Below are 113655 nucleotides of genomic sequence, written 5' to 3' on the forward strand. Positions count from 1 at the left end.
CTGCCTTGCCAGCCCGCTCAGAGATGTGTATAAGAGACAGGCCCACGAGGCCGCCGTAGACGCGGTCGAGGCCGACCGCCTGGGCCTGCGTGCCCAGATACGAGGTCATCACGACGCCCGTCACCGCGAGAAAGCCGAGGAAGTAGTCCTCGACGCCGGCGGCCAGCCCGGCGATGACGACGATGTCGGCGTAGCGATCGAGGACGTGATCGAGGAGGTCCCCGCCGGCGGAGGCGACGTTCTGCTCGCGGGCCAGCGCGCCGTCGATGATGTCGAGCCAGCCGTTGAGAAAGACCAGCGCCGCGGCCGCGACGTACCAGATCGGGTCCGCGCGACCGCCGAGCAGAAATGCGCCCGCGGCGAGTATCGCCATCCCGAACGCCAGCACGCTCACCCCGTCGGGCGTCATCCCGACGCGGTCGAAGCCCTTGACGAAGGGGTCCAGAAAGCCCGAGACGTACGGTCTGAGCTTGTCCAGCGTCACGCCAGATACCCCACGAAGTCGACCTCGCCGGCGCTCGGCTCGCGTTCGCCCGTCGCGACCGCCTCGAGGGCGTCGGCCACCCGATCGGGGTCGCGGTCGGTCGTGTCGATCTCGTAGATCGACTCGAGGCCGTGTGCCTCGACCGCTTCGGAGAGGATGACGTCGAGCGCCTCGCTCTCGGCGTTCTCCGTCGCCTTGGCCTCGGTCTCGCCGCGCTCGAGCAGCCGCGATTCGAGAACGTCCGGCCGACACCGCAACACCGCGACGCGGTCGGCCGCGACGTGGTGTGACAGGTGGGACTCGATCACGATATCATCGCGACCCTCGAGGTGCTCGCGCAGGGCGTCGAGGTCGGCGACCTTGCTCTGGCGGTCGGCGTCGACTTCGGTGTAGAGTTCCTCCTCCTCGAGGACGCGATTGAGGTGGACGACCTCGAGGTCGGTTAGTTGATCGTCGTCAGCGTCGGCGTCGTTATCACCGTCAGAACTGAGACGCTCCTCGAGCAGTTCGGTCGCCGTCGTCTTCCCGGTTCCCGGGGTGCCGGTGACGGCGAGTCTCACGCGTCGGACACCTCTGAACCCGCCGAATCGGGGTCGATCTCGAGGTCGTCGAGCACCGCGTTGAGCGTCTCGACGGCGCGTTCGGTCTCCTCGTCGGTGCCGCAGGTAATCCGGACACAGCCGGGGAGCCCGAAACTCGAGCAGTCGCGGACGATAACGCCCCGTTCTTGCATCTCCTCGGCGACCGCCGACGCGTCGCCGACGGCGACGAGGACGAAGTTCCCCTCGCTGTCCCAGACGTGGGCGTCGATTTCCTCGCGCATGGACGCGCGGGATTCGAGGGCCGTCTCGACGGTTCGTTCGACGTGTTCGTCGTCGTCGACGGCGGCCAGCCCGGCCCGGCAGGCGAGTTCGCTGGCCGCGAATGGGGTGTTGACGCGGGTGTAGGCGTCGGCCCACGCGTCGGGGACGACGGCGTAGCCGAGGCGGACGCCCGCAAGCCCGTAGGCCTTCGAGAACGTCCGCAGGACGGCCACGTCGTCGCGGGCGTCGAAGCCGTCCCGGCCCTCGATGAGGGCGACGGCGCTCTCGCGGTCAGCGAACTCGCCGTACGCTTCGTCGACGACGACGAGCGTCTCGTCGGCCGTCTCCGCGGCGAGGCGTTCGATCTCCGCGAGGGGCATCGTCGACCCCGTCGGGTTGTGGGGACTCGTGACCCAGACGATCCGCTCGCCGTCGTAGCTCTCGAGGACGGTCTCGGCCGTCTGTTCGAAATCGGCGGCGCGCTCGAGGGCGTACTCGGCGACGTCGCCGTGGTGGAAGCGGGCGCTCATCCCGTAGTAGGCGAAGCCGGGCGTCGGAACGAGGACGGTATCGTCGGGCTCGAGCATCGCCCGGTGAAGGTAGTCGATCGCCCCGTCGCCGCCGTTTGCCAGCCAGACCTGGGCGTCGTCGACGCCCCAGCGGTCGGCGACCGCCGCCGTGAGGTCGGCGTGGGCGGCTTTCGGGTAGGAACTCACGCTCGAGGCGGCCTCGCGGAGGGCCACGGTGGCCGCCGGGGAGGGGCCGTGTGGATTCTCGTTCGAGGCGAGTTTGACGAGCTCCGAGGGGTCGCATTCGAGTTCGCGGGCGACTTCCTCGATGCCTCGACCCGCCTCGTAGGCGACGTGATCGGACAGGTCGCGCGGTTGCATACGCCAATCCAGATTGTGGTGGGTCTTAAGGATGCTTACCTCGGGTCAGCGGACGGTCACGCTGCCGAGACTGCGCGCGCGAACGGATCACGAGCCCGGAACGGCGTACTCGAACACGAGCAGTCGGTCGCCGGTAGCGACGATATCGCCGAGCGTCGACACCTCCTCGCGCAGCGCGTCGATCTCCGAATCCCGCGGATTCTCTTCGAAGACGACCGCGAGTTCGCCGCTCTCGCCGTCCGTGCTCGAGACCGCGACGCTCGCGTCGTCCGCCGGGTGGTCGACGACGGTACGGCTCTCGGCGGCGAGATCGAGCGCCTCGTAGGCCTTCCCTACGTCCTCGTTGGCGTCGACCAGCCGCTCGGCGGCGCCCTCGTAGGTGTCGGCGAGCAACGCGGCGTCCAGCGCGGGTTCGATGACGGCCGTATAGGAATCGGTTTCGTAGACCGCTGCGTCGCCGTCGCCCTCGAGGTCGGCGTCGGACTCGCCGTCGGCGACGTGCATCGCCGGCGGTTCCTGCGCGTCGTCGACGTACTGATCGGTGAACTCGACGCTCGCAAGGGCCGGCACGCTGTCGACGGTCGGACGGCCGTCGTCGGCCAACTCGCCGTCGTCGACCTGCGATTCGTAACTCCGGAGCAAGGGACAGCAAGCGTCGGCGGGCAGCCAGCGCTCGAGTTCGTCGAATCCGAACGTAATCGAGGCGGACTCGTCCTCGGCTGCCGAGGCGGAGCCGGGGAGTTCGTCCTCGTCGTCGGGCATCTCGTTCGATCCACAGCCGGCGAGGCCGGCGACGCCGAATCCGGCGACCGCCGCCAGACACGACCTCCGATTGGGCATGCCGACGAATACGGGCCGCGACCAATGAGTGTTGTGCGGGCTCACGAACGGTGCGAGCGGCGTGCCAGATCGTTGACTGTCGGTCGCCGCCGGGCCGACGACGCTACTGCCGATCGCGAAGCCGTTCGACGCGCTCGAGCGAGTTCGCGTCGGCCGGCTCCTTGTCGGAGCGCACCCCCTGGAACCGCGGGAATCGAAGCGCGTAGCCCGACGAGTAGGTCGGCGACGTCTGGATCTCCTCGTACCCGACCTCGAAGACGACCGCGGGTTCGAGGTCGACTGTCTGTCCGTCCTCGGCGGCGATGTGGGGCTCGAGTAGCTCGGTCAACGCCTCGAGTTTCTCGTCGGTGATCCCCGTCGCGACCTTGCCGACGGTCTCGAGGTCGTCGCCGGCGTCGCCCGCGCGCACGGAGAGTTCGAACGTGCCAAGGAAGGTGGCGCGCCGACCCTCGCCCCACTCGGCGCCCGTCACGATGCAGTCGAGCGTCTCCACGTCGGGTTTGCGCTTTCGCCAGTGCTTACCGCGTCGACCCGGCGAGTACGTCGAGTCGGGGTCTTTGAGCATGATCCCCTCGTGGCCCGACTCGAGCGCGTCGGCGTCGATCGCCTCGATTTCCTCGGGGTCGTCGGTGAGCCAGAGCAGCGAGAGTCCCTCGACGTCCGCCGGGTCCGGGTCCGGTTCCGAGTCCGAATCGGCCGCGAGAAGCGACTCGAGACGGTCGTGTCTGGCCGTCAGTGGCTCCGCGAGCAGGTCGTCGCCGTCGGCGTGGAGACAGTCGAAGAACACCGGGCGGACGGTCACGTCCTCGCGGGCCTTCGCGACGTCGTGTTTCCGCCGGAAGCGCTTGAGCACCTCCTGGAAGGGCAGCGGCGAGCCGTCCGCGTCGATCGCGACGACCTCGCCGTCCAGAATGGCGGACTCCTCGAGAGTCCTCGCGGCGTACTCGACGACTTCGGGAAGCGCCGCCGTCACGTCTTCCATGTTCCGTGAGAAGACGCTGGTCTCCGACTCGCCGTCGCCGTCGACCCGGTGGTGCAGTTGGATTCGAGCCCCGTCGTATTTCCACTCGACGGCGGCTTCGTCCCACTCCTCGAGCGCCTCCGTCACCGTTCCGGCCTGGGCGAGCATCGCCTGCACGGGTCGGCCGACCTCGAGGTCCATCGCGTCGAGTCCGTCGATGCCCTCGTCGCGGGCCACTCGAGCGACCTGGCCGTAGTTGTTCGACACCTGCAGCGCGCGCTGGACGCGGTCGGTCGGCACGTCGAACGCCTCGCCGATCGCGTCGCGGACGGTTCCCTCGCCGACGCCGATGCGCATCTCCGAGAGGACCAGTCGGGCGAGGTACCGGGCCTCCTCGCTCGAGCAGCGGTTGAACAGGCCGAACAGAAGGTCGACTTTGCGGTCCTGGCTGCCCGAGCCCTCTGTGGCGGCGAGATCGGCGAGGGTCTCGGCGACCTCGTTGACGGTGAGGTCGCCGCCGTTTCCGTTTTCCCCGCTTTCGTCGCCCCCACCACCGCCGGTGAACGCCCCCAGTCCCCGCTGGCCGCCGAAATCGTACGCCGCGGCGACCGCCCCGATCTCGCCGACCTCGGCGAGTCGCTCCTCGACGTCGTCGCCGCCGACGTTCGGTCCGGCCGCGCGGGCGATCGCCTCGTAGCACGTACTCGGGCCGATATCGAGAGTCGTCGAGTCCCAGGCCGGAAACACCCGACCCTGAACGAATCGGGCAACGACCTCGAGATCCGAGTTCGCGTCCGAAAGCAGGTCGCTGACGCGAGCGACGATCTCGAGGTCGGCCGGCTCGGCTTCGATCGCGGCGGCGCGGTCGGCGAACGTGGCGAACTCCATCGACGGGAAGTATCGTCGGGGCGGGTAAAACGGTTCTGAGACGACCGAGACGAGAGACAGAGTTTAAAGGTGGTCGTGCCGCACTCGGTGGTATGCCAGCAGAGGATCTCGTTCCGCGGGTCGCCGACGTGTTGACGGTCGACGCCGAGGAGTTTCGCGAGCGGGCCGTCGCCGACGCCGCGGTGATCAAAGACGCCGTCGACGAGGGCGTCTTCGACAACCCGCAGGCGATCGTCGGCCTCGAGTACGAGTTCTACGCCGTAAAGAGCGACGACGGGGCCCTGCGGCGAGTCCCCCGCCGACTGCTCGAGCTCATCGGCTTCGAGAAGGAGCTCGGGCTTCACAACGCGGAGATGACGACCAGTCCGCAGCCGTTGAACGCCGACGGGCTGGTCGCCCAGGAGGCGGAGGTCAAGTCCCGCCTGCGGACGGCGCTGAACGTCACTCAGTCGGAGGGGATGCGGCTGGTCAGTGACGCGCTCTGGACGATTCCGCCGGAGGGAGAGGACGCGAGGACCTACCTCACCGACAGCGTCGAGCGGACGGTCGAGACGCCGGACGGCGGCGACCGGACCGTTCGCGTCGCGACCAACATGAGCGACTCCGCGCGCTACCACGCGATGGCGAACACGGATCAGGCCGACTCCGCCGGGATGCGCGTCGAGGCGCCGAACGTCTCCCTGCAGGGCGATACGGTGATGCCCGAGAGCCTCATCACGTCGATCCAGCCCCACTATCAGGTCCCCCACGCCCCCGACTTGCCGGATTACTTCAACTACGCGCTGCGCGCCGCGGGACCGTTGCTGGCGCTCGGCGTCAACTCGCCGTTCTTCCCGGCGGATCTGTACGACGAGGACGCGACGGCCGACGAGATCCTCGCCGACGCCTGGATGGAACACCGAATCAGCGTCTTCGAAACCGTCCTGAACGATCCGTCGACCGGCGAGGGGAAGGTGCGGTTCCCTCGCGATCTGACGAGCGTCGAGGAGGCTATCGACCGGATCGCGGGCGACGATACGATCGTGCCGATGTCCGTCGAACCCGGCGAGCGCTTCGACGATCAGTTCCCCCACTTCCGGCGCAAACACGGCACCTACTGGCGGTGGGTTCGCCCCGTCTTCGGCGGCCCGACGCGGTCCGCGGCCAACGCCCGCATCGAGTTCCGCCCGATTCCGGCCCAGCCGACCGTCCGCGACTCCGTCGCCTTCCTCGCCGCCTTCGCCGGCGTCCTCCAGAGCCTCACCCGGCTCGAGCACCCCGTCGTCGAACTCGACTGGGTGGTCGCCCGCGAGAACTTCTACGCGGCGATGCGCGACGGTCTCGAGGCGGATCTCACCTGGATTACGAACGACGGAAAGGAGACGACGGACAAACTCGCACTCTACGATGACCTGCTCGACCACGCCGAGGACGGCCTCGTCAACCGCGGGCTGACCGACGCGGAGGCCGCGAAGTACCTCTACCCGCTGCGACGGCGCGTCCGACAGGGCGTGACGCCTGCGAGTTGGAAACACCACCAGGTCGGTCGACGCCTCGAAGACGGCGACGACCTCGCAACGGCGATCGAAGGGATGCAACGCGAGTACGTCCGGCGTCAGGAGGAGACGCTGCTCGAGGGGAGCTTCGCCGACTGGATCGGCGAGTAGCCGCCGCGAGCGCCGTTTGGCGACGCGTCGTTCGGTCTCGACCGACTCGAGACCGACTACAACGGGTGAGACCGAACCCAAAGCTACTTCCTTGACTGGCCGGTCAGTTAGGACAAGCGACTGACCGGACAGTCAGAGGCCAGATGACCGACCAGACAGAGACGACCGACGAACTCATGGCGGCGACGTATACGGCGCTGTGCGAGCACGGTTACGCGTCGCTCCGAATGCAGGATATCGCGGACGAATCGACCAAGAGCAAGGCGACGCTGCACTATCACTACGAGAGCAAGCAGGATCTGCTCTACGCGCTGTTCGACCACCTCACCGACAGCTTCGCCGAGTTGATCGAAACGCTCGAGGGCGAGACGGCCGCCGACCGACTGCTGTCGCTCGCCGAGGCCTACCTCTCGCCCGGGGAGGAAGACGACCGCCGCCAGTTCCGGACGGCGCTCCTCGAGATCAAAGCGCAGGCGCCGTACGACGGCCGGTTTCGGGCCGAGCTGACGGCGTTCGATCGGCTGCTGTACGATCGCATCCGATCGCTCATCGAGGAGGGGCAGGCCGAGGGGACCATCCGAGCCGACGTCGATCCCGACGAATCCGCCGAGTTCGTCATCACCGTTCTCAACGGCGCGCAAGTCCGACACGTCGCCGTCGATTACGATCCCGGACGAACGTACGCAACCCTCGAGACTCACGTCCGAGAGCAGTTGCTCGCCGAGGGAGCTGACGCGGAATTCGCCCGCGAGACGGACCGGCGTGACGAGCGCGGGACCGAACAGACACGAGACGAAGACGATCAGATGCGAGACCGAAACGGAGCGAAAGAGCGAGCGCGAGAACGGACGCGGCGAAACGGCGAGGGCGGTCCCGAGTGACGATCCGCGGCCACCTCGAGGCGATCTTCAAATCCCCCGACGAGCTCGATCTAACCTCCGGGTCGATCGCCCGGCCGCTGATCTACCTCTCGATTCCGCTGATCATCACGAACCTGTTGCAGGTCGCGTACAACCTCGCGGACACGTTCTGGCTGGGCCAACACAGCACCACGTCGCTGGCGGCCATCAGCTTCGCGTTCCCGATGGTCTTTTTCCTCATCGCGCTCGCGCTGGGCGTCTCGGTCGCCGGTAGCGTCCTCGTCGCCCAGTATACGGGCGCCGACGACCCCGAAAAGGCCGAATACGCCGCCTCGCAGACGGTCTCGTACGCGATTCTGACGTCGGTCGTGCTGGGCGCGTTCGGCTACGTGTTCGCCGAGGACGTCATCGGCCTGCTCGGCGCCGAAGCCGACATCGAACCGCTGGTTGCCGGCTACATGGAGGTCTACTCGCTGGGGTTGGTCGCAGTCTTCGGCTTCTTCGTCTTCATCGCGCTCATGCGCGGCTACGGCGACACCGTTACCCCGATGCTCGTGATGTTCGGCTCGGTCGTGCTCAACATTGTCCTCGATCCGTTTCTTATCTTCGGCTTCGAGAACAACCCGCTGTTCGGCTACCTCGGCATGGGCGGGCTCGAGGCCGAACTGTACGCGCTGACCGGCTACGCCGGCTCGGGGATCGAGGGTGCCGCCATCGCGACCGTCTTCTCGCGCGCGCTGGCGTTCGCCGTCGGCCTCGCCATCATGTTCCGCGGCAGCCACGGCGTCCAGATCAGTCTCGGGCAGATGAAACCCGAACTCGAGTACGGTCGGCGGCTGGTCGACATCGGCGCGCCGGCGTCGGTCGAGGGGACCGCGCGGGCGCTCTCGATCAACCTCCTGCTGGTGATCATCGCCATCTTCCCCGAGACGGTCGTCGCCGCCTTCGGGATCGGCACCCGCGTCTTCTCGGTGATCTTCCTCCCGGCGATCGCGTTCTCCCAGGGCGTCGAGACGATGACAGGTCAGAATATCGGCGCCGGAAAACACGACCGAGCGCGGCGGACGAACCACTTCGGAGCGAAGGTCATGCTCGTCACGCTCACCGGACTCGGCGCGGTGGTCTTTCTCGCCGCCGAGCCGATCGTCTCCGTCTTCACGACCGATCCCGCGGTCGTCGAGGAAGGCGCGCTGTTCCTGCGATACACCGCGCTTACGTTCGGCTTCATGGGCGTGATGCGCTCCTACAGCGGGGGCTTTCGCGGCGCCAGCAGGACGATGATCGCCGCGGTGATCTCCGTGCTCACGCTCGGCGTGATCCGGTTCCCGCTCGCCTGGCTCGGCGCCGAACTGTTCGGCTCGAGCGGCGTCTGGATGGCCTTCGCCGCGTCGACGATCATCGGCGGCTGTATCGCCACGGTCTGGTTCACCTGGGGCGACTGGCTCGACGATTCGTTCGTCGGGGAGGATCGACCGTCGGACCAGTCCGTCGCGACGTCCGATGGCTCCGGCACCGCCGAGAGTCCCGACGGCGCCGAGGGCGTCAGCGATCGAACCGGCAGCGGAGACTGACGCGCCCTCGTCGTTCGATGCCGACCGATCGACTCGAGTGAAAGTTATCACGGCGAATAAGCGCGGCGGCTACAGAACCGGCCGGAAGCCATTAAGTACTCACGCGCGAGAGTGTCGGCTATGGTAACGTTCCTCTCCGGTGGCACCGGGACGCCGAAGCTACTGGATGGTGCCGCCGCTGCGTTCTCGCCGGAGGACACCACCGTCGTCGCCAACACGGGCGACGATATCGAACTCGGCGGGCTGTTCGTCTCGCCGGACGTCGACACGCTGCTGTTTCAGGGCGGCGGGGTGCTCGATCGGGAGACGTGGTGGGGAATCGACGGCGACACGCATCGAACGAACGACGCGCTGACGGATATCGCCTCGGCCGCGGACCTTCCCGACGGTCCGCAGTACCTCCCCGACGAGCGCCAGACCGCGGGCCGCGAGCTCGCGAACTGGCGGCGGTTCTCGGGCGTCGCCGAGTTCATGACGATCGGCGACCGCGACCGGGCCGTCCACATCACGCGGACGAGCCTGCTCGACGAGGGCCACACCTTGAGCGAGGCGACCGAACGGCTGGCCGACGCCTTCGGCCTGACGATCGATGTCCTGCCGATGAGCAACGACCCCGTCGCCAGCCTCGTCCACACCGAACGGGGGATGATGCACTTCCAGGAGTACTGGGTCGCCCACCGCGGCGAGCCGTCCGTCGAGACCGTCGAGTTTCGCGGCTCCTCGACGGCCGAACCCGCCCCGGGCGTCCTCGAGGCCCTCGAGGACACCGTCGTCGTCGGGCCGTCGAACCCCGTCACCAGCATCGGTCCGATGCTGACGCTGCCGGGGGTTCCCGACGCGCTCAGCCGATCGACGGTCGTCGCCGTCTCGCCGTTTCTCGGCGACGACGCCTTCTCCGGCCCCGCGGGCGACCTCATGGCGGCCGTCGACGCCGAGCCGAGTACCGAAGGGCTGGCGACGGCCTACCCCTTCGCCGACGCGTTCGTGGTCGACGAGGGCGACGACGCGACGTTCGACCGCCCGACGGTCCGGACCGACATTCGGATCGACGGCCCCGAGGACGCCTCGCGGGTCGCTCGAGCGGTGAAGGACGCGATCGAGCGCGTCGACTGAGACGAGGCCGCAACTGACACATCGCGAACAACCACGTTCAAGCCCCTCGAGAATCACGCTCACGTATGTTCACGCCGCCGCTTGCCCTCGCCAGCCTCAGCGGCGAAGCCGACGCTCAGTGGGCCCGCGCCGGCGCCGAGTTCGCCGGCGCCGCGTTCCTCGGCGGCATCGCCATCGACGACGACTCGCGAGCCGCCGCTCGCGAACTGGTCGCGCGCGACCGAAACGAGTTCCTGCCGCCCGATCCGCTCGCCTTCGTCGACCGCCAACTCGCCGCCCTCGAGGACGAGCCGATCCAGCCCGCGGTCAACGTCCGGAGCGCAACGCCCGAACCGATCGGCGAGGTCGCCCGCGTCTGCCGCGACCGAGACGCGCTCCTCGAGATCAACGCCCACTGCCGCCAGGACGAGCTCTGTGCGGTCGGCTGCGGGGAGACGCTCCTGCGGGACCGGGAGCGACTCCGTGACTACGTCGAGCGGGCCGCCGACGCCGGCGCGACCGTCGGCGCGAAGGTGCGCGCGGAGGTGCCCGGCGTCGACCTGCCGGCGCTGGCTCGGGACGTAGCGGCCGCGGGCGCCGACTTCGTCCACATCGACGCGATGGACTCCGAGTCGGTCGTCCGCGACGTCGTCGACGCCACGGAGCTCTTCGTCATCGCCAACAACGGCGTCCGAGACGACGCGACCGTCCGCGAGTACGTCGAGTACGGCGCCGACGCGGTCAGCGTCGGTCGCCCGAGCGACAACCCCGCCGTGCTGGCGCGCGTCCGCGAGGCCGTCGACCGACATCTCGAACGCGAGCCGACCCCGACGCAGTAAGCCGGGTTCGGATAAAGCCCGAACGCGTGTAGCCGGCACGCTATCAACTACCGATACAATCACGAGCTAGAACCGATGGGACGACCGGGCGAGTACGCCGGCGACGTCCGCTGGGGGTGGGAGTGTCCCCGGTGCGACGCGGATGTATCGGTCTCGAGGGACCCGCAGTCTGAAACGTTTCTGTGGGCGTGTCCGACCGAGGGCTGTCCGTCGGTCGGGTTCGGCTTCTCCTCGCGACGACGCGCGCGGATCGCGCTGCGGGAGCTTCGCGAATCGTATCAGGACATCTATCGGTAGGGCCGCCGATCGTAACGATTCGCGACCGCCGTCGGACACAACGTTCACAACGATTCACTCGAACCACCCAGACGAATACGAATGTCCGACGGGCCAGTGTTGCCGGGCGTCGAGACGGATGACGACGAGGAGGAGCGCATCGTCTGTCACGTCGACGCCGACTGCTTCTACGCCGCCTGCGAGCGGCTGCGCGAGCCCGAACTGCGCGGCGACCCCGTCGTCGTCGGCATGGGCTACGAGCCCGGCGAGACCGTCGGCGCCGTTGCCACCGCCAGCTACGAGGCCCGCGAATTCGGCGTCGAGAGCGCCCAGGCGATTTCGACGGCCCTCGAGCGACTGCCCCGACGCGCGGCGCTCGACCCGGGCGCTGCGGACCACGACCCCGATCTTACCCCCGAGGAGACCGGTCACTACCGATCCGTCGACATGGACTACTACGAGTCGATCGCCGAGGAGGTCCAGTCGATCCTCCACGACTGCGCCGACGTCGTCCGCGAGGTGAGCATCGACGAGGCCTACTTGGACGTCACCGAGCGCACCGCCTGGGAGGTCGCCGACGGCTTCGCTCGGCACGTCAAAGACCGCATCCGCCGCGAGGTCGGCGTCGTCGTCAGCGTCGGCGTCGCGCCGACGATGAGCGCGGCCAAGATCGCCAGCGACTTCGACAAACCCGACGGCCTCACCGTCGTCCGACCCGGCGAAGTCCGGGCGTTTCTGGCCCCGCTCGAGGTCGAACTCCTCCACGGCGTCGGTCCCGTGACGGCCCGCGAGTTACGGGAGCTGGGCCTCGAGACCGCCGGCGACGTCGCGGCGGCCGATCCGGAGCCGCTTGCGTCTCGTTTCGGCGAGCGCGGCCGGGAGCTGTACGACCGCGCGCGCGGCGACGACGACCGCCGCGTCGAACCGAAGGGCGACCCAAAGAGCTTCTCGCGGGAGTCGGCGTTCGCCGAACCCGTCTCCGACCCCGACCCGAAGTACGAGCAGATCGAAACGCTCGCGGCGGCCGTCGCCGACCGCGCACGGCGAGAAGGGGCCCTCTACCGAACCGTCGGCGTCAAGGCCGTCACGCCGCCGTACGACGTCAACACTCGCGAGCGTTCGCTTCCGGGGCCGGTCGACGACCCCGAACTGGTCGACCGAATCGCCCGGGACCTCTTCGGCGAGTTCGCGGACGAGGCCGTCCGCAAGGTCGGCGTCCGCGTGGCGAACCTCGAGTTCGCGAGCGCGGATCAGGCGAGCCTCGACGGCTGGGAGCGGTCGTCGACCGCGACGCACTCGAGCGACGGCGACGAGACCACCGCCGGCGATGCCGAGACGTCGCCGACGCTCGAGTCCGCGGATCCCGACGGCCAGGCCAGTCTCGAGGACTGGAAACGACGACGAGACGAGCCCCGAACGGATGGGGAGGGGACCGACGCGACGGCACCCGATTCGGATGCCGAGCCGACCGATCCAACGGAGCCGGCCGAGCCGCCGACCGACGGGCAGTCGTCGCTGTTCGACTTCTCCGACGAGTAATCTCTCGTCGGCGAGACGGTGCCAGCGGCCGAAATAGTCAACTATCTCGAGTGACGACCAACACGCAATCGAGACGGAACGATCACGAATCTTATAATCCCCCGCAGACAACGTAAGCCAGACGATACGAACACCCGACGCTCACATGACTGAGGATTTCTACGACCTTCTCGAGGTCTCTTCGGACGCCTCTCAGGACGAGATCAAGGACGCCTACCGCGAACAGGTTCGCGTCTACCATCCCGACCACAACGACGACGACCGGGCCAGAGCACAGTTTACGGCCGTCAAGAAGGCTTACGACATCCTCGGCGATCCGGTCGAGCGACAGGCCTACGACCGCCTCGGTCACCAAGACTACGTCGCCAAACGGACCAGCGGTCTCCCCTCGCCCGACGTCTGGCGATCGACGGCGAACTCCGCGGACGGCTCCGACGCCGGCGCCGACGCGACGTCCGAGTCGACGGCGTCGGGGACGACGTTTACGTACGACGACGAGTCGGCAACCGACTCGAGCGGGGCGACGTCGGCAACCTCGAGTGCGGCGTCGGCCTCCGCGGCCGGTGCCGGATCGGCGGGGACCGCTTCGACGGGTTCGCGTGCGGGAGCGGGGGCCGGAACGGGATCAGGATCAGGAACCGGAACCACGTCGACTGGCAACGCCGCCTCGAGCGCGTCGGCGAGTACTGCCGGCGCTCGGACGGGATCCGAAACGGGGGCTGCCACCGCGACCGGAGCCGCCGGCACCACCGACGGCGGCACGGCCCACGGCACCGCCTCGAGTTCGGGTTCGAGTCGCGGCGCGCCCTCGCAGTCCCGCGACGGCGAGCCCGGCCGCTTCGGCGACAACGCCGTCGTCCGCTGGTGGCGCCGACAAAACTTCTCCCTGCCGCTGATCTGGCTGTCGCTGCTCGTCTACCTCGGCGGCCTCGTCCACTTCCGACTCGAAAACGAGGCGGGTCTCGAGTCGCTGCGCGCCGAACTGGCCGCCGCCGGCACCGACGCCGGCGCCGCGCTCGACGCGCTTACGGCCGAGCGCTACGGGATCGACGGCAGCCTCGAGTATCTGGCCGCCTGGGAACTGGTCGCGCCGCCGCTCGAGGCGCCGCTGTGGGACGCCGCGCTCGCCGGCGTCGTCGGCCTCACGCTGCTCGCGTTACTCGGCGCTCGAGCCTACGGGGACGGCGAGACGTGGCGGCCGGTGTCGATCGACGAGACGATCGTCGTCGCGCTCGCCGTGACCGCGACGACCGTCCTCGTCGGCGGGCCGCTGCTCGCCGGCGCGGTGCTCCTGCCGATGCTCGTCGCCGTGATCATCCGCCACACGCGGCGGGGGCCGGGCTGGAAACCGTCCTACGTATACGTCGTCCCCGTGCTGGCGCCCCTCGCCGGGCTCGGACTCGCCGCCGCCGGCGAGGCGACGCTCGCGACGGATCTCCTCGCGTTCGTCGTCCTGCCGCTGCTCGGCGGACTGAGCCTGCCGCTGCGGGTCTCCATCCGAAAGCGGTTCGGTCGGTAGCCCGTCAGCCGACCGTCGTCGCGACGCCTTTCGTCTGTCGGTAATCGCGTCCCAGGATCGCCTCGAGTCGCGCGGCTAACGCGTCGCGTTCGGTATCAATCCACTCGCTGGGCTCCCGGATCGGGACGATCAGAAATCCTCGACCGCGAATCTCGGTGGCGTGGAGGGCGGGCATCTCGAGGTCGATCCGTCCTCGCTGCGTGGTGTACGTCTCGAGGACGCGATCGGTCGCGCGCTCGCCGACCGGCAACAGAATGTGTGCGTTGATCGCTCGGAGTTCGGCGTCGAAAAACCGCTCGAGGTCGTCGTAGGACCGATCGGTCGGCGCCTCGCCGTCGGGCAGACAGCACATGTGAACGTAGCTGCAGTACAGGTTCTCGAGGTCGGGACGATCCGCGGGGCCGTCGACGAAGCCGGTCTCGCGGAGGACCGACTGGAGGGCGGCGCCGGACTCCGTCTCGGTGAACGGCACGCCCGTCGTGCGGCCGCCGTGGACGCCGGGATGATCGCCGATCAGGTGAAAGTCGGCGTTGGCGTCGCCGTAGCCGAAGACGGCGGTCCGCTCGTTCGGGCCGGTCAGATCGAACGGCGGTCGGAGACCGAACGGGTTGCTCGTCCGCTCTGTAACGTTCTTCACGGGGGAGAAAAGCCCATCAAGGAGCATAACCACCACGGTTAGCGACGGGTATGCCGGTTGGGTCCTGGGTCCGCTCGATTCGGCCGAGACGCGTCGCGGATCGACGTCTAGGACTCCGGTTCCGTCTCGAGGCCGGCCTCCGCTCTCGGTTCGGCGACCGGCGGCGTCTCGTCGTCGACTTCGGCCGCGACGGTCGACTCGAGAAGCGAGGCCAGTCCGCGGCGCAGCCGTTGTGAGACCGCGGAATCGGAAATACCGAGTTGCTCGCCCAGTTCGACGAGCGTCGTCCGTCGTGGCACGTCGAAATAGCCGGCGTCGTAGGCCGCCGCCAGCAACTCCCGCTGGGGTGCAGTGAGGCCGAACTGCTCTCCGCCCGTCGACGTGACCGTCTCGTGGAGCTGGACGAGTTCGATCGAGATATCCTTCTCGAGGCAGGTCGTGTAGAACCCGGAGAGATCCTCGTAGCTCGAAAACCGCAGGCGAAAGGTCCACCGCGACGCGGAGCCGACGGCGCTGGTGACGATCACGTCACGTTCCCGAATCGACTCGAGGACGCCGTTGACGCGGCCGTTCCACGTTACCTTGACGAGCACGTGCTCGTCGGTCTCGTCGACGAGCGAGACGTCCGCGACGGCTCCATCCGCGTCCAGCGAGTCGACGAGCGAGTCGGCGACGCACGCCGGCGCCCAGAAGTACGGCACGACCGCTTCGCTCGTCGGGACCGTCGTCTCGACGGTCAGTCGTACGTCGTCGTCGTCGTCGAGCAGGGAGCCGAGCGGGAACTCGGCTGCCGGGACGGCGACTGTCGCGATGATACTCATCGATCGCGTCTCCCCGTGAACCGCCGATCGAACCGGTGTCGGCGACACGGTCGTTGCAGGTACTCCGACTGGCTCGAGGGGCGCTGTGTGTCACAGTACATGGAGGGTCGTTCGATGAAACATCCACAGGAGCTTACAAGAATTGGCCGGTTTGATATCGAAGTAGTTTAAGTACCGGCCGCTGCGTTAGAAGCGAACGTGATGGGTGACGAATCCGGTAGTTTTTACCACATCAGGCCGAATTGCGGCGTCTAGATGTACCAGGTCGGCCACTACGGCGCCGCGTTGCTCGCCTACGCCCCGCTCGGGACCGTCGTCGCCCTCGCCGGAAACGAGACGATGGCGCTGGTCGGTGCGCTCGTCTGCATCGCCCTCTCGACGCTCCCCGACTGCGACCAGCAGGTGCCGTTTCTCGCCCACCGCGGCCCGACGCACTCGTTTGCCTTCGCCGTCCTCGTCGGTGGCGGACTCGCCGGAATCACCGCCGTCCTCGTCGACGCCGCCACGCCGCTGTTAGACGTCGGCTTCGTCGCGTTCGCGTTCGTCGTCGGGACGCTTTCGATCGTCTCGCACATCCTGGCCGACGCTCTCACGCCGATGGGTATCCGGCCGTTCTGGCCGCTCTCGCGGCGCCACTACACGCTCGAGGTGACGAAAGCGGCGAATTCGATCGCCAACTACGTACTGTTCGGGATCGGCGCGACCGCCGCGGGGCTCGGCGTGGTGATCGTCGTCGTACTCGGGTGAGCAGCGGAAGAATCGAGTAGCAGAAATCGATCGAACGCGACGCCCCTCGATCGGTCCGTTACCGTGCGCGCTCGCTTGCGCCGGCCGCGCGTCGAGTCAGGTACAGCGCGACGGCGAACGTCGCAAAGAGGACGCCGGCGGCGATGACGTAGAGGTAGTCGAGCGCGGGATTGAACGTCATCACGGCGCGTCGACCGAGGAAGATCACGGCCATAGCCATCACCGTCGAACCGGAGAGCAACGCGGTCAACCGACCCGAGGCGAACCGGCGGTGTCCGACCATCGGCGCGACGATGACTGCCGTGAGCAACGCGAGCGTGACGCCGTACTGGGCCATCTGTACCGACGGGCTGTAAGACGTGATGTCGCCGACCACCAGCGGGCTGAGGGCGACGTGGAACGGCAGCGAGAGCAGGCCGAGGCCGAGCGCACCGGAGACGTGCGTCGCCGTCAGTCGGGGCCCCCAGACGAGGACGGTCGCGACGACGAACAGCGCGAAGATGAGCACGGCCGTCCAGAAGTGCAGCGACAGGATGTTCATCGTGTACTGCGTGACGGTCTCGCGGCCGAGGACGACCTGAATCGGCGTCAGAATCATCCCGGCGACGACCAGCGCGACGACGCGTCTATCGACGTCCGGAAGTCGGATCGAGGCGAGCGCGGTCCCGATGATGGCGAAGCCGGCGAACATGGCGACGAAGCGATGGAACCACTCGTAGAAACTCGGGATATTCGCCGGGAGCAGGTTGTACGGACCGGCGTCACACTGGGGCCAGTTGGCCTCGCAGGCGAGCCCCGAACCGGTCGCCTTCGCGGCGACGCCGAGCAGGATCGTCGCTGCGACCAACACGAGCGTCGTTGCGAGCAGATGGTGGAAGCCGAATCGTTCGATCAGCGGACGAACTACCGGGCGAGAGGTCTGACTATCGGTCGACACGGGCGTTCGAGCGAGGGTTAGGACCACCCGTACTTAGGTTGCCCGAGTCGTTCTTAGCTCGCTGGAATCGGCCGCTGTAGCGCCCCGAGACCGAACATTCCGGTTCCGAATCGACACAGTCGTCCCGACCGACGCGTTCGCGTCCGCCGCATTCAAGAGTCGGCCACGCCAGCACCCGGCATGGAGAACGCGAAACGCGAGCGACTCGAGGCCGTCCTCGAGTCGAACACCCTCGACTCGGTCTGGTTCGCCCGACCGAACAGCTTCGCCTGGCTGACCGGCGGGAGCAACGTCGTCGACCGGGAGACCGACGCCGGCGTCGCCGCTGTCGGCTACGACGGCTCGACCGTCCGACTCGTGGCGGACAACATCGAAGCCGACCGCATCGTCGCCGAAGAATGTCCGGCTCTCGACGCCGACGAAATCTCGGTCGAGCAGTTTTCGTGGCACGAATCGTCGCTCGCGGAGGCGGTCGCGGCCCGCGTCGACGATACCGAACGGGCGGCGATCGACCTCGAGCCGCCGGGATCGAATTTCGAGCGCGTGGATCCGACGCCGCTTCGCCAGCCCCTGACCGACCGCGACTGCGAGCGCTACCGCGAACTCGGCCGGCAGACGGCCGCCGCCGTCGAATCGGTCTGCCGAGAGCTGCGAGCCGACGACAGCGAACACGAGGTTGCATCCGCGCTCCGCGTGGCGCTCTCGGCGCGAAACGTCGAGGCGCCGGTCGTCCTCGTCGGCGGGGCCGAACGCGCCCAGCGGTATCGCCACTACACGCCGACGGAGGCCGAACTCGGCGACTACGCACTCGTCTCGGTGACGGCCCAGCGCGCCGGCCTCCACGCGAGCTGTACCCGGACCGTCGCCTTCGACGCGCCGTCGTGGCTCGAGGACCGCCACGCGAGCGCGGCACGCGTCGAGGCGACGGCGCTAGCGGCGACCCAGGACGCTGTTGCAACGGGCGGAACCGCAGGCGACGTTTTCAGCGCGATTCAGGACGCCTACGCCACCGTCGGCTACGACGGCGAGTGGGAACACCACCACCAGGGCGGCGCAGCCGGGTTCGCCGGCCGGGAGTGGATCGCGACCCCCGCCCACGACGCCCCCGTAACGGCGCCGATGGCGTACGCCTGGAATCCGACGGTCGACGGCGCAAAGAGCGAAGAGACGGTGCTCGTCGGAGACGACGACGGTGATGGCGACCACCCCCTCGAGGTGCTCACCGAAACCGGACGATGGCCAACGACGACGGCCAGCGCCGTCGGGTACGACCTCGAACTCGAGCGGCCGGCGGTGCTCGAACTCGAGGACTGAGAATCGAGAGCGAGGGCGAAGGCGCGAGAAACAGGCGGAAATACGACTGGACGAGTGGCCGAACGCCGATTACCGGTCGTCGTTTCAGTCCGACACGTCGTCGTCCGCGTCGTCCGCGTCGTCCGCGTCGTCCGCGTCGGCGGCGTCGGTCTCGTCCGCAGCGTCAGCGTCAGCGTCCGTCTCGAGCGCCTCGAGACCCTCGACGGTGATCGTTACCGGCTCGTCGCCGGCCCCGAGAGCGGGTTCGAAGTCGTCGGGCTCGCTGCGATCGAGGACGCGATCGAGCGTGAAGATGGTGTTCAGTTCCCGCTGGACCTGGTCGACGACGCCGCCGACGAGCTCGCTCGGTTGAATCGCGGTGTACTCGTAGGGGTTGTTCCCGGCACCTTCGCTCGCGCGTTTCTCCCGGGAGACCCGCTCTTCGTCGTGGAGTTCGGCGAGGGCCTCCCGGACCGTGCTCGGATAGAGGCCGGTTCCCTTCGCGACCTCCTCCGAGGTGCTGCCGGGATTCGCCAGCAGATAGACGTAGATCTTCGCACGCGTCTCGGTGTCGAGGATCCACGACAGCAGGTCGACGATTCGCTGGTCGACCTCCTCGATGGCCGTGGTTCGGACGCCGTCCTCGTCGGCGCTGCCCGCCGCGTCGGCGCCGACGTCGACAGCCCCCTCGGACCTCGAGTCGCGCTCCTGATCGACCGACCCGTTCGTCTCGAGTGCGTTCGGACCGTCCTCGCGATACCGCTCGTCTCCGCCGTCCACCCGTTGCTCGTCAATATCGTCTGGGACCATTATCCTCTCGTGAGACTCAAAGCTACCCACGGTCGTAAACCTTTGCGGGGGCGTGTCGCAGGGCGATCGTCGCTCATGAAAGTCGATGCACACTGATCGCCAGACAGCGTCGCAATCAGTGTGTAACACGTTTCAGGGGCTCCGATAGTGCGGCCGTCGGTCGCCTTACTCGAGTTACTCGGTCCCGAGCAAGAGCGACTCACAGAGGGCGTCTTCGCCGTCCTCCTCGAGCAGTCGCCGCTGGCGCTCGGCGCCGCTGTCGCGTTCGTAGACCGTCTTGATGCCGTCGATGCCGAGGCGTTCGCACTCGCGGTCGACGACCTCGCCCAGTTCGACCGTCCCTTCCATCTCTCGGTCGATGAAGCCGGCGTCGTGGCCGTGGCGGATCGCCCGCCACTTGTTCTCGTCGAGCAGTTCGCGGCGGTGGTCGCGAGCGTAGCCCTCGGCGCCGTCCTCGTAGTCCTCGGCGAGCGCCTCGACGAGCGCGTGGGCGTACTCGACGAACGCCATCACGACGTCTGGATCGGCCTGTCCGTCGGGCGTGCGCAGTTCGACCGTTCCGTGGGCCGTATGCGGGCGGACGTCGTACCAGAGCTCGCCGCGATCCTTGATCGAGTCCGTCTCGAGCATCCGGCGCTCGAAGCGGTCGAATGCCTCGTAGTCCTCGAAGTAGGTCGGCATCCCGGTGTTCGGCAGCGCCTCGAAAATCTTCGCCCGCGCGGACTGCAAGCCGGTGTCGAAGCCGTTCCAGTACGGCGAGTTCGCGGAGAGCGCGAGCATGATCGGGACGTACCAGCGCAGTTCGTTGGCGATCCAGACCGCCTTGTCTGCGTCGTCGACGCCGACGTGGACGTGAACGCCAGCGGTCGTGTTTCGATGCTGGGGGTACTGAATCCGATCCAACTGGGAGCGATACCGGGGCTTCTCGGCGTGCTCGAGTTCGCGCCACTTCGCCAGCGGATGCAGGCCGGCCGCGGCGATCCGATAGCCGTGTTCGGTGGCGTGGTCGACCAGCGCCCGTCGAATCTCGAGCAGGGACTCGCGGGCGTCTTCGGGGGCTTCGATCAGCGGCGTCTGCGTCTCGATGACGAACTTGAACAGTTCGTGATCCAGCCGGTCCTCGAGGATCTCGGGCGGGTCGTGTTCGTAGACGAGTTCGTCGGTGCCGCTGGTGGGACGGCCGGTCTCGTCGACGACGAAACACTCCTCTTCGATCCCCAGCGTGCCCATGCGCGTAAACGATTCCCGGGACCCGCGTTCCATCGTCTGCCGTTTTCGGCCGCGGTGGTAAATACCGTTTGGACTCGGCGGCGACGAATCGCCGACCGAGGGCGACGGCGACCGACTGCCACGGTTCGGTCACCAGGACGACGTTTCGATACGGATATCGTGGTCAGCAGCGTCGGACGCGCGTTCTCGGACAGCCCGCGAGATGTGGGGTATCGAAAACGCCCACGTCTCTCCGGCGCGAAGATCGGTGACGTTGGTCCACTCGTCACCCAACACGACGCCGTCACCGTCGTATATCTTCGCGATCACCTCGACGTACCGCTGATCGTCGTCGCTCTCGTTTTCCACCTCGCCGCTGATCGAAATGTCGTCGCCGGTAACGGTCATCTCGCTCGTAACTAGCGTCAGTCCGTCCGCGGCCTCGTCGAGGTCGTCGCTGAAATCGCCCTCGAGTTCGTATCCGTCGACGTCTTCGGAATCCGATCCGAAATGGTAGATGCGGGCGGACCACGTCTCGCCGCCCTCGAGGGAACTCAGCCGCGCGGTGTCGTTATCGAGATAATTCCCGCTCTCGTCGTACCAGTCGGCCTGTAGCGACAGCTCTCCACTCGCTGCACCGCCGCGGTTTTCGACCGTCGCTTCGACGTACACGTCGGTAGACCAGGTTCCCCGCTCGACGACGAGTTCGTGATCGACGATTGCGAGATCCGCCGAGTCAGACGAACCGTCTCCGCCGTTTCCGTTCTCGTTCCCGTTTTCGTTTCCGTCGTCGTCACCGTTGCGCGTGCTCCCGTCCATCTCTTCCGTCTCGGAAGCACACCCTGCGACGAGCGCCGAGAGTGCCGTTCCGCTCCCGAGAAGGAATCGGCGTCGGTCCATGACACCAACATTATATCGGGATACGATACGTGTTACGGCCCGGACGACTACTCGATCGGCTCGATGGCCGCTGAACCTCCCGCTCAGTCGTCGGCCGGGCTGGCCCCGCTCGACGCCCCGCTCAGGGGTTCGCCGAGCATCGCACGCAGGTCGGCCTCGGGTTCGGCGATCGGCCGGAGGCCGAACTCCGCCTCGAGCATGGAGACGATGGTCGCCGTCGGGGCGGCCATCCGTGGCGGCTGGATCAGGCCGCTGTGGACCGAGACGCTCGGCTGGGTGGCCGTGACGCCGTCGTTGATCGTCTTGCGCCTATTTTACTATAACCTCTCGCTCGCAGTCGGCGTCTTCGGTGGCGTGGCGCTGGCGGATGCGGTCCGGATCGCGCCGCTCTCGCTCGTGGCTGCGTTCGCCGTCGCCCTCGGCACGACGCTCGCGTTCCCGCGGATCGCGGAGTCGATCTACGCAGTCCTCCGAGACGCGTAACGAGGAGGGCGACTCGAGTCACGCGATCGATCGAGTCGGGCCCGATCAGGTCGCGACGGTCTCGGACTCGGGTTCGACGTCCGCCTCGTCCTCTCTGAGCTTGAACTTCTGGACCTTGCCGCTCGGATTCTTGGGGAGTTCGTCGACGAAGTAGTACTTGCGCGGGCGCTTGAAGTCCGCGAGCAGGTCGCTCTCGAGGGCGAACTCGTCTAAGTCGTCGGCGGTAACCCCGTCGGCGACGACGTAGGCGACGACGAGGTCGCCCCACTCGTCGTCCGGTTCGCCGACGACGGCGGCCTCCTCGACGGCGTCGTGGGAGAACAGGACGTCCTCGACCTCGGCGGGATAGATGTTCTCGCCGCCGGAGACGATCATATCGTCCTTGCGGTCGACGACGTAGAGGAAGTTGTCCTCGTCGAGTCGGCCGAGGTCGCCGGTGTAGTACCAGGTCGTTCCGTCGTGTTCGCGGAGGGATTCCTCCGTCGCTTCCGGTCGGTTCCAGTACTCGCGCATCGTACACGGACTGGCGATCAGGATCTCACCGATCTCGCCCTGTTCGACCTCCTGGTCGGGCGCGGCGTCGGGTTCGACGACGCGTACCTGGTGGTTGAGCCCCGCCTGGCCGGCCGACCCCTGCTTCGAGAGCTGGTCTTCCGGACGCTGGAAGACGCCGGCCGGGCCGATCTCGGTCATGCCGTAGGCCTGGAGGTAGTCCTCGCAGAGGTGCTCGCGGCAGTTCTCGAGGACCTGTTCCGGCATCGGCGCCGCGCCGTAGAGGCCGAGTCGAAGCGAGGAGACGTCGACGTCCATCTCCGCGGCGGTCAGCGACAGGCCGTTCCAGGCCGTCGGCGCACAGAACAGGAACGTGACGCCGTGCTCTTCGATCGCCTGCAGCGCGGCCTGGGGATCGAACTCGTGGTGGATGACGTTCGTCGCGCCGCGGTGGACTCGCGGGAACAGGTTGCAGTGGAGTTCGGCGCAGTGGTACAGCGGCATGACCGACAGTCCGACGTCGTCTTTAGTGATTTCGCCCTCGGCGATACAGAGGAGGTTGTGTTCGACCATGCTCCGGTGTTCGTGGACGACGCCCTTCGGCCGGCCCGTCGTCCCGGAGGTGTAGATGAACGCGTAGACGTCGTCTTCCTCGACGCGAACGTCGGGTCGGTCGGTCGAACCGGACTCGACCAGTTCGTAGAAGTCCGTCGCGTAGTCGGGCGCGTCGGCGTCGATGTAGACGTAGTCGTCCACCGTCTCGAGCGAGGGGCGTGCGCTCTCGATGGCCTCTCGAGTCGCCTCCTCGAAGAGTACCATCTCGGCGGCGGCGTCGTTGACGATGTACTCGATCTCCCCCGCCGGAAGCCGGAAGTTAAGCGGCGTGAACACGGCCCCGATCTTCGCGCAGGCGTAGACGGTAAGCGCCATCTCCGAGCCGTTGTGCAAGACCGTCGCGACGCGGTCGCCGGACTCGATCCCCGCCTCGAGCAGGGCGTTCGCCAGGCTGTTGACGCGGTCGTCGAACTCGGCGTAGGTCCACCGCTGGTCTTTGTGCGGATAGATAATCGCCTCGCGGTCGGGGTGGCGTTCGACCGTCTGCTCGAGAGTGTCACTGATCGTGGGGGGTTCAGACATAACGTGCTAGATTGCAACAAACCACCTTATATTTGTTATGGGATGAACAGGCGCAAAACCCCGCCGTTCACGGCGGGGATACACGCCGTCACTGGATGACACCATCCACCGATGACTGCCCGGCTGGATATTCCACGCTTCAATCCAAAACTATACAATACAACGTATCATAACCAGTTATGGAGACGTTCCCCGAATGCACATCCACCGCACCTATCGAGCGAAAATCCTCAACCACTCCCAAGTGGAGCGGATGCTCGACCTGCACGGGTGGAGTGCCAGCAAACTCTGGAACGTTGCAAACTATCACTCCCGCCAAGTGTGGGATGAAACGGGCGAGATTCCCGACGACTCGGACTTGAAACGCGAGTTGAAAGGTCACGACAACTACAAAGGACTCCACTCTCAGTCCAGTCAGCGCGTTCTGGAGGTACTCGCTGAAGCCTTCAACTCGTGGTACGGCAAACGCAAGAACGACAGTCGAGCGAATCCGCCCGGCTACCGCAAGAAAAACTACTACGACGACAACGGCAACCGCGTCCACGAAGAACACCCTCGCAGCACGGTAACGTGGAAGCAGAAAGGCATCTGTCACGACTCGAAACACAACCACGTTCGCCTCTCGAAAGGTGCGAACCACAAAGACCACCCACGCGACTGGGACTACATCCTCGTTGAGTACGAAACTCGTCCCGAAGTCACGGTTGAAAATCTGCAACAAGTCAGAGCCGTCTACGACAAGTCAAAGGGGCGATGGGAATTACACCTCGTCTGCAAGCACGAAGTTGAGACGCCTGACGCACCCGGCACCGAAACCGCTGGCGTTGACCTCGGTATCTGTAACTTCGCCGCCGTAGCATACAGTACCGAGGAGGCCGACCTATACCCCGGCAACCGTTTGAAACAGGACGGCTACTATTTCCCGAAGGAAATCGCCAAGTGCGACGACTCGGGCGGGAAAGAAGCTACTCGTCTGCACGCGAAGTGGTCGGAGCGCCGCACCCACTTTTTCCATAGTCTCGCCAAACACATCGTAGAGAGGTGTATCGAGCAAGGAGTAGGGCGAATCAACATCGGGAAGCTCAACGGCGTCCGTGAAGACGAGAACGGTGAGTCGAAAAACTGGGGTAAACACGGCAACCTCGACTTACACGGGTGGGCGTTCGACCGTTTCACGAAGATACTCACCTATAAGGCGAACGTTGAGGGAATCGAGGTCGTAGAAGTTTCTGAGCGCGACACGAGCAAGACGTGTTGCGTCTGCGGTAGGGCGGACAAAGGTCAGCGTGTCGAACGCGGCTTGTACGTCTGTGAGGAGTGTGACGCGGCGTTCAACGCGGACGTGAATGGAGCGGAGAACATCCGTCTCGACTTCAATCAAAGTAACTCCGAGTCTGCACCTGATTTGGGTGGAGATAGGAGTACCGGCTGGTTGGCACAGCCCGGAGTCTACCTTCATGACTTGTCCCACGGATTCTCACCGAGGGAACAAGTGGTAAACTGCAAACCGTAATATCCCAACGCTCGGGAATCCTCGCCCTTCAGGGCGGGGAGGATGTCAACTGTACGTTCTCCACTTCGTGTGCTGGAAAAACCGGGCGGCGGTTACTCCTACAGCGGCCGAGCGACGATTCCGAGATGGTCCGCGTGGTACGTTTCGAGCGACCGCGACTCGAGTACTTCGTACTCGTCCTCGAGTTCGGCCCGGACGTCGTCGAAGACGTCCTCGGGGTCGCGCGTCACGTCCTCGCTTCGGGCCTTGACCGCCAGCAGGAGACGGCCGTCGTCGGCGAGAAACCGCGCGTTCTCGAGGGCGACGCCGGCCTGCCCTCGCGTCGCGACGTCCTGAATCAGCGCGTCGACGCCGGACTCGACGACGTGAGCGTACGTCTCCGGCTTGCGGGCGTCCTTGAGCAGCGGGAAGAGCCGCGGCCGCGAGTCGGCGGCCTCGAGCAAGTCCCTCGCGGGCCGGGCGGCGAACTCGACGGCGTAGGTCGGGCCGGCGAAGTCCGCCACGTGACTCACCGTCGTGCCGCTGGCCGCACCGAGGTAGAGGACGGTCTCGCCGCCCTCGAGTCCGGTGTCCATCCCGAGTGCGAGCATCGCGCCGAGTTTCGACCGGGCGGGGTTCCAGGCGCGCCATCCCTCGTCGGTGGGCTCGCCGTAGACCGGGTCGCCGCGGGTCGCGAGGCGCTCGGCGCCGTCGATCTCGCGGCGTTCGACGCCGTCGGGAAGGTCGTCACGCATCGGCCTCACCCCCGTCGCCGTCGTCATCACCATCTGGGTCGGCGTCGCCGTCGGTCCGCGCCTGAATCGTCTCGATTCGCTCCTCGAGTTCCGCCTCGAGTTCCGGCTTCGGTTCGCCCGAGTAGTGGTCGACGCGGGCGGCGATGGCGAGTTTGCCCGCCAGCGCGCGGGCCGCCGACCCCCGCTCGTCGGGGTGGGTGCCGCGGACCGCGTCGTGGGTGAAGATGATCCCGTGTTTCGGCGACGGCGCGTGCCCGCGCAGGTGAGCGAACAGCGCGTCCTCGGCGCCCAACACCTGGACCGTCCCGCTCGGTTTCTTCGCCAGCGACTCGAGGCCGCCGGCCAGCGAGAGCAGGCGGGCGGCGAGGACGGGCCCCGCGAGCGCGGCGAGGTTGGGGGCGACCGTCGGCGTCCGGCGCTCGACGTACTCGCGGAGATCGTCGGCCTCGTCCGCGAGGTCGGCGACGCGCTCGGCGAGGGAGGCGAGGCGCTCCTGTCCGGCCGGGGGTTCCTTTCGCGTCGCGAGATCGCGGGCGTACTCGACGCCGGTGGCGGCGTCCGCGTCGACGGTCCCGCCCCACTCGGCGAGGCGTTCGGCGAGTTCGTTCGCGGTGCGCGTACAGTCGTCCATCGCTCGAACCGCGTGGACGAGTTGGCGGTCGTCGGCTGCCTCGCGTTCGGTCACCGCCACGCGGGTCGCCGCCGTCGTCGCGGCCTTCAGGGCGTCGTAGTACGCCGCTTCGTCGTCGACGACGCCCGACTCGAGGGCGATCGTGGGCCAGTCGGCGGGCGCGTTGGCCGAGCCCGACCGAACGGCCGTCGCAGCCGACTCGGGGTCGTCGAGATCGAGATCGGCGTCGGCGAACCAGCCGTCGGCCGCGCCGGAACTATCTGTCATACCCGTTCGTTCGTCGCCGGACTCGTATATGCGTTCTCGAAACGATCCGCCCCGTCTGTCCCGTCTCGTTCCATCACGTCCGCATCCAGGCACCCACGAGTCCCAACCCGACCGTCATCAGTGAGCGGGAACGTCGAAACACCTTTCGTCGCCCCTCCTAAATTTCCGGTACCCAATGTCCCAGCGGAGTGAGGGGTACTAATGTACGTACTGATCGTCGGCGCGGGCCAGGTCGGGAAGATGATCGCCTCGAACCTCGAGGACTCCCACGACGTCGCGGTGGTCGACCGCGACTCCGAGACCGCGGAGGACCTCACCTACGAGTACGACGTGCTCTCGGTCGAAGGTGACGGCACCGAACTCGAGACGCTCCGGGAGGCCGGCCTCGAGAAGGCCGATCTGGTCGTCGCCTCGACCGACAGCGACGAGACGAACATCGTGGTCTGCGGGACGGCAAAGACCGCGAGCGACGCGTTTACCATCGCGCGCGTGCGACGCCGAACGCTGTTGAACACGTGGGAGGGAACGCAGGGCGCCTTCGGCGTCGACTTCATGGTCTGTACCGACCTGCTGGTCGCACAGACGATCTTCCGGATCTCCGGATTCCCGCGGGCACAGGACGTCGAGACGTTCGCCGGCGGCCTCGTCCGAATGGCCGAGTTCGAGATCGGACCGCAGAGCCCGCTGGTCGGCGAGCGCGTCGAGGACGTCGACGAGTACGACTCGATGACCTTCGCCGGCGTCTTCCGAGGCGACGAGATGATCGTCGCGCGGGGCGACACCGTCTTCTGTGCCGACGATCGGATCGTCGTCATCGGCAGTCCGACCTCGGTCAAGGAGTTCGCGATGGCCAACGTCCCCGAGACGACCTCGAGCGCCGAGGACGTCGTCGTCGTCGGCGGCAGCGAGATTGGCTACCAGGCCGCCCGCGAGTTCGAAGCTCACGGCTTCGAGCCGAGACTCATCGAGCGCGACCACGACCGCGCCCGCGAGCTGGCCGAGGCGCTCCCGAAGACGTTCGTCATGGAAAGCGACGCGACCGACACGGAGTTTCTGGACCGCGAGCACATCGACGAGGCCGATATCGTGATCGCCGCCCTCGAGAGCGACGAGAAGAACCTGCTCGTCTCGCTGCTGGCCAGGCGGGTCGGCGTCGACCGAACGGTCGCGATCATCGAAAACACGGAGTACACCGACCTCTTCGAGACGGTCGGCGTCGACGTCGCGATCAATCCGCGGGAGGAAACCGCCGAGGAGATCGTCCGCTTTACGCGGACCAACCAGACCGAGAAGATCGCGATGCTCGAACACGACCGCGCGGAGGTGATCGAGGTCGAACTGGGGCCGGACAGCGCCCTGACCGGCCGACGGATCGCCGACTCGGCGGCCGACCTTCCCGACTGCGTCGTCATCGGCGCCATCTCGCGACGCGGCGACCTCGTGACACCGCGTGGCACGACGGTCCTCGAGGCCGGCGACCACGTCGTCCTCTTCGTCGACGCGGCGGTGTTAGACGAGGTCTCCACGGTGCTCTGACGGTCAGCGGTAGAGATCGAGCCGCCGGAAGATCGCGCCCAGTAGTACCGCGATCGGGATGATCTCGAGGCGCCCGATCCACATGTTGAAGATCAGCATTACCTTCGCGGCGTCGGGCATCTCCGGGGCGGTGATTCCGGCGTCGAGTCCGACGTTGCTCTGTGCGCTCATCACGTCGAAGATGACGTACTCGAGGGGATACTCGGCCGACAGCGTCCAGAGGAGGACGGCGACGCCGACGATCAGGAAGGCGATCCAGAGGACGAAGACGACCGTGGCCTCGGTGTACTCGCGTTCGGCCTGCTCCGAATCGAGCGTTCGTTTTCCGAGCCGCAGCCGTCGGATCGCCGCGTCCGGCGAGAAGACGCTCTTGACCTGCCAGAGCGTCCCCTTGAGGAGGGTGGCGACGCGGATCAGTTTCAGCCCGCCGACGGTCGACCCGGCGGCGGCGCCGGTGAGCATTCCCAGGCAGACGAACAGCGTCGCGCCGGCGGTCCAGACCTGCTCCGTCCCGCCGCCGATCGTCGCCGTCCCGAACCCGGTGTTCGATGTCGCGGAGACGAACTGGAACAGTCCGATCCGAAACGTCTCTTCGAGGGAGTCGTACTGGCCGTTCAGCCAGAGGAGCGCGGTTAAGACGATTGCACCGACGGCGAACCAGCCGAACACCCAGCGGGTCTGGAGGTCGGCGTAGAAGTTCCGCAGTTCGCCCTTGAGGATCAGGTAGTGGATCGGAAACGCGATGGAGCCGGCGACCATCACGGGAACGACGGCGTACTCGATCAGCGGGCTGCCGTAGTGGCCGATCGAGTCGGCGTGGATCGAGAACCCGCCGGTCGCGATGGCGGTCATCGCGTGGTTGACCGCGCCCCAGAGGGGCATCCCGACCGCGAGAAACAGCGCGATCGCGGCGATCGTGAAGCCGAGATAGAGCTTCCAGATCTCTGTAACCGTCGAGACGATACTGGGATGGATCTTCTCCGAGCGGGCCTCGCTCTCGTAGAGCGTGAGCGAGCCGCTTCCGGGTCGGGCGAGGATGGCGACGGTGAGGACGATGACGCCGACGCCGCCGATCCACTCGGTGAAGGAACGCCACCAGTGGAGCGACCGCGGCAGTTCCTCCTCGATCGCGGCCATCGTCAGCCCCGTGCTGGTGAAGCCGCTGATACTCTCGAAGATCCCGTTCAGCGGGTGGCGAAAGACGTCGACCGTGTCGGTCATCGCGGGCGTGTTCGCCCACGCGGGGAAGGGGTCGACCGCGATCGTCCACGCGATCAGCAGAAACGGCAGGCCGCCGAGGACGCCGATCGCCCCCCACGCGGAAGCTGCCGTCACCATGGCCTCGAGGCGGCCCATCTCGCCGGCGTCGCGGTACCGACGAGCGAGGGCGATCCCGATTCCGCCCATTACGAGCGCCGAGACGGCGAAGGCGGGCACCGCGTAGAACTCGCGGTTGACGGCGGCGATCGGGATCGAGACGACCAGCATGAGCGAGACCACCTGCAGAATCCGACCGAGGTCCCGGCCGACGACCCGATACTGGACCCTCATGCGCGATCGCCCGTAAACGCCGCGACCGCGTCCGACAGCGCCGCGTCGTCGGTAAAGACCGTCACCTGGTCTCCCGCCCTGATCGTCGTCTCCCCGCGCGGCGCCCGGATTTCCTCGCCTCGCTTGAGTGCGACGACGAGACAGCCCTCGGGTAACGCCCCGGTTTCGTTCGCCCGCTCGAGGGGCTGGTCGCTCATGGGGGCGTCCTCGGCGACGGTTAGTTCGACGAGTTCGGTCTCGTCGTCGAGGTCGACGAAGTCGCTGACGCCCGGATATCGTACCGAGTGGTAGAGATAATCGGCGATCAGTCGCTGTGGGTTCTCGATGAGCGTGACGCCGATCTTCTCGAAGACCGGCAGGTTCTCGGTGTCGTGAACGACGCTGACGAGGTTCGGAACGTCGTGTTCTTGCGCTAGTAACATCACCATGATGTTGACCGCGTCGACGTCGGTCGTCGAGATGACGGCGTCCGCCCGGTCGATCTCGGCGTCGACCAGCGTTCCGTTTTTCGTCGCGTCCGCGTTGAGCACGAGACAGTCGTACTCGGCGGCGACGCCGTTCGCGCGCTCCTCGTCGCGCTCGATGACGACGACGTCGTTGCCGTCGCGGACCGCGAGATCGATCAGGTTCGAGCCGATGCTCCCTGCGCCGATGATAACGATGTACATTGGATTCTCTCCGTTCGTGTGACTGCAATCAGCGGTCGCTCGAGTCGTCGTCCGTCCCGAGCCGCGAGAAGACGACGACCGGCTGTTCACTCTCGGTGATCAGTCTGTACGAGTCGTCGCCCGACAGCAGGCGGCGGAGTCGACCGCTCGGCGCCGTGGCGAACCCGATCGCGGTAGCGTCCACCTCGGCGGCTGCCGCGAGGATTTCGTCGACGACGTCGGTGCCGTACCTGAGTTCGCGTCGAATCGGCGGCCCGTCGGCGAACCGGTCCTCGACGATCGAAAAGATCCGTTCGGCCTGCTGCTGGCGCGCCTCGAGCGGTGCCTTGTCCATGTACCCCTCGGTCTTTTCGATGACGTGGACGACGGTGAGGAGTTCGACCGAGTCGTCGACCGCCGCCTCGAGTGCATCACAGGTCGCGTTCGCGTCATCTTCGTTGGCGATCGGTACGACCGTGTGTGCCACGAAGTCGGTCGTCATGGACCCCTCCGTCCGCGTTTCGGCCGCTCGTTTCGTTGTCGATCCGACATGCGTGTGCCATCGGCCTAGTTCAGGATTCAGTAATATATACCCATCGATATTCAGGATTCAACAAGCCCACCTTAAGCAAAGTAGTCAATAGATATTTCCCCAGCAGCTGCCGCGGTGTAGCAACGCTGAGGCGCAGTCGGCGAGCAAAGAGCAGGAGCCTTCAAGCCCGTGGACGTACGCACGGCTATGAGCATTCGGCTGGACGACGTGAACAAGCGTATCATCCACGCGCTGATGGACGACGCGCGCAACACCTCCGCACCGATGATCGCCGACGAGGTCGGCGTCTCTCCCGCGACGATCCGCAATCGAATCGACCAACTCGAGGAGGCCGGAATCATCAGCGGCTACCACGCGAACGTCGACTTCGAGGCGGCCGACGAGATGCTCACGACCCTCTACGTGGCGACGGTTCCGATCGAGGACCGCGTGCGCCTCGCCCAGCAGGCCCGAACGATCACCGGCGTCGTCAACGTCCGCGAACTGATGGCCGGCGAGGAGAACCTCCACGTTCTCGCCGTCGGCGAAAACGCGGATGCGATCAACGACGTCGCACGAGAGCTCACGGCGCTGGGGATCGAAATCGAAGACGAAAAACTCCTCCGGACCGAGCAGTTCCAGCCCTACCACCCCTTCGGTCCGAACGAAACCCACCAGCAGTTCTCCGATTACATCAGTCTCGCCGGAGGTAACGAGGTCGTCGAACTCACCGTCGACGAGGAGGCGCCGATCGCCGGGATGACGCTGGCGGAGGCCGGTCACGAGGACCTGCTCGAGGAGGGCGTCCTCGTCGTGTCGATCGAGCGAGACGACGACGTGCTCACGCCCACCGGCGAGAGCGAGATCCGGGCCGGCGACATCCTGACGGTGCTCTCGCGAGGCGGCGTCGCGGAATCGATCTTCGACGTTTTCGAAACCGAATCTGACTAGCTTCTTATTTTTGAAGCCGTAATTACAGCACCGATATCTACTCTTTAGTCACCACACTTATTTCGGAGCGACGAATCAGGAGCGAGTATATGGGTAACGCTACGGAATCGAAAACGGTCGCGGTCGACATCTCGGTCACGTCGATGCGGCGACAGCAGCGCCGGCGGGGTGTGATCGGGCATGGCTGACTCCGACCAGGAACTCGCCCGTGATCTCGGCTTCCTCGAGGCCTACACGCTCGGGTTGGGAACGATGATCGGCGCCGGTATCTTCGTGCTGCCGGGAATCGTTGCCGACAGCGCCGGACCGGCGAGTATGATATCGTTCGTGATCGGCGGGGTCGTCGCCCTGCTGGCGGCGCTATCGCTGTCGGAACTGGCCACGGGGATGCCGAAGGCCGGCGGCAGCTACTACTACGTCAACCACGCGCTGGGCAGTTTCTTCGGGACGATCGTCGGCTGGGGAATGTGGGCCGGGTTGATGTTCGCGACCGCGTTCTACATGCTCGGCTTCGGACAGTATCTGCTCGATCAGCCTTCCGACGCACTGGCGGTCATTCTGGCCGGGCTGGTGATGGCCTCGCTGCTCGTCGCGATCAACTACCGCGGGGTCAAGGAGACGGGCTCGTTGCAGAACGTCATCGTCATCCTGCTGGTCGGCCTCATCATCGTCTTCATCCTCGTCGGATTGCTGGCGATCAATCCGGACTTGCTCGATCCGTTCGTCCGCGAGGGCGAGGGGTGGCCGGTCGTCGCGGCCACGGCGGGGACGGTGTTCGTCACCTTCATCGGTTTCGAAGTGATCGCGACCAGCGCCGAGGAGATCGAGGATCCCGGCCGGAACCTCCCGCTGTCGATGATCGCAGCCGTCGTCACGCCGACGATCCTCTACGTGCTGGTCATGCTCGTCAGCACGGGAACGCTGCCGGTTCCGGAGCTGGCCGCCTCGGACGTTCCGGTCGCCGACGTGGCCGCCGAGGCCGCCGGGCAGTTCGGCGCGCTCGCCCTCGGCGAGTACACCCTCGAGTTCGCGACCGTCGGCTCGATACTGATGATCGCCGGGGCGGTGCTGGCGACGATCTCGTCGGCCAACGCGTCGATCCTCTCGGCCGCGCGGGTCAACTTCGCGATGGGACGGGACAAGATCCTCACGAACTGGCTCAACAAGATCCACGACGAGTATCGGACGCCCTACCGGGCGATCCTCGCGACCGGTGCCGTCATCCTCGCGCTCATCGCGAGCCCGCTGCCGATCGACACGCTCGCGGACGTGGCGAGTTTCATGTTCCTCATCACCTACGCGCTCGTCCACGCCGCGGTCGTCGTTTTGCGGCGGGCGGATCCCGACGAGTACGATCCGGACTTCCGGATCCCCTCGGCGCTGTACCCCGTCGTTCCGTTCGTCGGCTTTCTGGCCTGTATCGGTGTTATGCTCCAGATGGCGACGGTCGTGCAGGCGATCGGCCTCGGAATCGTTCTCGTCGGCGTTCTCTGGTACCGGTTCTACGCGAAAGAACAGGCGATCTCGACGACGCTGATCGGCGAGGCCGTCGCGCCCCAGACGCCGGAAGCCGTCGAGGGCGACGCCTACCGCGTCGTCGTCCCCGTCTCGAACCCCGAAACCGAACGACCGCTGCTGAAGTACGCCGCCGCGAGCGCCGCGGGCGAAGACGTCGCGGGCGAACTCGTCGCCGTCAACGTTATCGAAGTGCCGCCACAGACCTCGCCGGCACAGATCGAGTTCGAGGAAGAACGCGTCGATCGCCAGCGACAACTGCTCGACACCGCCCGCGACGTCGCCGAGGACCTCGACGTGTCGATCCGAACGCGAGCGATCGTCGGCCGCAGCGCCGGCGACACGCTCCTGAACGTCGTCGACGAGGAGGACGCCGACCACATCCTGCTCGGGTGGGCCGGCGAGCGCCGGCGGCGGGACGTGATCTTCGGCTCGACGATCGACCCGCTGCTCGAGCGGGCGCCGTGTGACGTAACGCTGGTCAAAGATCCCACCGAGTCGCCGGACGACATCGTCACGCTCGCCGGCACCGGACCGAACGCGTCGACCTCGGCGCGGCGGGCAGGCGAACTGCACCGAGCGTTCCCCGACAGTACACTCACGCTGTTGAACGTTCAGCCCGAACCGGACGAGGAAGCCGAGATCGATCCCGACGACGTCGGCCACGAGACGATCGAAGACGTCGCCGACGAGGCGCTACTGAGGGACGACGAATACCAGTCCCGCGTCGTCGTCGCGGACGAGATTCAGGACACGCTCGTCGGCGCGGTCGCCGAGTACGACGCCGTCGTCGTCGGCGCAACCGGTACCAGCACCGTCGCCCAGGCCCTGTACGGTTCGATCCCGCAGCGGATCGTCACCGAGAGCGACGGAACGGTTATCATGGCTCGCGGAGAGCAACGCACACCCCGGACGTTCCGACAGGCGATCATCCAGCGACTCGAGCGATCGTAGTCGGGGATCCCGGGGGGCGCCTCGATCACGAGTCCAAACTGGGCCTGAACGTACCCCGACGGATCCGATTCCCGAATTCGGTTTCGTCGTCCGTTCTCAGTCGGGCTCCGCCGCTGCTCCGTCAGCGACGAGCGTCGACCCGAGTAGCGAGCGCCGGGACCCGACCCTCCCGTGAAGTCAGAGCATCGCCGTGGCGATCGAGAGACGCGCCGAGCGATCTCGACTCGAATTGGTGCTATCGAATCGATCGCAAGGTGGCTCCAAGGAGAGATATCGGCCGTTCAAACGGGCGCCAACAGGAGAAAGTGAGCGGAACAGGTCGGATCGCTGCCGATCGATGCTCGGAACCGAGGGAACACTGGACGGCTGCGGAAAACGGACAGAAACGTACCGCATCACCACCCAGCGACCGGGCGATTAATCTCCGCCGAAGCCGCCGAAGAGTCGACTCCACAGCGATCGGTCGGTCGGCCGCTCGGCCATAACGACCGAACAGTCGACCTCGTTGACGACGTCGTAGGCGAGCGAGCCGGTCAGCAGCCGCGAGAGCAGGCCGCGTTCGGTCGCACCGATGACGATCAGCGAGTGATCGCGAGCGGCCGTCGCGATGGCGTCCTCGACGTCGGCGGACGTGTCGACGCGGATCGCAGCGTCCTCGAGGCCGTGGTCGTCAGCCCACTCGCTGAGGAACGCCTCACCGGCCGCCTGCTCGCCCTCGTCGACGACGTGCAACAGCGTGATCTCGGAGCCGACCTCGTCGCGCAGGTAGCATGCCAGTTCGGCGCTGAGATCGGAGTCCGGACCGCCCGCGGTCGGGACGAGGACGCGTTCGGGCTCGAGGCCGCGGTCGTTCAGGACGAGGAAGTCACACGGTAGGTCGTGGGTGAGTTCATCGAGCGGCCGTTCGGCGCGGCCGGCGCTCCAGGCGCGGTCGCCGCCCCACCCCATGACGACCGTGTCGGCTTGCTCGCGGCGAGCCGTGTCGAAGACCTCCTCGAACGAGCGGTGAGAGACGACGGTCTGGACCTCGACGGGGACGTCGAGGGTCGTGGTGCTCTCTTGAACTTGCGTCATCAGCGCCCGTGATTCCTCGTCGATCCGCTGGATGTGCTCGGAACCCTCTTGCAGGGGCGTCTGATCCGGCACCTCGACGATGTGGACGGCCTTGACGACGCCGTCGTTGGCCTTCGCGACCACGCTGGCAAGCGAGAGAAGCTGCGACTCCGTCCGCGGATTCGAGACGGGAACAACGACGGTATAGTCCTCGTTTCCGGCCGGCTTGGCGACGTTTGCGGCCGAAACCGCGGCGTCCGGCATCTCCTCGGATCGCGAAAGGATGTAGTCGCTCAGGATCCCTTCCCGGTCGGTCTTGGTTCGCGCGTACACGAAGTACCAGACGACCGCGAAGACGACGAACACCATGCTGATCGCGGTCGCGAGCGGGTCCATGAAGTAGATCAGCGCGAGCGAGAGGACGAAGCCGGCGATCGGCAGGAACGGGTAAAACGGCACCTCGAAGTCGGGATCGTACTCCGGCGGATTGGTCTCGCGGAAGACGATCAGCGAGGCGTTGATCAGCGCGTAGACGACCAGGTGGAGCACGCTCGCCGCACTCGAGAGGATCTCGACGGTCTCGCCGAGCGCGACGATGAAGATGATGATCATAGCACCGGTGACGGCGATCGATCGGTACGGCGTCGCGAACCGGGGGTGGATCTCGTTGAGCGAGTCGGAGACGATCTTGTCACGACCCATCGCGAAGTTGATCCGGGCCGAGGCGAGGATCGACGCGTTCGCCGACGACGCGGTCGCGAGCAGCGCTGCGATCGTGATCGACGTCACGCCGACGCCGAGCAGCGAGAACTCGAGAACCGGAAGCTGGTAGTCAAAGACGATCTCGGCGGCGTAGGACATCGGCGCGTTCTCGACCGTGTCGAGGAAGAACTCCTCGTGGGGGATCAGGCCCATCAGGATGCCGACGAGGATCGTGTAGATGACCATCACGATCCCGACGCTGCCGATGATCGCGATCGGGAGGTTCCGGCCGGGATTCTTGAGTTCCTCGCCGATCGTCGCGATCTTCGCGTAGCCGAGGTAGGAGACGAACACGAGCGCCGCGCCGGGGAGGATCGCGCCGACGCCTTCGGGCGCGTAGCTACCGTCTGCGGCGACGGTTCCCCAGTCGAACGAGAAGAAGCCGACGACGGCGAAGATCGTCAGCAGGCCGAGCAAAACAGTGACGATCGCGGTCTGGATGCCGCCGGTCTCCTTCGCGCCGATGTAGTTGACGCCGACGAACACGGCGCCGGCGATGACAGCGCCGATCTGGATGTCGGTGAGAACGATCGGACCGAGCGCGATGGTCGGCAGTAAGGCGACCTCACCGAGCCCCGGAACCGGAACGACGACTCCGTCGAGGAGATCGGCGAGGTAGCCGCCGAAACCGATGCTGTAGAACGCCGAGGCGAACGCGAGCCCGATCCAGTCGCCCATTCCGGAGATCGATCCGAACAGCGGTCCGAGCGCGCGGTTGATGTAGTAGTACGCGCCGCCGGCTTTCGGCATCGCCGTCCCGAGTTCGCTCACCGAGAAGGCGTTGATCATCGCGATCATTCCGCCGATGATAAACGAGAGGACGACCGCCGGACCCGCCTCCTGTGCGGCGATTCCGGGGAGGACGAAGATCCCCGCGCCGATCATCGTCCCGATACCGATCGCGAGCGCGGAGATGAGCCCGAGGTCCTTGGCCAACTCCTCGTCGCCGCTCATCGTGGTCCCCTCCGTTTCGAGCGTTCGTCAGGGACCACCAGTGTATAGAGTAACATAATTGGATCCAGAGCGTGCTACACTCTCGGTATCGTGACCGATGGAATCTCGAACCTTAAGAGGTTCGTCTTCCGTTTTCGATCGGTGCCGATTGTATCGAAACCGGAATATTTCCGGTGTTTGTTCCCGGATCCTGATCGGTGGCAACTATTGACGTGTGCGCTCGAGGTCGGTGGGGGAGACGGGAGAACGGTATCGGAAGCGACGGAGACCGCGGCCGAGCGATCACTTCGCCGCCCGCTCGAGGATCTGCGTCACAGCCCAGACGACCCATAAAAAGATGAGAACGATGAACGCGCCCATTTCGATCCGAACAATCGTGCCGCGCCAGATCGTGAGTACGATCGCGACGACCGCAATCGAGACGGCGGTCACCGTGAAGACGTCGAAAAACGAAGTCGGCTGACGGATGTTAGGCAGTCGACCAATTCCCATCGAAAACGCGTACGGGTCGGATCCATATAGTTACTCGCCCGACAGACAAAACACGTCGACGGCCCGTCGCACATCGCCAACTCGACCGCGATCGAAAGACGGCGATACTGAGGAATCGAAAAAACGTACTTATAATGGATAACGGTAATAGGGAAGGCCTATTCGGTGGGATTATGTATCGGCAAACAGTCGATGGTCCCGTGCTTTCCGACCAGTCGAAGTCGGGCGTGAAAGCGTGAGCCTCCGCGTCGATTGGCGGGCGAGCGTCTCGCTCACGGGCACCGTCCTCAAGTATATCGCGCTGGCGCTGTTGGTCCCGCTGGCGGTCGCGATCGTCTACCGGGAGGACATCCTCGTCTTCGTCGCGGCGATCGCGATCACCGTCGCTATCGGGGAGGCCTTCGAGCGACTCGAGCCCGATCCGGACCTGCGGCCGCGGGAAGCGATGCTGCTCGTCGCGCTCGCCTGGTTTGCGGTTGCGCTCGTCGGGGCGATTCCGTATCTTCTTGCAGGCTACGGGACCGAATCGGCGCTCAGGCTGCCGATAAACGCCGTATTCGAGTCGATGTCCGGATTCACGACGACCGGCGCCACCGTGATGGCAGAGATTTCCGTCGAGCACCACTCTCACGCGATCATGATGTGGCGCCAGCTCACTCAATGGCTCGGGGGGATGGGGATCATCGTCCTGATGATCGCAATTCTACCGGAGCTGGCGGTCAACGGCGCCCAGTTGGTTCGCCTCGAGGCGCCGGGTCCGGAACTGCAGAAGCTCACGCCGAAGATCGCCGAGACGGCGCGCATCCTCTGGATCGTCTACTTCGGCTTCACGATCGTCCTCGTCGGGCTGTTCTACGGACTTCACCTCGTCGGGCTGGCGCCGAACATGTCCTTCTACAACGCGGTCGCACACGCATTTACGACGCTACCGACCGGCGGATTTTCTCCCGAAGCGAACAGCGTTGCGGCCTTCGGTGCAGTCGTCCAGTGGGTGTTCATTCCGTTCATGATCGTCGCCGGAACCAACTTCGCGCTGTTCTGGTACGTCTTTCACGACAAACCGACGCGATTTCTGCAGAACACGGAGTTCCGAACGTACGCTGGTGCGATTGCCGTACTCAGCGGACTACTCGGCGTCTTACTGTACGGTGGCGCCGCTCCTGCTCTCGGCGCTCTCGGCGGAACGACCGAGGGCGTCGGCGAAAACGCGCTCCGCCACGCCCTGTTCCAGATCGTCTCCCTGTTGAACTCGACCGGGTACGCGACCAGCGACTTCGAACAGTGGGATTCGACCGCCAAGGTCGTCCTGCTGGTAGCCATGTTCATCGGCGGGAGCGCCGGGTCGACCGGCGGCGGCATCAAGATCATCCGCTGGCTGGTCGTCTTGAAGGTCGCCAGACGGGAACTGACGACCGCCGCACACCCCTCGGCAGTGCAGCCAATTCGCCTCGGCGGCGCCGTCATCGACGAAGACGTCGTCCGCGGCGTGCTCGGATTCACGCTCCTGTTCTTGCTCGCGTTCGTCGTCGCGACCGTCTTCATCGCGCTCGACGCGGCCCGGGTCGGCCTCGAACTTTCCGTCCTCGAGGCGATCAGCGCGAGCATCGCGACCATCGGCAATATCGGTCCGGGCTTTGGCATGGTTGGTCCGTTCGGTGGCTACGGAGACTTTCCGACGTCCTCGAAGCTCGTCATGATCTTTCTCATGTGGATCGGCCGCCTCGAGATCATTCCGGTGCTCGTCCTGTTTACGGGGGCGTTCTGGAAGCGGTGATTCGACCGCCGCTTCGGTGACGAGCCGAGTTGAATCGCGCACCTCGGGTCTGGCACAGACAGGGCCTCGATTTACCCGTTCGTTGGGCGAGAGATCCACGTGAGACATATGGACGGAACGATGGAGGCGCTCACCTGGCACGGCGAACAGGACGTCCGCGTCGACGAGGTTCCCAAACCCGAGGTCGTCAACCCGAGCGACGCGGTGATCGAGATTACAGCGACGGCGATCTGCGGCTCCGATCTCCACCTCTACAACGGCTACATGCCCGGGATGCGGGAAGGCGACGTGCTGGGTCACGAACCGATGGGCGAGGTCGTCGAGGTCGGCGACGAGGTCGAGACGCTCGAGGTCGGCGACCGCGTCGTCGTCCCCTTTACGATCGGCTGTGGCTCCTGCTGGTTCTGCGGCGAGGATATGTACTCGCTGTGCGACAACTCGAACCCGAACGCCGAGGTGGCCCGCAAGGCGATGGGCCACTCGCCGGCGGGCCTGCTCGGGTTCTCGCACCTGCTCGGCGGCTACGCGGGCGGGCAGGCGGAGTACCTGCGGGTGCCCTACGCCGACGTTGGCCCCGTGAAAATCGAGTCGGACCTCCCCGACGAGCAGGTGCTGTTTCTCTCCGATATCTTCCCCACGGGCTACATGGCCGCCGAAAACGCCGAGATTGAGCCCGAGGATACGGTCGCCGTCTGGGGCTGTGGCCCGGTCGGCCAGTTCGCCATCCAGAGCGCCTGGATGCTCGGCGCGAATCGCGTGATCGCCATCGACAGGATTCAGGAGCGCCTGGATATGGCCAGTTCGCACGGCGACGCGGAGACCATCAACTTCGAACACGAGGACGTCTACGACCGGCTGATGGAGATGACCGGCGACCGCGGTCCCGATCGGTGTATCGACGCCGTCGGCACGGAGGCCCACGGGACGGGTCTCAAGGGCGTCACCGAGAAGGTCAAACAGGAGATGCACCTGCAGGACGACCGCGTCCACGTCCTCCGCCAGGCGATCAAGTGCTGTCGGAAAGGCGGCACGATCTCCGTTCCGGGCGTCTACCTCCGCGAGGGCGACAACGTGCCGCTCGGGCCGATGATGAACAAGGCGCTGACGATCAAGACCGGCCAGACCCACGTCCAGCGCTACCTCGATCCGTTACTCGAGAAGATCGAGGACGGCGAGATCGATCCCTCGTTCGTCATCTCACACGAGGAGCCGCTGACGTCGGGGCCGGAGCTCTACGACACGTTCAACCGAAAAGACGACGAGTGTATCAAGGTGATGCTGACGCCCTGACGGACGGACCGAAACGAACCGTTCGGCGGCGATCAGATCCCGAACGTCGCCCGGAGCATGTCTCGAGTCCCGGGGCCGAGTCCGACGGCGACGACGGTGATCAGCATCAGGATCGCAAAGCGCGGGTTCTCGTCGAAGATTTCCTCGTTGAAGATCCAGACGACGAAGACGGCGGCGGCGAGTTTGACGAACAGGAACGGCCAGGCCGCGCCCATGGTGTCGACGATCGCCGCGTTGACGGGGTGTTTCGGCGCGAGGTTACTCGCGTGGCCGAAAAACGTCGCGTAGTCGAGACCGATGACGTTCGCGACGCCGTCAACCGCGTGGGCCCAGATAACGACCGCGCCCATGAACCCGGTGCCCGCGTTGATCTCGGGAGCGAAGCGCTTGATCGCTTCCCACGTGAGCCACGTCGCGACCGTCGCCCCGACGAGCGTCGTCAACAGGAGCCACGGGTAGAAGGTCGCGTACTCCTGGGTCGCCGTGTAGCCGAGGAACGCGAGCGTGACCGCGAGCAATCCAGTTCCGATTCCCGCCAACGGGTACTCGTAGCCCGAAACGTAGTCGTTTCGGTCGAGCCAGACCGAGACGATAACGGCGATCGCCGCCAGTGCGGCGACGAGGAAGTAGATCAGCGGACTAATCAAGAATCCGGACCACGGGAGTTCGATCGCGAGCTCGCCCGTGTCGCGGTAGGCGGCGACGTTCGCGTCCTCGACGGTCCGCAGCGCACCCCCGAACAGCATGAACGGAAACAGCGCGTAAAAGCCCGCGCGGTAGCGCTGAATGTCGAGACGCCGGATCAAAAAGAGCAGCCCGATGGCTCCCAGGATCAGCGTCGGAATGTAGCCCGCGTAGGAGACGAACGTGTAGCCGGGTTCAGCGAACGGTCCGTCGTCGGGTCCGGCCTCGCTGATGTGGACCTGTTCCCCGTCGGCCCAGGCGATTCCGCTGCTCCAGCCGTGGGCGTCTGCAACGACCGGCCCCCAGTAGTACTGCCAGATGATGTCGACGTAGACCCGCTGGGGGAACAACAGGGCGGCGGCCGTCACGCCGACGGCCAGAAGAACGACGGTCGCGGCCCAGATACGGACGGCCCCGTACCGCTCGATATACTCGTCCATACCCGATATCCGGAACGGCGGCCGCTTAACGCTTTCCGATTTTCTGCAAGCGCTGATAGTCGAGTATCGAAGGGTGTCGGCCCGCTCGAGTCGCCCCCGTCTCCGCCGTCGTCACTCGAGTGCGGCGTCGATCTCCCGCGTCGCCGCCAGCACGTCCGCGTGAAGCGCGCCGTTCGAGGCGACCAGCCCCTCGCTGTCGTGGCGCCAGCGCTCGCCCTCGAGATCCGTCACGGTGCCGCCGGCCGCACGCACCATCGCGACGCCGGCGACCGTGTCCCACGGGTTCGCACGCAGGTTCGTCATCGTCCCCTCGAGGGCGCCCGCGGCGACCATCGCGAGCTCGAGTTGCGCACAGCCGAAGCGACGCATGTCGCCGAAGCGTTCGACGACGGCCCGACTCGCGGTCGCGTACTGATCGCGCTCGTCGTGGTCCCACCAGTAGGTCGGACAGACGGTGCCGGCCTCGGGATCGTCGACCTCGCTGACCGAGAGGGGCTCGCCGTTGCGAAACGCCCCCGTCGGGCCGACGCGGTAGGCGTCTCCCAGCGCCGGACAGACCGTCGCGGCCCCGATCGGCTCCCCGTCGCGGACCGCGGCGACGGCCGTTCCGAACGCTCGGATACCGTTGACGTAGTTGTTCGTCCCGTCGATCGGATCGACGATCCAGGCCGAGCCCGACTCGGGGACCGCCTTCAGCGCGTCCGCCTCCTCGCCGACGATCGGTTCGTCGGGGAAAGCCGCCTCGATCTCCTCGATCACCCGCCGCTGAGCGGCGCGGTCGATCTGCGTGACGACGTCCGTCTTGCCGTCCTTGTACTCGACCTCGAGATCGGTTCGGAAGGACGCCGCCGCCACGTCGGCGCCCGCACGGGCCGCGCTGGCGGCGACGCTCGCTCGTCGGGCGTCCGCGTCCGGTTCCGTCTCTGCATCCGCATCCGCGTCAGGGTCGGTCATGGGTGGAATCGGTCCGACACGGTGAAAAGCGGTTGCACTTCCAGCCGTCGAGTTCGTCTGCACTTCGCCGCTCACTCGAGCCCGTCGGGTCGCTGGTCCGGACGCTGATCCCGCTCATCGAAGAGCCGATATCGGCCGTATTGGGCCGCCTTCGACGAATGTTACACCCGCGAGGGAGGGGGACTGCCGTGTCTTCGCTGGCGGTGGTGTCGGTCGGGTAAACTGATGCCGAACGCGGGACGTGACGGATCCTACCGGGACAACCGGGTAGGAAACAAAGTCTCTTCCCCGTCGTCAGGAGTCACCGGTTCGGGAACGTGTTTTACCAGCCCTATTGAAGGTCGCGATGTCGAACCTATAAAGAAGACAGTAACGCGACGACGGTATCTCGGCGTCGCTGGTGGAGCCATCGCCGTCGGTCTCGCGGGATGTGCCGACGACGGCGACGGCGATGACGGTCTCGACGATATGGACGACGGTACCGACGACGGCCTCGAAGACGAGTAACGACACCGTCGGGCGGCTGTCGACTGCGATTTTTTCGGAACACGACTCGAGAGCGACAGCGTCATCGCTGACTCGAGCGGGGCGCCAGTACTCGACACCGCCTCTCTCGAGTGGTCAGGGACGAGAGACTGATCGTTCCGCTATCGATCGGGTGATTTCCGCAGAAGTTTTGCGAGGGCAAGACGCTCCGTCTTGCCGCACTTTGTGACAGTGCGAGGGGAGGGAATCGAACCCACGAACCCCTACGGGAGCGGATCTTGAGTCCGCCGCCGTTGACCGCTTGGCTACCCTCGCACGCAACAGCAACTTTCGCCCTCACGAGGTTAAATCGTCCGATTCGGGTTCGCGACTCGAGGCGGCGGCCGAACGCGACGGCGCCGGTCTGGAAACGCTTAGGGCCCTCCGTGCGGTAGCGAGAGCCGTGAGCGAGAATCGCGTCGTTCAGGGGCGGATGGTCACGGCAACGAAACTCGCGGAGCTCATCGAGGACGACTCCGTCATGGAAGTCGACTCGATCGAAGAAGCCGACAGAGCGTGTCCCGACTGCGGCGGCGACGTCCTCGAGGTGACGTACATGCCGTCGGTCACCGAACTGGTCACGGGCTGGAAGTGCCAGGACTGCGACTGGAAGGAGGCGGACCGGGACTGAGTCGCGAAAAAATACGATCTACTTCTTGTCCTAGACTCCCGAGAGGAGTTCGACGGATTCGAAAACCAGCCAGACGATGAGCACATAGTTCAGCAGCGTCGATCCGAAGGCGTAGAACGCGGCCCGTTCGAGCGGGTATCTGGCGATCCCGGCAGGAATCATGACGAAGCTGCCGAGGTAGGGAACCAGGTTCGTCACGACGATCCCGGCGCCGCTATACTGGCGGAACAGTCGGTTCGTTTTCGACAGTTGCGCGTCGGTGATCGAGACTCTGGGAATCGAGCGGATCGCGTCCGTGCCGTGACGCGAGGCCAGCTGGTAGATCAGCAACTGCCCGAAGACGTAGCCGATCGAGGCGACGACGATACTGAGCCAGATCGTCTCTCGAGAGGGCGACGTCGCGACGAGATAGCCCGGCAGGAAAAGCGACGTCGGGAGTGGCTTGCCGATGATCGCGCCCTTGAGCGCGAACAACACGAACAGCGCGGGCAGGTCGAACGTGACCAGGATCGAGAACCCGCCTTCGACGATCGACTCGATCACGGCGTCCGTTGTCCCTCCTGCGGGCGGACTCGAGCGTCGGTCAGTGGTATTCGATCACGCATGTGTGACGGTTCCGCGTCGGTGTGTCGACTGCACGGCGGTGGCTGTCGACGGTGGTATGCGATTCAGCGTAAAACGTGTGTGGGTTGTGCCGAGCGGTAATCGTCGCTTACGCCGAGGTGTTTCGACGGTTCCAGCGACAGCAATTGCGCGGCGAGATGGAGGGAGACGGCAGTCAGCAACCGATCGACGAATGACGAGATGGTTAAATGATGGGTATTTGCCACGTGAGACGGTCACCAGACCAACAGCTCGAGGGCGACGACGACCGCCGCGAGGAAGACGTGTTCGCCGTCGATGACGAAGCCGTAGTACAGGGGGCCGTACTCGGGCCTGGCGAACGGGATGTAGCACGCGACGTAGGCGTTCATCGCGAGCAGCGAACAGAACGCGAGCGGGAGGTCGGTCCCGAGGACGACGGCGACGACGGCGACGGCGATCGCGACGTTCGCGGCCTGTGCGTAGCGTCTGGTCGCGGCGACGCCGAGCGTGTTCGGGACGGTTGCGATCCCTTCCTGGCGGTCGCCTTCGATGTCTTTGACGTCGAAGACCACGGCCGCGACGGTGATCATCGCGGTGACGTAGCCCGTGATCGTCAGGATCTCGAGCGTCCAGAGCTGGTCGTAGTAGTAGCCGACGCCGAGGGGAATCGCGCCCCACGCGAGACCGACGAAGCCGTTCTTGAGGAGAAAGAGCTGCTTGATCCCGCCGACGGAGTAGAGAACGGCCACGACGAGCGGCAACAGGAGGTAGATCGCACCCGGGAGCCCCTGCGTGATCGCGATCGCGATCGCCCCCACGTAGAGTCCGACGCCGAGCGCCAGCAGGTACCGGCCGTAGCGCTTCGTAAACGACGCCCGGTCAGGTACGTTCGCCTCGTCCTCCTCGAGGTCGGTAAACCGGTTGACGGTGTAGACGAACAGCGTCGCCGCGAAGACGATAAACAGCGGCAGCGCCTCGAGCGGGAGATCGGCGAGGACGACCGTCGTGAGGACGACGCTCATCGTCGAAAGCGAGATGAAGAGATTGCTGTGGACCAGCAAGCGAAGGAACCGCTCGAGCGACGCGTACCACGAGTCGCCGTCTCCGATCGCCGTAGGGGTGGTCACGTCAGGCAGACCTCCGGCCCGGAACGAGCGCGAGGCGGTACTGACGCGTATCACACGAACTGAACAACTGGTGATCCCCCTTGCGTGCGTAGCGCTAGCGGGCCGTCGAAGTCAAGCGCTTCGGTCGTCGAGTACCGGCAACAACGTCCGAAACGTCCGTTCCGCCCCGATCGAGAAATCACGCAAACCTGGAATACTGACAGCGAATGCCACCCGAGTCCGAACGCGTGATCGGATTCTCCCCGTCGATAGGAGGTATTTCGTAAAATAGCGGCCCATGAGGAAACGTTATGGTTACGGAATCGCGGTGGGGTTGATACCCGTCGATAGATTCGGGTCGCGAGTGGAAACTAACAGGATTTAAGCAAGGGCGGAACGCCCGTTCGAATGGCCATGAAACTACACGAGTATCAGGCGAAGCAGGTCTTCGCCGACGCCGGCGTTCCGACGCCGGCCTCGGAACTCGCCTCCGACGTCGACGGCGCGGTCGCCGCGGCGGAGGAGATCGGGTATCCAGTCGCGATCAAGGCACAGGTACAGGTCGGCGGCCGAGGGAAAGCCGGCGGCATCAAACTCGTCGACGACGAAGACGAGGCTCGCGAGGCGGCCGACGAGATTCTGGGGATGGATCTCAAGGGCTACCACGTCGACCGCGTGCTCGTCGAGGAGGCCGTCGACTTCTCCGACGAACTCTACGTCGGGATCACGATGGACCGCGGCGAGGGCAAGCCTGTCGCGATGGTCTCGACGAAAGGCGGCGTCAACATCGAGGAGGTCGCCGAGGAGGACCCCGACGCGATCGCCCGCGAACACATCGACCCCGCCTTCGGCATGCACCCCTATCAGGCTCGCAAGGCCGTCTACGACGCCGGCGTCGATCAGTCCGTCGCGCGCGACGTCTCGAGCGTTCTCACCACGCTCTACCAGCTCTGGGACGACCGCGACGGCTCCGACGCAGAGATCAACCCGCTGATGGTCACCAGCGACGACGAGGTCATCGCGGCCGACGCCGTGATGAACATCGACGAGGACGCCCTGTTCCGCCAGCCCGAGTTAGCGGAAATGGAAGAGGAAGCGGCCGGCGGCGACGAACTCGAGCAGAAGGCAGACGAGTACGACTTCGACTACGTCCGCCTCGAGGGGAACACGGGGATCATCGGCAACGGCGCCGGTCTCGTGATGACGACGCTCGACCTCGTCGACCACTACGGCGGCGAGCCCGCGAACTTCCTCGACGTCGGTGGCGGCGCGAAGGCCGACCGAATCGCGAACGCGCTCGATATGGTCTTCTCCGACGACAACGTCGATTCGGTCGTCTTCAACATCTTCGGCGGGATCACCCGCGGCGACGAGGTCGCCAAGGGGATCAACGAAGCGCTCGAGCAGTTCGACGAGATTCCGAAGCCGGTCGTCGTCCGCCTCGCGGGGACGAACTGGGAGGAAGGTATGGAGATTCTAAACGAGGACCTCGTGACGGTCGAGCAGACCCTCGAGGACGCGGTCCAGCGTGCAGTCGAGTACGCTGAGGAGGTGAACGAATAATGAGCGTTCTAGTCGACGACGACACGCGCGTCGTGGTACAGGGCATCACGGGCGGGGAAGGTAAGTTCCACGCCCAGCAGATGATGGAGTACGGCACCAACGTGGTCGCCGGCGCCGTCCCCGGCAAGGGCGGCCAGGAGGTCGAGGGCGTTCCCGTCTACGACACGGTCCACGAGGCCGTCGAGGAAGAGAACGCCGACACGTCGGTCATCTTCGTCCCGCCGGCCTTTGCCGGCGACGCCATCTTCGAATCGCTCGACTCCGATCTCGACCTCGCGGTCGCGATCACGGAGGGGATCCCGACCCAGGACATGGCGCGGGTCAACAAGCGCCTCTCCGAGACCGACACGCGACTCATCGGTCCGAACTGTCCGGGTCTCATCACGCCCGGCGAGGCCAAACTCGGCATTCTCCCCGGCAACATCTTCTCCGAGGGGAACGTCGGCCTCGTCTCGCGCTCGGGTACCCTGACCTACCAGGTCGTCGACAACCTGACCAACCGCGGCATCGGTCAGACCACCGCGATCGGTATCGGCGGCGATCCGATCATCGGCACCGACTTCGTCGACGCCCTCGAGCTGTTCGAGAACGACGACGACACCGACGCCATCGTCATGTGCGGTGAGATCGGCGGCGAGGACGAGGAGGAGGCCGCCGCGTTCATCGACGAGCACGTCGACACGCCCGTCGCTGGCTTCATCGCCGGCCGTACCGCCCCGCCGGGCAAGCGCATGGGCCACGCCGGTGCGATCGTCTCCGGCTCCGGCACCGGGACCGCAGAGAGCAAGATCAACGCCCTCAACGACGCGGGTGTCCCCGTCGGCGACACGCCCGAAGAGGTCGCCGACCACATCGAAGAGTTCCTCGGCTAAGTCACGACTCGGAACTCGTTTTTGCGGTTCTCGGCGCAAAATGCGGCGTCCGCGCCGCGTTCGTTCGCGTTGTCCCGATAGCGTGCGGTCGGGCCTGGCCGCGTTCGTCGGCAGCAGTCGCCGGCAGTAATTCGATGGCGCGTCGCCGACCAGTCTGTGATATGTCGGTGCACATCGTCTGTGACGACTGCGGAGCCAGCCACACGATCCCCGATCGTCCCGACGCCGACGGAGGTGGGACTGGCTGTCCCGAGTGTGGCGGCCGCTCGTTTACCGTCCGGCGAAACGGCCTCGCGTGGCACCCCGAGCGCGAGCGGTGACGGCCTCGAGACGCGGTAGTGAGGGGAAGTACACCCCGAGACGCAGCGGTACGGAGAGCGCCGATCTCGAGAAATAACGGAAAACGTCGATGAACAGGGCCAAAATCGGCCGACGGCGCTCAGAACAGGCCGCCGAGCTTCGATCGAAGCCAACCGAGCAGACCGGACGAGGAGTCGTCTTCGACCGTCGCCGGTACGTCCGAGCCCTCCACGGGTGCCAGTGAGGTTTCGTCGGTGTCCTCGGATGGGTCCGCAGTGTCGTCGGCGGTGTCGTCAGCCGAGGCCTCGGTGTCCTCGTCGGCGCCAGTGTCGCTCGAGTCGGGCGTCCCGAAGTCGTCGCCGAAGAGTTCGGTTGGCGATTCCGCCGCCTCCGATTCGGCGTTCGACGGTCGGTCGGTCGCGTCCGCCGCCTCCGACTCGGCGTCCGCCTCGAGGGCGGCACTGGCGTCGGTGGCAGCGTCCGTCTCGTGATCAGTATCGTCAGCTTCGCCATCCTCAGGGTCCGATTCGAGCGTATCGGACGCTGTTTCGTCGACCGTGCCATCGTCGGTATCGATCCAGAGGAACTCCTGGTCCTGCGTTCGGTCGGTCAACAGGAGGTTCTCGAGGGCCCCTTCGTCGACGAGGGTATCGTCGACCGGATCGGACGCGGGCTCGTCAGCACTGGCGATGATGTCCTCGGGCGTCTCGTCGGCGAGGACGTCGTCGACGGCGTCGACGTCGTCGGTGTCGGCAACCGTCTCCTGGAGCTGTCCGAAGACCGCCGCGGCGGTCTGATCTTCGACCGCGTCGCTCGCCGAATCGGCCGGTTCGGTCGGGTCCGCCGCGTTCCCATCCCGCTGTGTCGACCCCTGCTCGGCCGCCTCTTCGGCCAGTTCCCCGAAGAGTTCGTCGACCCCACCGACGTCCGGGCCACCGTCGCCCGAATTTGCGTTCAGCGTGCTATCAGTCATGAACTTGTTCTCTGAACATACATTATCGCATGACTTTAAATTTTGGAATTTTTTCACGCGGAAGGGGCCGGGCCAATACCACATGAGTGTGACGGCCATCGTCGGTGAATTCATCGCTTCGAATCGATGAATGTACGATTCCGAGGCGGTGGAGCAGACGAGTCGGAAAAACACGAAATTATCGGCTATCGACGACGGCGCTCGAGCGGTAATTCGTTCCTTCTCGACGGTAAATTGGCTGCTGATAGCCGTACCGGGGCGACGACCGATCGTCGCAAAAGACGTGACCATCCACAACCATTATATTCTCGTAAACTGCTGCTAGAATCGTGGTTTACGAGACGAACAACGAGACGGTCGACGACGCGCTCGAGCGGGTGCTCGCCGGCGAGCGACTCGATCGAACCGACGGGCTCGCGCTGATGGCGCAGCCAGTCGAGGCGCTGGCGGACGCCGGTGCGGTCGTTCGCGATCGCTTCGGCGACGGCACGGTCGACGCCTGCTCGATCGTCAACGCGAAGGCGGGCAACTGCGCCGAGGACTGTGGCTTCTGTGCCCAGTCGGTCCACTTCGATACCGGCATCGACACCTACGGCTTCCTCGGCCCCGAGAAGGTCCTCGAGGCCGCAAAGCGAGCCGAACGAGACGGCGCCCAGCGCTTTGGCATCGTCGTCGCCGAGAAGGGCGTCTCGAAGGACCGTCGTCCGGAGGAGTGGAACGAGGTGATCGAGGCGATCCGCCTCGTCCGCGAGGAGTGCGACCTCGAGGTCGACGCCTCGCTCGGCATTCTGACCGAGGAGGAGGCCGCGATCCTCGCCGACGAGGGGATCAACCACTACAATCACAACATCGAAACCTCCCCGCGATACTTCCCCGAGATCGTCAACACCCACAGCTTCGAGGACCGCGTGAAGACCCTCGAAGTGGCCAAGGAGGCCGGGATGGATCTCTGTGCCGGCGTCATCCTCGGGATGGGCGAGACGCCGACCGACCGGGTCGACGCCGCCATCGCGCTGCAGGACATCGGCATCTCCTCGCTCCCGGTGAACGTCTTGAACCCCGTCGAGGGAACGCCGCTGTACGACCGGGGCGCCGACATCACGACCGAGGAGATCGTCAAGACGGTCGCCGTCTACAAACTGCTCCACCCCGAGTCGCGAGTGCGACTCACCGGCGGCCGCGAGGCGAATCTGGAACCTGACGAACAGCACCTGCCCCTCGAGGCCGGCGCGGACGGCATTCTCACCGGCGACTACCTCACGACGGAGGGCCAGTCGCCCGGCGAGGACATCGAGATCATCGAGCGCGCGGGCCTCGAGCCGAATCGGGAGACAAACGAGTTCGATCCCGAGCAGGTCAAGACTCGACACGACGCGTCGACGGAGTCCGCGACCGACGCGGAGACGGCGGCGAGCACTGGTGCGGAACCGAGCGACGACTGACACGCAGCGATTCAGCGGAACGCGACTACATCGACAACAATGGACGAAATCACGTTTGCGGTACTCGGAACCGGCGGTATCGGCCGACGAGCACTCGAGGTCAGCCAGCACAAAGACCACCTGACGCCGGTCGCGGCCTGCGATCGTCACGGCACCGCGATCGATTTCGACGGGTTCGACGTCGACGAACTGCTCGCGGCGACCGAGGGCAACATCGACAGCGAGCCGCGAGACGACGGGGTCGCAACCGACGGCGGCACGGGCGCCACGCCAGCCGACGGCGAGGGTGGCGTCAAGCAACACGGTGAGGATAGGGGCGTCGTGGCCTCCGAACAGGCCCGATCCAGCGCGGATCCGATCCAGGATATCATCGACCACGGTGACGGCATCGACGCCGTCTTGCTCGCGCTCCCGAACTACGAGCACGATTTCATCCCGCGGACCGCAGACCGGTTCGTCGAGGGCGGCTACTCGGGCGTCATGATCGACGTGCTCAAACGCTCGCGCGTGATCGACATGTTGGACGACCGAAGCGACGCGTTCGAGGACGCCGGCATCACGTTCGTCTGCGGCGCCGGCGCGACGCCCGGCCTCCTGACCGGCGCGGCCGCTCTCGCCGCCCAGTCGTTCGTCGAGGTGGAGTCCGTCGACATCTGGTGGGGCGTCGGCCTCAAGTCGGGCTACGAGGACAACCGCGGCACCGTCCGCGAAGACATCGCCCACCTCCCTGAGTACGACATCGAGACGGCCCGCGACCTCTCCGAGGCGGAGATCGAAGCGATAATCGACGACCACGACGGCGTCATCGAGTTCGAAGACATGGAACACGCCGACGACGTCCTCCTCGAGCGTGCGGGGATCTGTGCCGCCGAAGACGTCTCTGTCGGCGGCATCTTAGACGTCCACAGCGACGAGAAACCGACGACCACGACGGTCAGCGTGACGGGACGGACGTTCGACGGCGAGACGGCGACGAACACGTTCCAGTTGGGCGACGAAACGAGCATGGAAGCCAACGTCAACGGACCGGCGCTCGGCTACCTGCGCGCCGGCGTCCGCCGGAACCGCGCCGGCGAGTACGGCGTCGTCGGCCCCGCGGAACTGATGCCGGGGTTCTGAGTCACAGCCGTGAGCCGTCTCCGCCCCTCGTTCGTCTCCGATCGAGCCGAGCGGCCGCCATCGAGACCCATCGTCGAGGCCGGTCCGCCGAATCAGAATCGTGAGAGTGAAACCACGTCGATGACTCCGTACAGTCGAATGGACGATCGCGGGTTCGACCTCGAGGGTCGGCTACACGACCTCGAGGATGCCGATCTGAAACGGACGCTGTCGCCCGTCGACCGGGTCGCCGAGCGAGGCTACTTCGCGGAGCCCTCGGGCGGCGAACTGCCGGTTCTCGACTCGACGGAAGCGCTGGTGTTCGCCTCGAACAACTACCTGGGGCTGACGAACGACCAGCGGATCGAGGACGCCGCCAGACAGGCCGCCGCGACGGTCGGAACGGGCGCGGGTGCGAGTCGACTCGTCACCGGTGACACGATGGTCCACCAGGACCTAGAGCGCCAGCTCGCCGAGACGAAAGGTACCGAACGCGCCCTCGCGTTCTCGTCGGGCTACGCCGCGAACGTCGGCACGATCACGGCGCTCGATCCCGACGTGATCTTCTCCGACGAGTACAACCACGCGAGCATCATCGACGGCTGTCGACTGACCGACGCCGAGACGATCGTTTACGACCACTGCGACGCGACGAGCTTGCGGACGAAACTCGAGCGTCGAGCCGCGTTCGACGACGCGAACGAGGAGTCGTGGCTGATCGTCACCGACTCCGTCTTCAGCATGGACGGAACCGTCGCCCCGATGGCGGACATCTGCGACGCCGCGGAGGCGTTCGGCGCCTGGGTGATGGCCGACGAGGCCCACGCGACCGGCCTCTACGCCGACGGCGGCGGCGTCGTGCAGGCCGAGGGACTCGGCGACCGCGTCGATATCCAGATGGGAACGCTCTCGAAGGCGCTCGCGAGCCAGGGCGGCTACGTCGCCGGCAGCTCGGATCTGATCGAGTGCCTGCTGAACGACGCCCGGCCGTTCGTCTTCTCGACTGGTCTCGCGCCGCCGGCCGCCGCCGCCGCGAGCGAGGCGCTCCACGTCGCCCGCCACACCGACGTCCGCGAACGGCTCTGGGAGAACGTCGCTCACCTCCGTGACGGCCTCGAGTCGATGGGCTTTACGGTTCTCGGCGACTCGCAGATCCTTCCCGTCCTCGTCGGCGACCGCGAGGACGCGCTGGCACTCGCCGACGAACTGCAGGACCGCGGCGTCATCGCGCCCGCGATCCGGCCCCCGACGGTTCCCGAACGCACGAGTCGCATCCGGATCGTCCCGATCGCCTCCCACGAACAGGGAGACATCGTGAAGTGTCTCGAGGCGTTCCGGGGCGCCGGCGAGGAGATCGGATTGCTATGACCGGCGTCGAGACCGAGTCCGAGCAGGACCTCTCCGGGGCGACGCTGGAACGGCCGATCGCGGTCGTCGGCACCGACACCGACGTCGGCAAGACCGTCGTTACGGCGGGGATCACGCGCGGGCTGCGACGGGCCGGTGCCGACGCGCGGGCGATCAAGCCCGCACAGACCGGCCACCCGCCGGACGACGACGCCAGCTTCGTCGCCGACGCCTGCGGCGACGCCGACGCGGCGACCTGTCCGCGATACCTCGAGCCCGCACTCGCCCCGCGCGTCGCGGCCGAGGAGGCGGGAGCGCAACTCGCCTACGACGACGTGCTGACGGCCTGCGAGGAGGCTATCGCCGAGACGCCGGTGCCGATCGTCGAGGGAATCGGCGGCCTTCGCGTCCCGCTGGCCGGCGACCGCGAGGTGATCGACCTCGTCGCCGACCTCGAGGCGACCGCCGTCGTCGTCACGCGCTCGGGACTGGGGACGCTCAACCACAGCGCACTCTCGGTCGACGCCCTCGAGCACCGCGGCGTCGACGTCGCGGGCGTCGTCTGCAACGAGTACGCGGGCGCGACGGTCGCCGAGCGGACGAACCCCGACGAACTCGAGCGGATGACCGGTCACGTCGTGGAGACGATCCCGCCGCTTTCGGGCGAGTCGCCGGCGGCGATGGCTGCGGGCGTCGTCGACGCGCTTCCGACGAGGTTTTTCGAAACGCTCGTCGACGACGACCGATAGCGGCGCTGTTTCTGTCGACGATTCCCCGACGGCCGGCCCGACCGTCGCTCGGCGTCGTCACTGAGTTGGTCAATCTACGGCGACAGAACCCTCGTCCCGATCCCGACCCGTCGCGCTCAGTCGGCGGACGGCATCGGCCGCGCCTCGTCCGGCCCCTGCGACTCGCCGCTGACCGACGTTTCGACGTCCTCGCGCGACTCGAGGAGCGTCGTGACGAGCTCCGACTTCCGGTGCGTGACCTCGAGGTGGACCCGAAGGTCGGTTCGGTCGGCGAACGTCTCGGTACAGCAGGGACAGGCGTGTCGGTCGTTCACGTGTCGGTCACCGGTAATCACTGTCGACGGTCAGCGACGTAATAGTGTCGAACGGACAATAGTTTGATTGGTCTGGCAGCGAGACCGTTCCGGTAGACCGGGTCGCCAGCCTAGAGAAAGTCGCTCAGGCCCGACTGGTCGTCGTCCGATTCGGCGTCGTCGGGATCGGCGCTCGAGTCGGCCGGTTCGGATTCCGAATCCGTCGCCTCGTCACCGCCGCCGGCGGTTGCGAGCGTCTCCTGGCCGTCGGCGTCGGCACTCGAGTCGGCCGATCCAGTGGCTGCATCGGCGTCGTCGGTGTCAGTCCCGCCGCTCGAGTCGTCGGCCTCGAAGAAGGCCGAGCCGGAGTGTTCGACGACCGCCTCGGCGCGGCGCTCTTCGGCGTCTTCGACGATCGACTGGACCTTATTCGTGTCCTTTCCGCTGCCGGTGACGAAGGAGACCTCGTTTTCGTCGAGGTCGTAGACGGCGGCCATGCGGACGGTCAGATCGCGGTTTGTGCAGTGGTGGGTCATCGCCGAGAGGAACGGCAGGATCTCGCGGCGAGCGGTGCCGACGCTCGTCCCCTCGCGTTCGGCGATCCGTTCGGCGATGGCGTCTCGGGTCTTTCGGGTTCCCTTGGTTCGGCCGAGTTTCGACCAGTAGCTCGGCGGGCCGTAGCGGGTCCACCCGCCTTTCGGTTCGCGTCTCGAGGACGCGACGCCGGCGGTCATGTTGTCGGTCGCGTACCGCCAGTAGGAGTAGTTCTGCGTGGCGCGGACGCGGCCGAGCCAGCGGTCGGCGTTCGCGAGGAACTCGTAGGCGTCGGCCAGTTCGGCGCCACGGTAATCCTTCGGGACGTTGTCCTCGATCCAGTTTAACATCTCGTCGGGGTTCTCGTCGACGTCGTAGGACGCCCGCAGCGCACCTTCGGCGTCTTCCTCCTTGATGACCGTATCGAGGAAGTCGAAGATCCCCTCCGTCGTGTCTCGCTGGCTCGTGACCACGTCGTCGACGGTCAGCCGGTCTGTGTCCTCCGCGACCGCCTGCAGGTCGTTGACCGCCGAGCGCAGGTCGCCGCTCGTGTCCGCGGCGATCTTCTCTAAGGCGTCCTCCTCGAACTCGATCCCTTCGCGCCGGCAGATATCCCGGAGGACGGGCACGATCGAGCGCTTCGAGACGTCGCGAAACTCGATCGTCTCACAGGCGTTGCGCAGCGACTGGCTCATGTCGTAGAACTCGTTTGCGACGAGCACGATCGGCTGGTTGGCGTCTTTGACGACGCGCGTGACCTCGGCCGAACCGCCGTAGTCGGCGTTGCCGTGGAAGTTGTCCGCCTCGTCGAGGATCACCAGTCGACGGCCCGCCTCGCCGCCGGTGAGCGTCCCGCTTTTTGCGGCCTCGCCGGCGACGCGTTCGATCACGTCGGCCCCGCGGCTGTCGCTGGCGTTGAGTTCCATCACGGGCCACCCCATGTCGCTGGCCAGCGCGTGGGCCGCGGAGGTCTTTCCCACGCCCGGACTCCCGTGGACGATCACCGCGTCCCGATGGTCGTCCCACGTCTTGGCCCACTGCTCGAGGTTGTCCCGGGCCTTGTTGTTTCCGCGTACCTCCGAGAGCGTCGTCGGACGGTACGTCTCGGTCCAGTCACTCATTGCGAGATGGTTGGTGCGAGTCGCGTTTAGTGGTTGCGGACGCTACTCTTCGGTGACCGTCTTCAGGTCGAGACGAGGCGTAACGTCCTCGTACGTGTCATCGCTCGAGACGATGGTAGCACCATTCGATTCGACGAGGTGAAGCGCGTCGAACGGTGTGAACCCGTAGTCTTCCACGTACGTCGCCGCCGTAACGACAGCCTCCGCGTCACCGCGTACCTCGACGAGGGTGGCGGCGTTCGAGACGACGCGTTCGGTATCACGTTCCTCGCGATAGGCGACCAGTAGGAGTTCGATAAGCGTGAACTGTGACGTCCACAACTCGTCTCGGTGTTCTCTGTATACCGACTCGGCGGCCTCTCCGAGCCAGTCGTCGTCGTTAATCAGTGCGAGGAGAAAATCAGTTTCCGCATACATCTATCGTCCGGCCTCGTCGAGCGCCGCAGTACGCGCTTCTTCACGGAGTTCGTTGGCCGACTTCTCGACATCCGCGAACTCGTCCCTGAGTGCCTCGAGCGGAGCGTCGGCGACCGGAACCAGTTTGATCCCGTCGGGAAGCTGAACGACGTGATATCGATCGCCGTATCGCTCTCGGACGTCCGCTGGAAGCGCGAGACGACCGGTTTCGTTCACCTCGACCGCCGTCGTACTGTCCTGTTTCCGGAACGAAACCACGTGTGTTACCCCGGATCGATCCGTTCCGATATCGTATCGACGATCGAGAGCGAGGCCGTCCGAGTCCGGCGAGCGTTCGCGCGAACACGATGGTCTCCGGATCTAACCATCACACCCCTCCTTGAAGCGACTGGCTCGAGTACGGTACCTGATGGCGACTCCGATCGACCTCGTCGATCGATCACTGGGCGATGAGACGCGCCGCGAGTTCGCGCAACGGGTCGACGAGCAGGCCCTGCAGATAACCGATGCCCTCCGGGCGGGCCGATTCGAGAGCCCCGGGTTCGCCCTCGGTCTCGAGCTCGAGGCCTACGCCGTCGACGAGGAGGGGCGGCTCGCTCGAGTCCCGGATCGGGTCTTCGACGAGGACTGCGAGCGGGAGCTGGGACTGCACAACCTCGAGTTCAACACGGCGCCGACGGCGTTCGACGAGGCGGGGATCGAGGCGCAGGCGTCACAGCTCGGACGACGATACCGGCGCGCACGGGAAGCCGCCGCGGACACGGGCCTCGAGATCGTCCTCGACGGGATGTGGACGACGCCGCCGCCCGAGGGAACGCAGTCGTATCTCGGGACGACCGCCGAGCGCGAGGGCGCGACGCTCGCGGAGAACATGACGCCGTCACCGCGGTACTACGCGATCGACAATCACGTACTGAGCCGGACGGACGGCGAGATTTCGCTCTCGGTGCCGGGCGTCGACCGCTCGTTTCCGACGCTGCTGTTCGAGTCGCTCACGAGTTCGATCCAGCCCCACCTGCAACTCCCCGACGTCGATGCCTTTCCCCGCTACTATAATCTCGCCGTGCGGACGCTCGGGCCGGTGCTCGCGCTGGCGACGAACTCGCCGTTCCTGCCGCCGGACCTGTACGATCTCGAGGAAAGTGAGTTCGACGACCCCCTGGAACTCCTCGAGGCCACGCCCCACGAACTCCGGATCCCGGTCTTCGAGCAGTCGATCAACCGGGCGTGGGAGAAGGTCCGCGTCCCGCGGGACCTCGCGGACGCGACCGACGCCGTCGACCGCCTCGTCGCCGACCCGACGTGTGCGCCGTTTCTCCGCGAGTGGGTCGTCGGAGACGAGGACGGGAACGGACGCGACGCGTTCCCGGGACGGTTCTGGGAACTCGACCACAAGCGCGGCACCTACTGGCGGTGGCTCCGCACCGTCATCGGCGGCCAGCCCGTCGGAACGGGCGACCGCTGGTCGGTCCGCCTCGAGTATCGGCCGCTCCCGACCCAGCCGACGGTCGACGAGAGCGTCGGCTTCCAGTGTCTGGTCGCGGGCCTCCTCCGCGGGCTCGTCGTCACCGATCATCCGCTGGCCGACCTCGAGCGCGACGCCGCCGAACGGAGCTTCTACGCCGTCGTGGAGAACGGTCTCGAGGCGGACCTCGCGTGGCTCACCGTCGACGGCGAGCGGACGAGCGATCCAACGGCGATCTACGACGAACTGTTCGAACTCGCCCGACGCGGGCTCCGCGAGCAGGGCGTCGGCGACGAGACGATCGACGAGTATCTCGCGCCGCTCGAGGCTCGCCGACGCGAGGGAACGACGCCAAGTCGCTGGAAACGACGGCGCGTTCGCGAGCACCTCGAGGTCGGGATGGAGTTCGCGGACGCCGTTCGAGAGATGCAACGAGAGTACGTCGGGCGGTCGGGACGCGGCGAGCCCCTCACGCGATGGTCTTGACTCGCAGTCGTCCGCTGGGCCCGTCCGCGCCAAACGGTCGAAGTCCCGATAATTCGTGCGAAGCGGTGCGGACGTGCCGGACGTGCAGCCGGTTCGCCGATCTTCGGAGAGAGGTGACGCTCGTCGTTGCGTGTCTCTCTACGGGCGGTGAGAGTCGATATTGTCAATCATACGCAATCAGGGACAGGTCAGATAGGATTTGATGAAAGTAATCGGATGTAACAGTTTGTAAACACTTTGATATGGGACGACTGCGATGGGACGGGTATGGAACGTCGAACGTTCATTACAACGGCGGGAACCGGAATCGGCATCGGCGTCGGGGTCGCGGGCTGTCTCGACGACGGTTCCGGTGACGGCGCGGGTCCGGGCGAGGGCGACGACGGCGAGACCGTGGACCTCGAGGACGGCGACGAGGGAGACGCCGACGCATCCGATACTGAGACCGAGACCGACGCTGACGGCGATACCGATGGCAACGGTGAGGCCGACAGCGACGGGACCGACGACGCCGACGGCGACGACGGTGACGATGAACGCGACGCCGACGACGATAGCGAGACGACGCCCGCGACGTTCGAGGTCGCCTCGCTGTCGACGACCTCCCCGGTCGACGGCGGCGACACCCTCGAGGTGTCGGCGACGATCGAGAACGTCGGCGACGAGACGGGGACGACCGACGTCGTGCTGGTCGTCGGCCACGAACCCCAGACCGAGGATAGTCAGGATCTCACGCTCGAGGCGGGCGAGTCGGCGGATATCACCCTCGAGTTTCGGACCGGCGAGCCGGCTTCGGGAAGCGAGTCGTTCCCCGTCACCGTCGAGACGGGCGCGGACGAGGCGAGCGAGACGGTTACCGTCGGAGCGGACGACAACGGCGACGAGAACGGCGACACCGAGACCGGCGTCTCGTTCGACTCCTGTAGCCGCGCGACCGTTTCCGGACCCTTCGACGACGGAGACGTCGCCTACGCGAGCACGGGATTCTACGACTCCGCAGGCTACGGAAATACCCTGATCGAAGACGGCGTCACGATCGGCGAGGACGTCGACGCGCCGCTCGACGGACCCATCGTCTTCGAGATCGGCGACGACGGCGGCGTCTCAGAGAGCGGCGACGAGGTCGTCGTCACGATCCCGGATTACGGCGACTACGGCACGGTCATCACCGGACTGACGACCGACGAGGACGATTACGTGATGGCCGGCGTTACACACGAAAATCCCCACGCCGACGACTGCCTCGCGGAACTCGAGGCGGAGTGGGAGGCCGACGAGGGAAATGAAAACGGCGGCGAGGACGAAGCGGGAAATGACGACGGCGGCAGCGAGCCCACTCCGGCGACGTTCGAGGTGGCCTCGCTGTCGACGACCTCCCCGGTCGGCGGCGGCGACACCCTCGAGGTGTCGGCGACGATCGAGAACGTCGGCGACGAGACGGGAACGACCGACATCGAACTGATCATCGGCCACAGTCCACAGACCGAAGACAGCCAGGACCTCACCCTCGAGGCGGGTGAAACGGCGACGATCACGCTCGAGTTCCGGGCTGGCGACCCGGCAGGTGGGAGAGAGTCGTTCCCCGCTCGAGTCGATACCGGAGCCGATTCGGCGTCCGAAACGGTCACGGTCGAGTAGCGATCTCACGCCACGCTTTTCTCGGGTAGCTTCGACCGTGAGCGAACGGCGCGACTAACTGCCTCGAGACCGAATCGAGCCCATGCACGTCGCGATCGTCACCGTCGGTGACGAGTTACTGGCCGGATCGACGACGAACACGAACGCCTCGTGGCTGGCGTCACGGATCACCGAGCGCGGAAGCAGCGTCGAACGCGTTCTGACGATCCCCGACGACCGCGCGTTGATCGCCGATACCGTCTCGGAGTGGCACGAAACGTTCGACGCCGTCATCGTCACGGGCGGCATCGGCGGCACGCCCGACGACGTGAGCGTCGAGGGCGTCGCCGACGGCCTGGACCGCGACCTGATCGTCCACGAGGGAATTCGCGAGGGACTGCTCGAGAAGGCCGCCGCGTTTCGCGACGAGAACCCCGAACTGCTCGACGAGTACGACCTCGAGATCGACCTCGACGCGACGGCGGCGATTCCGGCGGGGGCGACGCCGATCGTCACCGACGAGAGCTGGGCGCCGGGCTGCGTCGCGGAGAACGTCTACGTCTTCGCCGGAATCCCCGACGAAATGCGGGCGATGTTCGACCGCGTCGCCGACGAGTTCCGCGGGGACGCCGTCACGCGAACGATCTACACCCCCGCTCCGGAGGGATCGCTCCACACCGCCCTCGAGGGCGTCACCGACGCGTTCGACGTCAGCGTCGGGAGCTACCCGCGGAGCGAACGCCGACCTGGTCGAATTCGTGTCCGCGGAACGGACGTGGACGCCGTCGCCGACGCGATCGCGTGGCTCGAGGAGCGAGTCGAGACGACCGAACCGCCGGAGACGAGTCAACGCTAGCGATACAGGGAGAGATAGAGCATCCCGAAGCCGACGATGAACGGAATCGTCTCGACGACGTAAAACACCGTCAACGGCTCGGAGAGCTGCGACGTGATCGTTGTGAAGCCGACGCCCATGCTCAGGAAGGCGAAGCCGATGAACGCGGACTCGAGGCGCTTCGACGGCCGCTGACGGTAGGATTGGAAGCTGATGAGCGTCAGGCCGAGCGAGAGGGCGAAGACGGCCATCTGCATCACCATGAGCAGAATGTCGACGAGTTCGGTCACGGACGACACCTCCGACGAACGCAAACGAGTGGCTGACGGCTCTCGTCGGCGCGTCGACGCTCGGAACGGGCTCCCGTCGATCTGCACTCGAGATCCGGACTCATGTTCCCGCGTTACCTCGCACCCAGTTCGTCCCAGAGCTGCGTGAATCGGTCGGGAAGATTCTCTTCGCGGAAGATTCGAACGTCGTACTCGTCGTCCTCGAGGGAGATGACGGTGCTGTTGAAGTTACACGTGTACTCCTTGTAGTGGTTCCCGTCGTCGGCGACCAGCGTCCGCGTCTTGATGAGGTCGTTCCCTTCGAGCACCTCGAGGCGGCGATAGATAGTCGGTTGAGAGAGATCGAGTCGCTCCGCGAGCTCCTTTGCCGATCCTGGCTCGCGGCTGATCGACGCGAGGACGGTACGGGCGTGTTCGTCCCCGATCGTGTTGAGAATCTCCTCGATGGAGGATTCGTCGTCCATACACGATTCAATTGGAAGGTCATCGCTAAAGGTTTTCCGTGTACTGGTGAAATAGTTTTTAATTGATACATAGCGAACACGAATTCGTCGCCGAGATGGACGGTTGTACCGAGCACGCGGGAACGGACCCGGATACGCACCGGTGCTCGCGGGTGACTTCAGTTTCTGAAAATACCTATTTATACGTCTTCTCGAACGACGAAGCCAGTGATGGCGATATATCAGTGGTGGATGTAATGGAGACGTATGGCAACGACTAATGGCGTATCAAACGGGATGACCGAACAGTGTGACGTCTGTGATACCGAGACGCTCCACGAGGTGTCGATTCAGCTCGTTACCGAGGGTGGCGACGAAGATACCGCGCAGTTTTCCCGCGAACCGTACCGCGTTCGAGAGTGCATCCGCTGCGGTCATCGCGACAGCAAGCGAATGAACAACGCGTGAACGAGGCGACAGCGGTCCGACGGATTGGTTTTGATTGCTAATTCTCACTCGTCGTCGGCTCGCTCGGTCTCGAGAAGTCGGTACGCGACGGTACCCAGGCTGGCGACGACGAGAACGAGTTGTTCGCCCGTTTCGGCCACCGGGAACGTCCGCTCGGCGCCCGACGACGACTCTCCTGGGGTCGGGTTGAACCCGGTCGAGTAGTACGTCTCCTCCGTCGAGCCGCGCACCGTCGACTCGTCGAGCGTCCCGCTGGCGGCGTCGAACTCGACGAACGTCTGGACGATTCCGCGCTCGGTCGAAAGGACCAGCTTTCCGGAGAGGTCGTAAAACTGGTCGTGTAGCGGCCAGAGGATGTTCACGCCGCTGTAGAAGGCGTCCAGCAGGATGTGGGCGAACAGAACCGTGACCAGCGTCACCCAGGCGACGCGATAGCCGTACGGTCCCCAGCGCTCGAGGACGAACGACGTCTCGCGGCGTGTGACGTCCCAGTAGAGGATGACGGCAGGGATGAGAACGATCCAGATGTTGTGAAACAGCGCCCGATGGGCACCGGGGAAAACGAGGCCGACCAGCGTATCGAGGTCGATGCTCGCGGACGCAACCATCACGATGGCGATCGCCCGACCGTCGAACCGCTCACCCAGTAGCGCCGTCCCGAGTAGTCCGGCGAAGGCGACGTGTACGAGAACAGATGGCATGATTGGGGGTGACACAGTACCGGTATTCAGTAATCGCGTCATTTGTCTGGCACGGCCAGCGTACCGACGGGCTACAGTTCACGTACCGTCTCCTTTCACACCCGATGGCTCGTCGAAGCTATCACGAACTCGAGATAGCGTTTCCGGGCCCGATCGACCGACTCGTGTTGTCCGTTACGATTCTGTCTCGAGAGCTAAATCGAAACCCGGTGCCTGGACGTCCATTGCTGCGGTCTGTGGCGTTTTCGCTCGAGGGGAGTTCGTTACCACTGGTAAGTTCTTTCCACACTCATACAATATGTTATGGGGAATAGTGTGGAATAATTCTCTCATAAGTTATGAGAATCTACCGTAGCAAATACGGATTAGAGATCGATCCAGTATCACCCAGGTATGAGAAACGCTTATATGCCTATTTCCCATACTATAGAATAGATTATGACTGGATATTACGACATTGTTCTCGGCCTCATCCCAGTCGCACTGCTCGGAATCACCGCTGCGCTTTCGGTCGTCGGACTGTCGTTGACGGCTGCGATTCCCGTCGGCGCGTTCGTCGCGATGGCGATTATCGGCCACGCGATGTTCGTCAACGCGCCCGCAGACTCCGCGGAGGAACCCCGTTCCTCGAGTCCGCCGATGAACGCCGACTAACTCCAGTCACACACCTCTCTCCGTCTCGTCTGCCGCCTCCCTGCGTTTTATCCCCGCTCGCGTTTCTGCTCTCTCTATGACTGCCACGCTGTTTTGCTCGAGTGACGACGTCTCGGACCTCGCATCGCCCGCAGACTACGTCGACGCCGTCCGCGACGGCTACCGCCAGCGCGGCGAGGGCGCCCCCGCCCAGCCGCGCTCGAAGTTCTTCCGCGCCGACCCCGAGGGGATGCTCACGACCTACGCCGCCGTCCTCCCCGACACCGGCGCGATGGGCGGCTACATGTACAGCGCCGGCTTCGGTGCCGGCGACGCGTGGTTCATGACCCCGCTATTCGACGCCGACAGCGGCGCGCCCCTCGCCCTGCTCGATGGCGCGAGCATGAACCCGCACAAGACCGGCGCCGCCGGCGCCGTCGCCGTCGACGAACTCGCCCGCGAGGACAGCGACACGCTCGCGATCATCGGCAGCGGCGCGCAGGCTCGCGGCCAACTCCGCGCGACGGCGACCGTCCGCGAGTTCGCCGAGGTTCGGGTCTATTCGCCGACGCCCGAGAGCCGCGAGTCGTTCGCCGCCGACGCCGACGACGCCCTCGAGGCAGACGTGCGCGCCGTCGACTCGAGCGCGGCGGCCGTCTCGGGTGCCGACGTCGTGGTCACGGCCACCCGCGCGACCGAGCCGGTGTTCGACGGCGACGACCTCGAGCCCGGGACCCACGTCACGGCGATGGGACAGTACTCGCCGGATGCGCGCGAAGTGGACACCACGACCCTCGAGCGGGCGACCTACGTCCCCGACCTGCGGGACCGCGCGACGTTCGACTCCGGGGAGTTCCTGCAGGCGCTCGAGGAGGGCGCGATGACGGAGGACGACATCCACGCGGAACTCGGCGACATCGTCGCGGACGAAGCGCCGGGTCGGACGAGCGACGACGAGATCACGTTATTCGACAGCGGCGGGACGGGCATCGAGACGGTCGCCGCGGCGTACATGCTCTACGAGCGTGCCGAACGCGAGGACGTCGGACAGACGATCGACTTCGCGCCCGCGAGCGAGGCGCTGACCGGGGACTAGGGCTATCGAACCCGACTCGAGGCGCCTCAATTAGGTGACGTCGGTCGAGGCGGGAACGCAGTGCGACCGTGGCAACGGGAATTTCCACGTCCTCCCCAGCCGATTCGCTCGCTGCGCTCGCTCATCCCTCGCACAAGGTCGTGCGACGGTTCGCAGCGGCTCACCGTCGCACAGCGCGCGCCACCGCACGTAGATCGACCCAGCGTACGTAGTAGAGAAATAGATCAATCGAACTCGAGCCGACGACCGCCTACGCCGCGGGGCGAACCTTGAAGCCGTACCGCGTCACGCCCTCCTGCGTGTAGATGCGACGGATCGTCGTCTCGATTCGATCCCCGACCGCGAAGTCGTCGGGGTCTGCGTCGGTGCCCATCGCGGCGATGCTCGCGGTATCACCCGCGTCGTCTTCGAGCGCGACGATTGCCGCCGCGTAGTCGCCAGCGCGGGACTGCTGTTCGGCGAACTCCGGCGGCGCGCCGCCCTGCGAGATGGTCGTGACGGCCTCGATCTCGCCCTCGCCCGAGAGGCGGACGGACTCGTATTCCTCGAGCGCGCCGCAACTCGAGCAGGCGCCCGCGGGCGGGAACTCGAGGGCGCCGCACTCGGGGCACCGTCCCGCTTCCAGGTTGTAGCGCTGGGGGATCGAGCGCCGCCAGGAGGGGACGCTCACGTAGGCGCCGCCGCCCGACGGCGGGCCGGTCGTGACGACGCCGCGCTGGCGCAGGTACTCGGCGTACGAGAGCGGGTCGTCGCCCTCCAGGGCGGTCTCGGCGGGCACCTCGCCGTCCGCCTCGATCGCGAGCGCGTCTGCGCCGGCGCCGCCGCCGTGAGAGACCGCGAGGATCGACTCGTAGCCGTCCGCGAGCGCGCTGGCCAGCGAGACGGGAACGCTCGCGGCGCCCAGATCGCCCAGGTCGTGGACCGTCGCGGCGGCCTGGATCTCGTCGGTACCGACGCCGGCCGCCCCCGCAGCGCGGTAGGGGAGCTTCCCGTCGGGGGCCTGAATCGCGGCCGCCTCGGGCTCGAGGTCGGCCTCGAGGCCGTCGACGGCGCCGCCGATGGTTTCGGTGAAGGCGGCGCGGTCGTACTGCGTAACGCCCAGCCCCTGCGTCTCCGCCTCGCCGGCGTTGCGAAACCGGGTACCGGGATAGGGAACGGCGTACTCGGCGCGGTCGACGACCTCGGCGGGGCCGTCGCGCTCGACGACGAACGCGGCGGCGCCGGCGCCCGCGGCGTGGTCGACGCCGTCGTCGGGGTCGCCCTTCGGCGCGTCGGCCGCGACGACGAGCGCGGTCGTCGCCGACGACTCGAGGGCGTCCGCGCTGGCCCAGATCGCGCGAGTTCCGGCGCGCGTGCTGCCCGAAAAGAGCTGTCGCGTCGCGGTTTCGTCGAGGGCGAGCATCGCCCCCAGCCGAGCGGTGAGGTCCGCCTCGGCTTCGGGCGGGGTCGAGGAGGCGAACCCGAGCCAGTCGACCGCGGCGGGGTCGACGTCGGCCGCCTCGAGGGCCTTCGTCGCGGCCTCGTACCCCATCGTCAGCGCGTCCTCGTCGGCCGCGGGGACGGCCTTCTCGCTGACGCCGGCGGCCTGGAACTGCCCCCAGGCCTCCTCGAACGCCTCGGACGTGATGCGAAACCGCGGTGCGTAGGCGCCGACGCCGGTTATCGCAGTCATTACGCGCTCACCTCCGTTTCCGCGTCCTTCTCGAAGATGTGAACCACTGACGCACCGCCGCTTCCGCCGACGTTGTGGGTCAGCCCGCGGGTCGGATTCTCGACCTGTCGGTCGCCCGCCTTCCCCGAGAGCTGTTTGAACGCCTCGACGACCTGTCCGGCGCCGGTCGCGCCGATCGGGTGGCCCTTGGATTTGAGCCCGCCCGACGTGTTGACGGGGAGGTCGCCGCCGAGTTCGGTCGCGCCGGAGTCGATGAGGTCGCCGGCCTCGCCCTGCTCGCAGAAGCCGAGATCCTCGTAGGCCAGCAGTTCGGCGATGGCGAAGCAGTCGTGTACCTCCGCGAAGTCGAGGTCGTCGGGCTCGACGCCGGCCATCTCGTAGGCCTGTTCGCCCGCCCGCTGGCTCGCCGGCACGCCGGTGTAGCTGTCGCGCTGGAAGAGTCCGACGGTGTCGCTGCTGGCGCCGACGCCCGCGACTCTGATCGGGTCGTCCGTGTACTCGTCGACGACGTCCTCGCTGACGATCAGCGCGCAGGCCGCGCCGTCGGAGGTCGGACAGCAGTGATAGAGGTTGAGCGGATCCGCGACCACGGGCGCCGACTGGGCGTCCTCGAGCGAGCACTCGAAGCCCAACTGCGCGTGGGGGTTTTTCGCCCCGTTCGCGTGGTTCTTGACGGCGACCTGCGAGAGGTGTTCGCGCGTGGTGCCGTACTTCTCCATGTGGACGCTCGCCATCTGGGCGTAGACGCCCGAGAACGTGGTGCCCGAGAGCCGTTCCCACTCGGTCTCGCCGGAGACGCCGAGCCAGTACTTCGTCGCGTCCGAACTCATGTCGGACATGATCTCGAAGCCGCCCGCGAGGGCGACGTCGGCCATCCCCGATTTGACGGCCTGGACGGCCTGGCGGGTCGCGAAGCCGCTGGCCGCGCAGGCGTTTTCGACCCGCGTACAGGGAACGCCGCCCAGTCCGACGTGTTCGGTCACGGCCGGCCCGGAGAGGCCGAGCTGTCGGCCGCCGACGCCGAGCGTCCCGATGAACGCTTCGTCGACGTCGCTCGCTTCGATCCCCCTGGGAACGCTGTCCGTCGCCGCCTCGAACGCCGTGCGGAACAGCGACCGGTAGCTCTCCTCGGGGAAGGCCCCGTACTCCGACTGTCCCGCGCCGACGAGGTACGCATCTCGCATGCCACTGACTGCGATTTGCAAAGTCAAATAAGTGTACACTCGAGGCGAACGCTGTAGCCCGGCACGGTCGGCGGGATAAACTGTGGAAAGTCAGTAGGCGATCCGATCGTCTCTCGAACGCTCTTGGACGTCGACCGCCGGCTTCGCCTCGAGGCCGAACGCGATACCCTCTCGCAGCGTGCGGTTCGACACGGGGTTCAAGCGCCTCGCTCCCGTACCGTTTGCCATGGCCCGTGCGGCAGAGCTGGCGTCCGTCCTCGAGACGACCGAATCGCTGGCGATCGTCTGTCACGACAACCCCGATCCGGACTGCCTCGCCAGCGCGCTCGCGCTCGAGGCGATCGCGAGAGACCAGCACGTCGAGTCGGTGACGATCGCCTACGGCGGCGACATCTCCCACCAGCAGAATCGAGCCTTCGTCAACATGCTCGAAATTTCCCTCGAGTCGGTCGAGCACACGGATATCGACGCCTACGACTGCGTCGCGTTCGTCGACCACTCCCAGCCGGGATCGAACACGCAGCTTCCCGAGAGCGTCACGCCTGACGTCGTCATCGACCACCATCCCGGTGATCCGGTCAGCGCGACGTTCGAGGACATTCGAACCCGCTTCGGCGCGACCGCGACAATTTTCGTCGAGTATCTCTCTGACCTCGAGACGGATCTGACGACGCGGCTGGCTTCGGCGCTACTGTTCGCACTCCACCGCGAGCGCCTCGATTTCGTCCGCGAGCCGACCCGACGGGAGTACGAGGCGGCGCTCGCGGTCTACCCCGCGGCGGATCTCGAGACCTTAGAACAGCTGTACGGTAGCGCGTTCTCGCCGGGAACGCTCGACGCGATCGGGCGGGCGATCGCCACGCGAGAACGGCGCGGCTCGTCGATGGTCGCCAGTGTCGGCAAGACCTCCGAGACCGACGCCCTCCCGCAGGCGGCGGACTACCTGTTGAACTTAGAGGGCGTCGACACCGTGCTCGTCTACGGCATCATCGAGGACGCGATCAGACTGAGCGCGCGATCGATCGACCCGCGGGTGCAGATCGGCGAGGTGCTCCAGCAGGGCTTTGGCGAACTCGGCGCCGTCGGCGGCCACCACGACATGGCCGGCGGCCGGATCGAACTGGGACTCTTCGCGGACGCGACCGACGACGACGAGGATCAGGCCGCGCTCCTCGAGTTCGTCAGCGGGCGACTCACGCGTCGGTTCTTCGACGCGATGAATCTCGACGACGAGCGCTGAGCCGACGGGTCACCTCCCGACGGTCAGTCGATATCGATCGAGTGTGCCCCGTCCGTCGACTCCACCGTCGGGAGCCGAACCGTCAGGACGCCGTTCGTAAGCGTCGCCGTCACCTCGTCTGCGTCGACCGGCGCGGGGATGCCGACGCTCCGACTGAACGACTGCGTCTCGCGCTCGCGACGGAGATACGTCGCTCCCGAGTCCTCCGGATCGTTCGTCTGCGTCGCCACGTCCCGGTCGCGCTCCCCGACGATCCGAAGCGTCTCCCTCTCGAGTCTAATATCCAGGTCGTCGGGTTCGTAACCGGGGACGTCGACCGTCACCACGAACTCGTCGCCGCGGTCGGCCAGATCGAGTCGCGTCGCCGCGCCGCTCGCCGAGAGGTCGAGATGGCCGCGCTCTTCGAGCGCTGACTCGGAGGTGCGAGCGACGCGCTCGAGGTGTCGGCCCAGGCGCTCGAGAGCATCCTCGATACCGTCGCGAGGGTCGTTGCTGGATGACATACTCTCGCACAGCTACGGGATCGACGGCGAAAAAACCCACTCTCGATGCGAGTGAGGGTCGGTGGAATGAATATGTCGCTTCCGACGGTTGCGGCAGAATCGAGGGATGGGCTGGCCGTTTTTAGGCTCCTCACCCTAGGGCCGAACATGACTTCTGCACTGTTCGTCGTCAGCGAGGAAGGCTACTGGGGAGAGGAGTGCGTCGAACCGCTCGAGACGCTCTCGGACGCGGGCGTCGAGATCACGGTTGCGACGCCGTCGGGCGGACCGCCGGAACTCGACGAGACGTCGGCCGATCCCGACGAAGTCGGCGAGGAAACCGCCGAGCGCGTCCGGGAGGTCCACGAGAACGACGAGCGGCTGAACGATCCGATCCCGACCGCGCGGGCCGACGCCGAGGCCTACGACGCCGTCGTCTTCCCCGGCGGTCACGGCACCGAGTGGGACGTCAATCAGGACCACGACGCGCGGCGACTCCTCCGAGACGCCGTCGAGGGCGAGGACGGGACGGCGCTGGTCGTCTGTCACGCCGTCGGCATCCTCGCGTTCGCCCGCGACAGCGACGGCGCGTTCATCGTCAACGGCCGCGACGTCACCGGCTTCCCCAACGAGTGGGAAGAGGACATCGTCGACGAAAACGACGTCATGCCGACCGGCCGCAAACTGCCCTACTGGGTCGAAGACGAGGTGCAGGTGGCCGGCGGCAACTGGGACGCCGAACTCGAGGCCGACACCAGCGTCACCGTCGACGGCGACCTGATCACCGCCCGCGGCCCCGAGTCCTCGAGCGCCGCCGCCGAGACGCTGCTCGACGAGCTGGGTGTCGACGACTGACGGGTGATAGCACGCGTCACTCAGCAAGTGTAGCGCCCGTCGACCGAGTCCGTTATACGCGGTGATTCCCGAGAACACACGTGGTCCCTGCTGAATCGAATCCGTCCGCACAAGCGCAGTTAGAGAGCCGTAGCTACCGAATTACGGTCGACGACGGCCGCGAATCGTTCTTCGCGCTCAGCATCGAAGACGCCGCCAACGACGACGCCTGGCTCATGTCCGACACCGTCGTCGCGCTCGAGAACGAGCGGTAGTTTCGTCGAGCCGTCTCGACTCGTTATCGGAGCCACTGAGACGAGTTACATCCCGATCACGATTCCCTCCGTCGATCGAATGTCAGCGTCTTTCATACGGTTTACTGTCCGTCAGTTCCGGCGCAACAGCGACCCGCATGGCGGTTGCGCCGGCACATCGGTACAGTAATCCGTATCAGTGAGTACGATCGCAGTTCAGTTCGACGCGAGGCGTCGATGAGAAAGGGCATGAACGAGCGCGTCGTTTCCCCGTTCGATGCGACGGCGTACGCTTCTGGCGACCGGCGGCGTTCTGGTCGGGGCGGCGACGACGGGCGTCGTGAGCGACCCGACGGGAAACGACCGACTACTGGCCGCGGCCCGCGACCCCGGCGACGGGGGCGAGGCCAGTACGACGACGGAACGGCTCCTGGCCGATACCGACCACGAGACGACGCTGTACGCGATCGACGCGCCGAGCGACGGGCCCACGGCGATGATCTTCGGCGGCGTCCACGGTGACGAACGGAGCGGGATCGACGTCGCCCACGAGGTCACGGAGTGGTACCCGGACGCCGGGACGCTCGTCGTCGTTCCGGAGACCGATCGCGTCGCCGTCGAGAACGACGAGCGGGAGGGCGTCGACGGCGATCTGAACCGTCACTTTCCGGCCGACGAGGAGCCCCGGAGCGCCCTCGCTCGCGGCGTCTGGGACGCCGTCGAACGGCACGATCCCGACGTCGTCCTCGACCTCCACCGCTCGCTCGGCATTCTCGGCCTCCACCAGGAGTACGTCGGGCAGGCGGTCTTTCACTCACCGGGCGCGGACGGCGAGGCGCTCGCGGACCGCCTCGACGACGACGCCGTTCCGTGGTACCTGCCGTTTCACCGGTTTACGTCCCTCGAGTCGAACGCCTCCGGGCCGTTGCTCTTCCAGCACGCTGCGCGGGAACTCGGCGCCGACGGCTACCTCTTCGAGACGACCGAATTCCTGCTCGACCGCGAGACGAAAGTCGAGATGACGCGGCTGGCGACCGCCCACGTCCTTTCGCTCCACGGGCTGCTCGAGGCCGGTGAGTCGGCGTGAGCCGCGACAATCTCCTCGCGGAAGACGATTCGACGCTCCGCGGCTGGCCGGGGCTGCCCGACTCGTTGCGTCGCGCCGCGACGGGTCCGGCGACGGCCGCGACGTTCGCCCTGCTGGTCGTCCCGTTCGCGCTGGGCTGGTACGACGCCGCGCTGTTCTCGCCGCTCGCGCTGCCGGGCTACCTGCTGTTCGGAATCGGAACGGCGATCGGCAACGCCGTCGCCCCCCGCTTCGAGTTCTGGCTCTACTGGGCGCCGTTTCTCGCGGGTAGCTACGGCGTCTCGGTGATCGTCGGCTACGGATACGAGCGATGGATCGCCCGTACCGACGATCGCTCGAGCCTGTGACGGCGAGGCGACCTGAATCAGTCCATTTTTACGCAACGGCGGGGAAGAACGGGGTATGAGCTTCGAGGAAGACGATCGCGTCGTCCTGCACGACGAGCACAGCGAGTTCGACGGCGAGACCGGCACGATCACCCAGACGATGGAGTCGATGTTCGGCGACGTCACCTACACCATCAGCTTCGAGGACGGGCAGGAGGCCGGCGTTCCCGAGGACGCCCTCGAAGAAGCCGACGAAGACGAGGACGAAGAGTAACGTCACGGCTCGATCGGATTCGACGACGAGTCGACACGATCACCGCCGAAACACAACCACCCCGATACGATCAGGTTCCGAGTTCGCAGCATGCCACAGATTCCGCTTCACTACGTCGATTTACGCACGTTCTGTTACGCCACCGAAGACGAGAAACGCGTCGAGCAGGCGCTGCGAACCTTTCTCCCCGGCGGCGAGACCAAGGACGCAGACGAACACGAGGACGAGCCCTTCGAGATCGAGCGCACCGAAAGCGAGGGCCACTACGGCGACCGCATCCTCGTCCTCTCGGCTCGCGTCGAAAACGCCGACGACGTTCGCCACGTCCTCTCGCGACTCGCTGACCTCGAGTCGTTCGACACGTTGATCGACGAACTCGACGACCGCGTCACCGAGAACACCGAGCTCTTCTTGCGACTCGACAAGCAGGCGGCCTTCGAGGGCGACGTCCGCCTCGGCGAGGGGATTACCTTCCGCGGGAAGGTCGAAGCCTACCCCGCCAAGAAAGAACAGGCCGTCGAGAACGCCGAGGAGGTCCTCGAGCGACTGCGCGACGAGGAGCCCTAGACTCGAGTCGAATCGGATCGATTCTACCGTCGTCCACGTTCGCGGACGACCGGCGACACGGAGCGATTATCGAAGGCGTCGGTACACCCGAAGCAGCATCGACGTCGCCGTCCCGAAGCCGGGGACACGCGACGAGACGGCGGCCGCGCCGAGCAGCAGTAGGCCGCTCTTTCGACGTCCTTTCGCGAGTTCCATGACGCCGTCGAGCGCGGTCGTAACGACGCTGGCGTTTTTCAAGAGGGTCGTCCGGTCGGATTGAGCACGCGTGGAAGCCATGACGCCCGATACGAGGGGCGCCACCGGCAAACAGTGGGGGCCTGCAGGTGTCGGGTCGGAATGGAGTCTCCGTCGCGTCAGTGCGGGTCGGCTCTCGACCTCGAGAAGGGGCAGCGATGTCCGCGAAATCCACCGTTTCGCGGGCGCGTCGGGACAAACGTTATTCGCCTCGAGGCCCTTTGTCAAATAATGACACAATCTGCGCTCGGGTTCGCGCCTGCGCCCGTTCCGCTGCAGGCCGACGACCCGCTGTTGCTCGTCGGCGCACTGCTCGTGGCCGTCGTCGTCGCGACCGTCTGGTCGATGGTCGAGATCGTCGACGCCTACGACAGGGGCGCGCTCACCGTCTTCGGAGAGTATCGCAAGCTCCTCGAGCCGGGGCTGAACATCGTCCCGCCGTTCGTCTCGCGGGTCTACACGTTCGATATGCGAACGCAGACGCTCGACGTGCCGAGTCAGGAGGCGATCACGCGGGACAACTCGCCCGTGACCGCCGACGCGGTCGTCTATATCCGGGTGATGGACGCCAAACGCGCATTCTTGCAGGTCGACAACTACGAGCGGGCCGTCTCGAATCTCGCCCAGACGACCCTGCGCGCAGTTATCGGGGATATGGAACTCGACGACACGCTCAGCCGTCGGGAGATGATCAACGAGCGCATTCGGACCGAACTCGACGAACCCACCGACGAGTGGGGAATCCGCGTCGAATCCGTCGAGGTTCGTGAAGTCACGCCCTCGAGGGACGTCAAGGGCGCCATGGAGCAACAGACCTCCGCCGAGCGAAAGCGCCGCGCGATGATTCTCGAGGCCCAGGGTGAACGCCGCAGCGCCGTCGAGAAGGCCGAAGGTGACAAACAGAGTGAGATCATCCGCGCCCAGGGTGAAAAGCAAAGCCAGATCCTCGAGGCCCAGGGTGACTCGATTTCGACCGTGCTGCGAGCGCGGTCGGCCGAATCGATGGGCGAACGCGCGATCATCGACCAGGGAATGGAGGCGCTGGCGGAGATCGGCCAGAGCGAGTCGACGACGTTCGTCATGCCCCAGGAGCTCACCTCGATGGTGGGTCGCTACGGCAAGCACCTCTCGGGCAGCGACGTCAAAGAAGACGGCGACCAACTCGAGAGCCTCGAGTTCGACGAGGAGACCCGCGAACTGATCGGGCTGGACGACATCTCCGAGATCCTCGGCGAGATCGAGGACATCGAGATGGACGTCGAGGCGATGGAACAGGAGGCCCAGGCGATCCAGGAGGGCGAGGATATGCCGGCACAGACGGGCGATACGGTCGACGTTTCGGAGGCCAGACAGCGAGACGCCGATACGGACGGTGGAACCGACACTGACACCGACGCCGACGGGAGCGGTGACGGTGACGCCGCCCGCGACGGCCGCTGAACGCCGACCTGACTCGATCGCTTCCCCGCCGTCGCTCGCCGTCAGCGAGCGCGGCGCTTTTGCCACTCGCCTGCGAGTGATTTCGTATGCACGTACACGTCGTCGGTGACGACCCCGTTCGGGAAGCGGTCGTCGCCGCCCTCGGAGACGTCGACGTCACCGTCAGGGACGCAACGGCCGACGACCTCGCGGACGCCCGTTTCGCCGTCGTCAGCGGCGTCGCCGGCACGCCGGTCTTCCAGCGCGCGAACGAGACGGCCCGCGAGGGTGGGACGCCGTGGATCGCCGTCGAGATCGGCGGCGCCGGCGGCCACCCGCTCGAGGGCGTCGACGCCGCAGTGTCGGGATTCGCCCCGTCGACGGGCTGTTTCGAGTGTCTGCGCCGGCGCGTCCACGCCAACCTCGAGGAGGGGGATGCGGCCGAGAACGCCGCGGGCGACCGCAGCGCGGCGCGGCTGGCCGGCGCGCTCGCCGGCCGAGAGTGCGTTCGCGTGCTCTCCGGCGACGAGCGATCGGTGATCGGCCACACGGTCGAGTTGCCACACCAGCGGCGGCGGTTCCTGCCCGTCCCCGGCTGCGACTGCGCCGACGGCGAGCGCGACCGAACGCTCGAGCGCGACGACGACTCGCTCGACCTCGACGCGGCCGTCGAGCACGCCGAGGCGGCCATCGACGACCGCGTCGGCGTCGTGACGAGCATCGGCGAAATCGAGTCGTTCCCGGCGCCGTACTACCTCGCGACGACGACGAACACCGCGAGCTTTTCCGACGCCAGCGCACCGACGCAGGCCGCCGGCGTCGCCGACGACTGGAACGCGGCGCTGATGAAAGCCGTCGGCGAAGGCCTCGAGCGCTACTGNGACCTCGCGGACGCGGTCGCGCCGACGGACCTCGTCCGACCCGACGACGCGGCCGACTACGACCCGAGCGAAGCGTACCGCTGGGTTCCGGGCGAGAATCTCGCGACCGGCGACGAGGTGCACCTGCCGGCGGCGGCCGTTCAGTTCCCCCAGCCCGGCGACCGTCTCGTGCCGGCGATCACGACCGGGCTCGGACTCGGCTCGTCGACCGTCGACGCCCTGCTGTCCGGATTGACGGAGGTTCTCGAGCGCGACGCGACGATGCTCGCCTGGTACTCGTCGTTCGACCCGCTCGGGCTGGCCGTCGACGACGAGGCGTTCGCCGTCCTCGAGCGACGAGCCGGAAGTGAGGGGCTGTCGGTGACGCCGCTGCTCGTCACGCAGGACGTCGACGTTCCCGTCGTCGCCGTCGCGGTGCATCGGGATCCGGACGCGTTTGCGGGTGAAGACGAACCGAACGGGGACGACTGGCCGGCGTTCGCCGTCGGCTCCGCGGCGGGGCTCGACGCCACCGCGGCCGCGCGCTCGGCGCTCGAGGAGGCGCTGCAAAACTGGATGGAACTGCGAAATCTCGGCCCGGAGGAGTCGGCCAACGCCTCCGGCGAGATCGGCGAGTACGCGTCGTTCCCGGCCGCGGCGCGGTCGTTCGTCGATGTCGACCAGACCGTGCCGGCCGACAACGTCGGGCCGACCGACCCGCCGTCGGGGTGGGACGCCCTCGATGAAGTGGTCTCGCGGACGACTGATGCAGGATTGGTCCCGTACGCCGCGCGGGTGACGACTCGAGACGTCGCACAGATCGGATTCGAAGCGGTGCGCGTCGTCGTTCCCGGCGCCCAGCCGCTGTTTACCGGCGAGCCGTTCTTCGGCGAGCGGGCGACGACGGTCCCCGACGAGCTCGGCTTCGAGCCGGCCCTCGAGCGGGCGTATCATCCCTATCCCTGACGGCTCTCGACGCTGAGCGCGGAAGCGTCTCGCTGAGGCGGACAAGAGCAATCGATCGCCGAATCCACGAGGGGGCTATCGGTCCGTCGACGCCGAACTGATGGTCGACGGCCCGTATTCGGATCCGAATTGGATCCGTCAGTCGTCGCTCGAGTTCGTTTCGTCGTTCTCGTCGCCGTTTTCGGCGTCGGTCTGGTTATCCGGCTCGTCGGATTCGTTACCCTCTTCGACGACGTCTTCGCCCTCGTCGCGCCGGACTTCGATCACGAAATCGTCGTCGTAGAGTCTGATCGTGACGAGCGAGGTGTCCGGGGTTATATCGGCCGTCTGTACGTTCGCCAGCTCGTCGTCTTCGATGATCGCGACGCGAAGGCTCTGTTCGGTTTCGTCCAGATGGGGAGGCCCGACGGTCTCGTCGGGCGTAACAGTGAAGCTCTGTTCGTAGCTATCTCGGCTCGACCCCCGTTCGACGGCCCGGAGTTGAACGTTGTGCGATTGCTCGCCCTCGTTGTGGATCTCGACCGGGATCACGCCCTGCAGTCCGAAATGCTCGCGGACGCCGTCCAGACAGCCCGCGAGGGAGGCGGCGACGGAGGTTCCGGCGAGACCGAGTACCGTGCGGCGGTTCACGATCGAACCTCGGAAGCGAACGAACGTAGGCGTTACTCTTCGCGGCTCGGCCGACTCGGCGACCGATGGATGGGAACTGTAGACAGTTTCCACGTCATTTTATACCACGGAAGACCGATGTACAGCTATGGAGAAAGTCACGATCGACGACGTCGAGACCGAAACCAACCCGATGGACGTTCACACGATCAGACGGCCAGTCTCGAAGGCCCTCGGGTTCACCGACTTCGCGATGAACTACTTCGAACTCGAGCCAGGGGAGTCGTTCTCCGGCGGGCTCCACACCCACCACGATCAGGAGGAGGTGTTCTACGTTCAGGAGGGAACGGCGACCTTCGACGTTCGCGAATCGGCGGACGACGAGACGGAGACGATCACGGTCGGTGCCGGTGACGTGATTCGGTTCGCGCCGGGCGAGTTTCAACACGGGTATAACGACGACGACGCCGAGGAGACAGTCGCCGGCTTCGCGTTCGGCGCGCCCGACTCCCAGCACGACTGGGATCAGATCGAGTCGCTCCAGTACTGCCGCGAGTGCGAAGCCGAAACCGGTCACGGTCTCGAACTCACCGCCGACGGGGACTTTCGGATGACCTGTTCGGAGTGTGGGAACTCGTTCGTGGTCGGCTGAGCCTCGAGTCTCGAGAGCAGCGTCCCGACTCTCGATTCCTGGTCGCGGTGTCCCGACTCTCGATTCCTGGTCGCGGTGTCCCGACGCTGTAGAACGCGTACAGACGAACGACAGTCGGACTGCTTTTCACGGAGAACACCGAGCTATCGCTCATGGTAACGGGAGCGACGACGACGGTCGAGATCGACACCACACTGTTCATCACCGTCTCCGGGCCTCCGGGCTGTGGCGCGACGACGCTCTGTGAACAACTCAGCGACGCGATGGGCTGTCCGTACGTTTCCGGCGGCGACATCTTCCGCGAACTCGCCGAGGACAGGGACATGAGCCTCAATCAGCTGACCGCGGAGGCCGAGTCCTCCGACGAGATCGACCGCGCGTTAGACCAGCGCCTCCAGCAGATCGCCGAGAAGTGGGGCATGGCCAACAAGCCGTTCATCCTCGAGTCCCGGCTCGCGGGCTGGCTCGCCGGCGACCGAGCGGACCTTCGGATCTGGCTCGACGCCCCCGAAGACGTCCGCCTTGAGCGGATCGAGGACCGCGTCGAAACCGAAGCCGAGATGCGCGTCCGCGAGGTCAGCGAGGCCGGCCGCTACGAATCCTACTACGAGATCGATATCGGCGACCGGACGTTCTACGACCTTCACATCAACACCGCCCGCTGGAGCAAACAGGGCGTCTTCCAGATCGTCCGAACCGCACTCGAGGAGTACGACGCCGACGTCGACGAGGGCGCCTTCTCGACGCCCGAGATGAATCCCTAGGCGGGCGCCGGTCGATCGCTAGCACGTCGTTCGACAGTCGGTCGGAGGGGGAATCCGACCGTGGAGAAAGCTCGAGAGACGGCGATCGTAGATCGTGAATCGTGAATCGTGAATCGTGAATCGCCGGTCGATCAGTCGCCGTCGGGCGAGTAGTTCGGCGCCTCGTCGGTGATCACGACGTCGTGGGCGTGGCTCTCGGCCTGGCCGGCCGAGGAGACGCGGACGAACTCGCTGCGCTCTTTGAACGCGGGGATCGTCTCGGCGCCGACGTAGCCCATGCCGGACTGCATCCCGCCCGCGAGCTGGTGGAGCTCGGACTTCAGCGAGCCCTTGTACGGCGTCGCCGCCTCGACGCCTTCGGGAACGTACTCGTCGTCCTCGTCGGGCTCGTCCTTGAGGTATCGGTCGCTGTCGCCCGATTTCATCGCGCCGACCGAACCCATCCCGCGGTACTGTTTGTACTTCTTGCCGTTCATCGTGACGACGCGGCCGGGGGCCTCGTCGGTACCGGCGAAGTACGAGCCGAGCATGACCGCGTCCGCGCCCGCGGCGACGGCCTTGATCGCGTCGCCGGAGTATCGGATACCGCCGTCGGCGATGACGGGCACGTCGTGTTCGCTGGCGACGTCAGCGACCTGTGCGACCGCGGTGATCTGGGGCATCCCGGAGCCCGAGACGACGCGCGTCGTACAGATCGATCCCGGGCCGATACCCACCTTGATACCGTCCGCGAAGTCGACCAGATCCTCGGCCGCTTCCCGGGTGCCGACGTTGCCGACGACGACGTCGGCGTCGACGCTCTCTTTGATCTCGCGGGCGCCGTCGATAACGTTCAGGTTGTGCGCGTGAGCGGTGTCGATAAAGAGGACGTCTGCACCCGCCTCGTCCGCGGCCTCGGCGCGCTCTCGCTCGAAGGGACTGACGGCGACGCCCATCTGGAGGCGGCCATCCTCGTCGCGGACGGCCTCCTTGTACTCGCGGCGCTGGAGAATGCCCTGCATCGTGACCAGTCCCACGAGGAGGTTCTCGTCGTCGACGACCGGGACGCGCTCGATCTTGTGTTCGTACATCAGGTCGAACGCGTCGCGAGCGTCGACGTCCTCGTGGGCCGTGATGACCTCGTCGGTCATCGCCTCCGTGACGGGGTCGTCCTCGTTGACCTCGAGGTGCGGGCGGATGTCCGTACTCGAGATGATGCCGAGCACTTCGCCGCCCGTGTTGACGACGGGGGCGCCGCCGACGCCCTCGCGAGCCATCAGGTCGTCGATCTCGCGGACGGACATCTCGGGGTCGGCCGTGACGACCTCGTCACGGGGGATGATGAGCTCGTCGGCGCTTTTGACGCGCTGGATCTCCTCGACCATCTGGTCGATGTTCATGTTCCGGTGGAGGACGCCGAGGCCGCCGTGACGGGCCATCGCGATGGCCATGTCGCTCTCGGTGACGGTGTCCATCGCCGCCGAGAGGATCGGCACGGAAACCTCGACGTTCTTCGAGACGTTCGAGGTGAGGTCGGCATCGTCGGGTTCGACGCGACTCTCCTTGGGTCGCAGGAGGACGTCGTCGAACGTTAGCGCTTCCGGTACGTCGAGTTTCGCAGAATAGGGCTCGTGCTCTGGAACGTCGTTCGCCATGTAAACCGTCCGGCCCCGCTGGGGAAAAACGTTGCGAGTTGGGGCAGTTGTGACGGGGTGACGCGCCGCTCCAGGGCGGGAGCGCTCGTTACGCTCGAGTCTGAGCCTCGAGTTCGCGTCGAACGGCAGTACCGACTGGTACCACCGCCTACAACCCTGTACATAGACGCCCGTATCTGCGCTCTAGTGTCGCTAACTCGAGACGTCGTGCAACGAATTCCCACACAACGTTTATTGAGAACCCGGTCGTCGGTTCGGGTATGATCGCTGCAAGTTTCAGTGCATCCCGAACCGCTGGCCTGACGAGCGTCGACGCTGACGCCGCCAATTTCCAGTTCGGGAAATTTACACTGAAACCAACAGCGCGAGGCCGCAATCCCATGTGCTGGTCGTCCTACCAGGTACGGGATCGTCCACCCTATTGCCCACCGGCCTCGGGTCATGGCCACCAGCCCTGACCGATGAGTACGTCACGACACCCGGTTGCCCTCAGCCTCGAGCGGATCGTCGGCGGTGACACCAGACTGCTCGCGCTGGTGATGATGTTGCCCCTGATCGACGGCGTCTTCCCCGCGCTCATCCTCGCGGGCGCGTTAGACGACCCGCTCGGCGCGATTCAGGTCGGACTGTTGATCTTCGGCGGCAGCGCCACCGTCGCTGTCATCCTCGCGGAGATGAGCGGCACGCCCCGCGAGCAGGCCGCGATCGTCTTGCTCGTTGGCATCCCGCTGATCGTGCTATCGGCCGTCCAGGCCGCGCTGGCACCGGCGATCGAGAGCGTCATCAACATCGACATCTTCGAACGCTTCGCGGCGCTGGTCATCGCCGCCATCGCGGCCAAGACCGCCAGCGCGACGATCGGCGAGTACCTCCCCAACCCGATGGTCATCATCGGCCTGGGGCTCGTTGCCAGCCTCGAACCCGCCGGCGCCGAGTTCGTCATCATGGCGGATCCGTCGCTGGTCGCCAACGCCACCCTCGCGGCGGCCATCGGCGTCGCCTTCGCGCTCTCGATCGCGCTCGGTGGACCGTACCTGCGCATGTACATGGACATCGACCGCTTCCGCTTCGGCAGCGCGGTCGCGCTCGGCCTGCTCCCGCTGTCCCTGCTCGGGATGGCCTTCGGACAGGCCCCGCTTGCGGCCCTGATCGTTGCCGGCGTCTTCGCGCTCGACGTCTCGCTCGACGGCGACTCGAGCGATTCGGCCGCGAGCGACGACGGGCCCGCACCCGGGCCGGATCCGATCACCGACGGCGGCGACGCCGATTCGGACACCGATGTCGACATCGCACTCGAGGAACTCGAGGAAGCCATCGCCGACGAACCCGAACCGGAACCGTATCCGGGCGACGATTCGACGGACACCGAGGGTCGCGCCCCGTGGCTCTGAGTCGTCTGGAATCGAAACCACTTTAGGCAGGATCCACCAACTGAGACTCGAGGGGTCGTGGCCAAGCCCGGCATGGCGACTGACTCCAGAGGCAACGCGCCCGGGACGACACTCCAGACTGATATACTGATCGGACACCTGATCAGTGTCCGTGTGATGACCCTCTGGAGTTCCGAGGCGCACCGGAGATATCAGTCGATCGGGGGTTCAAATCCCTCCGACCCCATTTCCTCACCGCGAACAACGTCGTGAGTGGTGAGTGTTGGACGAAGAAGATTTGAATCAGGGACCAGTTTAGCTGCGATTGAGGTTCAAATCTTTCCGGCCCTCATTGCACCCGTAGTACGTAGTAGGGAGATGCACAGATTGGTGACTTCACACTACCACTCGGTCCACAGCTTGTCGAGTACACCACACCGTCGATACCCACGGCCGTTAGTTGCGACTCCCGAGAGAGGCTGTCCTCGAGTACGATGCAAATTGGACGCCGGTGTCACAACCGACGGGTTCGAATTCTACTCGCAGACCTCATTTTCGTACTCGACTTCGACGTCGATACGCACGTCCCACAGTCCGGAGTTGACGAGTGCCTCGTTATGGAATCTGAAATAGTATCGGCCGTCGTGTCTCGTTTCGATTTCGCGGGAGATCATTTCCGACGGACCACTATCCACGGTGAGGGTTCCGTAGGGGTCTTCGACCTCCAATGCGGGTCGTGCCTCTCCACCGATCTGCCGTGCCTCGACGGTGACGACGTCGCCTTCCTCGAGGTCGCTGTGGAAAACCCAATCCGCACCGGCGCTGACCGATTCCGTCTCGTCTGTGATTCGCTCCGTTTCCGTGTTCGTTTCCGTGTAACAGTCGGACTCATCGCCGTTCTGTTCGGTGGTTGCCGATCCACCATCAGAACTCGTCGTATCCTCGTCCAAACAGCCTGCGACGATTGTTACTCCGATCCCCGCCCCGAGTTTCATCACCGTTCTTCTACTGATTGCCATCCCACTAGCACGCTATTTTGTACTGATAAAACGGTGATGGTTACTAGTGTGCTGGGTGAGTTGTTCGTAAGTGGACATTACTGACTCGTCGGTCGCTCGTCTCGAGCCGTCGGTCGCTCTGGAGCGGGTCTCGAGAACGCCGCCGCCGAAGTTCGAGTCGAAAATCACGCGACGGCCGTACCGGGGGTGGGGGAGCCCGGCACGGCACGACGTGCGAGCTACGTGGTGGGGTGGACTCGCCGGGTGGGGTGGATCTGGAAGCGAGTCCGTTCCGATACACGAGATAAACAGTAATAAATCTGCGAGTAGTTGCAGAAATATCCGGCAGTCGAAATCGAACGCGGTCGGTTCGTTCGACGACGGTAAAACGACGCGACCGAGCAGTCGGTCAATTCCGGGCCGGCGTGACCGACACGCGAGTCGCCGACGGATTCAGTCGCCGAGGCCGTAACACCGACTGCCGGTCGCGGGTCGGTCTCGAGCGTCCGATGCTGGGCGCGTCGTGATCGTCGTTCCACAGTCGGGACAATCGTAGGTGACGCCGTCGTCGGTGCGTCGGTGACACCAGTCACCGCTAATGTGGCTTTCGTGGCCGCACTCGTAGCAGTACAGTCGCGTCTTGGACCGGTCGGAGGGACGGCTGTCCGGGTTCGGGGAGGTCATTACTCGAACCGAGGGGCTGGACACCAAAAACAGTGTCGCACTGCTGATGGATGGTGTGCATACCCGAACGTGTGAGGGAGCCATACTGCCGAACCAGAGTCTCCCATGGACCATCACAACAATAGACCATTCACTCAGTATCGTGATATATAATGGTCGATCAGCGATCGATTTCGGTTCGAAAGCGCTCTCGAGACCGCCGATCTCGATTCGCTGCTCGAGGACGACGCTGCGGAGTTCATCGCGCATGGCATCGACGGATCGTCGAGCGCCACGGCGTTCGAGCGAGCGAAGCGAGCTCGTGCTCGGCAGACTCGCTGAGTGAGTCTGCCGGCGGCGAGATTAGCGTCGACTCCGAGGCGGAAGCGGGAACGATGTTCAGCGTAACGCTACCGGCAGTGGAAGACGACTGACCACGAACAGGGGGTCAGCTCTCAGCCGGATCGCGGACGATCGCGAACCAGAACTCCTCGACGGCGTCGACGAACGAGATGAAATCCTCGCGTTCGACCGGCTTTTCGACGTAAAACTCCGCGTCGAGGCCGTGAGATTTGACGATTTTCGTTCCGACTGTCGAACTTGTTAACACGGCGACGGGGATCTCGCTCAGTTCGGGCTCGCCCTCGAGTTCGGAGAGGATGCTGTCACCGTCGGTATCGGGGAGCTGTGGCTCGAGGAGGATGAGGTCGGGCCGCGGCGCGTCGGCGTATGGGTCGCGTTGGTGAACGAAGTCCAGCGCGGCCGCACCGTCGGTGACGGTGTGGACGGTGTTCAGGAGATTCGCGTCCGCGAAGCTCTCGGTAAAGAGCCGGCAGTCGCCGGGGTTCGGCTCGACGAGGAGGATGTCGATCACGTCGTCGAGCCCCTCCGATTCGTGCGTCATGCGTCCGCTACGTCTCGCTTCGACAAAACGACGTGGATTCGCCCGATGCTGGCACACAAGTTGGCGATAGTAAGCTTTTCGCAGACTCCGAGCCCGGCGGCGAGGCGACATCTCGGTCGTGCGACCGCTGTCGACCGATAGCACAATGCGGGGCCCAGATTTAGTGCGTTTGGGAGCGTAGCCCGCGGTATGAGCGAGACACGATCGACGACTGACGGCTCGCCGATCCCGGTTCGAACGGCCGGGCTCGCCGCCGCGCTCGGCGTGTGGGTTCTCTGGTCGGGCGTCGTACTAACCGGACACGGCACGATCATCCTCAACAACTTCCTGGTCGGTGCGGCGATCGCCGCCGGCGGGGCGTTCGCGGCTGCCTGGCCCGACGGCGGTCCACTGCCCGCCGTCGCCGTCCCCGTGCTCGTCGCCGTACTCGGCATCTGGATTGCCGCCGCGCCGTTCGTCCTCGCGGCCGGTAGCGACCTGTTACTCTGGAGCAACGTCATCGCCGGACTCCTCGTCGCGGTGCTGGCCGCCGGCAGCGTCTACGGAAGCTGGCAGCTAACGCAGTCGACGGCGACTCGAGCGTGATCGAACCGCTCGAACCCGCCCGAATCGCCGTCGATCGGTGCAGGTGACCGGTGTCCTTTTCCCGCCTCACCGAGTTGATTCCACCGTCAGGCGAGGGTGGGAACACCGGTTACGATAGAAACTGACTCCCCTCGTACGAACGCTGCCCGAGAGTTACCCGACGTCTGTCGCGAGCGACGCCGATAGCGCTTTCCAGCGAGTGGCCGTCCGCTCACCGATCAATCCAGATCCGAGTATGAGCCGATCCACACACGAGCCAACGACAGACCACGAGTCCACGACAGACGTTCTCGGTCTCGAGAACGAGTTCGAATCGCCACCGCCGAGTTCCGAATTCAGCGGCTCCACGGGACCGGTCGCCGAACACGACTCCTACGACCACCTCGCGCTCGTTTACGAGTCCCGCGAGGCGCAACTCGAGACCGTCGTCCCCTTCATCGAAGCCGGCCTCGAGCGTAACGAACGCTGTCTCTATATCGCTGCCGAAAACGACACCGAGACGGTTCTCGAGGCGTTTCGCAGCGCCGATACCGACGTCGACGTCGATGCCGCACTCGAGTCGGATGCGTTCTCGATCTATTCCGCTACCGAGACGTATCTCGAGGACGGTCGCTTCGACGCCGAAGAGATGATCGCGTTTCTGGACGACGTCATCGCCGACGCCGACGGCGTACGGATTACCGGTGAGATGTCGTGGGTGCTGGATGCGGCGCCGGGTCTCGAGGAACTCATGCGATACGAGGGGCGACTCAACCAGTTGCTCCCCGACAGGGACGTCATCTCGCTCTGTCAGTACGGTCGGGATCACTTCCCGCCCGAAGCGATTCAGGACGTCATCGAGACCCATCCACATCTCATCTACGACGGCACCGTCTGTCGAAACTTCTACTACACGCCGCCCGAGGAGTACTTCGGTCCCGAGCAACCGGAGCGGCGGATCGATCGGATGATGGGAACGCTCGTCGATCGAACCGAAGCACGCGCCGAATTACACGCGCACCGACGCCAACTCCAGCGACAGAACGAAATCGCGGGCGATCCCGATCGCTCGTTCGACACGAAACTCCAGGAGCTGTTCGAACTCGGTTGCGAGCGGTTCGATCTCGAACTCGGTGCACTCGCCCGCGTCGACCCCGACACGGACACGTTCGAGATCGAAGCCGTCAGCGACGATCACGATCGCTTCGAACCGGGCGCCGAACTCCCGCTATCGGAGACCTACTGCACCGCCACGACCGCCATCGAGGCGACCGGGGCCGTCACCGATCCCGAAGTCGAGGGGGACGACGTGTCCGTCTACCGCGAACTCGGTCTCGAGGCGTATCTCGGAACGTACATCGAGGTCGACGGCGGTCCCGATCGAACGTTTTTCTTCGTCGACAGCGACGGCCGCGATCGACCCTTTACCGACGACGAACTCACCGTCCAGCAGTTACTCGGCCAGTGGATCAAGTACGAACTCGAGCGAGAACACCGCGACCGTCACCAGCAGACTCTTTACGAAATCGCAGCCGACCTCGAGCGCTCGGTCGAGGAAAAGCTCCGGGATCTGCTCGACCTTGGTCGCGAGCGGTTCGGCCTCGAATTCGGCGGAATCGCACGCGTCGATCCGGCGACGGACACCCTCGAGGTCGAATCGGTCTGTGGTGATCACGACCGGATTACCCCCGGATCGACGGTTTCCCTCTCGGAAACGTACTGTCGATCGACCGTCGAGGACCCGGACGTCATCGACGTCACCGAGCCGAAAGCCTGCGGGTTCGAAGACGCGCTCATCTACGACGAGTTCGGTATCGAGACCTATCTCGGCACGTGTATCGAACTCGAGGACGCGCTGGACCGGACGGTGTTTTTCCTCTCGACCGACGAACGCGACCGCCCCTTCTCCGAGGCCGAACGGACGTTCCTGCATCTGATGGGGCAGTGGGTCGCCTACGAACTCGAGCGCGAGCAACGCGAGCAAGCGCTCGAGGAGTCCAACGAACGCTTAGAACAGTTCGCCTACGCCGCGAGCCACGACCTCCAGGAGCCCCTGCGGATGATCACGAGCTACCTGCAGCTGATCGAGCGACGACACGGCGACGCACTCGACGACGACGGCGAGGAGTTCCTCGAGTACGCCGTCGACGGCGCCGAGCGGATGCGCGAGATGATCGACGGCTTGCTCGAGTACTCCCGTATCGAGACCCGCGGCGAGCCGTTCGAACCGGTCGACCTCAACGACGTCCTCGAGGGTGTCCTCGAGGACTTGCAGTTCCGCATCGAGGAACACGACGCGGAGATCACGACCGCGGAACTGCCGCGCGTCGAGGGCGATGCGAGCCAGTTGCGCCAGGTGTTCCAGAACCTGCTGACGAACGCGATCACCTACAGCGGCGACGAGCCGCCGCGGATTCGCGTCGACGCCGACAGACGGGGCAACGAGTGGATCGTCTCGGTCGAAGACGACGGGATCGGCATCGATCCGGCGGATCAGGAACGCGTGTTCACGGTCTTCGACCGACTCCACAGCCGCGAGGAGTACGACGGGACGGGGATCGGCCTCGCGCTGTGTGAGCGGATCGTCGAGCGCCACGGCGGCGAGATCTGGCTCGACTCCGAACCCGGCGAGGGAGCGACGTTCTCGTTTACGTTACCGGTGACGCAGTGAGGCGACTTCTGTCCGATCGGAGCGTCGCCGCACTGACTGGTCCGATCGCCTGAGCGCAGCTATATAGTCGCGAGGCCCCTACTATTCACGATGATGCCCCGGTTTCCAGTACGAACGGATCGGTCCGTCGCCGACGGTTCGGACCGAACCCGCTCACGCGTCGATAGCAGGTCGGCTCTCGAGCGCCAGGACGTGCGCCTTCGAAACGTAGCCGCGCGCGTAGAGCGAACCGAGTCTCGGCTGGCGTTGCTGGAGAATACGCTTCGCGGGATCGCCCGCGAGACGGGCGTTGCGATCGGCTGCCCGTGTGATCGCTGCGATCGAAGTTACGTACTGATCGCCGACGGGATGATGACGTGTCCCGTCTGTGGTTACCGACAGTCGCTGTGAACGCGCTCGCGGTCGCTCAGCGAGCGCACCACCCGGAAAACGTGTCACAGCCGCCCTGTAGTCCCTGTCGGCCGAGCACCGAACTCGGACGGATACTGGTTAGCAATCCACAATATTATATCTTACTGGCGTGTTCGGTCGATGAAAATGCGGTCGGGGACGGACCCGGCCGTCTCGTCGCCCGCGGGTCAGCGGCGACGACTCTCAGCGGAGGCGAAGAGTCACGGGAATTGGGTGGCGGGAAAGGCTACCGGAAACCCAACGGGTCTATACGTCTCCGTGGTGCATCCCGGTGATGACCACGGTCGTCGAACTCGAGATTCCAGCAACTAGTCTCGGCGCCGCTCGAACCTTCGATCGCGTGCCGACGTTCGAGTTCGAAATCGGCGGCATGATCGGGGATACGCCCCCGCTGGTCTGGGTCAGCGGACCCGACCGAGAGACCGTTCGGAACGCACTCGAGTCGGATCCGTCGGTCGACGTTCTCGCGATGTTGGCCGGGGAGTCCCACCGAGACCAGCCGAAACGGACGGCTTCCGATTCCGGCCACGAGGGACCGCAGGATCGGTGGCTGTTTCGCCTCGAGTTCGGCGCGGAGAACAAACTGTTCGAACGCATCGTCGCGGAAAACGACGGGGCGATCCTCGAGGCGACCGGCGAGGACGGCACGTGGTCGGTAACGTTGCTCTTTCACGACCGAGCGTCGCTTTCGGAGTGTTACGGACTGTTCGAGCAGTACGGCTTCGAGATGAACGTCACCCGCCTGACGGGCATCGACGACGTCGCCAGCGCGCAGACGCCGCTGACCCGGACGCAGTACGAGACGATCTGTAAGGCCCACGAACTCGGCTACTTCGATATCCCGCGACAGATCACGCTCAAGGAACTCGCCGCGGAACTCGATGTCTCCCATCAGGCGCTCTCCGAACGTCTCCGTCGTTGCCAGGCCGCCCTCGTTAGCTCGCAGCTCACCGACGAGATGACGCCGACGGCGATCGATCCGTGACGCGGTGACTCGAACGACGGCATGCGAGGGCAAAATGTTTCAGACGGAAACGTCTCATGGACAGATAGAGATACAACGAGGATATGTTTCGCAAACTGCCATTTTAACTTGTAGGTTTCAACCACCAGAGAGAGTACGAAGAAGTTTACACCAATAACTAGCTTTATTATTGGACAGTGCGTTACTATCGATGTCGGCAGAGTGCCGACTCGAAGAGACACCCCGCGATAAGATGCGCTGGTGGATCACTCGTGCTCAATCACGGCGGTCACTCGTGGCTGTGTGACCGCTTTTTGCCGCTCACAACCGTCGTCGTGTTGCAATCGAACTGTCGTCGATTCCTCGTTTCCGACTGTCAGGTTCGAGAGACGACCAAGATACTTAACCGCTCCTGACGGAGATAGCTACGACGATGGCGGATACCGTGACCCACGGCGACCACTCCGACGGGCGACAGTCGGCGACAGCGTCCGGGCCAGCCGAGGACGCCGCCAAACTCGAACCCGACGACATCTACCACATTCTCCAGACCAGTCGCCGACGGCACGTCCTCGAGTATCTCCGAATCGGAGACGAGCCGATGACGCTGCGAACGCTCGCCGAGCGAATCGCGGCCCGCGAGCACGGAACGACCGTCGAGAACCTGACCTCGAGTCAGCGCCAGCGCGTCTACATCTCGCTGTATCAGTCGCACCTGCCGAAACTCGACACCCGCGGAATCGTCGAGTACGACAAGGACCGCGGAACCGTCGAATCGACGCCGCTCGCGGCGGAGTTCGACCCCTATCTGACCGGACTCGACGAGTCGTCGCCGGATCCGTGGCTCGTTCGCTACGCGGCGACGGTCGGCTGTTGCGGACTCGTTCTCGCGGCGATCGGCGTCGGACTGATTCCGCTCTCGTGGGCGCTCGCCGCCGTGCTCGTCGTCGTGACGTTCGCCACCGTGACGGCCGGCCACGCCTACACGGAGCTCTCGACGGCCTAACAGTTCTCGGCGGCGTAACTCTGGAGTGGCCGACGATACCGGACAGTCGTACCCGTCGCATCGCGACGACCGGACGAGAGACGGCTCGAGGACGCGACGAACTCGACGAGGAAGAGACGACGATCCGGAACTGTAACGACGACCGTCAATCGGCGCGGGAACCGGATGCCGTCGCGTTCGTCGTCGCATCCGCGCTCGACTCGAGCGAGTGTCGCTCGAGGACGCGGTGTGCGTAGAAGACGACGGAGAAGTCTTGCGGGCTCGGAATCGCACAGGCGAGCCAGCCGACCGCGATCGCCAGCAAGATCGGCGAGTCGGCGGGTACGGTCCCGCTGAGTCCGGTCACGAAGACCGGAACGGCCAAGAGTAACGGCGCGAGCGCCGCGGCGCGGAGGGCGTGCGGTGACTCTCGGCCGGTCGGGTGGGGTTGGACGACCGCCAGCGGCGGACTGGAGAGCAGCCCACCTTCGGCGTCGGTCCGTCGCGGGAAGTACGAGATGGTGTGGTCGATACCGAAGAGCCGCAAGACCTGCGCGTGGGCCAGTTCGTGGGCGATCAGCCCGCCGACTACGGCAACCGCAAGCGCCGGCGCGGCAACGAGCAGATCTGTTTCGATCATGGAGGGGACGTGAGTGGAACACCAGCACGATCGACCCGAATCGGGTCGAATCCGTTCTCACGCACTCGATTGGACGAATCGGGAACGGAAGGAATTCCGGATTTACCTGTGGGAGTATTAAGTCCGTCCAAGTCGCGCCGCCGCGAGATCGACCGAACGCCGCCAGCGGACCGGCGCCACAGAGCCAAGCGAATGGGCGGAGCCACCGTTAAGTACTGTGGTGTGGTATCACCACCCATGTCACCGACTGAGACGCTCGAGTTCGGCCACGCGGACCGCAAAGCGATTTACGAGTACGTCGAACGACACGGCGCGGTCGATCCGGACGATGCACAGGCGGCGTTGAAAATCGACCCGAGCGGCTTCCGTCATCACGTCGCGCTGCTCAAGCGAGACGACCGGCTGGAGGAAGACGACGGGCGACTTCGGGTGACGATCGACGCCGGCGCCGAAGAGGAGTACGTCGCCGAGGAACTCGAGTTTCACATTCGGCCGGCCAGACAGGAAGATCTCTCGGGCGTCGTCGGCGCGATCAGACAGGTTACAGAAGAGAAAACGTACATCGAAGCCGAGAGCGTCGCCGACGAGATCGACCACGAGAACGCCTTGCTCCGGCACAACGAGCTCAAATCGCGGATGTTCTTCGTCGCGACCGTCGAGGACGAGGTCGTCGGCTGGGTTCACCTCTTCGCGCCGGAACTGGAGAAACTCTCTCACACCGCCGAACTCACCGTCGGCGTCCTGGATGAATACCGCGGGTACGGCATCGGTTCACACCTGCTCTCGCGGGGCCTCGAGTGGGCCGGCGCGAACGGCTACGAGCGGGTTTACCAGAGCGTCCCCGCGAGCAACGAGGACGCCATCGCCTTCCTCGAGGAACACGACTGGGAGACCGAAGCGATTCGCGAGGACCACTACAAACTCAACGGACACTACGTCGACGAGGTGATGTTAGCGATCGAACTCTGAGCGTCGTCTCGGTTTACCATCTCGATAGAACGTGTCGATTTCCAGACTGTCGGCTTTATAGTACAGTCTGTACAACGCAGTTGTATGCGTTTCACTACCCCGACACGGCTCGGTCACGAGCGTGAGGGGTTGGGGGAAGCGACCGCAATCATCGTCGCGATGGGGATCGCGCTGTCGGTCGCTGGCATCGTCCGGACGCTGTCTATTCCGGCCTCACAGCCGGTACTGGCGTTCGAACTGTTCGTCTCGCTGCTCGTTCCGACCGGACTGGCGACGGGTGGCTACTGGCTGGCAAATCGAGACGTTTCTCGAGACGTCCGCTGGCAGGTCGCGACTCGCGTCTCGATCGGGATCGTCGTCGCCTGCGCGCTCGGCATCTGGCTGATCGCTTACATCGCTCTCGAGGGCGGAACGATCCACGACCCGCTGTCGCTGACGACGACGCTCGCGGCCGTCGGCGGCGCAACCGGCTTCGTCACGGCCGTCCGAGAGGAACCCGACGTCGTTTCGCCCGGTCCGGTCGGTCCGGATCGCGACTCGAGTTCGGACGACGAATCGGCGGACTCCGAAGGCGAGTCAGACGCTAACGGACACGATCACGCGGCCGCCACCGTGTCGGAAGTCGCCCGGCCCAAGGAGGGGCGTGGCACCGAACTGACCGTCGAACGACCGACGGCAGCCGCTGCCACCGCCGCCACCGCCGCACCCACCGGTACGGTCACCTCCGCAACCGAACGCGAACCGTCGACCGCCACGATCGACGTCGTCGCGACGAGCGACGTGACGGCCGCAGCCGAAGGAGAGTCGACCCAGAGCGGTCGCGGTCCATCATCGTCACCGTCACGGTCACCAGAACCGACGACCGACGACACGTCTCCGTCGGCGAACGCATCCGGCTCGTCGACCGCCGTCTGGCAGGACACCGACCCCGCGGGACGAACCGCTGCGCCCGCGCAACCGGCCCACCCGGCCGCACGCGAAGCGTTCGCCGAGTTCGACGCTGGCGACGACGACACCGTCGAAACCGAAGCGGATCGACCGGACGCCGACTCGGTTGTTCCGGCACCCGAACCCGGTCTCGAGGCCGCCACGGACGTCCCGTCGACCGTGGAGTCGACCCTCGAGGTACTCGCAGCCGAGCGCGCCCGCCTCGCACTCGCCGTCCTCTATCACGAGTGGGACGACGGGGCGCGGCCGGTCGACGAACTCGCTCGCGACGTGTCGGCGCACACGGATGCCGATACCGATGCCGACGCCGTCGCCGTCGCCCTTCGACACACGACGCTGCCGGCGCTGCAGGACCTCCGCGCCGTCGACTGGGAGCCGTACGCGGACCGCGTCTCGGCCCCGGAACACGCTGTCTTCGAAGAAGGCGTCCGCGAAGCGTCGGTCCTGCTCGAGTCGTTCGAGCCCGGAACCCGCTGAAGACCGTCCGACGAGCGGATTGCGGTGGCTTCTACAATAGTTAGGAAGGGCGAGTGCCCCGCCCCACCGTGCGCGGGGTACTTCACGCCGGACTCTCCTCTTGCTCGGCCAGTTCGAACAGCCGTTCGTACCCCTCGCCGTCGGGGAGCTGTCGGCGAATCCCCTCGAGTTCGCCGCCGGTAGTGGCCTCCTCGAGGAAGCGCCCGAGTTCGTCGGGAAGCTGGGCGCCGAGGTTCTCGGCTTCGCCGGGCTGGATGCGCTACGCGAGCGTCGTCAGCGTCGCCCGGGAGATGCTCAGTGCGGCCTCTCGGGAGTCAAGCTGTGCGCGCTGTTGGACCTCGCCGATGAAGTCGTCGTACTGCACGGACGACAGTGATGTCGTAACGTGGAAAGTCGTGCTCCCTTCAACCGAAGGGCTCACGCCTCGTCTTCGACCGCCGGCGACTCACCCGCCTCGTCGTCTTCGGCCGGACCGTGTTGCCCCCAGAACCCGTCGTACTTGCGGACCACGACGTCGCCGTCCACCCGCGTCTGGCACGACAGCCGAAGGCCCGAATCGGGGTCGTGGGGTGGAATCGAGAGTCGGCGGCGCTCGGCCGCCGTCGGCTCGCTGACCGCGCCCTCGATGGCGACGGCGCAGGTGCCACAGGTTCCGTGTCCGCGGCAGTTGAGGTAGTTCGCGCGACCGTTGTGGGGCGATTCATCCGCCTCGAGGAGGACGTCGCGAAGGATTCGGCCGCGGTCGCACTCGATCTCCCGTCCGCGAAAGTCGATCGTCGGCATACCGGTTGCCACCATCTCCAGACGCTTCGTTCTTGGCCGCCCACCGGTCTCGCGCTCGCTGGCGGACCGCGTCTGGCCCGTCGAACCGAAAGGCAATTTTGGCCAACGGGAGTACCGCTTCCTATGCTTTCGATTGCGCTTGCCGGAAAGCCGAACGCCGGCAAGTCCACGTTCTACACCGCGGCGACGATGGCCGACGTCGACGTCGCCAACTACCCCTTCACGACCATCGACGCCAACCGCGGCGTCAGCTACGTCCGAACCGAGTGCCCTTGCCTCGAGCGCGAGGAGCGCTGTAACGCCGACGACTGCGAGGACGGCAAGCGCTACGTCCCGATCGAACTGATCGACGTGGCCGGGCTCGTGCCGGGCGCCCACGAGGGGAAGGGACTCGGCAACCAGTTCCTCGACGAGCTCACGAACGCCGACGTGATCGTCAACGTCATCGACGCCTCCGGCGGCACCAACGAGAAGGGCGAACCCGTCGATATCGGTACGCACGATCCCCTCGAGGACATCGACTTCGTCGAGGAGGAGATGGACCTCTGGCTCGCGGGCATCGTCGAGAACAACTGGGAGTCCGTCGAGCGAAAGTCCCGCTCGCCCGATTTCGACATCGACGACGTCCTCGCTGACATGCTCTCGGGCTTTGGCGCCTCGCCGACCCAGATCGCCAAGGTGCTTCGCGAACTGGATTATCCCGAGGACCCGATCCAGTGGGAGGACGACCACCGCGAGGAACTCGCCCGACTGGTCCGCGAGCGCACCAAACCGATCGTCGTCGCCGCGAACAAGATCGACGTTGCCCCCGATGAGCACGTCGAAACGCTGCTCGAGCTCGATAAACCCGTGATCCCGACCACCGCGGAGGGCGAACTCGCCCTGCGTCGGGCCGCGGACAACGGTCTGGTCGACTACGACCCCGGCGACGAGAGCCTCGAGATCGGCGACGACGTCAGCGACGCCCAGCGAGAGGCCCTCGAGGGACTCGCGTCGTCGATGGCCGAACACGGCGGCACGGGCGTCCAGGGCGCGCTGAACTACGCGGTCTACGACCTGCTCGAGCACCTCACCGCCTACCCCGTCGAGGACGCCTCGAAGTGGTCCGACGGCAGCGGGAACATTCTGCCGGACGCGTTCTTGCTTCCCGACGGTTCGACGCCCGTCGACCTCGCCTACGCCGTCCACTCCGACATCGGCGACGGCTACCTCCACGCCGTCAACGCGAAAACGAGCCGAGAGGTGGGTGAGGAGTACGAACTCGATGAGGGTGACGTGATCAAGATCGTGAGTACTAATTGACAATAAACACACATATTTCTACCTACTATCGCCGAGAGAACTGTTCTGTACTGGAGGCACAAGTATTGACCATACGAGTAGTATTACTGATTCGTCGAAAAACTCTCCCACTCTCGATATTTACCGACGCCAATAACGAGTAACACGACTCCAACAGCGATCCCTGCAAATCCGAATACTCCTGTCGATTCTGCTGAATCAAGGATCGCCATAGAACCGAAGAGAAGACCTGATAACCCTAAAATCACCGCACCCACTCCAAACCGTTTCGCTTGTTCCATGGGTCAAGTACTGACGCCGATCTTCAAGTTACTTTTCAAGAAACACTGAAAGATGCCAAACTTGGACCGAGAGTGAATATGCGCATCGACGGGATCGAGATACGAATTATACGTTGTGTACACTGTGTGTACTCAGAACTAGTAATCAAGACCGTGAGTACAAATTGACAGTAATATATGTCATAGCAGAATTTCCATCGAGTCAGCAGAAACTGAACGTCCTACTCAGATCCTATCAGAAGATGCTTGCTTAACGTAGAGCATAGATGTAACACAATGAAGTTAATCACATTTCGAATTAATTGAATGGATAGGGCTATGTGACTATGAACTCGTTGCGTAACATACCGTTGTGTCGCGTAGAATCCAGTCACAGAGACCCAGTGAACGGACCGAAGGAGAATATCGGCTCGGAATGATCCCGGTCAGCGATGGCCACCGTGCCGAAGCGCTTCTTCTGTTCGCTCATTGAAGCTGTCAAACTCACGCCTCGCCCTGTCTGGAAGGTCCGCTTGGGGTGCTCGAAGGGCAGGCTCAGTGTCCTCATCGTATTCTGGCCAACCGACGATCACACGCCCAACCATCCCCGTTTCTTCGTGGGTCCGGTGGTGACCATGGTGGCCTCGACCGCGGTCGGGTCCGTGACCATGTTCGACGACTGTACAACCGTAGTCGTACACTCCTGACTCCTCAAAGGTTCGTTCGAACGTTTCTCCTTCCGTTCGGTACAGGTCGCTCGCCCAGGGATGGGTATCCTCCGGAATCCGACGTTCAGTGGAAGACGGGAGTAGATTACTGTTATCCGGGTGGTACGCTACAGTGTCATGCGCGCCACTTTCGAGATACCACGTGACTGCTCCTCCCTCTTCGATGTGAACGACGTGTGGGACGAAGTGGTGCGTATCCTCGTCCGATTCCATGCTCACCTCAATACTTGCCTCTGGATGGCCGAGTTCGTGGTCGTGATCGTGGTTGTGATCGTCACCGGAATTAGAGGTATCATCGTTCCCCTCGTCATCAGCCCCACCAAGAGGTTGCGAACCGCTACTATTCACACATCCCGCAACAGCAGTTATCGCCGTTGCGCCACCAAGTGCGAGGACATGACGCCGTGTTGGTATATGGTTGTTCATCAGTTTTCGTCTCGGGTTTGTAGTTTTCGTCGCCGCTGTTCGAACTCCTCGTCGGAGAGGTCACCACGAGCGTACGCGTTGCGCAACTCTTCGAGTGCCGGATCGGTTTCACGGCTGGCAGGCGAACGCACCGCCCGGTACAGGAGGGATCCGATCCCGACGATAACGGCGAGAAATATCACCCACATCAGGAGTGGAGCCCACGTCGCGCCCGTTCCGTTCCACATTCCGCCGTTCCACATGTGGCCTCCGCCCCAGAACCACATCATGGGCATGACGAGTGCCATCATGAGAAGCGGCAGAAGTACGATCACGGTAATGATAATGAGCGCCGTCTGGAGGAGGGTGTCATCCGAAGACATACTGGATAGAACAATCTACGACCCTATAAGGCCGGCTTGAATTCCCGGATGAACGGAATGCTGCCCAGAGAGATCAATAGGAACGAAGAGAATTCAACGAATTCGATCTTCGATCTTCGGAGCCCACTGTGAAAGTTGCTCGATGGGGAGTCCTCGCTAACTCCGTTCAGCCGGCTACTTCGGGGACCCTCTTCGTCGTCAAATCACACGAGCCATCGACGAGTCGATGGAAGATCGGGATTCTATACATATTGGGTTCCGTCCCGAACCAGATAGATGAGATGAAGGGTTGAATGGGTAACAGTTATAGCTCGATGTTCCCCAGCCGCGTCGAGTTCGTAATGACCGAGATACTCGAGGTGATCATCGCGGCGACGGCGATCACCGGGTGGAGCAGCCCGAAGAACGCGATCGGGATCGCCACCATGTTGTAGATGAACGCCCAGAAGAGGTTCTGCTTGATTTTCTGGAAGATCTTCTCGGACAGCGTAAACGCGTCGACGAGCGCGTCGAGCGACCCACGGACGAGGCTGACGTCGCTGGATTGGATTGCGATGTCGGTCCCTGTGCCGATGGCAACACCGACATTTGCCTGTTTGAGCGCGGGCGCGTCGTTGATTCCATCCCCGACCATTCCGACCTTGTTCCCCTCGTCCTGGAGTTCGCTGACCTTGTCGATCTTGTCTTGTGGGAGGACACTGGCCATCACCCGATCGGGATCGATATCGACCTGCTCGGCGATCGCGTGGGCGGTCCGCTCGTTATCGCCTGTAATCATCCACGTCTCGACGTCGCGCTCGTGAAGTTCTGCGATGGCCTCGACGGAGCCTTCCTTGATTGTGTCGGCAGTACTCACAAGTCCGGCCGGTTCGTCTTCGAGCCCGACGATAACTGTGGTCTTCCCCTCCTGTTCGAGTTCGTGCAGCTGGTCGTCGATGCCGGGCGGAAGTTCCACGCCGAGTTCGTCTTCGAAGAACCTCACGTTGCCGACGGAAACCGCTCGCCCGTCCACGTTCGCCTTGATTCCCTTCCCAGGGACGCTCTCGAACTCCTCGGGCTCCGACAGCTCGATTCCTTCTTCCTCGGCGTACTCGATCGACGCTTCACCGATGGGGTGCTCGCTTCCGCGTTCGGCAGACGCTGCGAGCCTGATGAGTTCTCGCTCGTCGATCACGGCCTCGTCGGCTGGATCCGCCGCGGCACTGCCACCGTCGGGACTGACGCCCCCATCAGTAGCATTCGGACCGCCAGGCCGAACGACGACGTCGGTGACCGAGTGATCGCCTTGGGTGATGGTCCCGGTTTTGTCGAGGACGACGATGTCGAGGTCCTTCATCGTCTGAATAGCCTTGCCGTCGCGGAAGAGGATCCCGTTCTCGGCGGCCTTGCCCGTCCCAGCCATCAGCGCCGTCGGCGTCGCAAGTCCGAGGGCGCAGGGACAGGAGATCACGAGGACGGCGACGGCCGCGAAGATCCCAAGCGTCAGCGGATCGAGCGTGAGGTCAACCCAGGGGAGGTACGGTGCCCCGAGGCTGGCAACGGCCTCCATTGCGCCAGGGAGTTGCCACCAGAGGAGGAACGACAATCCGGCCATAACGAGCACCGCCGGAACGAAGTAGTTCGTGATACGGTCGGTGAGCCCCTGGATCGGTACCTTGCTTCCTTGGGCCTCCTCGACGAGTTCGACGACCTCCGAGAGGAAGGTATCGTCACCGACCTTCGTCGCTTCGACTTTGAGTCGGCCCGCACCGTTCACCGTCGCGCCGATGACGTCGTCGCCCTCGTCCTTGCTCACGGGATCGGATTCGCCAGTCACCATCGACTCGTCGACGTTACTCCGCCCCTCGACGACGACGCCGTCGACAGGGATTTTCTCGCCGGGCCGGACGACCAGCACGTCACCGACGTCGACCTCGTCAACGGGCACTTCGACTTCGTCACCGTCACGTAGAACGCGCGCCGTCTCGGCCTGCATGGACATCAGGCCCTCGATCGCGGAACTCGCTCGTCCCTTGGCCCGGTGTTCGAGGTAGGTTCCGACGTTGTGCGACGCCATAATCATCGCACCGACGCCGGCGTAGTTCTCCATCGGTGTCACGAAGACGAGCACTCCAGTTATCCACGCGACGACCGTCCCGACCGCGATCAGCGCGTGCATGTTGAACACGCCATTTTTGAGGCCGCGGTATGCCGCCGAGTGGGTCCGCAGGCCGTAGTAGAAGACGACGATCGTGGCGAAGATGAACATCAGGACGTCGATCTGAAAGCCCGTCAGGACGTCCAGCGGCGTCCACATGAAGACCATCAGGAGAACGATGGGCGACGTGACGATCCAGGACCGAATGCCCAGTCGGCGAAGCTTCTGGATTTCTTCTTCGTCTTCCATCTCCTGTTCTTCATCGAGCAGTTCTTTTTGAACGCCGTAGCCGGCGTCCTCGACGGCTTCCACGAGCTCATCGGCAGGTACGTCCGGGTCGTGTTCGACGTCCGCACGCTCCGTAGCGAAGTTGACCGACGCGTCTTCCACCCCCTCGACGTCGCCCAGACTGTCTTCGATCGTCGAGGCACACGTCGTACACGACATCCCCGTCAAGGACAGGTCGGTTTGTTCTAACTCTGATTGTTCGTCTGCCATTATGGGCACACCTCCTGGAGAGCTTCGTAGCCGGCTGATTCAACGGCCGCCGTGAATTGTTCGACGGAGGCGTCGATGTCGTGACGAATCGTTGCTCGGTCAGCGCCACCGTCGACCGTCACCGCTTCGCCTCCGCCGACATCTTCGAGGGTCTCCGCTATCGTTGTTGCACACGACGTCCAACCCATTCCCGTGATGCTCAGGTGTGTTGTGCTCTGACTCATGATTTCAGTTGCTGTAAACGGGATAGGTGGGCGCATATCCACCCTTTGCTCCCATGCGCTGGGAATTTTTCAACGGTCAAGATACTCGATTCGCCTCTGACTCTCGTCACTATCCCCCCGATCGGCAGGGGATAGGCCGTCTCGAGTATTCGGGCATGGTTGAACTGGATGGTTGGTCCGGTCATGTTCTCACATCTGGAATATACGAGGGCCTCTTTGATGCGATTTGTTGTTATAATGACCCGACTATGCGGTGGGTCAACTCTAATAATCGAAAGTGACTCAGTCGGAGGAAATTCGCCTCAGAGGCGTGATATCGTTCGAGTTGATGCCGTCCTTTCAGGTCGTCTCGGAACCTCCTGTTCTGGTCATAGGGCAGTCTTGATATCGGTGAGCACGGTGATCGTGGCGATCAACGCACGGTTCCACAGCAAGCAAACAACGAAATTTGACCGCCGTGGTAAATTATATTCCAAACTCCAAACTCAGAATTATGGTGCTTCCTTAGTCACAAATCGCTTGAAGGAGGGCGGAGTACATCTACAAATGTCGTTAGGGGAATGAATCGGCCGACGGCTGAGAGGCGAGTCGAGACGCGCGATCAACAGAGGTATCAAAGATGATTGCTTCGATCGCCGAAACGGCCGTCGAGGGGGTGATTCTTGCCGCGGATTTCTTCTGGCAGGCGTTCTGGGCATTGATGCTCGGATTCATGATTTCCGGAGCCATCCAGGCGTTCGTGTCCAAAGAAGGGATGGTCAACTACATGGGCAAACCGAACGCGAAATCGGTTCTCTACGCGATGGGGTTCGGTACTGCCTCGACGTCCTGTTCGTTCGGCGACATCGCTGCGACGAAAACACTGTTATCTTGATTGGTATTCTCTGGGTTTCTTCCAGCTCAGCGACCCCACGTTGTATCCGTTATCTTTGAGTTTGCCGAGGCTGTTGATGTTGTCGCGGATGCGCTCGACAGCTTTCTGCAGGACGGTGGAGTACACCTTGTTCAGGTCGAGCCACCAGTCTTTCAGTCCTGGTATCGTGTCCCGGACCATCCAGACGCGTTGCCGGATGGTGCCCGCGTCTTCGGGGATTTTGTTGAATTCGCGGAGCGCGTGGTTGTAGAGTTGTCGTACGGTGTCGCGCTGCCAGTCCATCGCCACGCGTTGCTCCTCAGTTGGGAAGAGTCGGAAGCGCGGACTGTACAGCATGCGACGTGCTTACGGCTACGTCTTATCGATAGTTGAGGATTCTGATTGGAGTCGTTTGCAACTCGTGCGGGCGCTGTATCCCCGCCCTACTCGCTCACTCCGCTTCGCTCCGTTCGTTCCTTGAGGACGGGGGCTTAGCGTCCTCATTTGCAGCTAAAAAACTGCTCCCGCTCTCGCTACTCGACGTAGCGGTACTTCCGCTCGCCCATCCGGCCCCAGCCGTCGAAGACGAATTCGGACTCGGGGGCGGTGAACTCCTCGACGTCGACATCCATATCGTGGTTGTGAACGTCGTGAACTTCCTCGTAGTCCGCCCAGCTCATGTCGTAGCGGGCCTCGAGTTGAGACTCAACGTTCAGCGCCTCGATTTCGTCCTCCCAGCCGTCCTGGACGACTTCGGAGTGGATCTCCGCCTGCGCGCCGCTGCCGTAGGAGCCGACGAGCAGACGTTCGCCGGTCATGTCCCGGTCCGACTCGAGGGCGTGTTTCAGCGCGCTGGCGCGGGCGATGTGGACGGAGCCGGTGTACCAGTTGCCGACCTCGCGGGAGATCGACAGCGTCGGATCGATCGTCTCGGCGTACCACTCCTGGTAGGCCTCGGTTTCCTTGAGTTCGTCCATGTACTCGCGGACGGCCTCGCGGAACGCCTCGTCGTCGTCGAACGCCTCGGGGCGTGGCTGGCGACCGATTTCGTCTGCCAGTTCGTCCTCGACGCTCGTATCGCGGATGACGTGGCGGTAGGCGAGCATGGCGGCCTTCCGGACCATGCCGGGGAACGGCGTGTGGAACGGGGCGTACTCGAAGTCGTCGGGGTGGACGTCGCCGGCGACGCTCTCGTAGTCCTCCAGGGCTTCGCGCATGCGGGCGAGGTAGACCTGCACCGAGCGCTTGCCGTCGACGGAGGGGAACTGCTGGTTCGGTTTGAGGAAGTCCGTCTCGTCGGCCGAGCCGTAGCCCTGTTCGGCCGAGAGTTCGACCAGGTTGGGATCCTCGCTGATGAGCATCGCGACGGCGCCGGCGCCCTGGGTCGCCTCGCCGGCGTCGCCGCGGGCGTAGAGGGCGGTATCGGTCGCGATCACGATCGCCGAGCGACCGCGGTTGCGGCCCGCGCGGATCCAGTTGTACGCGTCGTCTAAGCTCTGGGTCCCCGCGATACACGCGAACTTCCGTTCGCCCTTGTTCGCGTGGTGGAAGTCGCCGTCGAAGACTTGCTCGAGGCAGCCAGCGACGTACGTCGAAACCGGCTTGGAGTTGTCGAACGCGCTTTCGGTCGCGACGTCGATGCGACCGATATCGTCGGGCTCGAGCCCTTTGCGTTCCATCAGTCGATGGGCGGCGTTTGCCCCCATCGTGACGATGTCCTCGTAGCTGTCGGGGAAGGAACTGGCGTTCAGGCCGAGGCCCTTCGTGTACTTTTCGGGGTCTTCGCCTTTCTCGGGTGCGAACGTGCCGGGGAGGTCGAGTTTGAGATTCCCGGTCCAGATCTCGATCGCGTCGATACCGACTGCTGTCATGTGTCGGTAATACGTGCGGCGGTACATGATATTGTCGTTCAGTATTTCGACGGTTGTCGAATATCGTGGGGAACGTTCCGAGAACTGTGTCAGTCAGAGTCACACTGCAGGTCGATCGATTCCTCGCGACCGTCGATCTGACCCGTACAGTACTCGAGGAGATCCGATTCCGGTGTCGTGAGCGCAATTTCGACGACGAGGTAATTTTCGTCCAGATTCATCTGCTCGTTCGGTAGCGCATGCCCGTCTTCGGCGGTGACGTGTTGGGGGCCCTGTGCCGTCGGAACGGTTCGGTTGCTCTCGTCGCCGTCCTGATTCGTCACCGAGTGAACGACCTCGTACTCGCGGTCGTCGGAGGTTTCGACCGCGTAGTCGATCGTGACGTTCGTTACTTGGTTTCCGCCCCGGTCGGATTCGGCGGTCGTCGAGGACGGCGCGAACGATGGTCGTTCACCACTCGAGTCGCTGGTTTCGTCGGACTGATCGTCATCGTCGGAATCGGAGTCGGACAGTCCGTCGACGGTGAGATCGAACTGTTGGGTTTCCGCCGTGCCGGCGTCGGTCTCGTACGCGACCGTGACGGTAACCGATGCGCCACGCATATCGACTCGGGAGAACCAGTCGCTCTCGCGGAAGTGCTCGATACGAACGGAGCCGTCGGCATCGGTCTCGAGGACGACGGCGTCGTCGAGTTCCTGTACACCGCTCGGGAGTTCGATCCCCGGATAGCCGTGATCGACCGTCCCCTCGGCCGACCCGTCGGTAGAGACGGCTATCTGGCTTCCGAAGACGTTGTTGACACGCGTTGCAGGCGCGTCGGTTTCGTCGACGGCGACGCCGGTTACCGCCACCGCTTCGTCGCCGTCGTTCACCAGATCGAACTCGAGTCCGCTGCGCTCGTCTCCGACGGACGTCACGTCGCCGACGTCGAGTCCGACGTCGCGTACCTCGACCTCGACGGTCATCACGGCCAGTCCGCCGCCGCTCGAGACGAGAATTTCGGCCTCGTTGCCAACCCGAGCGTCGTCCGCGATCGAAAACGCGACCGACGCGGAGCCGTCCTCGAACTCGTCGTCGAAATCCAACGACGAGTCGACGATGCCGTCGGGATCTGCGGTCGAGAAGTCGGCTCGTGCGCCCGACAGCGACTCGTAGCCGTCGACGCCGGCCGTCAGCGTCACCGTCTCACCCGGGGTAGCCGATATCGATGCCTCGGAACCCGACACGTTTCGGTCGGCGTCCGCTCCGCCAACCGTCGCGTCGTGCCACTCGAGGGGAAGTCCACTGCTTTCGGGCGACTCCGTCGACACCGACCGTTCGGAACCGATGTCGAAGTCGTCGTCGCTCGAGGCGTCCTGTCCGACGCCGACGCGAGCGACCTCGAGGTCGTACTCCGCGTCGAGTTCGATCGTGACGCTGTCCGCCCCGGTCTCGGTGACCGTGACACCGTCGATTCCGTCGAGTTCGGTCGTCCAGATCGCCGGTCGGTCACTCGGAATCGTAAGCGTCGTGCCTTCGTTCAGCTCAGTCGTTCGGGGCTCGTCGAGCGGCTCGAACGTCACGGACGCGGCTCCGCTTCCCGACTCGGACAGCGTTCCGTCGAGGAGAACGAGGCTGATTCGCTCGCTGCCGATCAGTTGCTGGGGCCCGTTCGAGAACTCGGCGTCCGGGAACTGCGTGTACGTCAACGAGTGCTCGAGAACCGTTCGCGGAGTGGGGTCGTACTCGGCATAGTCGGGTTCGTACGCAAGCAACCGGGTCTCGAACTCGTGGGTTTCGCCATCGGGTGGTTCAATCGTGACGTTCGACGACGGTTCGATGGTCTCGAGTTGTCCCGTCGGCGCGGACGGATTCATCGCGATCGTTCGAGAGGGGTACTGCGTTCCGAGCGAGACGGACGCGGACTGGGAGTGTCCCGACAGTCCGGCCGTTTGCGCCGCGTTTCGCAGCTCTTGCAGTTCGTCCTGAATCTCCTGGCTGTGAGCGAACTCTACCCGTTCGTTCTCCGCGGGGACCGCGTTGAGCTGGTAGAGCGCCAGTGCGGAGAAGACGACAGCGAGCAACAGCACCGCGCCGATCTGGACGGTGACCGCACGCTCGTCTCTCCGACGTACCATAGCCGTGAATGCTCACGATAGCGTAAACGTGTACTGGCCGGATAGCAGCGTCGACGGTGACACCGACGAGGTCGACTGCGATCCGACCAAACCGCCGAAAGGTGTGGCTTACTATGGGCTGGCTCGAGGTAGGTGTCGCTGCATGCGACGCCTCGAAGATCGGCTCCGGAGCTACCTGGTCGAGGACGAATCGGTGCAGAGGCTAACGTCGGGGCGACTGGTCGACGACGCCGCTCGCGGGGCTGCGATGATCGGTCTCACCGACCGTCGCCTGCTCTGTGTCTCGGAGCGCGGCGAACTCGTCGACGTCAGGTACGACTACGTCTGTTCCGTCCGGAGCCGAGACCGAACGCGAGTCCGCTATCGGCCCGACGCGGGCCCGAACCGGACGCTTCGACTCGGGGTCGGAACGATTATTCTGGGACTTCTCGTCGCCGCGGTCGCTGCGACGAGTCCACTGACGCCGGTCGAAACCGTCGCGACCGTCGCAGTCAGCGCGGCGACGGCCGCCGTTGCGATCGGACTGCAGTCCGTCCGCACGCGGACCCGCGTGGGCCACTCGAGCGATCAGCTCCTCGTCGGAATCGGATTCGTCTCGTTGCTCGCGCTGGTCGGCGTCGCGGTCGTCGCGGCGAGCGTCTCGCTCGCGCTGTACGGTCTCGTTACCATCGGCTCGGGGCTCGTTCTCGGCTACGCAGTTCGCCACCGCGAGCGTCTCGACGGGCTCGGTCTCGAAGATCACCGCGAGTCGCTGCTCAGCGTCAACACGGTCGACGGGGAAACGGTCCACATCGCCGTCGAGCCGGACTCGACGCTCGCCCGCGATCTCGCGACCTGCGTCTACGATCGGGCCGACGACACCGTGGACGTCGATCGCCGTGTAATCGTCGCCAGCGGACGTGAACAACAGACCTGACGGCGTTCAGCAACCGGTATCGGCGTACCCTGATCCGATCTAAAGGGATAGACCGAACAGTCACGCAGCAGGCTCCAAGACGCCCCAGAGCCGCCATAGAGCCGTCCTACTCGAGCGAATACGGTGACGCGAGAAACGAACACGGATATCGCCGTCGCTCAGAAACGGACGCCGACTGCAGAACGCGTCGCTGTGGTCTGCCGGTTGCGTTCGACCGGCGATCGCGGCCGCGGTTGCAGTAACCGCTGCCGCTAGTCGCTGATGAACTTGTTGTCTCGCCAGTTGACGCCGCCCTGTCCGGAGGTGTTCTCTCGTGGCCCTTCGACGACCTCGATGTTGGCCGGCCGCGGCTCACCCTCGACGATGCGGGTGGCCTCGAGATCGCCATCGTGTTCGGAGATTGCGGTCAGGGTCCCCTTCTCGGCGGCTTCCGCGATTCCACAGAGGACGAGAAACATCTGGTACTGGAGCAGGGAGTTCTGGAGGACGGTCTCGCGATCGCCTTTGAACGCCGCGAACTCGACCAGTTCGGACTCGATCTCTTCTTCTTCCTCTTCGTCCCAGCGGAAGGCGTTGCGCCGTTCGTCGGGATCTTCCTCGTAAACGCGGTTTTCGGTGACGCTGGCTTTGAGCTGGGCGGTCGGCGTGTACTTGCTGACCGACTCGTCTTCGGCGACGGCCTTGAGGATGAGCGTGTTGTTTCGCCGCGTGATCTCCACGTCCGTGACCCCGTCGGGGTACTCCGCGTCGTCGATGTGTTCTCGGAGTTCTTCGAGGGGTAGTTCGAGGGTCGAGTGCAGCCGATATACGTGTCTGGATTCCTCTGTTGACATAGTGGGATGATGTGCGGCGACAGGCGCTTGATACCTAGTACGGGAGCGTGACTTATATGATCTGCTATTGAATACGTGGCGAACGCCTTCGGATAAATTTAACCTGGACGACGGGAGCTGATTAGCGCTGCCGTCGAGTGAGGCGGCTTACTCGGCGTTTAGCGTGTCGGCCAGTTCGTCGCGTTCCTCGAGTTCCTCCAGGACGTCCGAGCCGCCGACGAACTCGCCGTCGACAAACGTCTGTGGAATCGTCTCCCAGCCGCTGTGGTCCTCGAGGGCGGCGCGATACTCCGCCAGCGAGTCGAGGACGTCGACGGTTTCGTACTCGTCGCGGTGGTGGTCGATGAGACCGAGCGCCTTGCGAGAGTACCCACACTGGGGCATCAGCGCGGTCCCCTTCATGAAGAGGACGACTTCGTTCTCGTCGATAACCTCCTCGACCTGTTCGTTGACCTCGTCCTGATCGAGCCCCTGGTTCGGTGGGAAGTCCATGTGCGCTCGTATGCGGGTGAACGGGATAGGCCTTGCGTCCTCGTCCATACGTCGGCTAGTTGATGTGATCGGTGCGGACGCAGGTCGGGTATGATCGTGCCGTTCGTTTTCGAGAATAATCGCGAGAAGACGAACACCTCGAACGCGTCCGGTTCGGAAGCGTTAATCCGCGGCCGTCGCGGGCGCGTCGCCCTCGGCGCGTGTCGACCGCCAGTAGCCCTGGATGTAGGCGCCGACGAACATCCCGGCGATGCCGTAGAGGATGACGACGTTCCCGACCCCGAGGCTGGCGTAGGCCGCGCCGGGACAGATCCCCGAGAGTCCCCAGCCGACGCCGAAGATCCCGCCGCCGATGACGACGTTCTTGTCGAGTGTCTTCAGCCGCCGGCCGTAGACCGCACCCGTCAGCGGTGCCTCTCGCCGGAATTGTTTGATGCCGAAGAACGTGATACCGGTAACGACCGCCGCACCGAACATCACGAACAGCAAGCCGAGGTCCTCGAACTGCAGGAAGTTCAGGACGACTTCCGGCTGGGCCATGTGGCTAAAGCCGAGGCCGAAGCCGAAGATCAGCCCCCCGACGAACACCAGCGGCAGGAACAGCGGGTGTTGCTCGTGTTCCGGGGCCATTACGGGTTCACCCCCATAGCCATAACCAGTTGTGCGACGCCGATCGCCACCAGCAGGAAGGTTGCGACGCCGACGAACGACGCGCTCGAGGCCGAGCCGACGCCACAGACGCCGTGACCGGAAGTACAGCCCTTTCCGAGACGCGTTCCAATGCCGATGAGGATGCCGCCGAGGAACAGCCGCCACGGCTGGACCTCGGTTAGCCAGATCGTTATGCCACCGACGTCGCGGAGCTCGCCGGTGTTCGCACCCGGTTGGAGCCCGCTCGAGAGGATTCCGGACTGAAAGGTCAGCGCGTAGACGGCCGCGCCGGCGACGATACCGAGCGTGAAGACGACGCGCCAGTCGCGCGAGACGCGGTACTGCTGGAACCGGGAGAGCCCCGAGACGTACGACAGCGTCGACTCGAGGAACGTGCTCGCACCGGCGGGAATGGCGGTCCCGAGGTAGATCACGGTAACCCCGAGTCCGACGAGGATGCCGCCGATGGCGTAGTGGCTGATCCCGTTCGGGAACAGCTCCGCGACCATCGCGATGGAAAGTGTTGCAGTCATTACTCTCCGGAAGGGAACGCCGGCGTATCAAAGCTCCCCCGCCGGGGAAAATTGTGCACATCTCGGATCGTCGCGGGCAGCCGAGTACGTCTGCCGGCCGTCCGTTTCGGGCGCGTTGCCGTCGCCCACGATCCGGGCGTGACCCGGCTACTCGTCGTCTTTTACCGGGAGTTTCGCCGTCGAGAGCCAGAACTCCCGATAGGTTCGCAACGTTTGCATAAACGCGTCTGGTTCGACAGCCTTTCGGAGGCAAGCGTTGGCGTGGTTGCGGTACGATCTCCTGACGTCACCGTCGTCTTGCGATCCCGTCAGTACGGTCACCGGAATCGACTTCAGGTCGGGATCGCCCTTGAGTCGAGTCAGAACCTCTTTTCCACTCGTTCGCGGAACGTTCCAGTCCAGCAAGACGAGATCCGGCCGCGGCGCCGTCTCGTACTCGCCACGCTGGTAGAGGAAATCGAGCGCGTCGTCGCCGTCCGAGACGATGTAGATCGTGCACCGCTCGTCGTCTCGAAATGCTTCTTCGACGAGTCGTACGTCCCCCGGATTGTCTTCGACCAACAGCAGGTTCGCATCCCCGCTCGAGCGAGCGGATGAATCGCTCATTACTCGAAATTCGTCCTACCAACGGATGAAAGCATTGTTTGGGTATCTGTGACAGTCCCGGATCCCAACTCCTTCGAGCGTCGACTGACGGCGTGGTGAGCCGGCGGTGCCAACGACTTTAGGCGGGGACTCTATGACGGTTGGAACGCTAGACGAAGGTACCCTTGTGGCGATGAACCGAACTGACGCGTTTCGAGTGCTCGCAAGCGCAGATCGGCAGTTGATACTCCACGAACTCGTCACTGCTGACGGGCCACTAGCCGTCGAGACGCTCTCCCGTCACGTCGCGATGCGTCGCCACAGACTGCCGCCGGAGACGGTAAGCGACGAACAGATCGAGCGCGCGCAGGTACGGCTCGTTCATCAGCACTTCCAAATACTCCTCGAGCGAGAACTCGTCACCGTCGACTGGGATCGAAACGAGGTCGCGCTGGCCGACACGCCGGCCCTCGAGACGCTGTTAGACGCGGCCACGGAACTCGACCAGTGGCCACCCGACGATATGCCGAACTACTCGGAACACGAGTCCGATCACAACCGACAGGCGGGACTCACGGATTGATTTCGCATCGTCGAACGTCGGCAATGTCACGACAACGACCCGACGCTTAGTCAGCAGCCGTCGACTTCGTCAGCACGTCGAGCTTCTCGGCCGCGTAGCCGAAGACGTCTCGATAGCCGTTCGACGACATGAGTACCGGATAAAACGGCTCCTCGGCGACCTGCGTGTTGCCGTCGGCGGCGGCGAATGGATCGCCGGAGTCGACCTTCGTGAAGTTCTCCACGAAGACCTCGTACGTATTGGCTTCCTGTTTTCGGATGACGTCGGTGAGTCGGTAGATCGGTAGTTCGCGATGCATCGTATCTCCGGGAAGCGCGCCGACGCCCGTAAGGAACGCTCGAGTCAGTCGATCGGCGTTCTGTGCGGCGGTCTCCGTTCCCTGGAGGCCACACTCGACTTCGATCGTCTCGATCCGGGTAAAGAGCCGCCCCTCGGCGAACTCGCTCGTTTCGACCATCGCTGCAACCGGCAGCTGTGGGACCAGCTGTCTGGCGGTCTCGCTGACGCCGTTGACGATCGCAAACGGCTCGGCGTGGCTCTGCGTCGAGTGCATCGAGAAGGTGAGACAGTCGCCGAGTTCTTCGACGAGGCGATTGGCAAGCTGTCCCTCGTGGGTCTTCGCGTCCGGATCGCCCGGAAACGCACGGTTTAAGTCCTCGTCGACGAATCGAACCTGTCGCTCGAGGGCTTTTTGGTTGGCGACGACGAGTTTCACTGGCCGTTCGACGGTCGGGCGTTCGTCGAGCAGTCGCTCGACGGCCCGAACACCGCAGGGCTCGTCGCCGTGAACGCCAGCGACGACTGCGATCTCCGGCGTTCCCGACCCGAGCTGTGCAACTTTCATTGGCTGAATATTGGCCTCTGGCGTCAAAGGCGATTCGGTCTCTCACGAAAGCGACCAGTCAACCGAGACGCGAGTGACGACATACCACGCTACCGGAGGGCACTCTACTCGGTGTAACGGCGTCGGCCGCCGGTATCTATCACGAAACGACGACGACAGGGCGTCGCCGTCGAGTCACGCTCCGACGAGTGTTGGTATCTCGTACGGACGCTACCCCGCCCGTTCGTCACCGTCGATCTCGTCACTCCTCGAGCGACTCGACGTACGCAAAGTCGGACGCGTCGGCAGTCGGCCGGTTGCCGTCGAGCGGAATCGCCCAGTCGTCGATCCGATACGGTTCCTCGAGCGCGTTCGTGATCGTCGTTCGAACCGCGAGAACGTCGACGCCGTAGTAGTCTCGTGGCGTCTCTCGGAGGTACTGTAGCGCGGTCCGGAACAGCGATCGCATTCCGTCGTCGTCATCGAAATCCGCGCGTTTGTACGCGCCCGCAGCGACCTGGACCATGCCGTGGAGAAATGCGCTCTCGGTCGTGCCGCGGCCGTAGTTGTACCACTCGAGTTCGAAGCAGTCGTGGCTCTCGTGGTAGGCGTCGGTGTTGAACAATCGGACGCCGTGGACGGTCGCTCGACGGAGCGTCGCGTGCTCCCAGCGGCCGTCGTCGCGGTTCCACCCCGTCGGCGACCCGCGATCGGGCGGCGGAACGGTCGGATCGCTGGTGTGGTCGTCCATACAGTCCCTTGGACCGACCGACGGGTAATTCCGTCGTCCCTTCGGACGACTTAATACGCTCACTACAGTATCCGATGGCTTATTTGGGTTCGGTACGCTCGCTCAGGTAGCACGAATGAACCATCCGATCTGGCGGTGCCAACGCTGTGGGGAGCGTCTGTACGAACACATCGAAGGCGACTACCAGTGTCTGAACTGCGCGTGCCGAATCGGGGAGTCGGAGGTCGACGCGCTGGGACCTGACCGAGCGTCTCCATCGACTGCCGGCCTGTAGCTGCGGGCCCAACGGTATAGGGTATTCGTCTCCATTATCCGAGTATGGAGACGCGATGGGCGACTGTCGACGGCGTGCACCTCCCACTACCCGAAGACTGCACTGCCGCTGAACTCCGAGAAGCGCTGCGCAAACCCGACGACGCGGCACTGATCGCAGTGACGGGCGATCTCGTGTCCGTCGTCCACAAGGAAGACCAGCCGCTCTCGGAACTGGTCGCCGGCTGTGCCACCACCTATTACTTCCGGCGACCCGACGAACCCGACCGAAACGAACTGCTGTCGGCCGCCGAAATCGACGCCGCACTCGAGGAGCCGACGACCGACGAAACCACGTTCCAGCGACCCGGTATCGATCACTAGAGGAGCGGCTCCGAGGACAGGACGCCGGTTGTACACTGTCGACCAGCTGGTCCCTTTTGCATCTGGTCGCGTGAACGCTCGAGTCGCAGTGACGTTCCCGAGTAGCGCCAGTTCGCCGTCGTTACGGATTCGCGGCCGTCAGACGGGACGGGCGTCGCCAGCGACCGGACGTCACATTGTGCCGGCGGCCGCGTACCGTTACCGCTTCGAGCGACTGGATCCGTACGTGTCGTGACCGTCCGTCCAGTCCGGACGCTGTCTCCGACGCCGAGCTTCGAGAACAAAGCAGTTGTTCGGGAGAAAACTGAATACCCTTCAGCGTGTTATCTGTGAACACACCATGTCGACAACTATCACACTCGAGCCGGCGGACGAGATCCCGGCCGACTGTCGAGTCTGTCACTACGACGAACTCGGCGAATCAGCGAAGGCGCGGCTCCCTGCACTCACGAGGGGACCACCCGACAGCGACGAGAGTAGCGGACGGCAAACAGCGACCGCTGACGACGCGTTCCTCGAGTCGCTGGGCGACTGCGACCTCGTCAAGTTTACCGACTACTACGTGCTCTCGGTCGACTGATCAGCGAGGCGACGGCAGATCGTATCGTCAGTTTCGGACACAGTCTGATACGGTTTACTGTCTGTCAGGTCCGGCGCACCCGCGACCCGGGCGGCGGTTGCGCCGGGACATCGGGACAGCAATCCGGATGAGGCGTCGCCTCATCCGACTGTGACCGACTGTCCGTCTTCAGTCGTCGCCGCTCTCGAGTTCGAACTGCTCGTTCTCGGCGACAGCGTTGAGAACGATGCTCGTGTTCGACTGATTGATGTCGGGATCCGTGATCAGCGACTTGATCTGCTCGTTCATGTCGTCGGTGTCTTTGAACTTCCCGATGGCAATCACGTCGTAGTTGCCGGTGACTTCGTACACCGAGATCATCTGGCGGTGATCCTTCAGCGTCTCCGTGATCTCCGGCAGCGCGCTTCCTTCGGCTTTGAGCTGCATGACCGCGGTGACGTCGTAACCGAGCGCGTCGTAGTCTACGATCGGTGTATACCCTTGAATGACGTCTTCGTCCTCCAGGTCCGAGAGATGGTTCGAGACCGTCGTTACGGAAACGTCCAGTTCTTCGGCGAGGCTCCGCAGGCTCGCGCGACCGTTGCCGAGCAGTTCGTTGACGAGATCGGTGTCCAGGTGTTCGTACGTCATTTGAATACTCTGAATCGCTCCTTATATAAGGGGTTTACGAATACTCGAGTTTCGATCGCGTTCGACGCGTATTCGAATAGGGATCTCGAATAACGCCGGAATTTCGGGCGCTGAGCGGTTCTCTCGAGGCTGAACCGGTCCCCTGGACCCCACATTACTACTCGAATGGGCGCATGTGAGTGGAATCCGTCGACAGTCGATGGAAACGGAGCGCTTGCGATCACACTGGTGGGTGTCACCACGGACCGACCGACGACCCATACTCGTCCCGCGACGTAACCAGTTCCGAAACGAGCGGTTACGGTGACCGCTGAACAGGCTTCCCTGGCGCCGTTTCCACAGCGACTGTTATTTTCCGAAACTGGTCGTAGTTACCTATCCGGAAGCTATTTTGTGACGGCATCAGTCGTAGTATCCATGACGATACAACGGAGGGAGTTCCTCTCGGTGCTCGGGGGCGGCGTTGCCGTCGGACTGGCGGGCTGTACCGGGGCCGACGACAGCGACGGGCCCGAAATCAGCGGCGAGACGCTGACGCTCACGACGACGACGAGCACGTACGACACGGGCCTGCTCGACGAGCTCAACGCGCCGTTCGAGGACCGCTACGGCGTCACCGTCGACGCCGTCGCACAGGGGACCGGTGCGGCGCTCAGAACGGCTCGGGACGGCGACTCCGACGTCGTGATGGTGCACGCGCGCTCGCTCGAGGACGAGTTCATGGAGGAAGGGTACGGCGTCAACCGCCGCGACCTCATGTTCAACGACTTCGTGATCGTCGGCGAGTCCGACGATCCGGCGGACGTCGAAGGGGAAGACGACGCCGCGGCGGCGTTCGAAGCGATCGCCGAGGCGGAAGCCACGTTCGTCTCTCGCGGGGACGAGTCGGGAACGCACACGAAGGAACTCGAGATCTGGGACGAAACCGGGCTGACCGTCGAGGAGTTCGGGGAGTGGTACCTCGACGGCGGCGGCGGGATGGGAGAGACTCTGAACACGGCGAACCTGGACGGCGGGTACACGCTTGTCGATCGCGGAACGTTCCTCGACATGCGAGACGAGATTGACCTCGAACTCCTGGTCGAGGGGCCGGTCGAAGGCGGCTCGGAGATGCTCATGAACCCCTACGGAATCGTCGCGGTCAACCCCGCTGTCCACGACAACGTCAACTACGACCTCGCGATGGCGTACATCGGCTACATCACCAGCCTCGAGGGTCAGGAGATCATCGAGGAGTACCGGTCGAACGACGAACAGCTGTTCTTCGCCGAAGCGCTGTCCGAAGACCCGAACTTCCGGCAGTACCTCCCCGAGGGGTGGGAGCGCAGTAGCGATGACTAAGTGGCCGGCAGCGACGCTCGTCGCTCGAGCCGTCGCGACCAGAACGGAGGGTTCGATCGCATGTCGCTCGAGCAGCAGATGCTGACGGCACTGGTCGTCGACTTTCCCTTCGAGTGGAACTACATCCGGAGCATCGTTCGCGTCTCGTTGTACGTGAGCCTCACCGCGGTGGCGCTGAGTACGCTACTCAGCCTCCCGGTCGCGCTGCTCGTCGGCTTCAAAGAGTTCCGCGGGAAGACGCTGCTCACGTCGATCATCAACACCGGGATGGGGTTTCCGAGCGTCGTCGTCGGCCTCGTCGTGCTCTTTGCGGTGTCCAATCAGGGACCGCTCGGTTCGTTCGACCTCGTGTTCACCACCGAGGCGATGATCCTGTCCCAGATCGTCCTCGCGGCGCCGGTCATCACCGGCGTGAGTCTCGCCGCCGTCAGCAGCGTCGAGCAGAACGTCCGCGACGCGGCGTACGCGATGGGCGGCACGAACCTCGACGTCGCGCTCGTGACGATCAAGGAGGCCCGTTACGGAATCGCGACGGCCGTCCTCGCCGGTTTCGGACGGGCGATCAGCGAAGTCGGCTCCGTACTCATCGTCGGCGGGAACATCGCCAGTTCGGACGGCAC

The 113655-nt window shown here is 64.9% G+C and carries 115 protein-coding genes, 2 tRNA genes and 1 pseudogene (1 of these 118 only partly in view); 59 read left to right on the forward strand and 59 right to left on the reverse strand.

Features of this window, described 5'->3' with window-relative positions:
* Positions 1-480 precede the first annotated feature (480 nt).
* The 4 genes from C493_RS07675 to ligA form a co-directional block, all read right to left on the reverse strand.
* The gene (locus C493_RS07675; RefSeq protein WP_007258860.1) at positions 481-1044 is read right to left on the reverse strand and encodes an adenylate kinase family protein; all 564 of its coding nucleotides are present in this window, start codon (positions 1042-1044) and stop codon (positions 481-483) included.
* Positions 1041-2177 (reverse strand): histidinol-phosphate transaminase, encoded by a 1137-nt coding sequence (gene hisC, locus C493_RS07680; protein ID WP_007258861.1) that lies wholly within the window; start codon positions 2175-2177, stop codon positions 1041-1043. The genes C493_RS07675 and hisC overlap by 4 nt, the downstream gene beginning before the upstream one ends.
* Positions 2178-2264: 87 nt before the next feature.
* A complete protein-coding gene (locus tag C493_RS07685; RefSeq protein WP_007258862.1) occupies positions 2265-3017 on the reverse strand; it encodes a hypothetical protein in 753 nt (250 codons plus the stop codon).
* 103 nt (positions 3018-3120) lie between these two features.
* Complete coding sequence (gene ligA, locus C493_RS07690) at positions 3121-4866, reverse strand: ATP-dependent DNA ligase LigA (protein WP_007258863.1); 1746 nt, start codon at positions 4864-4866, stop codon at positions 3121-3123.
* A gap of 92 nt (positions 4867-4958) precedes the next feature.
* On the opposite strand from ligA, the gene C493_RS07695 reads away from it, so the two are divergent.
* From C493_RS07695 to C493_RS07730, 8 genes are all read left to right on the forward strand, one after another.
* Positions 4959-6512: a hypothetical protein gene (locus C493_RS07695; protein WP_007258864.1), complete on the forward strand. Its 1554-nt coding sequence runs from the start codon at positions 4959-4961 to the stop codon at positions 6510-6512.
* 143 nt (positions 6513-6655) lie between these two features.
* On the forward strand, positions 6656-7393 hold the full coding sequence (locus tag C493_RS07700; protein ID WP_007258865.1) for a TetR/AcrR family transcriptional regulator: 738 nt from the start codon (positions 6656-6658) through the stop codon (positions 7391-7393).
* Entirely contained in the window at positions 7390-8943 is a 1554-nt protein-coding gene (locus C493_RS07705; RefSeq protein WP_007258866.1) for an MATE family efflux transporter, read from the forward strand. The genes C493_RS07700 and C493_RS07705 overlap by 4 nt, the downstream gene beginning before the upstream one ends.
* Before the next feature lie 120 nt (positions 8944-9063).
* Entirely contained in the window at positions 9064-10056 is a 993-nt protein-coding gene (gene cofD / locus C493_RS07710; RefSeq protein ID WP_007258867.1) for a 2-phospho-L-lactate transferase, read from the forward strand.
* A gap of 65 nt (positions 10057-10121) precedes the next feature.
* Positions 10122-10874 (forward strand): tRNA-dihydrouridine synthase, encoded by a 753-nt coding sequence (locus C493_RS07715; protein ID WP_007258868.1) that lies wholly within the window; start codon positions 10122-10124, stop codon positions 10872-10874.
* Between the two features lie 75 nt (positions 10875-10949).
* The gene (locus C493_RS07720) at positions 10950-11171 is read left to right on the forward strand and encodes a hypothetical protein (RefSeq protein WP_007258869.1); all 222 of its coding nucleotides are present in this window, start codon (positions 10950-10952) and stop codon (positions 11169-11171) included.
* Positions 11172-11252: 81 nt separating this feature from the next.
* A complete protein-coding gene (locus C493_RS07725) occupies positions 11253-12689 on the forward strand; it encodes a DNA polymerase Y family protein (protein ID WP_007258870.1) in 1437 nt (478 codons plus the stop codon).
* Between the two features lie 145 nt (positions 12690-12834).
* Positions 12835-14208 (forward strand): J domain-containing protein, encoded by a 1374-nt coding sequence (locus tag C493_RS07730; RefSeq protein WP_007258871.1) that lies wholly within the window; start codon positions 12835-12837, stop codon positions 14206-14208.
* Between the two features lie 4 nt (positions 14209-14212).
* Here C493_RS07730 and C493_RS07735 read toward each other — a convergent pair whose 3' ends face one another.
* Both C493_RS07735 and C493_RS07740 read right to left on the reverse strand, forming a co-directional pair.
* A complete protein-coding gene (locus tag C493_RS07735; protein WP_007258872.1) occupies positions 14213-14845 on the reverse strand; it encodes a uracil-DNA glycosylase family protein in 633 nt (210 codons plus the stop codon).
* Between the two features lie 107 nt (positions 14846-14952).
* Complete coding sequence (locus C493_RS07740; protein ID WP_049889245.1) at positions 14953-15666, reverse strand: helix-turn-helix domain-containing protein; 714 nt, start codon at positions 15664-15666, stop codon at positions 14953-14955.
* A 255-nt stretch (positions 15667-15921) separates the two neighbouring features.
* Here C493_RS07740 and C493_RS07745 point away from each other — a divergent pair, with 255 nt between their 5' ends.
* Positions 15922-16413 carry a metal-dependent hydrolase gene (locus tag C493_RS07745; protein WP_007258874.1) on the forward strand — a complete coding sequence of 164 codons (492 nt, stop codon included), beginning with the start codon at positions 15922-15924 and terminating at the stop codon, positions 16411-16413.
* 58 nt (positions 16414-16471) lie between these two features.
* Here the strand turns inward: C493_RS07745 and C493_RS07750 are convergent, their stop codons facing one another.
* Positions 16472-17350, reverse strand: coding sequence for a cytochrome oxidase assembly protein (locus C493_RS07750; RefSeq protein WP_049889246.1), 879 nt, complete (start codon positions 17348-17350; stop codon positions 16472-16474).
* 180 nt (positions 17351-17530) lie between these two features.
* Between C493_RS07750 and C493_RS07755 the strand changes: the two genes are divergently transcribed.
* Positions 17531-18664: a M24 family metallopeptidase gene (locus C493_RS07755; protein WP_007258876.1), complete on the forward strand. Its 1134-nt coding sequence runs from the start codon at positions 17531-17533 to the stop codon at positions 18662-18664.
* 84 nt (positions 18665-18748) lie between these two features.
* Here the strand turns inward: C493_RS07755 and C493_RS07760 are convergent, their stop codons facing one another.
* The 3 genes from C493_RS07760 to C493_RS07770 form a co-directional block, all read right to left on the reverse strand.
* Positions 18749-19453, reverse strand: coding sequence for a helix-turn-helix domain-containing protein (locus C493_RS07760; RefSeq protein ID WP_007258877.1), 705 nt, complete (start codon positions 19451-19453; stop codon positions 18749-18751).
* Positions 19454-19627: 174 nt separating this feature from the next.
* Complete coding sequence (locus C493_RS07765) at positions 19628-20716, reverse strand: glutamate--cysteine ligase (protein ID WP_007258878.1); 1089 nt, start codon at positions 20714-20716, stop codon at positions 19628-19630.
* Between the two features lie 96 nt (positions 20717-20812).
* Positions 20813-21562 (reverse strand): FxLYD domain-containing protein, encoded by a 750-nt coding sequence (locus C493_RS07770; protein ID WP_007258879.1) that lies wholly within the window; start codon positions 21560-21562, stop codon positions 20813-20815.
* A gap of 198 nt (positions 21563-21760) precedes the next feature.
* Here C493_RS07770 and C493_RS07775 point away from each other — a divergent pair, with 198 nt between their 5' ends.
* Entirely contained in the window at positions 21761-22045 is a 285-nt protein-coding gene (locus C493_RS07775) for a hypothetical protein (RefSeq protein WP_007258881.1), read from the forward strand.
* A 45-nt stretch (positions 22046-22090) separates the two neighbouring features.
* On the opposite strand, the gene C493_RS07780 is transcribed toward C493_RS07775, so the two are convergent.
* Entirely contained in the window at positions 22091-23674 is a 1584-nt protein-coding gene (locus tag C493_RS07780) for a fatty acid--CoA ligase (protein ID WP_007258882.1), read from the reverse strand.
* Positions 23675-23870: 196 nt separating this feature from the next.
* Here C493_RS07780 and C493_RS07785 point away from each other — a divergent pair, with 196 nt between their 5' ends.
* Positions 23871-25187 (forward strand): RNA-guided endonuclease InsQ/TnpB family protein, encoded by a 1317-nt coding sequence (locus C493_RS07785; RefSeq protein ID WP_007258883.1) that lies wholly within the window; start codon positions 23871-23873, stop codon positions 25185-25187.
* Between the two features lie 98 nt (positions 25188-25285).
* Here the strand turns inward: C493_RS07785 and C493_RS07790 are convergent, their stop codons facing one another.
* Both C493_RS07790 and C493_RS07795 read right to left on the reverse strand, forming a co-directional pair.
* Complete coding sequence (locus tag C493_RS07790) at positions 25286-25921, reverse strand: fibrillarin-like rRNA/tRNA 2'-O-methyltransferase (protein ID WP_007258884.1); 636 nt, start codon at positions 25919-25921, stop codon at positions 25286-25288.
* Complete coding sequence (locus C493_RS07795; RefSeq protein WP_007258885.1) at positions 25914-26819, reverse strand: NOP5/NOP56 family protein; 906 nt, start codon at positions 26817-26819, stop codon at positions 25914-25916. Before C493_RS07795 ends, C493_RS07790 begins: the two co-directional genes overlap by 8 nt.
* Before the next feature lie 201 nt (positions 26820-27020).
* Between C493_RS07795 and trkA the strand changes: the two genes are divergently transcribed.
* Positions 27021-28355, forward strand: coding sequence for a Trk system potassium transporter TrkA (gene trkA / locus C493_RS07800; RefSeq protein WP_007258886.1), 1335 nt, complete (start codon positions 27021-27023; stop codon positions 28353-28355).
* 3 nt (positions 28356-28358) lie between these two features.
* Here the strand turns inward: trkA and C493_RS07805 are convergent, their stop codons facing one another.
* The 3 genes from C493_RS07805 to C493_RS07815 are packed head-to-tail and all read right to left on the reverse strand — an operon-like array spanning position 28359 to position 31055.
* Positions 28359-29906, reverse strand: a complete 1548-nt coding sequence (locus C493_RS07805) for a TrkH family potassium uptake protein (RefSeq protein ID WP_007258887.1) — start codon at positions 29904-29906, stop codon at positions 28359-28361.
* Positions 29903-30664, reverse strand: coding sequence for a potassium channel family protein (locus C493_RS07810; protein ID WP_275039828.1), 762 nt, complete (start codon positions 30662-30664; stop codon positions 29903-29905). Before C493_RS07810 ends, C493_RS07805 begins: the two co-directional genes overlap by 4 nt.
* The gene (locus C493_RS07815) at positions 30603-31055 is read right to left on the reverse strand and encodes a universal stress protein (RefSeq protein WP_007258889.1); all 453 of its coding nucleotides are present in this window, start codon (positions 31053-31055) and stop codon (positions 30603-30605) included. The genes C493_RS07810 and C493_RS07815 overlap by 62 nt, the downstream gene beginning before the upstream one ends.
* A gap of 237 nt (positions 31056-31292) precedes the next feature.
* Here C493_RS07815 and C493_RS07820 point away from each other — a divergent pair, with 237 nt between their 5' ends.
* Together C493_RS07820 and C493_RS07825 are read left to right on the forward strand one after the other, a co-directional pair.
* Positions 31293-32036 (forward strand): Lrp/AsnC family transcriptional regulator, encoded by a 744-nt coding sequence (locus C493_RS07820; RefSeq protein ID WP_007258890.1) that lies wholly within the window; start codon positions 31293-31295, stop codon positions 32034-32036.
* 180 nt (positions 32037-32216) lie between these two features.
* Positions 32217-34505, forward strand: coding sequence for an amino acid permease (locus tag C493_RS07825; protein WP_007258891.1), 2289 nt, complete (start codon positions 32217-32219; stop codon positions 34503-34505).
* A 417-nt stretch (positions 34506-34922) separates the two neighbouring features.
* On the opposite strand, the gene C493_RS07830 is transcribed toward C493_RS07825, so the two are convergent.
* A complete protein-coding gene (locus C493_RS07830; RefSeq protein ID WP_007258892.1) occupies positions 34923-37274 on the reverse strand; it encodes an amino acid permease in 2352 nt (783 codons plus the stop codon).
* Between the two features lie 282 nt (positions 37275-37556).
* A complete protein-coding gene (locus C493_RS07835) occupies positions 37557-37766 on the reverse strand; it encodes a hypothetical protein (RefSeq protein WP_007258893.1) in 210 nt (69 codons plus the stop codon).
* 235 nt (positions 37767-38001) lie between these two features.
* Here C493_RS07835 and C493_RS07840 point away from each other — a divergent pair, with 235 nt between their 5' ends.
* Both C493_RS07840 and C493_RS07845 read left to right on the forward strand, forming a co-directional pair.
* Positions 38002-39540: a TrkH family potassium uptake protein gene (locus C493_RS07840; protein ID WP_007258894.1), complete on the forward strand. Its 1539-nt coding sequence runs from the start codon at positions 38002-38004 to the stop codon at positions 39538-39540.
* 120 nt (positions 39541-39660) lie between these two features.
* Positions 39661-40830 carry a zinc-dependent alcohol dehydrogenase gene (locus C493_RS07845; RefSeq protein ID WP_007258895.1) on the forward strand — a complete coding sequence of 390 codons (1170 nt, stop codon included), beginning with the start codon at positions 39661-39663 and terminating at the stop codon, positions 40828-40830.
* Positions 40831-40862: 32 nt separating this feature from the next.
* Here the strand turns inward: C493_RS07845 and C493_RS07850 are convergent, their stop codons facing one another.
* The 4 genes from C493_RS07850 to C493_RS07865 form a co-directional block, all read right to left on the reverse strand.
* Positions 40863-41954: a DUF63 family protein gene (locus C493_RS07850; RefSeq protein WP_007258896.1), complete on the reverse strand. Its 1092-nt coding sequence runs from the start codon at positions 41952-41954 to the stop codon at positions 40863-40865.
* A 111-nt stretch (positions 41955-42065) separates the two neighbouring features.
* Positions 42066-42908: an inositol monophosphatase family protein gene (locus C493_RS07855; RefSeq protein ID WP_007258897.1), complete on the reverse strand. Its 843-nt coding sequence runs from the start codon at positions 42906-42908 to the stop codon at positions 42066-42068.
* A gap of 294 nt (positions 42909-43202) precedes the next feature.
* A complete protein-coding gene (locus C493_RS07860) occupies positions 43203-43421 on the reverse strand; it encodes a hypothetical protein (protein WP_007258898.1) in 219 nt (72 codons plus the stop codon).
* Positions 43422-43626: 205 nt separating this feature from the next.
* Positions 43627-43709, reverse strand: a tRNA-Leu gene (locus C493_RS07865).
* A gap of 127 nt (positions 43710-43836) precedes the next feature.
* On the opposite strand from C493_RS07865, the gene C493_RS07870 reads away from it, so the two are divergent.
* Entirely contained in the window at positions 43837-44064 is a 228-nt protein-coding gene (locus tag C493_RS07870) for a DUF5795 family protein (RefSeq protein WP_007258899.1), read from the forward strand.
* Positions 44065-44094: 30 nt separating this feature from the next.
* Here C493_RS07870 and C493_RS07875 read toward each other — a convergent pair whose 3' ends face one another.
* Together C493_RS07875 and C493_RS07880 are read right to left on the reverse strand one after the other, a co-directional pair.
* Complete coding sequence (locus tag C493_RS07875) at positions 44095-44607, reverse strand: DedA family protein (RefSeq protein WP_007258900.1); 513 nt, start codon at positions 44605-44607, stop codon at positions 44095-44097.
* A gap of 296 nt (positions 44608-44903) precedes the next feature.
* Positions 44904-45776: a UbiA family prenyltransferase gene (locus C493_RS07880; protein WP_007258901.1), complete on the reverse strand. Its 873-nt coding sequence runs from the start codon at positions 45774-45776 to the stop codon at positions 44904-44906.
* A gap of 393 nt (positions 45777-46169) precedes the next feature.
* Here C493_RS07880 and sucC point away from each other — a divergent pair, with 393 nt between their 5' ends.
* The 3 genes from sucC to C493_RS23375 all read left to right on the forward strand — a co-directional run bounded on the left by sucC (position 46170) and on the right by C493_RS23375 (position 48510).
* Positions 46170-47318: an ADP-forming succinate--CoA ligase subunit beta gene (gene sucC / locus C493_RS07885; protein ID WP_007258902.1), complete on the forward strand. Its 1149-nt coding sequence runs from the start codon at positions 46170-46172 to the stop codon at positions 47316-47318.
* Positions 47318-48190: a succinate--CoA ligase subunit alpha gene (sucD, locus tag C493_RS07890; RefSeq protein ID WP_007258903.1), complete on the forward strand. Its 873-nt coding sequence runs from the start codon at positions 47318-47320 to the stop codon at positions 48188-48190. Before sucC ends, sucD begins: the two co-directional genes overlap by 1 nt.
* Positions 48191-48351: 161 nt before the next feature.
* The gene (locus C493_RS23375; protein WP_007258904.1) at positions 48352-48510 is read left to right on the forward strand and encodes a hypothetical protein; all 159 of its coding nucleotides are present in this window, start codon (positions 48352-48354) and stop codon (positions 48508-48510) included.
* Between the two features lie 119 nt (positions 48511-48629).
* On the opposite strand, the gene C493_RS07895 is transcribed toward C493_RS23375, so the two are convergent.
* Positions 48630-49463 (reverse strand): hypothetical protein, encoded by an 834-nt coding sequence (locus C493_RS07895; RefSeq protein WP_007258905.1) that lies wholly within the window; start codon positions 49461-49463, stop codon positions 48630-48632.
* 329 nt (positions 49464-49792) lie between these two features.
* Here C493_RS07895 and bioB point away from each other — a divergent pair, with 329 nt between their 5' ends.
* The 4 genes from bioB to bioD all read left to right on the forward strand — a co-directional run bounded on the left by bioB (position 49793) and on the right by bioD (position 54099).
* Positions 49793-50905 (forward strand): biotin synthase BioB, encoded by a 1113-nt coding sequence (gene bioB / locus C493_RS07900; RefSeq protein WP_007258906.1) that lies wholly within the window; start codon positions 49793-49795, stop codon positions 50903-50905.
* A 39-nt stretch (positions 50906-50944) separates the two neighbouring features.
* The gene (locus C493_RS07905; protein ID WP_007258907.1) at positions 50945-52024 is read left to right on the forward strand and encodes a hypothetical protein; all 1080 of its coding nucleotides are present in this window, start codon (positions 50945-50947) and stop codon (positions 52022-52024) included.
* 138 nt (positions 52025-52162) lie between these two features.
* On the forward strand, positions 52163-53371 hold the full coding sequence (locus C493_RS07910) for an aminotransferase class I/II-fold pyridoxal phosphate-dependent enzyme (protein ID WP_007258908.1): 1209 nt from the start codon (positions 52163-52165) through the stop codon (positions 53369-53371).
* Positions 53368-54099 (forward strand): dethiobiotin synthase, encoded by a 732-nt coding sequence (bioD, locus tag C493_RS07915; RefSeq protein WP_007258909.1) that lies wholly within the window; start codon positions 53368-53370, stop codon positions 54097-54099. The genes C493_RS07910 and bioD overlap by 4 nt, the downstream gene beginning before the upstream one ends.
* Positions 54100-54215: 116 nt before the next feature.
* Here the strand turns inward: bioD and C493_RS07920 are convergent, their stop codons facing one another.
* The 4 genes from C493_RS07920 to C493_RS07935 all read right to left on the reverse strand — a co-directional run bounded on the left by C493_RS07920 (position 54216) and on the right by C493_RS07935 (position 56722).
* Positions 54216-54413, reverse strand: a complete 198-nt coding sequence (locus tag C493_RS07920; protein ID WP_049889248.1) for a hypothetical protein — start codon at positions 54411-54413, stop codon at positions 54216-54218.
* A 110-nt stretch (positions 54414-54523) separates the two neighbouring features.
* Positions 54524-56047: a replication factor C large subunit gene (locus C493_RS07925; RefSeq protein WP_007258911.1), complete on the reverse strand. Its 1524-nt coding sequence runs from the start codon at positions 56045-56047 to the stop codon at positions 54524-54526.
* A 42-nt stretch (positions 56048-56089) separates the two neighbouring features.
* Positions 56090-56464 carry a PIN domain-containing protein gene (locus tag C493_RS07930; protein ID WP_007258912.1) on the reverse strand — a complete coding sequence of 125 codons (375 nt, stop codon included), beginning with the start codon at positions 56462-56464 and terminating at the stop codon, positions 56090-56092.
* Complete coding sequence (locus C493_RS07935; RefSeq protein WP_007258913.1) at positions 56465-56722, reverse strand: AbrB/MazE/SpoVT family DNA-binding domain-containing protein; 258 nt, start codon at positions 56720-56722, stop codon at positions 56465-56467.
* 151 nt (positions 56723-56873) lie between these two features.
* Here C493_RS07935 and C493_RS07940 point away from each other — a divergent pair, with 151 nt between their 5' ends.
* From C493_RS07940 to C493_RS07950, 3 genes are all read left to right on the forward strand, one after another.
* Positions 56874-58415 (forward strand): hypothetical protein, encoded by a 1542-nt coding sequence (locus tag C493_RS07940; protein ID WP_007258914.1) that lies wholly within the window; start codon positions 56874-56876, stop codon positions 58413-58415.
* Positions 58416-58682: 267 nt separating this feature from the next.
* Positions 58683-60053, forward strand: coding sequence for a hypothetical protein (locus tag C493_RS07945; RefSeq protein WP_007258915.1), 1371 nt, complete (start codon positions 58683-58685; stop codon positions 60051-60053).
* Between the two features lie 82 nt (positions 60054-60135).
* On the forward strand, positions 60136-60888 hold the full coding sequence (locus C493_RS07950) for a competence/damage-inducible protein A (RefSeq protein ID WP_007258916.1): 753 nt from the start codon (positions 60136-60138) through the stop codon (positions 60886-60888).
* Here C493_RS07950 and C493_RS07955 read toward each other — a convergent pair.
* Together C493_RS07955 and C493_RS07960 are read right to left on the reverse strand one after the other, a co-directional pair.
* Positions 60885-61130 (reverse strand): DUF7521 family protein, encoded by a 246-nt coding sequence (locus C493_RS07955; protein WP_049889249.1) that lies wholly within the window; start codon positions 61128-61130, stop codon positions 60885-60887. The two genes, C493_RS07950 and C493_RS07955, sit on opposite strands and share 4 nt — an antisense overlap.
* 140 nt (positions 61131-61270) lie before the next feature.
* Complete coding sequence (locus C493_RS07960) at positions 61271-61621, reverse strand: ArsR/SmtB family transcription factor (RefSeq protein ID WP_007258918.1); 351 nt, start codon at positions 61619-61621, stop codon at positions 61271-61273.
* Between the two features lie 246 nt (positions 61622-61867).
* Between C493_RS07960 and C493_RS07965 the strand changes: the two genes are divergently transcribed.
* Positions 61868-62068 carry a DUF7835 family putative zinc beta-ribbon protein gene (locus tag C493_RS07965; RefSeq protein WP_007258919.1) on the forward strand — a complete coding sequence of 67 codons (201 nt, stop codon included), beginning with the start codon at positions 61868-61870 and terminating at the stop codon, positions 62066-62068.
* Between the two features lie 44 nt (positions 62069-62112).
* Here the strand turns inward: C493_RS07965 and C493_RS07970 are convergent, their stop codons facing one another.
* Positions 62113-62769 (reverse strand): metal-dependent hydrolase, encoded by a 657-nt coding sequence (locus C493_RS07970; protein ID WP_007258920.1) that lies wholly within the window; start codon positions 62767-62769, stop codon positions 62113-62115.
* A 438-nt stretch (positions 62770-63207) separates the two neighbouring features.
* On the opposite strand from C493_RS07970, the gene C493_RS07975 reads away from it, so the two are divergent.
* The gene (locus C493_RS07975; RefSeq protein ID WP_007258921.1) at positions 63208-63423 is read left to right on the forward strand and encodes a hypothetical protein; all 216 of its coding nucleotides are present in this window, start codon (positions 63208-63210) and stop codon (positions 63421-63423) included.
* 76 nt (positions 63424-63499) lie between these two features.
* Positions 63500-64498 carry an ornithine cyclodeaminase family protein gene (locus C493_RS07980; protein WP_007258922.1) on the forward strand — a complete coding sequence of 333 codons (999 nt, stop codon included), beginning with the start codon at positions 63500-63502 and terminating at the stop codon, positions 64496-64498.
* 250 nt (positions 64499-64748) lie between these two features.
* On the opposite strand, the gene C493_RS07985 is transcribed toward C493_RS07980, so the two are convergent.
* Both C493_RS07985 and C493_RS07990 read right to left on the reverse strand, forming a co-directional pair.
* Positions 64749-66170 carry a zinc ribbon domain-containing protein gene (locus tag C493_RS07985; RefSeq protein ID WP_007258923.1) on the reverse strand — a complete coding sequence of 474 codons (1422 nt, stop codon included), beginning with the start codon at positions 66168-66170 and terminating at the stop codon, positions 64749-64751.
* Positions 66170-67354 carry a thiolase domain-containing protein gene (locus C493_RS07990; RefSeq protein WP_007258924.1) on the reverse strand — a complete coding sequence of 395 codons (1185 nt, stop codon included), beginning with the start codon at positions 67352-67354 and terminating at the stop codon, positions 66170-66172. The genes C493_RS07985 and C493_RS07990 overlap by 1 nt, the downstream gene beginning before the upstream one ends.
* A gap of 226 nt (positions 67355-67580) precedes the next feature.
* Between C493_RS07990 and C493_RS07995 the strand changes: the two genes are divergently transcribed.
* Positions 67581-68594 carry a DHH family phosphoesterase gene (locus tag C493_RS07995; RefSeq protein ID WP_007258925.1) on the forward strand — a complete coding sequence of 338 codons (1014 nt, stop codon included), beginning with the start codon at positions 67581-67583 and terminating at the stop codon, positions 68592-68594.
* 23 nt (positions 68595-68617) lie between these two features.
* Here the strand turns inward: C493_RS07995 and C493_RS08000 are convergent, their stop codons facing one another.
* On the reverse strand, positions 68618-69097 hold the full coding sequence (locus C493_RS08000; RefSeq protein ID WP_007258926.1) for an Hsp20/alpha crystallin family protein: 480 nt from the start codon (positions 69095-69097) through the stop codon (positions 68618-68620).
* A gap of 147 nt (positions 69098-69244) precedes the next feature.
* On the opposite strand from C493_RS08000, the gene C493_RS08005 reads away from it, so the two are divergent.
* The 6 genes from C493_RS08005 (at position 69245) to C493_RS08025 (ending at position 72418) form a co-directional block, all read left to right on the forward strand.
* A complete protein-coding gene (locus C493_RS08005) occupies positions 69245-69931 on the forward strand; it encodes a type 1 glutamine amidotransferase domain-containing protein (protein WP_007258927.1) in 687 nt (228 codons plus the stop codon).
* Positions 69932-70011: 80 nt separating this feature from the next.
* Positions 70012-70185: a hypothetical protein gene (locus C493_RS23380; RefSeq protein WP_007258928.1), complete on the forward strand. Its 174-nt coding sequence runs from the start codon at positions 70012-70014 to the stop codon at positions 70183-70185.
* 256 nt (positions 70186-70441) lie between these two features.
* Positions 70442-71251 (forward strand): succinylglutamate desuccinylase/aspartoacylase family protein, encoded by an 810-nt coding sequence (locus C493_RS08010; protein WP_007258929.1) that lies wholly within the window; start codon positions 70442-70444, stop codon positions 71249-71251.
* Positions 71248-71598, forward strand: a complete 351-nt coding sequence (locus tag C493_RS08015) for a hypothetical protein (RefSeq protein WP_007258930.1) — start codon at positions 71248-71250, stop codon at positions 71596-71598. The genes C493_RS08010 and C493_RS08015 overlap by 4 nt, the downstream gene beginning before the upstream one ends.
* A 55-nt stretch (positions 71599-71653) precedes the next feature.
* Positions 71654-71851 carry a hypothetical protein gene (locus C493_RS08020; RefSeq protein WP_007258931.1) on the forward strand — a complete coding sequence of 66 codons (198 nt, stop codon included), beginning with the start codon at positions 71654-71656 and terminating at the stop codon, positions 71849-71851.
* A 90-nt stretch (positions 71852-71941) separates the two neighbouring features.
* A complete protein-coding gene (locus tag C493_RS08025) occupies positions 71942-72418 on the forward strand; it encodes an RNA-binding protein (RefSeq protein ID WP_007258932.1) in 477 nt (158 codons plus the stop codon).
* A 66-nt stretch (positions 72419-72484) separates the two neighbouring features.
* Here the strand turns inward: C493_RS08025 and C493_RS08030 are convergent, their stop codons facing one another.
* Complete coding sequence (locus C493_RS08030; RefSeq protein ID WP_049889221.1) at positions 72485-72694, reverse strand: hypothetical protein; 210 nt, start codon at positions 72692-72694, stop codon at positions 72485-72487.
* Positions 72695-72883: 189 nt separating this feature from the next.
* Here C493_RS08030 and C493_RS08035 point away from each other — a divergent pair, with 189 nt between their 5' ends.
* Both C493_RS08035 and C493_RS08040 read left to right on the forward strand, forming a co-directional pair.
* Positions 72884-74092: an SPFH domain-containing protein gene (locus C493_RS08035; protein WP_007258934.1), complete on the forward strand. Its 1209-nt coding sequence runs from the start codon at positions 72884-72886 to the stop codon at positions 74090-74092.
* A gap of 86 nt (positions 74093-74178) precedes the next feature.
* Positions 74179-75897 carry a YcaO-like family protein gene (locus C493_RS08040; protein WP_007258935.1) on the forward strand — a complete coding sequence of 573 codons (1719 nt, stop codon included), beginning with the start codon at positions 74179-74181 and terminating at the stop codon, positions 75895-75897.
* Positions 75898-76035: 138 nt separating this feature from the next.
* Here the strand turns inward: C493_RS08040 and C493_RS08045 are convergent, their stop codons facing one another.
* Positions 76036-76527, reverse strand: coding sequence for a hypothetical protein (locus tag C493_RS08045; protein WP_007258936.1), 492 nt, complete (start codon positions 76525-76527; stop codon positions 76036-76038).
* A gap of 127 nt (positions 76528-76654) precedes the next feature.
* On the opposite strand from C493_RS08045, the gene C493_RS08050 reads away from it, so the two are divergent.
* Positions 76655-77158 carry a cupin domain-containing protein gene (locus C493_RS08050; RefSeq protein ID WP_007258937.1) on the forward strand — a complete coding sequence of 168 codons (504 nt, stop codon included), beginning with the start codon at positions 76655-76657 and terminating at the stop codon, positions 77156-77158.
* Positions 77159-77310: 152 nt separating this feature from the next.
* The gene (gene cmk, locus C493_RS08055) at positions 77311-77922 is read left to right on the forward strand and encodes a (d)CMP kinase (RefSeq protein WP_007258938.1); all 612 of its coding nucleotides are present in this window, start codon (positions 77311-77313) and stop codon (positions 77920-77922) included.
* A 131-nt stretch (positions 77923-78053) separates the two neighbouring features.
* Here cmk and guaB read toward each other — a convergent pair whose 3' ends face one another.
* Positions 78054-79556: an IMP dehydrogenase gene (gene guaB, locus C493_RS08060; protein ID WP_007258939.1), complete on the reverse strand. Its 1503-nt coding sequence runs from the start codon at positions 79554-79556 to the stop codon at positions 78054-78056.
* Between the two features lie 461 nt (positions 79557-80017).
* Between guaB and C493_RS08065 the strand changes: the two genes are divergently transcribed.
* On the forward strand, positions 80018-80947 hold the full coding sequence (locus C493_RS08065; protein WP_007258940.1) for a DUF5794 domain-containing protein: 930 nt from the start codon (positions 80018-80020) through the stop codon (positions 80945-80947).
* 51 nt (positions 80948-80998) lie between these two features.
* Positions 80999-81173, forward strand: a tRNA-Trp gene (locus C493_RS08070).
* A 289-nt stretch (positions 81174-81462) separates the two neighbouring features.
* Here the strand turns inward: C493_RS08070 and C493_RS23795 are convergent.
* From C493_RS23795 to C493_RS08090, 3 genes are all read right to left on the reverse strand, one after another.
* Positions 81463-81945 (reverse strand): hypothetical protein, encoded by a 483-nt coding sequence (locus C493_RS23795; protein WP_241430887.1) that lies wholly within the window; start codon positions 81943-81945, stop codon positions 81463-81465.
* A gap of 432 nt (positions 81946-82377) precedes the next feature.
* The gene (locus tag C493_RS08080) at positions 82378-82608 is read right to left on the reverse strand and encodes a hypothetical protein (RefSeq protein ID WP_007258942.1); all 231 of its coding nucleotides are present in this window, start codon (positions 82606-82608) and stop codon (positions 82378-82380) included.
* A gap of 427 nt (positions 82609-83035) precedes the next feature.
* On the reverse strand, positions 83036-83491 hold the full coding sequence (locus tag C493_RS08090) for a response regulator (protein WP_007258944.1): 456 nt from the start codon (positions 83489-83491) through the stop codon (positions 83036-83038).
* A gap of 189 nt (positions 83492-83680) precedes the next feature.
* Here C493_RS08090 and C493_RS08095 point away from each other — a divergent pair, with 189 nt between their 5' ends.
* The 4 genes from C493_RS08095 to C493_RS08115 all read left to right on the forward strand — a co-directional run bounded on the left by C493_RS08095 (position 83681) and on the right by C493_RS08115 (position 89107).
* The gene (locus C493_RS08095; RefSeq protein WP_007258945.1) at positions 83681-84076 is read left to right on the forward strand and encodes an SPW repeat domain-containing protein; all 396 of its coding nucleotides are present in this window, start codon (positions 83681-83683) and stop codon (positions 84074-84076) included.
* A gap of 235 nt (positions 84077-84311) precedes the next feature.
* Positions 84312-86726: an MEDS domain-containing protein gene (locus C493_RS08100; RefSeq protein ID WP_007258946.1), complete on the forward strand. Its 2415-nt coding sequence runs from the start codon at positions 84312-84314 to the stop codon at positions 86724-86726.
* A 685-nt stretch (positions 86727-87411) separates the two neighbouring features.
* Positions 87412-88122, forward strand: coding sequence for a helix-turn-helix domain-containing protein (locus C493_RS08110; protein WP_007258948.1), 711 nt, complete (start codon positions 87412-87414; stop codon positions 88120-88122).
* Between the two features lie 412 nt (positions 88123-88534).
* Positions 88535-89107: a DUF7344 domain-containing protein gene (locus C493_RS08115; RefSeq protein ID WP_007258949.1), complete on the forward strand. Its 573-nt coding sequence runs from the start codon at positions 88535-88537 to the stop codon at positions 89105-89107.
* 145 nt (positions 89108-89252) lie between these two features.
* On the opposite strand, the gene C493_RS08120 is transcribed toward C493_RS08115, so the two are convergent.
* Positions 89253-89726: a hypothetical protein gene (locus tag C493_RS08120; RefSeq protein WP_007258950.1), complete on the reverse strand. Its 474-nt coding sequence runs from the start codon at positions 89724-89726 to the stop codon at positions 89253-89255.
* A 237-nt stretch (positions 89727-89963) separates the two neighbouring features.
* On the opposite strand from C493_RS08120, the gene C493_RS08125 reads away from it, so the two are divergent.
* The 3 genes from C493_RS08125 (at position 89964) to C493_RS23620 (ending at position 92496) form a co-directional block, all read left to right on the forward strand.
* Positions 89964-90695 (forward strand): GNAT family N-acetyltransferase, encoded by a 732-nt coding sequence (locus tag C493_RS08125; RefSeq protein ID WP_007258951.1) that lies wholly within the window; start codon positions 89964-89966, stop codon positions 90693-90695.
* An 84-nt stretch (positions 90696-90779) separates the two neighbouring features.
* Positions 90780-92120: a DUF7344 domain-containing protein gene (locus C493_RS08130; protein ID WP_049889222.1), complete on the forward strand. Its 1341-nt coding sequence runs from the start codon at positions 90780-90782 to the stop codon at positions 92118-92120.
* A 100-nt stretch (positions 92121-92220) separates the two neighbouring features.
* Entirely contained in the window at positions 92221-92496 is a 276-nt protein-coding gene (locus tag C493_RS23620) for a hypothetical protein (protein WP_007258953.1), read from the forward strand.
* A gap of 41 nt (positions 92497-92537) precedes the next feature.
* Here C493_RS23620 and C493_RS08140 read toward each other — a convergent pair whose 3' ends face one another.
* Positions 92538-92903, reverse strand: a complete 366-nt coding sequence (locus C493_RS08140) for a 2Fe-2S iron-sulfur cluster-binding protein (protein ID WP_049889223.1) — start codon at positions 92901-92903, stop codon at positions 92538-92540.
* A gap of 123 nt (positions 92904-93026) precedes the next feature.
* Between C493_RS08140 and C493_RS08145 the strand changes: the two genes are divergently transcribed.
* Positions 93027-94205 (forward strand): redox-regulated ATPase YchF, encoded by a 1179-nt coding sequence (locus C493_RS08145; protein ID WP_007258955.1) that lies wholly within the window; start codon positions 93027-93029, stop codon positions 94203-94205.
* A gap of 83 nt (positions 94206-94288) precedes the next feature.
* Here the strand turns inward: C493_RS08145 and C493_RS22605 are convergent, their stop codons facing one another.
* The 5 genes from C493_RS22605 to C493_RS24210 form a co-directional block, all read right to left on the reverse strand.
* On the reverse strand, positions 94289-94486 hold the full coding sequence (locus tag C493_RS22605) for a hypothetical protein (protein WP_152421119.1): 198 nt from the start codon (positions 94484-94486) through the stop codon (positions 94289-94291).
* Between the two features lie 425 nt (positions 94487-94911).
* A complete protein-coding gene (locus C493_RS22165) occupies positions 94912-95619 on the reverse strand; it encodes a cupredoxin domain-containing protein (protein WP_007258956.1) in 708 nt (235 codons plus the stop codon).
* Positions 95619-95981, reverse strand: coding sequence for an SHOCT domain-containing protein (locus tag C493_RS08155; protein ID WP_007258957.1), 363 nt, complete (start codon positions 95979-95981; stop codon positions 95619-95621). Before C493_RS08155 ends, C493_RS22165 begins: the two co-directional genes overlap by 1 nt.
* Positions 95982-96285: 304 nt before the next feature.
* On the reverse strand, positions 96286-98616 hold the full coding sequence (locus C493_RS08160; RefSeq protein WP_049889225.1) for a heavy metal translocating P-type ATPase: 2331 nt from the start codon (positions 98614-98616) through the stop codon (positions 96286-96288).
* On the reverse strand, positions 98616-98876 hold the full coding sequence (locus tag C493_RS24210; protein WP_394295409.1) for a heavy-metal-associated domain-containing protein: 261 nt from the start codon (positions 98874-98876) through the stop codon (positions 98616-98618). The genes C493_RS08160 and C493_RS24210 overlap by 1 nt, the downstream gene beginning before the upstream one ends.
* 583 nt (positions 98877-99459) lie before the next feature.
* Between C493_RS24210 and C493_RS08170 the strand changes: the two genes are divergently transcribed.
* On the forward strand, positions 99460-99714 hold the full coding sequence (locus C493_RS08170) for a permease (protein WP_007258959.1): 255 nt from the start codon (positions 99460-99462) through the stop codon (positions 99712-99714).
* On the opposite strand, the pseudogene C493_RS08175 reads toward C493_RS08170, so the two are convergent.
* From C493_RS08175 to C493_RS08185, 3 genes and pseudogenes are all read right to left on the reverse strand, one after another.
* A pseudogene (locus tag C493_RS08175) lies at positions 99712-100050 on the reverse strand (helix-turn-helix domain-containing protein); the annotation flags it as partial. The gene C493_RS08170 and the pseudogene C493_RS08175 overlap by 3 nt on opposite strands.
* A gap of 176 nt (positions 100051-100226) precedes the next feature.
* The gene (gene hmgB / locus C493_RS08180; RefSeq protein ID WP_007258961.1) at positions 100227-101564 is read right to left on the reverse strand and encodes a hydroxymethylglutaryl-CoA synthase; all 1338 of its coding nucleotides are present in this window, start codon (positions 101562-101564) and stop codon (positions 100227-100229) included.
* A gap of 89 nt (positions 101565-101653) precedes the next feature.
* Positions 101654-103681, reverse strand: coding sequence for a hypothetical protein (locus tag C493_RS08185; protein WP_007258962.1), 2028 nt, complete (start codon positions 103679-103681; stop codon positions 101654-101656).
* A 142-nt stretch (positions 103682-103823) separates the two neighbouring features.
* Here C493_RS08185 and C493_RS08190 point away from each other — a divergent pair, with 142 nt between their 5' ends.
* The gene (locus C493_RS08190; RefSeq protein ID WP_007258963.1) at positions 103824-104597 is read left to right on the forward strand and encodes a hypothetical protein; all 774 of its coding nucleotides are present in this window, start codon (positions 103824-103826) and stop codon (positions 104595-104597) included.
* A 251-nt stretch (positions 104598-104848) separates the two neighbouring features.
* On the opposite strand, the gene C493_RS08195 is transcribed toward C493_RS08190, so the two are convergent.
* The 5 genes from C493_RS08195 to C493_RS08215 form a co-directional block, all read right to left on the reverse strand.
* Positions 104849-105430, reverse strand: coding sequence for a DUF7110 family protein (locus C493_RS08195; protein ID WP_007258964.1), 582 nt, complete (start codon positions 105428-105430; stop codon positions 104849-104851).
* Positions 105431-105577: 147 nt separating this feature from the next.
* Entirely contained in the window at positions 105578-105922 is a 345-nt protein-coding gene (locus C493_RS08200) for a glutaredoxin family protein (RefSeq protein ID WP_007258965.1), read from the reverse strand.
* A 162-nt stretch (positions 105923-106084) separates the two neighbouring features.
* Complete coding sequence (locus C493_RS08205) at positions 106085-106552, reverse strand: DUF6691 family protein (RefSeq protein WP_007258966.1); 468 nt, start codon at positions 106550-106552, stop codon at positions 106085-106087.
* Positions 106552-107106 carry a YeeE/YedE family protein gene (locus tag C493_RS08210; RefSeq protein WP_049889227.1) on the reverse strand — a complete coding sequence of 185 codons (555 nt, stop codon included), beginning with the start codon at positions 107104-107106 and terminating at the stop codon, positions 106552-106554. The genes C493_RS08205 and C493_RS08210 overlap by 1 nt, the downstream gene beginning before the upstream one ends.
* Before the next feature lie 147 nt (positions 107107-107253).
* Complete coding sequence (locus tag C493_RS08215) at positions 107254-107712, reverse strand: response regulator (protein ID WP_007258968.1); 459 nt, start codon at positions 107710-107712, stop codon at positions 107254-107256.
* 133 nt (positions 107713-107845) lie between these two features.
* Between C493_RS08215 and C493_RS08220 the strand changes: the two genes are divergently transcribed.
* Positions 107846-108274, forward strand: coding sequence for a DUF7344 domain-containing protein (locus tag C493_RS08220; RefSeq protein WP_241430888.1), 429 nt, complete (start codon positions 107846-107848; stop codon positions 108272-108274).
* A 46-nt stretch (positions 108275-108320) separates the two neighbouring features.
* Here the strand turns inward: C493_RS08220 and C493_RS08225 are convergent, their stop codons facing one another.
* Together C493_RS08225 and C493_RS08230 are read right to left on the reverse strand one after the other, a co-directional pair.
* Positions 108321-109118 (reverse strand): M14 family metallopeptidase, encoded by a 798-nt coding sequence (locus tag C493_RS08225; protein WP_007258970.1) that lies wholly within the window; start codon positions 109116-109118, stop codon positions 108321-108323.
* A gap of 241 nt (positions 109119-109359) precedes the next feature.
* Positions 109360-109848, reverse strand: coding sequence for a DUF309 domain-containing protein (locus C493_RS08230; protein WP_007258971.1), 489 nt, complete (start codon positions 109846-109848; stop codon positions 109360-109362).
* Positions 109849-110166: 318 nt separating this feature from the next.
* Between C493_RS08230 and C493_RS08235 the strand changes: the two genes are divergently transcribed.
* Together C493_RS08235 and C493_RS08240 are read left to right on the forward strand one after the other, a co-directional pair.
* Positions 110167-110484: a hypothetical protein gene (locus tag C493_RS08235; protein ID WP_007258972.1), complete on the forward strand. Its 318-nt coding sequence runs from the start codon at positions 110167-110169 to the stop codon at positions 110482-110484.
* A 340-nt stretch (positions 110485-110824) separates the two neighbouring features.
* Positions 110825-111064, forward strand: coding sequence for a hypothetical protein (locus C493_RS08240; protein ID WP_007258973.1), 240 nt, complete (start codon positions 110825-110827; stop codon positions 111062-111064).
* 168 nt (positions 111065-111232) lie between these two features.
* Here C493_RS08240 and lrp read toward each other — a convergent pair whose 3' ends face one another.
* Entirely contained in the window at positions 111233-111694 is a 462-nt protein-coding gene (lrp, locus tag C493_RS08245) for an HTH-type transcriptional regulator Lrp (protein WP_007258974.1), read from the reverse strand.
* A gap of 417 nt (positions 111695-112111) precedes the next feature.
* Between lrp and C493_RS08250 the strand changes: the two genes are divergently transcribed.
* Together C493_RS08250 and C493_RS08255 are read left to right on the forward strand one after the other, a co-directional pair.
* Positions 112112-113035: a substrate-binding domain-containing protein gene (locus tag C493_RS08250; RefSeq protein WP_007258975.1), complete on the forward strand. Its 924-nt coding sequence runs from the start codon at positions 112112-112114 to the stop codon at positions 113033-113035.
* Positions 113036-113095: 60 nt separating this feature from the next.
* A protein-coding gene (locus tag C493_RS08255) for an ABC transporter permease (RefSeq protein WP_007258976.1) crosses the window boundary here: on the forward strand, positions 113096-113655 show its 5' portion. Its footprint extends 157 nt past the window's final position; 560 of the gene's 717 nt are visible here — the first part of the coding sequence; the start codon lies at positions 113096-113098; its stop codon lies off the right edge, out of view.

Source organism: Natronolimnohabitans innermongolicus JCM 12255, from assembly GCF_000337215.1.
Lineage (GTDB): Archaea > Halobacteriota > Halobacteria > Halobacteriales > Natrialbaceae > Natronolimnohabitans > Natronolimnohabitans innermongolicus.

Coding starts and splice junctions, on each gene's coding strand:
- C493_RS07720 (WP_007258869.1), top strand. CDS start 10,950: ATGGGACGACCGGGCGAGTACGCCGGCGACGTCCGCTGGGGGTGGGAG.
- C493_RS07715 (WP_007258868.1), top strand. CDS start 10,122: ATGTTCACGCCGCCGCTTGCCCTCGCCAGCCTCAGCGGCGAAGCCGAC.
- C493_RS07980 (WP_007258922.1), top strand. CDS start 63,500: ATGACTGCCACGCTGTTTTGCTCGAGTGACGACGTCTCGGACCTCGCA.
- C493_RS07765 (WP_007258878.1), bottom strand. CDS start 20,716: ATGGAACGCGGGTCCCGGGAATCGTTTACGCGCATGGGCACGCTGGGG.
- C493_RS07740 (WP_049889245.1), bottom strand. CDS start 15,666: ATGAGTATCATCGCGACAGTCGCCGTCCCGGCAGCCGAGTTCCCGCTC.
- C493_RS08030 (WP_049889221.1), bottom strand. CDS start 72,694: ATGGCTTCCACGCGTGCTCAATCCGACCGGACGACCCTCTTGAAAAAC.
- C493_RS08215 (WP_007258968.1), bottom strand. CDS start 107,712: ATGAGCGATTCATCCGCTCGCTCGAGCGGGGATGCGAACCTGCTGTTG.
- C493_RS07700 (WP_007258865.1), top strand. CDS start 6,656: ATGACCGACCAGACAGAGACGACCGACGAACTCATGGCGGCGACGTAT.
- C493_RS07755 (WP_007258876.1), top strand. CDS start 17,531: ATGGAGAACGCGAAACGCGAGCGACTCGAGGCCGTCCTCGAGTCGAAC.
- C493_RS07990 (WP_007258924.1), bottom strand. CDS start 67,354: ATGCGAGATGCGTACCTCGTCGGCGCGGGACAGTCGGAGTACGGGGCC.
- trkA (WP_007258886.1), top strand. CDS start 27,021: ATGTACGTACTGATCGTCGGCGCGGGCCAGGTCGGGAAGATGATCGCC.
- C493_RS08115 (WP_007258949.1), top strand. CDS start 88,535: ATGGCGGATACCGTGACCCACGGCGACCACTCCGACGGGCGACAGTCG.
- cofD (WP_007258867.1), top strand. CDS start 9,064: ATGGTAACGTTCCTCTCCGGTGGCACCGGGACGCCGAAGCTACTGGAT.
- C493_RS08035 (WP_007258934.1), top strand. CDS start 72,884: ATGACACAATCTGCGCTCGGGTTCGCGCCTGCGCCCGTTCCGCTGCAG.
- C493_RS08025 (WP_007258932.1), top strand. CDS start 71,942: ATGCCACAGATTCCGCTTCACTACGTCGATTTACGCACGTTCTGTTAC.
- C493_RS08220 (WP_241430888.1), top strand. CDS start 107,846: ATGACGGTTGGAACGCTAGACGAAGGTACCCTTGTGGCGATGAACCGA.
- C493_RS08195 (WP_007258964.1), bottom strand. CDS start 105,430: ATGTCAACAGAGGAATCCAGACACGTATATCGGCTGCACTCGACCCTC.
- C493_RS08225 (WP_007258970.1), bottom strand. CDS start 109,118: ATGAAAGTTGCACAGCTCGGGTCGGGAACGCCGGAGATCGCAGTCGTC.
- C493_RS07780 (WP_007258882.1), bottom strand. CDS start 23,674: ATGTCTGAACCCCCCACGATCAGTGACACTCTCGAGCAGACGGTCGAA.
- C493_RS07795 (WP_007258885.1), bottom strand. CDS start 26,819: ATGACAGATAGTTCCGGCGCGGCCGACGGCTGGTTCGCCGACGCCGAT.
- C493_RS08185 (WP_007258962.1), bottom strand. CDS start 103,681: ATGGTACGTCGGAGAGACGAGCGTGCGGTCACCGTCCAGATCGGCGCG.
- C493_RS08125 (WP_007258951.1), top strand. CDS start 89,964: ATGTCACCGACTGAGACGCTCGAGTTCGGCCACGCGGACCGCAAAGCG.
- C493_RS08250 (WP_007258975.1), top strand. CDS start 112,112: ATGACGATACAACGGAGGGAGTTCCTCTCGGTGCTCGGGGGCGGCGTT.
- C493_RS07845 (WP_007258895.1), top strand. CDS start 39,661: ATGGAGGCGCTCACCTGGCACGGCGAACAGGACGTCCGCGTCGACGAG.
- C493_RS08050 (WP_007258937.1), top strand. CDS start 76,655: ATGGAGAAAGTCACGATCGACGACGTCGAGACCGAAACCAACCCGATG.
- C493_RS07760 (WP_007258877.1), bottom strand. CDS start 19,453: ATGGTCCCAGACGATATTGACGAGCAACGGGTGGACGGCGGAGACGAG.
- C493_RS07985 (WP_007258923.1), bottom strand. CDS start 66,170: ATGACTGCGATAACCGGCGTCGGCGCCTACGCACCGCGGTTTCGCATC.
- C493_RS08210 (WP_049889227.1), bottom strand. CDS start 107,106: ATGACTGCAACACTTTCCATCGCGATGGTCGCGGAGCTGTTCCCGAAC.
- sucC (WP_007258902.1), top strand. CDS start 46,170: ATGAAACTACACGAGTATCAGGCGAAGCAGGTCTTCGCCGACGCCGGC.
- C493_RS08200 (WP_007258965.1), bottom strand. CDS start 105,922: ATGGACTTCCCACCGAACCAGGGGCTCGATCAGGACGAGGTCAACGAA.
- C493_RS08235 (WP_007258972.1), top strand. CDS start 110,167: ATGGAGACGCGATGGGCGACTGTCGACGGCGTGCACCTCCCACTACCC.
- C493_RS08100 (WP_007258946.1), top strand. CDS start 84,312: ATGAGCCGATCCACACACGAGCCAACGACAGACCACGAGTCCACGACA.
- C493_RS07805 (WP_007258887.1), bottom strand. CDS start 29,906: ATGAGGGTCCAGTATCGGGTCGTCGGCCGGGACCTCGGTCGGATTCTG.
- C493_RS08090 (WP_007258944.1), bottom strand. CDS start 83,491: ATGACGCACGAATCGGAGGGGCTCGACGACGTGATCGACATCCTCCTC.
- C493_RS22605 (WP_152421119.1), bottom strand. CDS start 94,486: ATGGAACAAGCGAAACGGTTTGGAGTGGGTGCGGTGATTTTAGGGTTA.
- C493_RS08005 (WP_007258927.1), top strand. CDS start 69,245: ATGACTTCTGCACTGTTCGTCGTCAGCGAGGAAGGCTACTGGGGAGAG.
- C493_RS07930 (WP_007258912.1), bottom strand. CDS start 56,464: ATGTATGCGGAAACTGATTTTCTCCTCGCACTGATTAACGACGACGAC.
- C493_RS07945 (WP_007258915.1), top strand. CDS start 58,683: ATGGAACGTCGAACGTTCATTACAACGGCGGGAACCGGAATCGGCATC.
- C493_RS07785 (WP_007258883.1), top strand. CDS start 23,871: ATGCACATCCACCGCACCTATCGAGCGAAAATCCTCAACCACTCCCAA.
- C493_RS07895 (WP_007258905.1), bottom strand. CDS start 49,463: ATGACTGATAGCACGCTGAACGCAAATTCGGGCGACGGTGGCCCGGAC.
- C493_RS24210 (WP_394295409.1), bottom strand. CDS start 98,876: ATGCGCCCACCTATCCCGTTTACAGCAACTGAAATCATGAGTCAGAGC.
- C493_RS07955 (WP_049889249.1), bottom strand. CDS start 61,130: ATGGTGATGCAGATGGCCGTCTTCGCCCTCTCGCTCGGCCTGACGCTC.
- C493_RS07905 (WP_007258907.1), top strand. CDS start 50,945: ATGGACGAAATCACGTTTGCGGTACTCGGAACCGGCGGTATCGGCCGA.
- C493_RS08020 (WP_007258931.1), top strand. CDS start 71,654: ATGAGCTTCGAGGAAGACGATCGCGTCGTCCTGCACGACGAGCACAGC.
- C493_RS07855 (WP_007258897.1), bottom strand. CDS start 42,908: ATGACCGACCCTGACGCGGATGCGGATGCAGAGACGGAACCGGACGCG.
- C493_RS07685 (WP_007258862.1), bottom strand. CDS start 3,017: ATGCCCAATCGGAGGTCGTGTCTGGCGGCGGTCGCCGGATTCGGCGTC.
- C493_RS08230 (WP_007258971.1), bottom strand. CDS start 109,848: ATGGACGACCACACCAGCGATCCGACCGTTCCGCCGCCCGATCGCGGG.
- C493_RS07825 (WP_007258891.1), top strand. CDS start 32,217: ATGGCTGACTCCGACCAGGAACTCGCCCGTGATCTCGGCTTCCTCGAG.
- C493_RS08170 (WP_007258959.1), top strand. CDS start 99,460: ATGATTGCTTCGATCGCCGAAACGGCCGTCGAGGGGGTGATTCTTGCC.
- guaB (WP_007258939.1), bottom strand. CDS start 79,556: ATGGCGAACGACGTTCCAGAGCACGAGCCCTATTCTGCGAAACTCGAC.
- C493_RS07995 (WP_007258925.1), top strand. CDS start 67,581: ATGGCCCGTGCGGCAGAGCTGGCGTCCGTCCTCGAGACGACCGAATCG.
- C493_RS07950 (WP_007258916.1), top strand. CDS start 60,136: ATGCACGTCGCGATCGTCACCGTCGGTGACGAGTTACTGGCCGGATCG.
- C493_RS07910 (WP_007258908.1), top strand. CDS start 52,163: ATGGACGATCGCGGGTTCGACCTCGAGGGTCGGCTACACGACCTCGAG.
- C493_RS07695 (WP_007258864.1), top strand. CDS start 4,959: ATGCCAGCAGAGGATCTCGTTCCGCGGGTCGCCGACGTGTTGACGGTC.
- C493_RS08240 (WP_007258973.1), top strand. CDS start 110,825: ATGTCGACAACTATCACACTCGAGCCGGCGGACGAGATCCCGGCCGAC.
- C493_RS07775 (WP_007258881.1), top strand. CDS start 21,761: ATGGAGACGATGGTCGCCGTCGGGGCGGCCATCCGTGGCGGCTGGATC.
- C493_RS07835 (WP_007258893.1), bottom strand. CDS start 37,766: ATGGGAATTGGTCGACTGCCTAACATCCGTCAGCCGACTTCGTTTTTC.
- C493_RS08010 (WP_007258929.1), top strand. CDS start 70,442: ATGCGACGGCGTACGCTTCTGGCGACCGGCGGCGTTCTGGTCGGGGCG.
- C493_RS08140 (WP_049889223.1), bottom strand. CDS start 92,903: ATGCCGACGATCGACTTTCGCGGACGGGAGATCGAGTGCGACCGCGGC.
- C493_RS08000 (WP_007258926.1), bottom strand. CDS start 69,097: ATGTCATCCAGCAACGACCCTCGCGACGGTATCGAGGATGCTCTCGAG.
- C493_RS07770 (WP_007258879.1), bottom strand. CDS start 21,562: ATGGACCGACGCCGATTCCTTCTCGGGAGCGGAACGGCACTCTCGGCG.
- C493_RS08065 (WP_007258940.1), top strand. CDS start 80,018: ATGAGTACGTCACGACACCCGGTTGCCCTCAGCCTCGAGCGGATCGTC.
- C493_RS07730 (WP_007258871.1), top strand. CDS start 12,835: ATGACTGAGGATTTCTACGACCTTCTCGAGGTCTCTTCGGACGCCTCT.
- C493_RS22165 (WP_007258956.1), bottom strand. CDS start 95,619: ATGAACAACCATATACCAACACGGCGTCATGTCCTCGCACTTGGTGGC.
- C493_RS07790 (WP_007258884.1), bottom strand. CDS start 25,921: ATGCGTGACGACCTTCCCGACGGCGTCGAACGCCGCGAGATCGACGGC.
- C493_RS08160 (WP_049889225.1), bottom strand. CDS start 98,616: ATGGCAGACGAACAATCAGAGTTAGAACAAACCGACCTGTCCTTGACG.
- C493_RS07970 (WP_007258920.1), bottom strand. CDS start 62,769: ATGCCATCTGTTCTCGTACACGTCGCCTTCGCCGGACTACTCGGGACG.
- C493_RS08080 (WP_007258942.1), bottom strand. CDS start 82,608: ATGACCTCCCCGAACCCGGACAGCCGTCCCTCCGACCGGTCCAAGACG.
- sucD (WP_007258903.1), top strand. CDS start 47,318: ATGAGCGTTCTAGTCGACGACGACACGCGCGTCGTGGTACAGGGCATC.
- C493_RS08205 (WP_007258966.1), bottom strand. CDS start 106,552: ATGGCCCCGGAACACGAGCAACACCCGCTGTTCCTGCCGCTGGTGTTC.
- C493_RS07820 (WP_007258890.1), top strand. CDS start 31,293: ATGAGCATTCGGCTGGACGACGTGAACAAGCGTATCATCCACGCGCTG.
- C493_RS08155 (WP_007258957.1), bottom strand. CDS start 95,981: ATGTCTTCGGATGACACCCTCCTCCAGACGGCGCTCATTATCATTACC.
- C493_RS08190 (WP_007258963.1), top strand. CDS start 103,824: ATGCGACGCCTCGAAGATCGGCTCCGGAGCTACCTGGTCGAGGACGAA.
- C493_RS07725 (WP_007258870.1), top strand. CDS start 11,253: ATGTCCGACGGGCCAGTGTTGCCGGGCGTCGAGACGGATGACGACGAG.
- C493_RS08145 (WP_007258955.1), top strand. CDS start 93,027: ATGCTTTCGATTGCGCTTGCCGGAAAGCCGAACGCCGGCAAGTCCACG.
- cmk (WP_007258938.1), top strand. CDS start 77,311: ATGGTAACGGGAGCGACGACGACGGTCGAGATCGACACCACACTGTTC.
- C493_RS07975 (WP_007258921.1), top strand. CDS start 63,208: ATGACTGGATATTACGACATTGTTCTCGGCCTCATCCCAGTCGCACTG.
- C493_RS07745 (WP_007258874.1), top strand. CDS start 15,922: ATGTACCAGGTCGGCCACTACGGCGCCGCGTTGCTCGCCTACGCCCCG.
- C493_RS23375 (WP_007258904.1), top strand. CDS start 48,352: ATGTCGGTGCACATCGTCTGTGACGACTGCGGAGCCAGCCACACGATC.
- C493_RS08095 (WP_007258945.1), top strand. CDS start 83,681: ATGAGCGAGACACGATCGACGACTGACGGCTCGCCGATCCCGGTTCGA.
- bioD (WP_007258909.1), top strand. CDS start 53,368: ATGACCGGCGTCGAGACCGAGTCCGAGCAGGACCTCTCCGGGGCGACG.
- C493_RS07960 (WP_007258918.1), bottom strand. CDS start 61,621: ATGGACGACGAATCCTCCATCGAGGAGATTCTCAACACGATCGGGGAC.
- C493_RS07925 (WP_007258911.1), bottom strand. CDS start 56,047: ATGAGTGACTGGACCGAGACGTACCGTCCGACGACGCTCTCGGAGGTA.
- C493_RS07850 (WP_007258896.1), bottom strand. CDS start 41,954: ATGGACGAGTATATCGAGCGGTACGGGGCCGTCCGTATCTGGGCCGCG.
- hmgB (WP_007258961.1), bottom strand. CDS start 101,564: ATGACAGCAGTCGGTATCGACGCGATCGAGATCTGGACCGGGAATCTC.
- C493_RS07830 (WP_007258892.1), bottom strand. CDS start 37,274: ATGAGCGGCGACGAGGAGTTGGCCAAGGACCTCGGGCTCATCTCCGCG.
- hisC (WP_007258861.1), bottom strand. CDS start 2,177: ATGCAACCGCGCGACCTGTCCGATCACGTCGCCTACGAGGCGGGTCGA.
- C493_RS07815 (WP_007258889.1), bottom strand. CDS start 31,055: ATGACGACCGACTTCGTGGCACACACGGTCGTACCGATCGCCAACGAA.
- C493_RS07965 (WP_007258919.1), top strand. CDS start 61,868: ATGGCAACGACTAATGGCGTATCAAACGGGATGACCGAACAGTGTGAC.
- C493_RS08110 (WP_007258948.1), top strand. CDS start 87,412: ATGACCACGGTCGTCGAACTCGAGATTCCAGCAACTAGTCTCGGCGCC.
- ligA (WP_007258863.1), bottom strand. CDS start 4,866: ATGGAGTTCGCCACGTTCGCCGACCGCGCCGCCGCGATCGAAGCCGAG.
- C493_RS07940 (WP_007258914.1), top strand. CDS start 56,874: ATGGCGACTCCGATCGACCTCGTCGATCGATCACTGGGCGATGAGACG.
- C493_RS08120 (WP_007258950.1), bottom strand. CDS start 89,726: ATGATCGAAACAGATCTGCTCGTTGCCGCGCCGGCGCTTGCGGTTGCC.
- C493_RS08130 (WP_049889222.1), top strand. CDS start 90,780: ATGCGTTTCACTACCCCGACACGGCTCGGTCACGAGCGTGAGGGGTTG.
- C493_RS23795 (WP_241430887.1), bottom strand. CDS start 81,945: ATGGCAATCAGTAGAAGAACGGTGATGAAACTCGGGGCGGGGATCGGA.
- lrp (WP_007258974.1), bottom strand. CDS start 111,694: ATGACGTACGAACACCTGGACACCGATCTCGTCAACGAACTGCTCGGC.